Genomic DNA, 115343 nt, shown 5'->3' on the forward strand with positions numbered 1-115343 from the left:
GCTAGCGGCAGTCGCTTCCCCATTTCTTCCTTGCGAGAAACTTTTGTAGATCATTGTGTTAATTACGCTAGAAGCATTCCCTGGACCGCCTCCAGTAAGCGCATAAACAATATCGAATACTTTTAATCCGCCAATGAGCGAAATAATAATGTTGGTATTCACAACGGGGAGAATCATCGGGAATATAATATGCCTCTTCTGCTCCCAATTTGTTGCTCCGTCAATCTTGGCGGCTTCAATCATCTCTTTCGGAATGGTCTGAAGTGCTGCCAGAAACAAGATGACCGTTAATCCCGTCCACTTCCATATTTCAACAAAGGAAATGGAATACATCACGATATGGCTATTTGTAAGCCATTGTTGGGTTAGAAAACCAAGCTGAAGTTTCTCCAATAACACATTGATAAATCCGCGGCTTGGATGATATAGAGCTGTAAATGCCAGTGATACAGCAATCGGGCTTAAGATAACGGGAAAGAAAAGGGCAGAGCGCAAGAAGTTTGTCGTTTTTAACTTTTGATTTACAAAGTTAGCTAATATAAATCCAAGTCCGACTTTACCGACTGTGGTGACCACTGTGAATATAAACGTATTTTTGAATGCAATGGAATTGCTCGAATCATCAAATAGGGAAATGAAATTTTCAAACCCAACGAGCCGCGTGTAATGAAAGGTAGCGTCTAAATTGGTGAAGGCATAGAAAAAATTAGAAATGGCTGGCCACACGAAAAAGATTAAAAAGATACAAAGACCTGGAGCTAACATAGAGTACCTGTAGTAATGACGCTTCAGCATTTAGTTGCCCTCCAAAAAAGAGAGAGGGTTTCTTTATTTCAGAAACACTCTCCAAATTTGCTTTTCCTATCGACTATTTCTAGCAAGCTTTACTTGAAGTTTGGATCATCCTTGGCTTTGGCGTTCTTCACTAATTCTTTCTGTTCCGCTTCTTGCACCTGCTCAGGAGTTTTCGCGCCTGCTACTAAATCCTGAAGGAAGGCTGGATAATCCCCGTAGCCATACGCTGGAATGCCATTGCTAGGATTAACGCCGGTTGGACCCGCTTTTCCTTCCTCGCTAAACTTCTGTGCATCCAGCTCGGCAGGTGTCAGAAGTGTATTGGTAACTCCCTTGATGGCTGGTATGCCGCCCTCTGCACCGAAATAAATATTTTGAGTCTCAACGGATTCAAAGTAGTTGACGAACTTTTGAGCCGCCTCTTGATTGCTTCCTTTCACGACATACATGGCGTTTGGCGGATATACTCCTGCAACATCCTTGCCCTCGCCATTGAAAGGAATAAGGAACGCTCCAATATCCTTCGTTTGCTCAGGGTATTTGGCCGCAATATCGGTCATGACCCATGTAGCCATTGGATACATAGCTGCATCCCCATTGGCCAATGCTTTCTGTGCATTATCGTAAGTATCCGATAAATAATCTTTGTTAACATACTTCTTATTTACAACTTCTTCCAGAAAGGTCATACCCTGTCTTTTGGCATCAAAATTAGCAAATGTAGCTTTATTAGAAAACACTTTGTTTGTTATTTCTTGAAGATCAACCTGCGCCGCACCGGACTGATGGGTTGGAATTTGCAAAGTCCAAGCATCTTTGGCGGACAAGTACACCGGCACTTTGCCTGCCTTGCTTATCACTTCAGAAGCAGCCCAGAACTCATCCATCGTCGTTGGAATTTGCAAGTTCAAGCCCTCAAACACCTTTTTGTTATACAGCATGACAGCCAAATTAGATCCACCGTAAGGAGCCGCGTAAAAGGTTCCAGCCGAGTCGAATGCACCTGTCCAAACCTTCTTGTCGAAGTTAGCCATCCAAGGCTGATCCTCCTGCGAGACGAACTGCTCTTCCGGTTTTCCTAACCCGTAGCCCTCATTCACGCCTCCATAGAAGAACAACAAATCTGGCTTATCGTTTGTTGCAAACCGCGTTTTGATTAAATTATCCCCATCTGCACCCTCAGGAAGTTTCTCAATCTCCAAAGTGATTCCGGCTTTCTCTGCAGAGTCCTTCAGAACCGCTTCCATTCCGCCTTTCAACCAACTCGTGTGCATAAGTGCCTTTAAAGTAATCTTTTCTATCGGTGCTGATGGTGATGCACTTTCTGTAGTTGGAGCAGCAGTGCTCTCCGATGGCGTATTCGTTGCATTACCGTTATTCTTCGCTCCTGCACAAGCTGCTAAAACAAGCATGGTAAGAACCATTACCATCCATAACAGCGTTCTCTTTGTGGTGAGACCCCTCATGTTCATTCCTCCAAGTTTGTGATGTAAATGCTTACAAAACCAATGTTATGTTTTTTGCTTCTTATCGTAAATGGCGAATTTGAAAGTACTAGGGGAAATATTTCACACTGGGCAAGGCTGCATTTTTAATGTGTTATACTGAACGGGGAGGTCGTCTATGCTGTCTTTCAAAAATTTACAAACGAAATTATATGTGACTTATTCGCTTGTCCTCATCGTCATTGCACTCATTATCAGCACTCCGATGTATGTATATTTGAAAAATAATATTGAAACCAATTTAAAAGAAAATGTGGACAAGCTTGTAAGCGGTTACTCCAATGCTCTAGATGTTTATTCCACCATTAATAACAACGTAACCACCCAGCTATATATTAATCGTGACAATTCCAGCTATACTGCCGTCCAATATTTAAGCTCTATCGCCTATCTCAAAAATACGAGTCCCACCGAAACGTTACAGTCCGAAAAGGCCATTCAAAACTCCCTTTACTTGAATGCTGCCGTCTATCAAACGATTCATAGGATTAATTTGTTTACGTCAAAAGGTGATTTCTACTCAACTAACGAAGCTGACGTAGATATTATGCAAACCATCCTTGCGAATGATGGATTTAAGAATGTTCAAGCTGCGAAGGGCTCTTCCTTATTGAATTTTTCGGAGAAGGACAGATGGCTATCCCGAGATTCCGAAGCCGTCTTTTCATTTCTGCGTCAGATCAGCTGGGACTCGCATCCCGTTGGTTTTCTTGAAATCCAATTCAAAGCCTCCGATTTATTGCATGTAGAGGAATTAGATTCGAAGCAGGATAAACAAATTATGATTGTACAAGCGGGCCAGGTTCTTTATTCGTCTACACCTCCCTCATCCAACAAACTAGCCTCTATCCTTAAGCTGGTTGGCAATGGGAATGCAGGGAACGGGTTCATGACTAATGAACAGGGAATAGATGATTTTTTCATGTACCAGACCTCTGAGAAAACAGGCATAACGATTGTAGCCATTATTCCAAAGTCGCAACTTTTTGCGCCATTGCTCTTATTTCGTAATGTCACGATCATAAGCGTTCTACTCCTTATTGCGATCTCGGTTTTTGTTTACTTTATTCTCGCCAAAATTTTAACGCATCCTCTTAAAAAGCTAAAAAAAGCGATTGATTCTATTAATTTAGGTGAGACCAATCAAGCCTTTATTGAAAATAAATTTCATATGGGTGAAATCGAAATTATTAACCGTTCCTTTCTAGCCTTGAACCAGCGTTTACAAGATAGTCTTGAGGAGACTGTTCAATTCCGAACCTTGCAAATGCAAGCTAAATTCGATGTGCTTCAAGCTCATATCAATCCTCATTTTTTATTTAATATGTTAGGTGTCATTACCGTTTTATCAGATAGAGGCCAGCAAAAGGCTGTATCGGACACAAGTAGAAAACTTTCTCAATTCTTACGATATTCGATTTCTTCCGGCTCGTCGATCACAACCGTAAGTGAGGAGCTAGAATTCGCACAGCATTATTTGGATCTATTAAAATCTCGCTATCAACACCGGCTACATTATGATATAGAAGTTCCTGAATGGCTTCTAAATATTCAAATTCCCAAATTAATGATTCAGCCTATTATAGAAAACGCCATTCATCATGGTTTATCGGATAGCGATAAGCAATTGAAAATTCAAATTATCGGTAAAATAATCGGAAATAAGTGGGAGATACGAATCAGTGATAATGGTGTCGGGTTTGACCCTGCTTCTTTGGAAACGTTGAAGCACAACATTCAAGGCTATCTTGAACGCATTCAAAATAATCAAACATTAAACGAGCCTATTTCAATTGGAGGAATGGGCCTAGTGAATACGATTGCTAGACTTCAGCTCATGTTCAAGGAGCAATATCAATTCTCCTTCGGCAATAACGAGGATTGCGGAGCCTATGTATGTTTCCATGGCTACATCAAACTTTAACATTAGTTCCCTAACGTATCATGTAATGGAGGCGGCTGCCATGAGGATTATGATTGTTGATGATGAACCCTTCTACATGGATCATCTTAAAGAAGTAATTGAAAACAGCGACTTTAGCAAAAGAGAGCAGACCCAGATTGTCGCCCAATGTATTAGCGCTAGTCAGGCACTGGAAGCCATACCGACCGTTCAACCCCATTTAATCTTTACCGACATCAAGATGCAGCTCATGAACGGGATCGAGTTTGCAGCCATCATTCGGCAAAATTGGCCTCATATCATCGTCGTAATCGTGAGCGGTTACTCTTCCTTTGAATATGCCCGGGATGCCATTCGGGCCAATGTGGAGGACTACCTCGTCAAGCCGGTTGATCCTACAATCATTGAACAATTATTAGATAAGACGAATACACGCATTAGCTTGGATACCTATCTTCAGCAGCAATCTTTATTAAATGAATTGCTCGAAAACAAGAGTATAGAGGGAAGTATCCAAACCACTTTACATAAGTGCTTTCCATTCTCTAGCTATTATGTGTTTTGCTTTAATAAGCCTACATTTTCACAAGATAAAGCTCGTTGTCCCACTCTGACGGAGCAAGAAATCCAAAACAAACTATCTTCGAATCCTTTATTGCTAAAGAACGAGAAGGCTTGGATCGTTTCAAGAAATGATTTCAAAAGGGGATTTATTATCCTCGGATTATATCAATGCGGCGACCAGCGGATTAAACAACTTGCTGAGGAAATTGTTCTGATGATCGGCGGTTCAGGCAGTCACCCTTCCATCGCCGTTAGCCAAAGCTTTAACGATATTAGACAGTTTCACCAGGTTGCAAACCATCTTCACGATGAGCTGTACCATCAACTGGTCATTGGACAATCCAAGACAATCTTTTTATCTGAGCAACAACCCGCTTTAGAAAAACTCAATCTGCTCCTAAGCAGCATCGATGAGAAGAAAATTGTTATTGCGGTGGATAAAAAGGATTGGAAGCTGTTAAAAAAAATGATCTTCCATTGGTTTGAGCAGTGGGAAGAGCACTCCTGTCCGAACCTCTATTTACAAAGAAATGGCAAGCAAATGGTTCAATGGTTAGAAAAGCATTTCCGCACATTAGAACCCCTCACAAGTATTTCAACGGAGAAAGAAATGGAGGAAATCATTAAATCCGCCTACTCCTATTCAAATGCTGCTGAGGATATCTGGAACTTGCTATCGCATATTTTCCGATTTGAAGACCATGACCCCGCCAGTAACAAAGGAGTCCGATTAATTGAACAAATCTCCGACTATTTATCCGCAAATTTGAGCGAAACGATTTCAATGACTCATATTATGGATCGATTTCAAATTTCGAGCACCCATTTAGGAAATCTATTTCGCAAGCATCATGGAGAAACCTTTGTCGAATATTTAACTACTCTCCGCATTAACAAAGCGAAGGAGCTCATGCGAATTCATCCAGAGATGCCTCTAAAAGAAATTTCTGAAATTACAGGTTATACAGATCGGCACTATTTCACCAAAGTATTTAAGCTCGTTACAGGTAAATCCCCGACAGATTATAAAGATCAGCTCCTTCGGGAATAAGAGTTCGAGATTTAGGGATTATCCTCCTAATCAGATTTTATAAGTATTAAGACAGACTAAAGCGCCAGTGTTCCATTTCAAACCTAGAAAAAAGAAAAGAACTTCTTACACCCGCTCCCAGCGGAGCGTGTAAGAAGTTCCGATCTATACAACATGGTTCTTGCTACTTTCCTTCATCACCGGCGATCACCTGAACATTAGTGTATACTGCCTTATTATCACTTGTACTAGCTGGATTGCTTAGTGCCAAGCCGATATAGACATCATCATTCATAAACGTTTCAAAACTGCTGACTACCGTCCAGTCCACTCCATTATTTGAAATTGAACCGGTAAATACATTGCCGCTGCGATTCAGCTTAAGCCACAATGGCGGACTACCAGCCATCGTCTGATCGACGGTGCCTCCCCCTTCATTTTCCCGATATTGAAAGGTGGCTCCATTAACTGGCGTAACCATCATGTCTACATGCTTAGCGTCCACGTCCAGCGTCTCACGAATCATCAAGCCTGCTTTGGCCCACTCACTCATTTCTTCCATCACAGTCACTTGCGCTATAATCTCCCCATCCCCATGCCATGGCTTATAAATATAATTTAATAGATCATTATTTCCCCAAATATCGGTTGAACTTCCTGTTAACGTGAATGTCTCGTCCGCCGCATTATAGGATGCATCGCCAGACTTCAACCCGATATTTCTAGCTTTCCAAGGCTGTGGAAGAACAGCATCATAATCATGCTCCACAGGCGGCTCCCAGCCTGCAGTTGGCCAAGCTCTTCTCGCATCGATTGCTTTAAGCACATTCCAATCCCAAGCGCCATAATTAAAGTAAGAGAGATGTGTAATAGCAGGAAAGTTCTCTCGAATTCCGCCATACACCGCTTGATATTCGTCATCCGTCCAATTGTCATCGAGCGTCGGCACGATCGCTACTCCAGAACCAACAAGGAACGATGTATCGGATAAAATCCCGTTCTCGTCATAAACCCATTCCTCATCAAATCCCCAATCATCGAAATAAGCCATCGGAGCGACAAAATTTACTGCATCCTTGAACTTCGCAGCATTCTGGCCAACCTCAACGAATTCAGGAGGCAAAATGAAAACGCCCAGCTCCATACCCGCTTTAATCTGGTCGATATCCTCACGAACATCCTGCACATAGCCGCCGATTTGATCCGTTCTCCATTCATTCCATTCATTCCTGCGAGTAGAATCTTCATCAAAGTTAATATCCAGCGGCGAATATCCGTATATGCTCTCGTACAGGTTAACCGTGTAGCTGCTTACATCCATATTGTAATTATCGAATCTCAACCAATCGAGAACTACGCCATCTATATCATAATTGCTTACGACCTCTTCAATAATCGAGCGCTCATAAGCTTGAACATCGGGATGGATCGGGTTGACGAAATACTCGCTGCCATTCGATCCAGTATAAGGAACTGCATTACCATCTACTAAAGCGTGCATCTGCCAGCTAGGATCCTTATGAAAGGCTGCCTGATCATGGAACTGAGGAATCCATGCACGAACCTCGATACCCTTCTGATGCGCCTGCGTAATCACTTGCGAAAGAGCATCAAAGCTCTCATAGCCATCGGCTATAGGGGCGATCGCACTGTTGTAGAATACATGGCCTGAAGGCACTTCATCGTCTTCGTCCTGCTTGACACTCATATTAATGATATCCACATTGTTCTTAACGGCTTGCTCAACAAAGTCCGCTACATCACTTGCACTCCGAAACTGGTTAACCGTTCGTACCGTAATCTCGGTTTTGAACGGCGTGTTCTCTTCTTCAACTGGCGAGGTTACTCCCCCGTTGCCGTTCCCTCCATTATTGACGCCGCTATTGCCGTTTCCACCAACATTCCCGTTTTCCGGTTTGATGGGAAGTTGGCTTAATTTAACTTGCAGCGAACGGTCCAGGATAACCACCAGCTCCGCACGTGTCAATGGATTCAAAGGCTTAAATGTGTTTGCAGAATTATAGCCGCGCATTATACCTTGAATGACCACATTACTAATAGCTTCCTTGGCCCATTCAGCAAATTGTTCACTATCCGAAAACTCCATCATCGCTGCTGTTTTATCCACTTGCAATTGAAGCAGCCGACTTATAACTACAGCCGCTTGCTGCCTTGTAATGAACTCTCGCGGCGCGAATTTCTTTGCACTCTTGCCGCTGATATAACCCGCTGCGACAGCCTTTGCAACATCTTGATAAAACCAACTATGCTTAGGCACATCCTGGAAGGTCAGCTCCGATTCATTCGTGAATTGAAAGGATCGATTAACAAGCGCCACAAATTCGGCTCTCGTTAAAAGCTGATCCGGCTGAATTGAACCATCCCCGTAGCCTTTCAACCAACCCTTATCCATCCATTCTGTTAATTCCTTATTAGCCCAATGATCGACAATATCCCGTTCCGATTCTGCCTCCGCTGCAAAGCTAAATGAAGTGAATAACATACTAAAGATGAGCATTAATGCAGCGATCCTATATGATTTCAAATGACTCATGCTCCGGCCCCCCTATTGTAGATCTGGGTTACACCTTGCTCCACTCAATATTCGGCATTAATTTTCTTAACATTCGCCTGCCATTTCTCCGTTTTAAATTCGAGCAGCCGCTCCAGCCCTGCTTTTTCTGCGTCATTTGCTGTTTTCTCTAAGATGGATGCGACCTCATCATCAGATTTAGCAAACACCATATTCGCAAAGGCTACTGTGAAAATATCAGATATCTGCTGTGAGATAATGCCGAGCTCTGAATCAGGCAGCGGATCCACATTGACGAATTCGGTAATGTCCTTCGATGTCGCCCAAGTGACAGAGCTTTGCGCTATCGTCTCCCATGATCTTAGCTTCTCCGACAAGGCCATCTCCAAGCTTACCTTGGCTTTATCGATAAAGGTCGTGTTGCCCGCCCAGTTGAAATCTTCGAATTTTCTCATCGTTTCCGACCGCTTATTGACGTCCCCATTTTTATAGTTTTCATTCGGAATTGGCGATCCATCCTCATTTTGCTCATCCCAATAAAGGCCTTGCGGTCCGAAGAATAGAACCTTCTGTCCTTCAGGCCCTGTAAGCCAGTCATAATAAGCGAAGATTGCTTCGGGATCCTTGGCTTCGGTCGTAATTACGTTGACATTCCATCCTAAGCTCTCGAATCCACTCACAAAAATATTCTTTTTGTCCAATCCAGCTTTATGAATCGGCCAAATAATTTCGTATCCACCGTCTGGTTTGACCTTAGTCAATTCACGATGCCCTTCTGCTCCGTAAGTTGTAATATTCGATTCGATCATAACAGCCACTCGGCCAGTGTTTACTTTTTCTTTGACTGCATCCTGGGTTTGTGTAATAGCATCTTGGGTAATCAGTCTCTCTCGGAATAGCTTGCTAATATACTTCATCGTTTCCTGAAATGCAGAGTCCTCATAGATCGAGACTAGCTTGTCGCCTTCCGGATAACCTCTCATGCCGATGAATTTGCTAGTTACACCTTCTTTGAAGCCTCCGTACAACAATTCCAAGCCGGCGCCTTTCTCCCCAACTTCAAGCGGTACAACATCTGGGTACGTGTCTCTGACTTTAATTAAGTAATTGTATAGATCATCGAATGTTTCCAGCTTCGGTCTGCCAAGTTCATTATAAATTTCTATGTTTACCATCCATCCGCCGTTCCCAAAGGTTCCCGATGTATACCAATTTGGAATTTGATAGATCTTTCCATCCTCGGAACGAAGTAGATTGAGCGTAGATTCCTTCACATACTTTTTGAAATTGGGATACTTATCGTAATACTCATCAAGCGCCACAAGCTTTCGTGCTTGAACCAAGCGGTCGACTGTCGCACCGCGATCCGTAAATATGACATCTGGCAAATCGTCAGAGACAATCATCGTGTTCAGCTTCTCTACCGATGCGCCGCCAGATTGAATCGGCTTAATGGTAACTTTCTTGTTGTCCAAAATCCATTTGGTCGCTTCGTTATCCGCCCAAGGTGCCGTAGTTAACCAATCATAATGACCATAAAATGAAAACGTTACCGGCTTTGGACTGTCGTTTCCTCCGGAATTATCCGGGTTGTTCGATACTTTCGCCCCATTGTTGTTGTTTGAACAAGCAGCCAGAAAAACCATCAGGACAATCAGTAACGACACCCATCTCAATCTTGTATTCATTTTTTCCCCTACCTTCTTTTTTTTATTGGGACTATCCCTTTATCGAACCGATCAATACCCCTTTGACAAAATATTTCTGCAGGAAAGGGTAGGTCAGAATTATGGGAATAGTAGCAACCATCATCGTAGCCATCAGAAGAGACTTTGTCGTTATGCTTCGGTTTCTGTTGATATGTTCCATTGCGATTGCATTGCCGGACGACATTTCTGTCATAATATTCGAATTCATAATTTGCCTTAATAAGGTCTGAATGGGCAATAGCTCATCCTTGGAAATATAAATGGCTCCGGTAAACCAATCATTCCAATGACCCACCGCCGTAAATAATCCGATGGTAGCTATAATTGGACCCGATATAGGCACAACAATTCGAAAGAAGATTCCGTAATTGCTGCATCCATCGATCTTCGCTGATTCTTCCAGACCATCGGGAAGCGCGGAGAAAAAGGTACGGAAAATGATCATATGATACACACTGATCAATCCCGGAATAATCATGACCCAGAACGTGTTCATCAATCCAAGGTTTCGCACCAGCAGGAAGGTAGGAATTAATCCGCCGCTGAAAAACATCGTTACAATGAAGAAAATCATATAGTAGTTCCGTAGCTGTAAATCTCTCTTAGACATCCCGTATGCCAGCAGCGACGTAACGAATACGGACAGAATCGTGCCGATCACTGTACGCATCACCGAGATCCAGAAGGAATTCAACAATCGAGTATCCTTGAATACAACATTATAATTTTCAAGTGTAAATGCCCTCGGCCAGATTGTAACTCCGCCAAGTGCCGTATCTCTTCCTTCATTAAAGGAAATAACTAGAGAGTTCCAGAAAGGATAGAACATCACGATTCCCAAAATGACCAGGCTTGCATATATCAAAGTCTGAAATACTTTATCGCCCGTGCTAAGCCTCATGCTTGCATTCCCCCCTTTATATTGCAAAATGAATTACCAAAGACTAACTCCCGCCCTGCGTGCCACTCTATTGGCTATTAGCAGTAAAACTACACTAATAATAGATTTGAACAAACCAACAGCTGTCGCGTAAGAGAATCTTGAATTTTGAATGCCTACTCGATAAACATAGGTATCTATGACATCTGAATATTCTCTGAGAATTGGATTGGAGGCTAGCAATAGAATATCTTCAAATCCAGCACTAAGGATCCCGCCAATGGCCAAAATCATGAAGATGATAATAACCGGGGTTATACATGGAAGTGTCACTAAATACATTTGCTTAAATCGGCTTGCTCCATCAATAGATGCAGCTTCATACAGCGTCGGATCTACTCCTGCAATGGCGGCTAGGTATACAATGCTTGCAAACCCAACCTCCTTCCACACGTTGACGCTTACTAGAATCGACCAGAAGTACTCAGGGATGGATAGAAAATTTATGGGATGCTCTATGAGATCCAGTTTTGCGAGAAGAATGTTCACTGTACCGTTATCAACCGATAACAATGAGACGACGAAGCCGGATACGATGACCCAGGATAAAAAATAAGGCAGGTAACTGACCGTTTGAATGATGCGCTTAAACGCCATATTTCGAATCTCATTAAGCATGAGAGCCAAAATAATCGGTGCTGGAAAAGAAATGAGAAGCTTTAAAAAACTGATAGCTATCGTGTTGCGCAGCACATTAAAAAATTCCGGAGCATTAAAAAATAGCCGAAAATTAGTCCATCCCACCCACCGACTATCCCAAATCCCCGCGAAAATGTCATATTGCTGAAAAGCCATTAACACCCCATACATCGGAATATAACTGAATACAAATACGAAAATGATTCCGGGTAATACCATAGATTGAAGATCCCATTGTTTCATAAATAGGCTGCGTCTAGTTGGCTTTGAGTTGATTTTCATTCGCCTTTTGCTCCTTTGCCAAGATTAAATAAATCAGATAACATAGGTATTTAATATCTCTTGTATTGCTAATTCGAACCACTGCTACCTGCTGCTGTAGCAGCTCATCCTTCCGATAGGAATAGTTCTAACAATGCAATGGAACCGCTTTCAGTATGCGAAAAATTCAATGGCATCAATCCTGATAAGGAGCATAGTTGGCATGATACGATGACAGATAATTCCCACTCACTATGATTATTTTTTACATCGTTTTTTGAACATTTTGAATATTTCGAATATTTTTTAGCTTAAATTCGGTTAAGTTATTCATAATATCGGGTGAAACCTCCTCACTACTGCTCTCCATGGCTAGAATGAGAGCGCCAACCGCCGGCTCCGTATTTAAAAGGGTAATCGAACAACGCGGCGCTGCTTGCTTAGCCTTTCTTTCAATAATACTCCGCAGCAGCCCGTCCTGGTCGCCGCGTGTCAATATACTGCCTGCCAAGACAATATCGAATTTCTCCTCGTTCATGGCTAATCGATTGATGGTTGCTGCGGCCGCTAAGCCCAATTCTTCGCCCTGCTTTATCAAGATACGCCTAGCTACTTCATCCCCTTGCTGTACGGCATCGAACAACAATTTTGCAACTTCGACAGGCAAATAGTTGGAGTAATCAAGGAAATTATCCCTTAACGCCTCAACGCTTCCATACCCTAATTTATTTATTAGCAAATTCGATAAGCTCGTTTCTTCCTCTCTTCCCTCCCAGGCACGCATTACGCTGCGGAATACCTCTATACTCAAATCTTGCCCTCCGCCAAAGTCACCGAACATATAGCCGAATCCCCCGCATTGAAAGGATTCGCCTTTTCTGTTCATTCCCGAGCAATTCACCCCTGTTCCACAGATAAGAACAACACCAAATGGCTGATTCGTTCCTGCTCGAAGCGCTATTGTTGTATCACACGAAATATTTGTATTCGGAAGATTCATCTTCTGAATGATTGGCCTTAAGATGCGATAGTCGCTTTCTCTGTCCGCACCAGCTAAGCCAAACCAAGCAAATTCGATTTGATCAACGGTTAATTGGGCTTGCCTTAATGCATCTGAGACTGCACTACGCAGGCTATCTTCCGCTTGATCACGATTTGTTTGGTGATTGCCGTTTCCCCCTCTTCCTACACTCAGAATGGTTCCTTCAGAATTAGCGACGAGGGCATAGGTTTTACTTCCCCCTGCATCAATACCCATATAATATTTCAAGTAAATCGTCACTCCTATTTATATTGAGTTATTTTTTCTCAAGTAGGCCGTTGATTCTCTAATTAATAATTGGGGTGTAAGCTTGGTGATCGTCGTTTCCTGAATCGTGCCGTTAATATGCTTCAGGAGCAGTTCAACACCGATAGTGCCTAATTGTGCTTCAGGTTGCCTGACAGTCGTTAATCTTGGGAAAAACCCAGCAGCCAGCACCTGATCATCATAACCTACGACTGAAATATCATGAGGAACACTTAGCCCTTCTTCGCTTAGAGCATGGATAACCCCAAGTGCAATGAAGTCATCTGCTGCGAATATGGCCGTCGGCAGGCTGTCATCTCTGATCCATTTCTTAGCTACCTTGTAACCATCACTTACCGTAAACTGACTATACTCAATAGCAAATGGGGTTAGGCCTGCTTCGGACAAGGCTTGCAAGTACCCCCTTCTTCTCTCCTTAACACTCAAGAACAGCGTTGGTCCCCCAATATGGGCAATCTCCGTATGACCTAGATCTATCAAGTGCTTCGTTGCCTCATACCCACCTAAATAATTGTCTACAACCACACTCGATACATCCTCATGCTCTTCTTGATTATCCAGTAGAACGAAAGGAATATTCTTTCTTTTCAACTCGGCGATATAACTTTCTTCTTCAATCGGGGAGAGGACAATAATGCCATCCACCCTGTCCTTCTGAAATAAGAAATTGCTGGTGTCTCCTTCCCCCTCATTTTCCGAAATAGACAAGGTTAGAAAGTATCCTTGCTCTGCTAATTTCCGATTAGCAGCCTTAATCACTCTATCGTAAAAAGAATCGTTAAGATTCATAATGGTCATGCCAATAATTCCGGTCTTTCCTCGAATTAGGCTTTGGGCAGCGGAATTGGGCTGATAATTCAATTCTTCCATCGCCTTTAATACCTTCTCCCTGTTCTTTTCACGAACAGACGGTGCATTATTGATGACTCGAGAAACCGTTACAACAGATAAACCGGATTTTTTTGCCACATCATGTATATTCACTGTAATGTTGTTCTCCTTTTAGTAAGTATTAAAGTTAAATCCTTTTAATTTCAATGTGATGCTAGCATCCATCCAGCATTGTGTCAATCCTGGATGGATGCTAAGCGTCGTGTACCCTATAAATAGCTGCTTAACGCACAATCTTGACCTCATTGAACAATGCCTGATTGGAGGTAGAACTGCCTGGATTGCTTAGAGCAAGCCCAATGTAAGCTTCGCTGTTCATGGTCAACGTGCGTCTGCCAACCTCTGTCCAGCTGACCCCGTTGGAGGAGATATAGCCAATGAATTGATTGTTTATTCGCTCGAGCTTAACCCAGCGCGGCAAGGATGCGGCAGTTACGGTGTCCGTTGTTATGCCTCCGGCTGCATGCCTGTATTGAAACGATGCTCCATTGCTAGGGGTGATAAGCATGTCGACATGCTTCGCATTTGCACCCAAAGTCTCACGAATCATGACTCCCGCTTTTGCCCATCCGTTCATATTTGTCATATTGGAAACCTTAGCGATAATCGATCCATTACCGGTTAACGGAAGATAAGCATATCGCATATTGTCTGCGGTCCCCCATATATCAGTGTCTCTGCTCGATAAAGTATAAGTTCCTGACTGAAAATGGGCAGCTCCTGTAGTCGAGTTAATATCCGTGGTTTTCCACAGTACAGGCAAAGCGCCGCTAAGCGAGACATGATCGATTATGGCTTGACTATTGGCCGAGCTGCTCGAATTGCTCAGTGCTAGACCTATATACACATTGCTGCCCATTGCGATTGATGCGCTGCTCACGGCGGTCCAGTTTTCCCCGTCTGTAGATATCGAGCCTGTGAACTGATTGCCGCTGCGCTCCAGCATTAACCACGACGGAGGAGCTTCAGCTATAATATGATCGACTGTGTTCCCTTGGTTAGCTGCGCGGTATTGAAATGCGGCTCCATTCACAGGAGTTACGATCATGTCCGCATGTTTAGCATCCACAGCAAGCGATTCACGGATCATTAAACCTGCTTTCGCCCAGCCATCCATATTATTCATTCCTGCAACCCGAGCAACAATCGCTCCATCCCCTTGCAGAGATTGATAGATGTAGTTTAATTGATCCTCATTGCCCCATATATCCGATGCGTTGCCTGACAATGTGAAGACCCCTCCGCTATAGTTAGCACTACCTGGCTTAAAGCCAATATTTCTTGCCTTCCATTCCGTTGGAATATTCGCTGCATAGTCTTGTGCAACAGGCCAGGTCCTACGCGAATTAATATCGCTTAGCACGTTCTCATCCCAAGCTCCATAGGAGAAGAAGGAGAGATGAGTCACTTGTGGAAAGTGATCTCTAATACCGCCATATACCTCCTGATATTCATTCACTGTCCAATCGTTATCCAGTGTTGGAACAATCGTTACTCCAGAACCAGCCAGCGACGATGTATCTGACAAAATCCCATTGGCACCATAGACCCATTCCGTATCAAATTCCCAATCATCAAAATAAGCCATCGGTGCAACAAAATCAATCGCATCCTTGAACTTCGCAACATTCTGACCAACCTCTGTGAATTCCGGCGGCAAAATATAAACACCGAGTTCCATATCTGCTTTTATCTGATCGATGTCTTCACGAACGTCCTGCACATAGCCGCCGATTTGATCTGTTCTCCATTCATTCCATTCATTCCTGCGATTAGAATCCACATTAAAGTTAATATCGAGCGGAGAATATCCGTATATACTCTCGTATAGGTTAACCGTGTAGCTGCTTACATCCATGTTGTAATCATCAAATCTCAACCAATCGAGTACTACGCCATCTATATCATAATTGCTTACAACCTCTTCAATTATCGAGCGCTGATAAGCTTGAACATCGGGATGGATCGGGTTGACGAAATATTCACTGCCATTCGAGCCTGTAAAAGGGACTACATTACCGTCAACGAAAGCGTGCATTTGCCAGCTTGGATCCTTAACAAATGCTGCCTGATCATGGAACTGGGGAATCCATGCACGAACCTTGATACCATACTGATGCGCCTGCGTGATCACATGCGAAAGCGCGTCGAAATTCTCATAGCCGGCGGCAATCGGGGCAATCGCACTGTCATAGAATACATGACCAGAAGGCACCTCATCGTCTTCATCCTGCTTTACGTTCATACTAATAATATCGACGTTGTACTGAACAGCTTTTTGAATGAATGCCGTTACGTCAGCGACATTTCTAAATTGGTTAACGGTCCGCACAATGATCTCGGTCCCAAACGGTGCTTGTTGGCTTGCTTGAACTCCCAATGAATGAGTAGGAAATAGGACACTGACAAATAACACAAACACCAGCAATTTCAAACCTTTTGTTTTAATCACCCTAACATCTCCACCTTTTTCGTTAAAAGTTTAAAGCATTTAACTTTCAGGCTAAAAAAAATGTTAAAACCGTGAGATCACATATTGAGCGACTAACTGTTTGATGATTAAGTCCTAATAATGGTTTGTTTTTTCAAGTTGTTATTCAATCCACTGCAAGTTATTTGAAAGTTTAAAGCTTTTAACTTTAGCTAGATATTATCACTCAATTGGAAATACGTCAATAACTGGAATAAAAAATATTGTTCTTCAGTGCTAAGTGATTCAGTGCTGTACTGACCCACATTCAGGAGGTAAATCAGGTGCCTCGCGTTTATCCGATCACGTTTTCAGAGGACAGAAAGGGAATAAAAGGGGGAAGAAAAAGGAAAAGAACTCCTTACACCCGTCCCTAGCGGAGCGTGCAAGAAGTTCCTATCAAAATATTGGAGTTAAAGCATCTACTTGTTCTACCTAAGCTTCTTCGACATACTCCCAATCTGAATAAAAACTATATTATTTAACGACGCCATGGGGATCTATAACAAATTTCCGGGAAACGCCGCGATCAAAATCTTGATACGCTTTTGGAGCGTCATTTAATGAGATAAGTGTGGCATTCACGGCTTTAGCAATTTGTGCACGTCCGCTCATGATCGCCATCATTAATTCTCTGTTGTATTTCATAACTGGCGTTTGGCCTGTCACAAACGTATGGGACTTCGCCCAACCGAGACCAAAACGAATTTTCAATGTTCCAATTTTCGAATCCTCATCCACAGCACCTGGATCCCCTGTAACATAAAGTCCCGGAATTCCTAAGCTGCCGCCTGCACGAGTAACTTCCATAATGGAGTTCAATACCGTTGCTGGCGCTTCGCCATGCCCCTCCCCATGCCCATGCGCTTCAAAACCAACACAATCTATCGCCGAATCTACTTCAGGAGATCCCAAAATTTGATCAATTTGTCCAGCCAAATCACCATTCTCACGCAGATTAATCGTCTCACAACCAAAGCTTTTCGCTTGGGCAAGACGCTCTGCATTTAAATCACCGACGATAACAACCGCTGCCCCTAGCAATTGAGCAGAATGCGCTGCAGCAAGACCTACCGGACCTGCACCGGCAACATATACCGTTGAACCCGGGCGAACTCCAGCACTAACCGCACCATGATAACCTGTTGGGAAAATATCAGAGAGCATCGTTAAATCCAGAATTTTTTCCATTGCTTTCTCTTTATCTGGGAACTTCAATAACTGAAAGTCTGCGTATGGAACCATGACATATTCGGATTGCCCGCCAACCCATCCACCCATATCCACATAACCATAAGCAGAACCAGGACGATCTGGATTGACATTTAAACATATATTTGTATTACGTTCTTTACAACTTCGACAACGGCCACAAGCAATATTAAAAGGAACAGAGACCAAGTCACCCTTTTTTATAAACTCGACATCACGACCTACTTCAATAACTTCACCTGTTATCTCATGGCCTAAGATAAGACCAGATGGAGCCGTTGTCCTTCCTCTAACCATGTGCTGATCGCTTCCGCAAATATTCGTTGTAATCACTTTCAGAATAACCCCATGCTCACATTTACGTCCTACATTCAATGGATTGACACCCGGTCCATCCTTCAATACCAAGTCTGGATAAGCGGTGTCTCGTACCTCAACACTTCCCGGCTTACTATAAACAACTGCCTTATTTCCAGACATGTTCTCATCTCCATTGACTAGATTATTTAATTACAGTTTAGATGCTTTATCAGCCTGTATGCCTAAATAATGAAGATTCTTTACCACGAAATTATGCAAGTGTAAGCTTAGTTATACGTCCATCGAAAATCCATTCCGCAACATAGACAGAACCTTTGGAATCCACACAAATACCATGTGGTGAACTAAATTTATTATCCCTGTAGTAAGACTTAGGCAAATTCGGCCAGCCTGCTTGTTTGTAAGCCTGCTGATCTTCACCTAAATGACAGATCAACCGATCATTTTTGTCGAAGATCGTAATCCGACTGTTTAAGTCTGGGAAGAAGAGATCGTCCCCGTGATAATAGAAGCTGCAGGGCTGATCCATGTCATCGACGATGGCTCTTTTGAAATCGCCCTGTAGAGTGAAGACTTGAATCCGATGATTGCCACGATCAGCTACATAAACTTCTTCTATCCCACTACGAATATCAATCGAAATACCATGCGGGCAGTTTAACTGTCCTAATTCCGTACCTTTCCCACCCCAGGAACGGATATATTCTCCTGCTGCTGTATATTGATGAATCCAGCTTTGTCCATAACCATCGGATACATAAATATCACCATTTGCCGAAACGGCTACATCTGTAGGGACATATTTAAGCTCCTCGTTATAAATATCAGGACGATCAGGTGTTCCCAATGTCAATAAGTGTTTTCCGCTCAAATCCATTTTCACAACATTACCGCGAGCTGTGTCTGTGATATAAAGGTATTCGCTATTTTGCTCCTTATGAAGATAAAATCCGTGTGCGCCACCCTCGAACTCTTCGCCCCAAGCCGCTTGAAACTCCCCGTTCTGATCAAATTTGAAAATGGAGGGCTTTCCTGTATGAAAGACATAAACATTATCCTGTTGGTCTACGACGATTCCATGTGTATAGCCAAACTCCAAGTGAGAAGGAAGCTTTGCCCAGCCTTGAACAAGATCGTAGCTGCGTGCCGTATTTCCTAATTGCGGTGTTTTGTTTGTGATCATATTTAAATCCTCTTTTCCTTAGTTGAGTGATTAACTTTTTTGTTAGCAAACGCTATCATGAATTGACTCATCATTTGATTTAAGATCAGCTTCTACCCGTCACGAATCAACAAATGATAGTGTTGTCTGATATGATAAACTCCCAAACTAAATTAGTCTTTGAACTGACGAGACTTAATTTTGCACTATGTGGACATTTTGATAAAAAAACGGAGATTTTGATCATTGGCTTCTTCATTAAAAGAAGAAGGGAAGGCTTTTCTGCAAACACGGCTTTCGGAGACAAGCAGGACACACACAGGAACAAAGCCAGACTGAAAGTCACAATCAGTTACTATTCTTTAATTCATTGATATATTCTTCCATCAAAATAACTCGGCTTTCCAAACGCGATTTTTCAGCGGCGAAAGCAATCAGATGACTCTTTACAGAAACACCTGCACCTGTAAGCCCTTCTTCCTTCCCATCACTCCGAACAAGACGTACAAAATCTCTCATTATACCTGTATCACCGCCGCCATGACCTGCCAAGTCCGTATCCAAAGTGATAGTCTCCGTCTCCCGAGTAACAAAGCTCGTCACTTCAATTACATTCTTCTCCATATCGCCTCTGATCTGACCATGAGTGCCCATTAGCTTCACCGAGCGTCCGCCTTCATAAGTAAATGCGCTCATTGTGAACGCAACCGTCACTTCATTTGCAAATTCCATGTTCACTACCTGATGATCGACCACATTGTTATCGCAATGATACACGCATCTTCCATATTGCCCATTTTTCAGTGCTCGAAGCACTCCCTCATCACTTGTATCGTTGCTAACAACCGTGCGCAGCACTTCACCCACCCAATCATCTCGTTCAATATACATTTTAGGTGCATAATAAGGGCAACTGTCCTGCACGGAGCAACCGTCTAAGCAGTACTTAGGCGCGCCTTCCGGCGCACTTTCTTTGCGGAAATGAGTTAATGAGCCGAAAGATGAAACTTTAGTACAATCTGCATCAACAAGCCATTGTAATATATCCATGTCATGGCAGCTTTTCGCCAGAATCATTGGACTCGAAACCTCTGAATCACTCCAGTTTCCTCTTACAAAGCTATGTGCTTGGTGACGATGTTCTACATTTTCAGTATGTTGAATTGAAACGAGTTTGCCGATTTTTCCCTCCGTAATAATCTGCTTGATCGTTGAAAAAAAGTCCGTATACCTAAGTACATGACATATCGAAAATACCCGATTATATTTCTCAGCATATTCCCCCATGACAATACATTCTCTTGGATCGGGTGACATCGGCTTTTCCATTAGCACATGGTACCCTTTCTCCAATGCTTTCAACGCAGGCTCATAGTGCATTTTATCCTGAGTACAGATGAGAATCGCATCGGCTAGCTTCGGCCCTGCAAGCAGATCCTCCCAGTTCGAGTAACAATTCTCATTCAGAACACCATGGTCTTTTTGGAATCGCTCTCTTCGCTCAGGATCGATATCCGCAACGGCAACGAATTGAATGTCGTCTGGATGTTGCAAGGCATATGGAGCGTAAGCACCTCCCCCTCTTTGTCCAGCTCCAATTAATACAGCAGTAATTTTTTTCATTCCTGTGCTCCACTCCATCTCTATTGTTAGTTAATATCAGCTTAAATAGGTTCGTCCATTTTGAAAATAATAAAAAGTTTGTATTTCTTCGAAAAGTAATACAAATCGACTACTATTTAATATCATTTCTCTGAATTCAATCTGATAACTTTCAAGTTAATAAAAAAAAGCCCAATATCCGCAATGGAATCAGGCTCTTCAGAACGATGCTAATATTGAAATGGCATATCATTTTCATGATCTATCTCTTGCCCAAGCTGCAGTCTGTAATCACTCAAGGACATGCCAAAATGCTTTTTAAATCGCGTGTAAAAATAATTATTCCTCTCTAGTCCCACCTTTTCAATAATGGATGTTAAAGGAAGCTGCGTATTGCGCATATATTCGTCCAGTTTTTGCATTCGCGTGTCGAAAATATACTGCGCAATAGACTGCCCATGTGCAGTTTTGAATATATGGCCAACATAGTTAGATGATAACCGTAATTTTTCGGCGATAGAGCTCAGGCATAATTCTGTGTTGGAATATTCTTGCTCGACAATTGCGACAATACGTTGGATCAGATGGTCATTACTATTGGAAGTGTTCCTGAGAACCTCCACTTTATTACACAGCTTCTGTAAAAATGAATCCATTACGCTGTCCATATCTGTACTCACTTCTGCATTTTGAATCCCGCGCAAAAACTTTTGTAGAGTTAACTCCTGGCTATCCTTTACTGCAGGCATCTTGCTTAGCACACTGGAGTAAACACTGTAAATCAAATGAACAATGCAATACAAAATTTCGTCGTAAGTGTATTGATATAACTTTGGACTAATACTTTGATAGATTGCGGCAGCAGATTCATAATTGCCCTCGAGTACTTTCTCAACCAACTGCTCTTCTTTCTTGACGGGTATATGAAAATTATCCGTGTTGATTTCATCCATCATGTAAGGAGTAATAATACAACCATGTCCATAGCGCATCTTCAACAGAATGGAGCCCTTCATATTATTGTACATGCTAGGTAAATGCTCAATCCCCTGAAACATCGTGCTATACGCCATAGATAAAGAAATACGAAGATACTTAAGTGTATTACTGTGTACCTCGAGCAAGTAACGCTCTATTTTCTCCTGCAGCACTTTATATTGGGTTACTGTGGAACAATCCATAATCACTACGAATTTATCGGGCTCACTGCTGAAAATTTCGCACACACCATAGTCCGCTGCCAGTTCTGTTGCAATATTCACAATAGCATAGCGTAGTGCCCATCGTTCCTTCTGGCTATTCACTGATACAAATTGGCTGTAATTATCGATTTTAATGAGACACATGCACAACTGACTGGTGGCGATATAATCCAGTTTGATGTCATGTAGTTTCTCCTGCACTTGGTCTATAGAGTGTGTAGTACTATCACTTAATAGTGCATTAAGAAAGTCTTGTTTGACCGCATAGCCTGCTTCATGGATTATTTTATCAAGCTGTTGATTTCTCTCTTTCATAGACTCGAATACAGACAAAATAAATTGAAATTCTTCCATTCTCGAAATGACTACATCGTTTTTCTCAGAAGCTTCGCCGTTAATAATTTTCGTAATTGTTTGAATCGGATGATTCAGTCTGCGAGCCAAGTACAGACAAATTATTGCGCAAATGATAAATACAACAATTACGATACCCGCAGACACCATTGATGCTTTAATTACATCCTTAAACGTTTCTTTTACAGGAGTAAGGCCCATAATGTACCAATTGTTTGCGTTGCTTTTACTGCTGGATACCAAATAGCTGATACCCCCAATTTCTCGGATCTGATTATTGCTTCCAACTAGTTCATTTGCTTGCTGGCTTAATCCGCCTACTTCACTCATATTATGCTCAAACTCCGGTGTGAGCGTCTTACTTAGAACAGAGCCGTTTGAATCAACGACTAAAAAAGAAGATTTCGTTTCAGGGTTATTGCCATTGATCGCTTGAATAGATTCCGTAAGCGCTTTCGTGCGAATGTTGACGACAATAGCGTTTTTCAAGCCCGATAAAGTCTCCCCCGGTTCAAATAATATATAGGAACATGTATCGGCCGATTGCGTTGCTTCTTCTACAGATGTCACAATAGGCCGACCACGATACGCCGCTATAAAATTTTTATCGGTTAGCAGCGCTACAATCGCTTGATCTGAGAAGGTAGAGGCTGATTGGCGTTCACCGCTCCTTGAAGAATAAAACAAATCCGCCCCCGCATTGTAAAGATAAACGCTATCGATATCTTTTAGTGTCAGAAAGTGCTTGTCAATGACCTTGCTTGCTAAAATCGCCACGATCTCATCATTTTTCTTCATATTAATAAATTGGATGATATCTTTATCGCTGTACAGTGCATTTCCTAATTTTTTTGCAGTCTCATCTAGGTAGGTAATACTGTAATTGTAATGTTCAATCAGCTCATGATTGAAGCGGTTAATCATCGAGATACTCGTGCGTAAATAAGTAATGGTCAAGAAAACAGTAAGCAATACAGTGATGAGGATCGTAATAATCAGAAAGGAGAAGAATGATTTGCGAAAAAAGCTCGTACTGTTTTTTTCCAATATCCTCGGTAGCTTCATTGTGATCCCCCAGTTCATACGACTTCGATTTTCTATGTATTTACAATTATCATCATAATAGCATAAGTATCCATTTAGCATCACAACGATTAAAGCTCTTTGTAGATTTCATTATTTTTTAGAGATGCCTTCTGTCGAAAAACTAAGAGAATGATGGTTTTGATTGTTGTGGATAAAAGTACCACTAAATACAATGAGGGAAGTAAAAGATTAATTGCAAGGAAGGGGGTGATCTCAATGAAACTAACTACAAGATCAATTCATAACAGAACATTGCGCAGCGTACGTAAACAGTTTCCTTTCTATTTAATGATGTCACCTGGTCTACTATTCATTGCAATCATGTGTTATATCCCAATGGGCGGTGTCATAATCGCCTTCAAAGATTACAATGCACGCGATGGTATATTCGGAAGCGCATGGATGGATCCGCTGTTCAAAAACTTCGAATTTTTCTTTAAATCCGAAACAGCGAAAATTGTTACGTTCAATACACTTTTCTACAATATCATAGAGATGGTTACCGTTACGCTCGGTGCACTAATATTGGCCATTCTATTGAGCGAAGTGAAAAATAAAAAGCTCTCAGCCACCTATAAAGGTGCTTTATTGCTGCCAGTTTTCCTTTCGTGGATTGTAGTTCAGTATATTGTGTTCGGTATGCTTAGTGTAGACCGAGGTATTGTCAACAATGTTATCGAATCAAATGGTGGAGAAGCTATTTACTGGTACAGTGAGCCTTCACATTGGCACTATATTCTTCCCTTAGCCTATCTGTGGAAGAATATCGGTTACTATTCGGTATTGTATGTAGCAGCGATCGCGGGGATTAATACGGACTATTATGAAGCTGCTCAATTGGATGGCGCTTCGAAGTGGCAGCAAGTCAAATATGTTACACTGCCGCTGCTGAAACCAATAATTATCGTCCTCATGTTGTTATGGGTAGGTAAGTTGTTCAATGGCGGATTGGGCGACTGGAATGGATTCTATACCCTTTCCAATGATTCAGGAGCACTATATGGTGCAACAGATGTTATAGACACCCTTGTATTCCGCTCTCTGAAAAAGCTGAACGACTATGGCATGTCGTCTGCAATTGGTCTATATCAGGCAGTGATCGGTCTCGTTCTTGTCCTGATTTCTAACTATATTATTAAAAAAACAGACCCCGACAGCGCCTTATTTTAATCGATCAGCGTAGAGAAAGGGAGGGATTTTCATTTTAGCAAGAAACTTTCACGTGTCAAAAATCGTGATTCATCTCATATTCATTGTATCAGCACTAGCCTGTATCATTCCGCTGCTATTAGTTGTATCGATATCGTTTACAGCTGAAAAGTCGCTTATGGTCGACGGATATAATTTTTGGCCCAAAGTGTTCGATATTTCAGCTTATCGATACGTATTTAGCGGAGCAGGCTCGATTGCCAATGCATACGCAGTAACGATCTTTGTAACCGTTGTTGGTACGCTGCTGCATTTACTTGTTACTTCGATGCTGTCCTATTCGTTGACGCGACCTGAAGTTACCTATCGAAATGCACTCACTTTATTCGTGTACCTTCCCGTGCTGTTCAATGGCGGACTTGTTCCATCCTACATTTTAATAACACGATATTTGCATCTTAAGAATACCATCTGGGTTCTCATTGTCGTCTTCCTTGTGTCAGCGATCAATGTGCTCATTATGAAAAACTTTTTCAAATCGATTCCTAGTTCCTTGTTCGAGTCTGCACGCATAGACGGCTCAGGTGAAATTCGTACTTTTTTCAGTATTGCACTTCCACTTTCAAAACCGTCACTGGCGACTATCGGTCTGTTCACAGCGATTTCCTACTGGAATGACTGGACGACCACTGCCTTGTATATCGAAAAGCCGAAGCTGTACACATTGCAATATTTACTGCAATCTTTAATGAACAATATCGGCTATTTGCAAGCCAATGAAGCAGCATCTAAATCTATGGAAGCCGCTATCGGCATGCTTCCTAGTGAAGGAGCACGGATGGCGACCTGTGTACTTGCCATCGGTCCGATTATATTACTGTATCCTTTTCTACAGAAGTATTTCGAAAAAGGCTTAACAATAGGTGCTGTAAAAGAGTAATTTTACAAGAATCTAGTTGAGAATAAAATTAGATTTTAGGGGGATATCAATGAAAAGAATTTCTATGTTGTTGATCAGCGTAACTCTGCTTCTCACCATGATCCTGTCTGGCTGCTCGAAGGTTTCACCAAACGCTAACGGCGATTCTACGACTCCAGCACCTGATACTAAAAATGCTGAAAAAGAAAAAGAAAAAGAAGAACTCGTTACCCTTAACTTCTATATGTCGAACAGCCCTGTCAATGACTTTGACCGCATCATGAACAAAGCTAATAAAATTATTGCTGAAAAAATCAATGCCAAATTGAATTTAGTACTTGTAGACGGCAGTACTTATGCAGATAAAATGAATCTGATGATCAATTCGGGCGACGACTGGGATCTTGCTTTCACTGCATTCTGGGGTGGAATTAATTACTTTGGAAACGCTTCAAAGGGAGCGTATGCTGACTTAACTGACCTTCTTCCTGTACATGCGCCTGAAACGTTTTCCCGCATCCCTCAAGGTCTATGGGATGGTGTGAAAATAAATGATCGTATTTATGCAGTTGTCAATTATCAGCAATGGGGCGTTGCCAAGCGCAGTGGCTTTATCTTCCGCGAAGATGTTCTTAAAGAAACGGGGTTTGACTGGAAAGCTGTTAAAGGCAAGCCAACCATAGAAGCTCTCGAAATGGTAGGACCTTTCCTTGGCGAAGCGTTAGCTAAGCATCCTGACATGATCGGATTTGAAACTAGCGCTAATCATAGTTTTTTTGCCAATGAGCCGCTTTACTGGGATATGGAGCCTGTAGGTGATTTGCTAACTCCTGGCTGGGTCAATCTCAATGCGCCAGACAAAGTTATCAACCAGTTTGAAACTCCTGAGTTCGCTAAATACGCAGAAATTATGCGTGACTGGTTCAATAAAGGCTATGTGCGCAAAGATGGTGCAACGGTAAAAGATACAACTCCTGATCGTAAAGCTGGTAAAATTGTTTTTGCGATGCACTATGGCTGGCCTGACAGCATCGATCTTCCAGGTCAAGAGCAAGCTATGTCCATGACAGAATACAAAGATTACCCTGCTCTATCCGTATCTACTACTCGTACATTGATTTCAGCTGGAGCTGCCTCCAATGCAGCTATTGCTATCAATTCAGGTTCAAAAAACGTTGAAAAGGCTTTGCAATTAATTGAGTTGCTAAACACTGATGATGATCTATACAAACTCATTACATTAGGAGAAAAAGACGTTGACTACACCTACAACGAAAAAGGTGACTTCACTCAAATTGAAGGCAAATATAATTTCAACTGGAATGAATGGCAAATCGGTCAATCCTTCAGCCCAACATTCAACCGTGCTGATCATGCCGAAAATGCAGCTGGCGAAATGAAGAGAAAAGCTCAGTCAATCGTTTTTGAAAATGATCAAACAGCAGATGTTTCGCCATTATCAGGCTTTGTATTTGACCCAACTCCTGTAAAAACGCAAGTTGCCAACGTAGCTTCCGTTATGACTGAGATGATCCCGGCTATCAGCTCTGGTTCGATTGACCCGACTACAGCCGTGCCTAAATTCCTCGAGCGTTTGAAAACTGCTGGCGTAGATGACATCATCAAAGAAAAACAAGCTCAATATGACACTTGGAAAAGATAAAAATCTCTCACTCAGTAATGAAATCCGGTGTATCGCTTACACCGGATTTCTATTTTAATGAGCCAAGTAGAAGGGAATACGCTATTCGTTATTCATTTATGTGTAAATCTTTTTCACACTATTCTTTCGATCGATTCAACATGTAATGCCCTTACATTTTCTAATGCCAACAGCCACTCTTTAGTTTTTTGTTCTAATACCTCACAACAACCATTAAAAAAACGATCAAACTGAGCGCCATACAGCCGGCGAACTTGTAATTCGGTGCAGCTATCTCAAACACTGATTTCTTTAGTAAACCGGACAGCAAGTTGTTTACAGCCGAAGCCGGCGAGATAGGATTAGACAAAGCCCAGCTTCCAAGCAGCAGCACCGCAAAATAAGTTGGGCTGATTTGCACGCTCAAGGGATCAATGGCTCCAGCGAGCATAGTCACTGGCACGATCGGATGGAGACCAATTATTGAAGTGCTTGCAATCAATAGAACGGTTAATATCGTGAATGTGAAGGAAATCGGCATTGGAACAAATTCAAGCAAATTCGGAACCTTTGAGCCGAAGTTCGTAATCCCAATTGCTCCACTGAAAAAGCCGGCGGCCAGAAAAAGCGTAATCTCTTTCTGCAAAGCCGGCAAAGTGATTGTTATATGATTTATAATTCCTTCTCTGTATATATTCATGGTCCCCTTTATAATGCACCAGAACAAAGGGAAAGCTACTGCAGCCATACAGATTAATAAGACCATTGGCAGCTTGATCATATGTTCCATGGTTAAGATGACAATAATGGCGCCTATTAAATACATGCCGAGTCCAACTGGAAAATTCGAGTTCTCCTTTTTGTCTACTGCCTCTTCAAATTCATCTAGACTAGCGTCACGCAATTCCCGAAAATCGACTGCCCAGCTTATGCCGAGGCTAAGAATGGCGAGTCCAAGCATATAGGGCAGGACGGACGACCAGGACAGTCCTAGCGTAGAAGTCACTAGTGTCATGGCAGCGAAATAAGGTGACCAGAGAATCGCTCCTGCAAAACCTCGGTTGAGCGCATTTGCAAGCAAACGGCTCATCCCTGGCTGCGGTTTAATAAAGACCATTTGATAAACAACCGGTATCGAACCCACGTTGATAAATACGCCCATAATTTGAGTGAGCAGCTGCGTTCCCAAGAATAGAGCGGCCTTGCTGTGCAGGTTAGCTTCGTAAAACCGCTTCAAGGCCTTAACGTATTCAGGAATACGAACTGGAATTCCGAACAACGGGGCGAATAGGAAAAGCGTTACAATGGTCACGTTTATTCCAGCCGACTCGAACCAAATCCTAGCATTTGCTTTCTGAAGCGCAAGAAGTACAACTCCAATAGTCACAAAGAAAATCGTAAGCCAAAACGTCATCCCCTTCAGTTTTGGCAACAGCAAGGCGATTGCAGTAAACACCAATCCACCGAGCAGAAAGACCAGCATCTCAAGCTGCGCCGCTTGCAACGCAATATACACAGCGGCAATGGAAAATATTATTATTCTCTCCGCTGCCGTCTTAATTGCGGATGTCATCCGATCCGCCCTCTTTCATTTCATCTTAATTGAATTGCCAGCAGCTTAAGCTTAGGTTACCGTATTGGTAGCTGCGGTGAAGAAGTTTTGCGTTGCGGTTGACGTCACCTGCTCCCATGGCGAGAAGAAGCGGAATGAAATGCTCATTTGTCGGTACGGCCTCTTGGGCATGGGGAGCGAGCTCACGGTATTGAAACAGGGCTTCGGTATCCCATGACTCCAGCTTACTTTGAATCCAGTTATCGAATTGTTCCCCCCACTCGTCAATTCCCTCCGACCGCCAGTTCAATTTCCGTAAATTATGAACGGTCCCACCGCTTCCGATGATAAGAACATCCTGCTCCCGGAGTTCCGCTAATGCCTTGCCGATTTGATACTGCCTTTCATTAGATAAATAACGATTTACGGATAGCGCTACGACCGGAATATCTGCATCCGGATACAGTAGTTTTAGAACAGCCCATGCCCCGTGGTCTAAACCTCTTTTTTCATTTTGAACGTTCTCAACACCATGCTTTGTAAACAAGTTTTGAATCTGATCTACTAACGATCGGTCACTTTGTGCCGGATAAGTCATCTGGTAAAGCTCATCTTGGAACCCGCCAAAATCATAAATGGTTTCATAAGTTTCTGCGGCGCTAACCGTCTGTATCGATTCCTCCCAATGAGCGGAGAAGAGAACGATAGCTTTTGGTCTTGGCGTGTGCTCTTTAAATTGCTTAAGCAACTTTGTATATTCGTTATCATCGAGCACGATTGAAGGTGCACCGTGCGCGAAAAAATAGGATGGCATCATATCATCTCACTCCTTATTTATGTTTAGTTCGGCATCCTTCTTCATCCACTTCATAAAATCAAGCTGGTTCTCTTCGGATACGCCGTGGTCGGTCGGATATAGTTTGAAAGTTAAGCGCTCCGTCTGGTCTTTTAAATAGGCAGCTGTCTCGTGCCCGATACGAACCGGGAATACGGAGTCGAATTCTCCATGCGAGACAAATATGGAAACATCCTTAGCACTTCGAAGTGAATACTCCGTTTTCACAAACTCAGGAATATATCCGTTCAACGCTACGATTCCCTTTAATTGATCTCCCATTGTAAGTGCAAGCGTCATGGACAGGATTGCGCCTTGGCTAAAGCCGAGCAAATAACGTTTGTCAGGATCGATTGGATACTCCTCAGTCGCATATTGAATGAATGCTTCGAGATCTGTAACCGCTTGGTCATACATCTCTCGAATTGGGTTTCCTAGGCTTTTCAAATCGTAATATTGGAATCCCGTACCAAGCGGCAAATTACCGCGAATCCCAATGATGATGAAATCTTCAGCCAATGGAGCAACCAAACTGAACATATTTCGTTCATTCGATCCTTTGCCATGGAAAGTGAAGATCGTCGGATATTTCTTTCCTTGCTCTAGTTTAACCGGTAAGTGAACGTCATATTGATATTTCGGATTCATCTTAGTTTCCTCCATGCTGTAAGTTATTCACTGCGCTTGCTCATAATAAAACGGTCAACAGAGAACGGTGATCGATCGGCAACAACCAGATACAACGAGACCAAGATGAATCCAAGATCCAGCTCATAACCAGCCATTTGACCGTTACCAAGAAGTCCAGCCGATAACTTCGCGGTTATAATTGCACCGATGAGTATGATGACAAACAATCCTGCTACATAACGAGTAAACAACCCCAAGATCAACAATATACCGCCGATAAGTTCAATCGCTGCAACAACATAAGCTAAAACTCCCGGAATGCCTATGGAACTGAACCAAGCTTCTACATTGCTTATTCCCTGAAACTTATCCACTCCGTGAAATATAAATATGATGCCCAACACCACTCGCATGATAATGGAAACAAAAGCTGTTTTATTCATTCTTTTTACCTCCAAAATATTAGTAATAGAAATATATTTTCTATAGGTGTAATTTAAAACGATTTACATTGACTTGTCAACACAAATATTGATAATATAAAATTAAATTTAGTATTACAAATATTCTAGAGGTGTGATTAGATGGATATTGGCTCCACTATACGAGCGATCCGGAAGCGAAAGAATATCACAATCGCTCAAATATGCGAAACAACCGGACTGTCTCAAGGATTTATGAGTCAGGTTGAAACGAATAAGACCTCACCGTCCATCTCAACATTAGAAAGTATAGCTCAAGCACTTAAAGTGCCACTTGCCTACTTGCTTCTAAAGAAAGAAGAGCGAATGAGAATTGTTCGGAAAGACGAACGGACAATCACAACAAGCGGTTCAGAAAATCTAAAAGTCGAACACTTGAGTTCCACAAAAAACGTACGGATGATGATTATAGAGTTTCCTCCTGGTTCTGCGACTGGCAATACTCCTCATGCACATGAAGGCGAGGAGGTCCATATAGTCATTAAAGGGAGAATTTACGCGGAGCAAGGGGAAGATAAGGCTGAATTTGGAGAAGGTGATTCCTTTAGTTGGAATGCTTGTACACCACATTTAGTAAGAAATATAGGTGAAGATAAGGCAATCGTGTTGATCTCCATCTATAAAGAGAATGAAAATGAAAATGAGATTGGATAGGACCTCATCTAACTAAGCAAAAAACCCACAATCGAGCCAGATAGGCCGAATGTGGGTTTTTTCAATAACTTTTGAATACCGTAATGAGGTAAATTCAAAGCAGATGGAATTTCCAACGATTTTAGGCAGCCGCAATCAGATGGAACCAAGAACTACTCCTAAATCTTATACGCCTTCATAGCCTTGCGGATTTCTTTCAAGCTAGGGCGCTTGCCGTACATGAGTACGCCGGTGCGGTAGATCTTAGCTGAGATGTAGACCGCCGCGTAGATCGAGACGAGCAGGATGCCGAAGGAGAGAAGCGTCTGCCACATCGGCACGTCCGTCAGCCCAAGGCGGAGCAGCATGACGAATGGCGAGAAGACCGGAATGTACGACGTCACCTTCACGAGCATGCTGTCTGGCGCGCTTATGCTGAAGATTGCGATGTAGAAGCCCGCCAGAGAGACGAATGTCAGCGGCATGACCGCTTGGCCCAGGTCTTCCGTCCGGCTTACGATCGAACCGACCGCCGCGTACAGCGTCGCGAACAGGAAGAAGCCCGTCAGGAAGAACAGCAGCGCGTAGATGAGCAGAATCGGATCGACGAGCGACAAGTCGATGTCGAGATTGCCTAATGCCCCTTTGTTATGCGGCATGGATATGTTCGTCAAAATGACGGCTAAGTAGAATGTGACCTGCACAATGACGACGACGAACATGCCGAATATTTTGCCGAACATTTGCTTCAGCGGCGATACGCTCGTAATGAGGATTTCCATGACACGCGAGCTTTTCTCCGCCGTAATCTCCGACGCGATCATGTTGCCGGAGGTCATGATTGCCATGAACAGGAAGATAATCATGACATAGATGACGCCCATGTTGACGCCTTGCTCCGCCGGTGTTCTGCCCGTGTTGCCACTGCCCGAACCTTCGCCGGTATAAATCTGAACGGTGCCGATCTTGATCGGAGCCGATAGCTGCGCCATTTGCTCTGCGGAAAGGCCCGCATCCTGAAGCACGTTCGTTTGGCGAATTTGTAAAAGCGCTCCCTGCAGTGATTCCGTCATGCCGAATTCCATCAGCTTCTCGGACTTGTAAGTCATTTCCGGGAAACCGCTGTCCGTCATATCGCCGAACTCAAGGTAGCCTTTGATTTCCCCTTCATCGATTGCTTTTTTCAACTGCTTCTCGTTTGCCGAGGCATCGCCTTTGTCCTCAAAAGGAACCATCACGATGTTCGAATTTTCTTGTTTCTCGTAGTATGCCTTCAAGCTGTCGCCTGTTGTCGTGCCGCTCGCCGCTTGTTCGCTCTGCGACTGGATATAGCCGATATTTGTTACTTTGTCGCCTTTATCAAACTGTGCAATGATATAAGGAAGATTAATGCCGATGCTGATAATTAACGCGATAATCAACGTAGTAATGACGAAAGCTTTGCCTTTGACCTTATTCCGGATCGTAAACCCTACTACCGTCCAGAAACTATTCATGACGATCACCCACCATTCGGATAAAGATTTCATTTAGCGTCGGTTCCTTGATTTCGAAATGATTCACGTTCGCCTGCTCCATCGCCAAACGAAGAATGTCTGCGCCCGCCGCTTCGTAGGAGATGGCAATATCGTAGCCGCGCTCCGTGCGCGTGACTCCGGTTACGCCGGCCAGCCGATCGAGTCCACTAATTTCTTTGTCAGCGCCAAGGATGACACGTTCTCTCGGGAATTGTTTTTTAATTTCCTTCAAACTGCCCTTCAAGACCGTGTTCGATCGATGCAAAATCGTAATGTTGCGGCACAGCTCCTCGACATGCTCCATCCGGTGCGTCGAGAATAGGATGCTCGAGCCGGAGTCGCGCAGCTCCTTCACCGTCGACTTCAATAATTCGACGTTGACGGGGTCAAGTCCGCTGAACGCTTCGTCCATGACGACGATCCGTGGTTTGTGGTTGACAGCTGCAATGAACTGAATCTTCTGCTGGTTCCCCTTCGACAGCTCTTCGACCTTCTTGTTGTAATATTCCGGCACCTCGAACCTCTCCAGCCACTGCTTCAGGTTGCGGTCGGCATCCGCTTTCGACATTCCTCTGAGCTGCGACAGATAGATGATCTGATCGCTGACCTTCACCTTCGGATAGAGCCCGCGCTCCTCCGGCAAATACCCGAGCAGGCTAAGCTGCTCATTGCTGTAAGGCTTTCCGTTGTAGAGAATCCGCCCTTCGTCCGGATAGATCAAGCCGAGCACCATCCGCATCGTCGTTGTTTTGCCGGCGCCGTTGGCACCGAGCAGGCCGTAAATCTCGCCCTCGCTTACCTCCAAGCTAATTTCGTTAACTGCTGTTTTATCCCCGTATTGCTTAACTACCTTTTCTACTATTAATGGATTCATTTCATTACTCCCCTCTATTAGTTCATTCTTGTATTTAATCTATCTTGTGTAAGCAAGGCATTCATAATCTCATCCAGCTCTAGTGCCTGCCTGCTTACAATCTGATAGCCTTCCTCAGTACACCATGCTTCAGCTTCTGCAGCCTGATTTGTCGCAATTCGATAGGTCGTTCCGCCTGCATGCTCTACAACAGTTTGACCTGGGATTAACGCTGCTTTCTTCGGAGTCAGATCCGCTCCACTTACAAATAACGTAAACCAACTGCTGAATAGCTCATCCTTCTCGTACATGCCAAGCACTCTGCCTTGAGCCATAAAGATGATAAAATCAGCAAGTCGTTTCACCTCTTCGATGATATGGGAGGTCATAAGAATGGTACGGTCTCCTCGATCCATGTACCGATGAAGCACCTCAATCATTGTTTTCCATGCAAGCGGATCAAGCCCCGAGGAAGGCTCGTCGAGCAGGAGCAGCTCCGGATTATGTGTTAGGGCTAGTGCAAATTCAAATTTGCGACGCATCCCCTTCGACATTTTGCCAAGCAGCTGATTATCATCGACCTCAAGAATGCGAAGCAGCTCCCGATAACGATTCACATCCCATTTGTCATACCAGAAGCGATGAAACTCAGCTTTCTCCGTCCCCTTCATGTTGTCCTCATGCGAGGAGGATTGATCATGCAAGTAACCAATTCGTTTTTTAACCTCTGTGCTGAGCCCATTCTCCACTTGCTCTCCAAGCAGCTGAATGGTGCCCTCATCCGCTTTATCCAAATCAAGCATTAAGCGAAAGGTGGAGCTCTTACCGCATCCGTTCGGCCCAACAATGGCAGTAATGTAACCCTGTGGAATACTCATATGAACCGGCCCTAGTTTGAAGCTCGCACGATTTTGCACAACGCCGTCTAATTGTATCGCCATCGTCTCATTCATCATATGTCCCATCCTTTAATCAAAATGCTTGCTCATCGCTTCTTTAAACATCGTCTGCAGCTCTTCCTCTGTGCACTGAACCCGCTTGCCGGCCACTACTGCCAGCTCTAGCGCTTCAATAACAGCAGCAAGACGATGCCGGTCACGTTCCTGATCACCAACCTGTGCCACATAGGTGCCGGTTCCTTGCCTTGTTCGAAGCAGCCCTTCCGCTTCCAAATCGTTATATACTCTTTTTACTGTAATCACGCTGCACTTAACGGTTTGGGCAAGCTCGCGTATCGATGGCAGCAGCATCCCTTCCGAAAGTTGACCGCTGACGATTAAGGCTCGCAATTGTACTTCGATCTGATGATAAAGCGGCTCTGCACTTTGTTCATTAATTTGGATCGGCAGCCGCATGAGGTTCACCTTCTTCCATTCTCAAATATCTATGCTCTGTAGGTTCTTTTCTCCAGCCGATTTTCAATTCGTTTAACGCCGAGGAACGCAGCAGCAACACCAATAGTTACGGTTATGATTGGCAGCCACCAACTGCCGTTCTCGATTGCATGCAGCGAACTTGAAACAATATTTCCAATATCCAAAAAGGCTAGACTGATTGAAAAGATAAGCAGAAAAGCGAGATAAGTGATGTTGAAGAAAAAATATGTTTTTCCTGAATGCCCCAATTCCCAGTATACATAACCAATCCCCATTGTCAGTGAATAGCCAAACCAGCTTGCTCCATATAACACGAAGCTTAAGGCTGAAATATCAACGCCCATATTCCTTGCAATGATAAATTGCAATAGGAAGAAAACAAGTTGAGCAGCAAACAATACGATACCCAGCTGAATGATTCTCCCTAGTGCAATTTGTTTCGATGAAATCGGCAGCGTTCTCCATTGTGCGATCTTCCGCGTATAGGAATTCTCTTTCCAGGAACGCATCATTGTCTTATTAGCAATGAACCCTAGAACAGGCAGAATCGAAAGGTAAATGAAATCGAGTGACCAGTTTCCGAATGGGCCATTTTCCCCTATGAAGCCATCCCGCATTAAAGGAACGGTAAATAACAATAGATATCCGATAAAAAATAATGTAAAAAGACTTTTCCATCGATCTTTAGCCAGCTCATGCTTCGCTAAATACCATGCACCCTTCCATAACCCCACAGCATTTGCTCCCTTCAATCGCTTAGCGAATATACTGTATATATCCTTATACACAGTATATTCAGTGTATACACAGTTGTCAAGTACTCCCATAAAAAGATTTTCGGAGGAGAATTCCCTTCTACGGTAAATACTCCTGCACAATGGCAATCCCCCTATTTGCAAGCCAATCACTTCTGCATAAACATAAAAAAGCCATGTTCTCAAAAGAGTAGTCTCTTTCGAAAACATGGCTAATACATTGTCGTTCTATCCGAAAATAGCATCAATAACGGGTTTCGTATGGCCGCCTGGATACATAAGATACAGCAATACGTACACCGCTGTGCCTGTAATAGCTGTAATAAACCAAACCACTGAAGTTACTTTACCCCATTTGCGATGCTTGGCAAATTTCTTCTTATAACCAAGCGTTAGTGTTGTAATTCCGAATGCGCCGCCAACTGTAGCAAGCACGATATGAAACAATAAGAAGACAAAATAGTAAGGCTTTAAGCTGTCTGGGCCGCCCCAGATTGTATTTCCTACGAATATCGAACGCGATACATATACGATAAAGAAGATCGTTGCTGATACTGCTGCATAAAACATAACCTTCTGATGCTCCGCCAGCCTGCGCTTAATCGCGAGCCTCCAGCCTACGGCTACCAGCACCGCACTAAGCACGATGAAGAAAGTACTGATTGTCGGTACAATATTATATTTGTCCACTTTTACCCCACCTAATGTTCGTTAAATAATTGGTATTAAGCTGTTCCTGTATTCGTATTCGGCAATTCATCATCCTTATGCTCACGCTTGAACCATTGCTTGAATATATACGCCAATATAATGCCGTACATAATTTCCTGCACGAACTTCATGACGATTCCGCCAAGCTGCTGGTCTTCAACAACGTCCATAATATTAAAAAATTGCGGACCGCTAAAGCTCTCCAGCAAACGGCTCGGATCACCCGATACACAGTACCCCATCGCTGTAACCCAAACATTAGGATCGCTATAAATCGCATACATAGACGTTTTGGCAAAAATAATTAAAGCACAAGCTGGTGTCAGAAGCATGCCGTTCGCAAACACATAAGCCATTCTCTTCACATCGCTAAGTCTGCTCCACTCCGGAACAGGTGAGGCAATCTGCCACCACATCATAAACGACGTTACAAGCAAAATAAAATAATAAAGACGATGCACAGAGAAGTGCGTCATCACATAGTCATGGACAATTGGGACATGATAAACCGAGAACAAAATATTAAACAACAAAAGACAAATAATAGGATGCATCATGAAGCTCAGTTTTTTCCAAAACGGAGCGGAGAATATTTTTCGCCATAAGAAGCTTGGTACTCCAAGCAATACTAGCGGCGGTACAACTAAATAAGATACTGACATATTGACCATATGAAATGTAAACATAAGGTGACCTAATAGATTTAAAGGTCCTCCGTGAACCATATAAAACATAATAGCAGCCGAAACAAACATAAACTTCTGAAGCTTTGTCGCTGCATCAGCCTCAGGAGCATTCTTCTCACGCCATGGTCCAATTAAGTAGTAATATAGAATGACGATTGCGGCCATTCCGAATAGAAACATGGGGGTCCACAATTCCTCGAAGCGAAAATATTGTAAGCCAAGCATCGTGGAAACTCCTTTCAATTACGCTAGCTTTTTTACAAAAGAGGAGGGACCCAAGCCTAGGGACCCTCCTCTCCTCCAATAGTTAAATCGGTTACCACCAAGCCCAGTATTCAGCCATAATGACACATGTGAAGACGATGAATACACCAGTCAAAATCCCAATAATTGCGAAAGTATGACCACGGTCTTTCATGTGCATCCAGAATGCCATTTGTACGAACACTTGCAATACCGCTAAGCCGATCAAAATGATGTAGATAAAATCTTTGTTGATTTCTCCGCTTATTACAGTCGCGAATGCGATGAACGTAAGCAAGATCGAGAAAATAAACGCGATAATATGCTTCTTAGGTCCTTCGACCTTATGACGCTTGGGGCTTTCCTCAGTGGCTGTATGATTGCTTGCCATGGATTAAACCACCTTTCCCATCAAGTAAACGACGGTGAAAATGAATACCCATACAACATCGATAAAGTGCCAGTACATACCAGCTACATATACCTTAGGTGCTGTTACTACAGTCAATCCTTTTCTTGCTAATTGAATAATAATCAATGTGATCCATGTAATACCGAAAGCAACGTGTGCTCCGTGGAAGCCTACCAGCGTATAGAACGAGGAGCTGAATGCGCTCGTTGTAAAGCCGTGGCCTTCATGTACATAGTGCCAGAACTCGTAAATTTCAAGAGCAAGGAAACCTGCGCCAAGAATGACCGTAATAATCAGCCAGTTAATTAACGCCTTCACTCTGTTTGTATGCAGCGCATGAACAGCGAACACGCTTGTTAAGCTTGACGTAAGCAAGAGTGCTGTCGCAAGCGCAACGAGTGGAAGCTGGAACAATTCATGTGCTGGCGGTCCATCAAGGACTTGATTCCGTAGTGCTAGGAACGCTGAGAACAACGTTCCGAACAATACAGTTTCTCCGCCAAGGAAAAGCCAAAAGCCTAATACTTTATTGCGTCCCTCGAGGGTCGCCTTTTCGGGCTCATGAGGCAATTGCCCCTCTACATGCGAATGCGCACTCATGCTTTACCCCCCATATCTCTAAGGATTTCTTCTTCTTCAATGTGGAAGCCGTGATCATCGATTACGGAACGAAGGAACATGCAACCGAACAAGATCAGCAAACCAACAATACCGAGAGCATAACCTGATTTGAATGATCCAAACAAGTTGCCCCAATCTTTAGCGTACATGAAACCTAAACCTGCGATAAACAATCCAAATCCCATGAAGAAAGGCAGGATCGAAGGAGAAGGCATATGAATTGGACCAATTGGCTCCGCAGGCGTCATGCCCTTGTGACCGTCCGTTTTTTCTTTCCAGTATGCATCATAGCCGCGTACAAGCGGTGTTTGAGCAAAGTTGTATTCAGGAGGTGGAGATGGAATGGTCCACTCTAGAGTACGACCGTCTTCCCATGGATCAGCTGGTGCATTTTGTGGTTTGAAAGCTGTGATAACAACGTTCAGCAAGAAGAAAATTGTACCAAAGCCCATCAAGAATGCGCCTACTGTACTGATCATGTTCATTTCGTTGAAACCAAGACCGTCGAGATATGTCCAAATACGACGAGGCATACCTAGCAAGCCAAGGAAATGTTGAATAAAGAATGTTAAGTGGAAGCCAATAAAGAATGTCCAGAACGTCAATTTACCAAGTGTTTCATTCAGCATACGTCCGAACATTTTTGGCCACCAGTAGTGAAGGCCTGAGAAAATACCCAGTACCAAACCACCTACGATAACATAGTGGAAATGCGCTACGACAAAATAAGAATCATGATATTGGAAGTCAGCAGGTGCTGCTGCCAGCATGACGCCGGTAACGCCGCCCATTACGAAGGTTGGTATAAATCCGACAGCGAACAAGTTAGCTGTCGTGAATTTAATGGAACCGCCCCACATCGTAAATAGCCAGTTGAAAATTTTGATACCTGTTGGAACCGCGATAAGCATCGTTGCAATGGAGAACAGCGCATTCGCAACTGGTCCAAGACCAACCGTGAACATGTGATGCGCCCAAACCATGAAGCCCAAGAAGCCGATCAGGATTGTAGCGAATACCATCGAGCTGTAACCGAACAAACGCTTGCGTGAGAATGTACTTATTACCTCGGAAATAACGCCGAAGGCCGGCAAGATGAGGATATAAACCTCAGGATGCCCGAATATCCAGAAAATATGCTCCCATAGGACCGCGTTACCGCCGCCAGAAGGATCAAAGAAATTTGCATCAAACAATCTGTCGAACATGAGTGCCGCTAAACCAACTGCCAAAGCAGGGAATGCGAACAGGATTAGCGCCGAAGTAATGAACGCAGCCCATGTGAACATCGGCATACGCATGAACGTCATGCCTGGTGCACGCATGTTGATAATCGTTACGAGGAAGTTAATACCCCCGATAAGTGTTCCGATACCAGCTATTTGCAAACCTAGTACATAATAGTCAACGCCGTGATCGCCGTTATAAGTCGTCCCCGCGAGCGGTGCATATGATGTCCAGCCTGCATCTGGAGCGCCGCCAGTAAACCAGCTCACGTTAAGCAAAATACCGCCGAACAAGAATGTCCAGAAGCCTAATGAGTTAACGAAAGGGAAAGCTACGTCGCGCGCGCCGATTTGAAGCGGTATAACCGCATTCATTAAGGCGAATAAAAGCGGCATCGCTGCAAGGAAGATCATCGTCGTTCCGTGCATGGTTAAAAGCTCATTATATGTATCCGCGCTAACAAAGTTATTTAGCGGCTTCCACAATTGAACTCGAATCAAAATCGCTTCCAAACCACCGACAAGGAAGAAAAAACCGCCGGCAATCATATACAATATTCCGATTTTTTTATGGTCAACCGTAGTCAGCCAGTCCATCAGACCGCTGTAACGTTTGACCTTATGCGTATGCGCATGAGCCAAAGTAGGTACCTCCTTCAATCACCGATAAATTATTGTTCGTAGTTAAGCTTCAATTCAGATAAGTATTTAGCAATACCTTCAATCTCTTGTTCAGTCAAATCTTCGATTTTACCCATTTGGTTGCCCGGTTTAACTTCGTCCGGGTTTTTGATCCAACGGTGCAAGTTGTCGTATACTGAACCTTCATTGGAATATTGCGGATCATCGGTGTTAACAAGTATACCCCCGACAGTCTCACGGCTTCCGATACCTGTCAAGTTAGGATAAGCAGGTCCGCCCAAATCACCCACTGCGTGGCAAGATAGACATTTGCTTTCAAATGCTTTAGCAATTGCCGGATCGCTTGGAAGCGCTACAGGTTCTTTAAGTGCAGCTACCCAACGATCAAATGACGACTCGTCCACTGATTTAACTTTAAAGTCCATCAAACCATGTGAAGGTCCGCAAAGCTCAGCACATTTACCCAGGTAAACGCCTTCTTTTGGTGCAGAGAAGTACATTTTATTTACGTTAGCACCAGGGTTGGTATCGATTTTCCCAGCAAGCGATGGAATCCAGAATGAGTGAAGCACATCTGCGGATTTCGCTGTGATGGAGATCGTCTTACCTTTTGGAATAATAAGCTCTTGTGCTGTCTTGATTCCGTAAGCTGGGTATTCAAACTCCCACCAGTATTGGTGTGAAGTAACGATGACCTGAACCGCTTCCGGATCTTTGCTGTAGTCTTTAGCAAGATTAAATACGGATTGAACGGTTGGAACACCCAAAATGATAAGCATGATGATTGGAATTACTGTCCAAATAATCTCAAGCTTATGATTTCCTTCCACCTGCTTAGGAATTGTTTTGTCTCCCGGACGTCTGCGGAAACGAATAATTACAAACAAAGAAATCGCAAATACGGCAACAATCACGATCAACATGATTCCAATTGCCAGCTTCATCAGCCCGAATTGTTCTTCCGCTACAGGTCCCTGAGGATTCAGCGTCGACAAATCGCTCCGCCCGCAAGCCGCTAGTACTAGCACCATCATGGCCATAAGCGGCGCAAGCCGTTTTACAAATCGCCACCGTTTCATCATTAATCAACCCCACTTTTGACGTTTTCGCAGCTGCCTAATTTTCACGTGGCATACGGCTGGCTGCGTGTTTCACAGATGTTATTACAACTCCTGCAACTTAAATCACTTTATTAAATATAAAGTTGAAGCCCCTATTTGTCAATGTTCCACAGAGAGTTCACAAATTGTTCTCAAAGCTGTCAAATTCGCATCATTACTGCGTTTTTTCGCATGATAAACTGTCTTGTTTAGCCCGTCTGCATGGCATTCTCTCTATCCTACATTGTGCACCAAACCCATGGTCAATTATGTATGCTTGCAAAAACGTATATTTATGGAGCCGCGGCAAAAACTAAAGCCATTATCGTATGAATGGGGGTCCGTTCTTTATGGTTAAACGAATTGCCGCATTGCTGCTGTCGGCAGTCATGATAACAACTTCAGCCGGCTGTGCCTACAAACAGTATGCTCAGCAAAGCGACACCGATTATGGAAGCCGTCAAGCTAACGATCCGAAGATGCTCGGCGGCAGAGCTTATGGGCCGACTACGAACAATGCTGACCAGCATAATAATTCATTTTTTGAATACAGCTCCGTCATCTCACGCAAAGTAACTGATCTAAACGGCGTGGCTTCCGCAATCGTTATGCTCACAGACAAAAATGCTTATGTCGGTTTAATGCTTGATTGGACCGCAGTTGGCACTCGCAATTCCGGCGGTAAAAGCGAGCAAGACAATACAGGCACTAGTGATGGCGTATATAACCATGATACGGGCAGTCCGTATGGCAACAGTAAGATCCTTGTGTCACCGTACAACTCCTATTTCTCAGTAAATGATGTTAATGATTTGTCGGATGAACTTAAGCAGACTGTCGCTCTTAGAGTTCGCGAGCTGGCTCCAGCTGTACAAGAAGTTCATATTTCAGCCAATATGGAGTTCGTAAATTACTTCAACGATTTTGCCAAGGAAGCTTGGGGAGGTCGATCCTTAATGCCACATATCGATAAATTCAATACCGTAGTGAAATATCATTTTGCCGGCGGAAAGGATATGCCTTCTCCAATTACACAACCAGGCACCTACAGCCCATCCGAGACTCAAATGAATCATTAAAAAAAAATCGCTTCTATTATATATATAGCAAAAAGGCACTTCTCACGGAGAGCCTTTTTGTTATTTCTATCATTTTGCTTTTTAACGCATCGGAGCAAAGCCGCTGATTTCTGCCAAGATTGCTTCAGTTTGTGATAGCAGCTCATCTGACAGTTCAATGTCTACTGACTTTATGTTTTCTTCGATTTGAGCCGGTCGGCTCGAACCGATAATAGCTGAGCTCACATTCGGCTGGCGAAGCACCCATGCTAATGCAAATTGTGACAATGATGCTCCAATCGTTGCAGCCAGCTGCTCCAGTTTCTCTGCAACCTGCAGTACATCTTCTCGCAAATAACTGTTAATGATGCCATTTGTCTTATCATTTGCAGCACGACTGCCTGCCGGCACGGCTTGGCCTGGCTTGTACTTACCTGTTAAAATCCCTTGTGCAAGCGGTGAGAAAACAACCTGCCCCATGCCTTCTTGCTCACAAACTTCGATAACGCCCCGTTCAATATACCGCTCAAACATATTGTAAATCGGTTGATTCGAAATAAGCTTCCGGAGGTTAAGACGTTTCCCTATCGCTGCAGCATCCGTAATTTGCGCAGCTGTCCACTCGCTGACCCCTGCATAAAGCACCTTCCCTTGTGCCGTCAAATCATCGAGTGCCCGCAAAGTCTCCTCAACCGGCGTTTCCGAATCAAAGCGGTGGCATTGATAAAGATCTATATAATCAGTACCCAAACGCTTCAAGCTCGCATCACATTGCTCGACGATATGTTTTCTAGAAAGTCCGCGATCATTTGGTCCTGAACCCATTGGGAAAAACAGCTTGGTTGCGAGAACATAACTGCTGCGTGTATACCCTTTTAAGGCATCTCCCATAACTTTTTCGGCTTCCCCATTATTGTAAGCGTTAGCAGTATCAAAAAAATTAATGCCAGCGTCATAAGCTTTATGTATACATTCCTTAGCGGTTTCCGCTTCTGTTGCCGTGCCGTAAGTGAGCCAGCTTCCAAGTCCAATTTCACTTACTTTTAAACCGCTGTTGCCAAGTCTTCTATACTTCATCCCAAAACACCCCTCTTAATCGATTTACTCCGCTCTTCATCTGTAGTCTATAGTACAACGTTCTATTATTAAAGTAGTGAATGTTTTTTCACTTTATTATCTTATATATACATACTATACTATTGGTAGCAGATAGAAGAGAGGGGAATTGTCGATGAGTGCACATAATTACATTCCGAAGGAACCGCTCCATATCGAATGTAATATTGAGAAGACATTAGATGTGATCGGCGGCAAATGGGCTTTTTTAGTGCTGAGAGAACTGTTTTGCGGCACCAAAAGATTCGGAGAAATACAGAGGCTAATTCCGGCGGTTAGTCCTCGTGCATTAACAAGCACGCTCCGTCATCTCGAGGATAAGGGCGTGCTTGAACGCAAGGTTTTTCCAACCGTGCCCGTTACCGTCGAATACACACTGACACCTAAGGGCGAGGACTTGCATCATATTTTAAAAGAAATGAAGCTTTGGTCGGCTAGATGGACATAGGCTAATGTTTCAACAGCTGATCAGGCAGAGACTTTGTGCTTGCTTGAAAGCGATCAATTGCAGTCTGATAAACGCGTCGATCGCTTTCATTACGAGACAATCGTTCAAGTCGAATCAACTCCGCCTCAAACTGCTCAATCAACATAATAACACGATCCTTGGGTTTGGATTGTTGACTATTTTGCGGCTGCTTGCTTTCTTCGCCGGTATCGATAAGCAGCTCGCCATTGCTGTCAATTTGGGCAAAAAACACTTCTGATTCCTTCACATTTCGCTTTTCCAGCTCATGCAGCAACCATTGCCGGTCATGTCCTAAATTCGTAAGCACCTCATCCTGAATATCCCCATCCATCAAAACGGTCATTGCCTCTCGCTCATTCGGCACCTGCCAGCCAAGCGTATCCGGCGTTAAAGGCTGATAGGCTTTCTTCAACAGGACATTGACTTCACCGCTTGATTCCATAACAGCAAACTCCACGTCGGCTACACGGTATACATCCTTTTTGCGCAATTGCTCGAGCATCTCATCCAAGGTCAACCGTTCCTTGTGCAAGCTTTCTTTGAGCAGCTGGCCATCTTTAATTAGCACAGTACCTTTTCCGTCAATAAAGTCACGAGCCTTCTTGCTTTTTATGGTCAAAAATTCCATTCCGACCGACACACTAACCCAAACCGCTAATGATACCAGTCCCAAAAACCATAAATTGTCGAGATCAAGCGAGATATATGCGGCTATATTACCGATGGATATACCTGTTATGTACTCGAACAGCGACAGCTGGGAAATTTGGCGTTTTCCCAAAACCTTCGTAAGCGCAAATAAAATAGTGATGGCCGCTAACGTTCGCAATACAATTTCAATCCAACTTGGCATTTTACTTCCCCCTTCCATTTCTAGAGTATCCAGAAAGGAAAAAGTCATTCGCTGTATTTGTTGTTGCATTTAAATATAATATGTAGTATGATAATGGGAATGTATAATATTTAACCCCATAACATCCCCAGTAAGATTCAATGTTTTCCTCAGATTTTGATTTCTTTGCTGTTAATTCCAAACCTGTTACGTGATGTATTTCTGATTCACACTGGCGCGGTCATCGGAGCCGCGAGGACGGAAGAGAGGTAGGGCTTTCGTTGTTTTAGGATGCGAGTTTAAGACAACTTGGTACACATGCTGTTTGCTGTTAACAAGGGGACCCAGTACGGCCTTTCTTATAAGAAGAAGAGGTCCGGTTAAATATATGATACAAACAAGGGCTGTCCGGCTAGCGCATTTATGTGCTATTGGGGCAGCCCTATCCAATTTTCCAACCTTTAGTTATTCATTAGGACAACCGCTTGCTGCAAAATGACCCGAACGATTTACTTTTGTCGCGAGGTACCTCTCATTATGCTCCGATCGATCTCCCCACAGCGGAATACGATTTTTCACATCAAGCCCCGCCGCCTGCAATGCATCCAGCTTCTTCGGATTATTCGTAATGAGTGACACTGGTTTCTCACGAAGTGCTTTCAATACGAGTATCGCATCACTATAACTGCGAGCGTCATCAACAAAGCCAAGCTCCTCATTTGCCTCTACGGTGTCATAACCCTTCTCTTGCAGTAAATAAGCCATCGCTTTGCTGAACAAACCGATTCCTCTTCCTTCATGATTGGCCAAATAAAATAATGCGCCTGTACCCTTTTCCACAATCATATGCATTGATTCATGCAGCTGATAACCGCAATCACAACGTTTGCTGCCAAAAATATCGCCCGTATGACAAATGCTGTGCATTCGAATCCACGCCTCATCTGCCTGTTCGAAATCGCCATACACCAGCACGCTTGATTGCTGCATTTCTGCTAAATTAATCGACGAAAGCTTCTTGATGATTTGCTCCGCATCGTCAAGCTGCTCTTTGCAGAGCAGCCAACAATACCATTGAAAAATTGCCTCGCCTTCATCAAGCTTCACCGGAAGTTGAATGGGACCGACTAAATAAATAGTGCCATGATCGCTTTCAATCACTTTTACCTTCTGATCAACTATAGATACTGCTTCTTTAAACATATCGCAATGCTCCTGACCTGTTCATAGTCTTTGTTTCGACTATTATGTTCGGTAAGTACATTAGCTATGCTAAGTGCAGTTCGCAGAATTGGAAAGCCGCTTATAGAACCGGGACCATTCCTTTGTTTAACTCTCGATAGGTTTCAATAGGAAGCTTTGGTTCACGCTCGAAGGACAGCAATCCATTTTTCTCCTGCTCAACATCCGTTAACTGCGTATAACAATAACCTTGCAGTCCGCCAGCCGCTATAATTGGACGCATCACGGCAACTAAACGGTTCAAGAAATCCTGATCGTCTCTAGCCGAAGAATACCCCCAACCTACTTCATTATCCTTAATATACGAAATACCGCCGAACTCCGATAGCTGCACCGGCTCGCCATTATAAGTGAACCCAGGCACAAGTATTTTTCTGCCTTGAGGATCACATTTGACGGACATTTCTGGCGTTGCATATCTACTTGCCAGTATCTCTTCTTGGCTCTCATAATCATGAACCGTGTAAATATCAGATTTCACATGCTCCCAACCATCGTTTGAGATAACAGGTCTTGTATCGTCGAGAGATTTGGTCAAATAATAAAGAGTAGAGGCATGGTGCTGCTGCCTTTTGTCTATTAATATATTTGGCGTTCCCCAGCTTTCATTAAGCGGAACCCACACGACGATACAAGGATGATTGTAATCACGGTGAACAGCCTCCTGCCATTCATTCATGATACGCGTCACGTATTGTTCGGAGTATTGATACGCATTGGCCATCTCGCCCCAAACGAGCAGTCCAAGCTTATCGCACCAATACAAATAACGCGGGTCTTCAATTTTTTGATGTTTTCTCGCCCCATTGAATCCCATTTGCTTGGTCAGCTCGACATCCGTACGGAGCATTTCATCGCTTGGAGCTGTTAGCACACCACCTGGAAAATAACCTTGATCCAAAATTAGCTTCATATAATAAGGACGATTGTTTAAGCAAATAACGCCATCCTCAATCGATATCTTTCTCATGCCGAAATAGCTTTTGACATGATCCAATTCTCGTTCTCCATCAAGCAGCATAAATTCAACGTCATACAAGTTTGGCTTCTCCGGCGACCACCAGCGCCCAAGCCCATGATCATTAAAATCATGAAGCTTGATAGAGACCTCCTCTTCCTGCTCCATAACACGAATAACATCCTCAGCGATTAATTCACCTTCAAACGATATTTTAATGCTGAGTCGCAAGCCATTATATAATTCCGTTCCCTTAATAAAGCTGCGAATATGAATTTTATTATGATCGATATCCGGCGTCAATCTCACTCGGCTCACATGCGCTTGATTAACAGCCTCCATCCAAACCGTTTGCCAAATCCCAGTCGTTCGCGTATAGAAAACTTGCTCTGACTGCTCCTTCCAATACTGCTTCCCTCTAGGCAGCGTGACGTCTTTACTATAATCTTGTGCACGCACGACTATGCTATTGGGGCCTATTGCATTCAACACTGCAGTAATATCCGCATGAAATGGGGTGTGGCCGCCCTCATGACTTGCTACTAAATGTCCATTTACCCATACCTTTGCTTCATAATCAACAGCACCGAAATGGAGAATGATTCGTTTCCCTGCATACTCCGTTGGAACCTCAATACTTTTACGATACCATACGATATCGTGAAACGATTTTTCATTAATGCCGCTTAACTCGCTTTGGTAACAAAACGGCACCTGAATCTTGCGATCAAACTGTTTTCTCTCGAACCATTTATTATCACAACCTGCATTTGAGTCGTCATACTCAAATTCCCATTCCCCGTTCAGGTTTAACCAGGATGATCGCTCAAATTGCGGTCTTGGATATTCATTTCGTATTGCATCCATCATGTTCCCACTCCAGTCCTATTGCTTATGCTTATATATTATTTTTTTAGCGGATTTATCATTAAATGGTTGAACAACATTGTTGAACGTTCTGACCGAATGCCCACCTTGCCATGCAAAAATGGATAAGGGTCCGTATAATTAATAACTGGAGTTGAGCCATCCCCCAGAAATACTTTTATGTTCCCGTCTTTTGCAACAACTCTGAACGAATAGGCTTTACCGGTTTCCAGTTCTGCGCTTTCACTAGCTACTAAATTGGAATCATAGTTCATCCGATTCAAAGTCAGCTGCGAAGAAGAAATACCGATGTAATAGCCCATGACTGCATCCCTAACCTGAGCCGGATGGTAGGATTCATTGGAAGCTCGAACAAAAACGCCTCCGATATCCGTTTCTGCATTCAACTGCACATCAAACGCCAGCTCATAATTGTCCCAATTGTCACTGCCCGCAAACAACATGTCATCATCTATGCCGCTGCCGCTATAATCATCCTCCGATTGTCTAAACAGCCCCATTCCCGTTTGAGAGGATAATGAATGGAACGGCTGCTCCTTATCCAGCAGGTCTGTAGCGAACAGCTCAAATGAATGCATTTCCACTGGTCCAGCTTTCAGCTCTATCTTAAGCTCATGAAAACCTGCCGCAATTTCGATTGTTCCAATTCGAAGCTTCGCTGTGCCTTCTACAAAGGCTGGGTCATCGGTTTTGATCTTCGTCTTCACGGCTTCGCCGCCGTTAATTGACCACTCCAAGACAACATCCTTCTCCGGCTTTTTAAGCGTTAGGCCGATCCCGTATTTCGCATGATCCTTCACATTCAGCTTGTATTTCAACCAGTCACCGCCTTGCAGCAGGCTCACGGAATAACTGCCGTCATCCAGCTTGCGAATCGGTACACCGTCTGCTTTCCTAAAATCACTGGTCTCGGATGGCTTCTGCTCCAAATGAAAGCCGCGATCAGCTTCCTTCAAATAATGAACCGACTCAATTGCCCCAGGCACAGGCTTATAGGACTCAAAATCACTGCTGCCGCCTGCTTCATTCGTAAAGGCTGTATATTCATAAATTGGCTGCAACTGATTGGCGATATAGCCAATTTTCCCGCTGCTCGGCTTAGCTGTATGCTCCTCTATCTTTTTCATTCCGTCGAAGAAGACAAGAACAGTGTCATCACGCTGCTCGACACGAATCGTATGCAGCTTCAAGTAATCAAATTCATTAGGAAGCAGTGCTTGTGCACGCTGTTTCTCTGATCCATTTTGAACCGTTACATACCCAATCTCATGTTTTCCTGGCCACAACTTGATTGCTGAATAATTAGCTTCATCTGTATAAGAGAATACAGTTGCAATCGTACCGCTATCCACTGCACTGTTCGAAAGATTCAATCTGAAGTTGTATTCCGCAATAAACGCATCTTCCGTCGAAAGTTTACTCAGTACCTTTTGTTCAGCCGCGGATGATGATTCATCCCATTGTTCTGAAGAAATGCCGTCTGTGAGCCAGCTATATAATGTAGGCATTGCTGGCGCAGGCTGCATATGATCATGAGATGGACCAAAAACAACCAGCTTATCACCGTTATAGGCAAGTCGATCAATGTTCAATTCACGTACTGGCGGGCCTTCAGAAGAATGTCCAACCAGATTATGATAAGTCAAATAATAAGAGTCCATATTCGGCCCAAGCACTGTTGCACTATGGCCAAGCCCTTTAAATTCATCCTTTACGCTGATGACGATCGGATTGTTTGCAGGAATCGTATAATCACCGAAAGGCCCGTCCTTGGATACTGCGTAGTTCACCCGATAACCGTTACTAAATACGTGATTGCCCGTATACGTCATATAGTAAAGGCCATTTCTCTTCCAGATCATTGAACCTTCTGTCCAATGTCCAAGAAATGCATTAGTCGTTACGCCAACATCAATCGTTAATGGATCTGGCATTTCATGCGCAACGATGCCTTGCGTGCCTGCATTCGTAAAATACCATTTCCCGTCATCGTCAATAAAAACAGAGCCATCGATAGAATTTCCGAGATTTTCGGTTTTGACGACGAAAGGGCCCGTTGGGCTGTCGCTTTGCAGCACATAATGCCCTTGGCCTGCCGGGGATGTATATAAATAAAAGCTGCCATTCCAGTAAAAGACCTCAGGTGCATAAGCCCCAGTCGTAATGGGGTCTTCAGTGACTAGTCCTTCATATTTCCAATCCACTAAATTTTCGGAGCTCCAAGCTTTAATGCCCGGACGAAAGTCCTTTGTACTGCAATACAAATAAAACCTACCGTTGTAACGCATGATGAAAGGATCTCCGATCCCGTAATCCTCCCACTCTTGCTCCAGCTTCAACGAATTTGTATACAATTTAGCATCCTCCTTCAACAGTACGACTGCTTTTTCTTCTGGTGTGGACTTGCAGCCACTTAACATGACTACCATGCATACAACGAGGAAGGCGACAAGCTTCGTCGCCCTCATTTGTGTAAGGTTAAAATATCTCATGCGCTAACCTTTTAAGCCGCTAATCGCCATAGACTCGATAAAGTAGCGTTGGCAGAAAAAGAATACAAGAATGACTGGAACCATCGATATAATCGATGCCGCCAAGATTACCGGATAGTTAGAAGATCCCATATATTGTGATTGCATAGAAGCAATGAGAACTTGAATGGTTTGTTTCTGCGGGGAGCTTAAATAAATAAGCGGTCCCATAAAATCATTCCAAATGCCCATGAAGCTAAGCGCTGCTTGAGCTGCAATCGCAGGTTTTGCAACCGGCAGTGCAATGGTCCAGAAGGTACGGAAGAAACCGCTGCCGTCCAGCTTCGCTGCTTCCACCAGCTCATTCGGCAAACCTCCCGCCAAGTATTGGCGCAGGAAGAAAATAACGACGATATTGCCAAATAACCCGGGTACGATAAGCGGCAAAAGCGTATCCGTCCAATTAATTGACGAGAAGCCAATAAACTGAGGGATCATAACGACGGAAAAAGGAATCATCATCGTGCCAAGCAAGGATAGAAAAATAGCATCTTTAAACGGAAATTCAATCTTAGCGAATGCATATGCCGCCATTGTTGAAACGAAGATTCCAATGACAAGTACAAAGACGACAATAATCATGCTATTCATAAAACCGCTTAGCAACGGAGAATCATTCCAAGCCGTTACATAGTTTTTGAATGTAGCCGGGTCTGGAATCCATTTAGGCGGAATTTCAAAAACGTTGCGTTGATCTTTTAATGAAGTGGATATTGTCCAAACGAACGGCGCCAGCATAATAATAGAGCCGATACATAGAATTAATGCCACCCAAAGGTTTGTTATTCGTTTCTGTTGCATTTGAAATCAAACTCCCCTCGCAAACTGTAACGGTAAAAGATTAATCGTTGTACACCCATTTTTTCGATAAACGGAACTGAAGGAGTGTAACGATGAAAATAATAATGCCAAGAACCCAAGCCACTGAGCTGGCATAACCCATATTAAAATACTTGAACGCATTTTCGAAAATATAAAATACTACGGTTGCCGCACTATACTCCGGCCCTCCGTCGCCTGCCAATACGTAAATTTGGCTAAACGATTGGAACGCGCCGATAACGCCCATGACAATAACGAAAAAATGAATGTTCGTCAGCAGTGGAATGGTAATTAACCGCAGTTTCTGGAATGCACTCGCGCCATCCACTTCAGCTGCCTCGTAATAGGACGACGAAATTGATTGCAGCCCGGCTAAATAAAGAACCATCGTACCGCCAACGCCGCCCCATACTCCCATCAAAATCATGGAAGGTTTAATCCAATTTGCGTCACCTAACCAGTTAGGCCCTTCGATGCCGAACCAACTCCACATCGTTTGGTTGAGCAAACCAAAATCTTGATTCAAGATCCATTGCCATAACAACGACACCGCAATAATGGGTGAAATGACTGGCAAGTAATAGATTGTCCGTAAAAACGAGATTCCTTTGAGCGGACGGTTCATCATAATAGCAAGCAAGAGTGCCACAATCATGCCAATGGGTATGCCAAGCATCATAAATACAGTGTTAAAAAGTGATTTGTACACCTTCTCATCGTGAAAAACTTCTATATAGTTATCAAAACCTACAAACTCAGGCGGCGTAACCAAATCCCAAGACGTGAAGCTTAACCACGCGGAGTAAAGAAGCGGTGCGACTCCAAAAATGAGAAAGCCAAGCACTGGGGCCGCGACAAACAGGTAGGCCCATGCATATTCTTTGCGGATATAACTAGGTTTACTTTTCCTCATGCGTACACATCCTCGCACTAGCTATTCGTTATTTATGTTTATCATTCGAAACTTTAGTTTACTTATTTCCCTTGTCATACAGCTCTTGAAGCTTCGGCTGCAATTCCTTCGCCCAATCCGCAGCAGTCATCTTGCCATCCCATACTTTGCCGGCCTCTTGCCACATCGTATCGATCCATTTTGTATCCTTTGAACCAAACTCAATTGGCGGATGACCGTAATCTTCAATAATATCAAGGAAAACTTGACGATTTGCTGGTGCTTTGTCATAAGCTACAAACTCGCCTTTTGCCATATAAATCAAGTTCGGAACTGCTTGCCCAAGCTCGTAGTTTTGCTTCTGTCCTTCTTTATCCAGCGCAAGGAATGCTGCTAAGTTAAACGCTTCTTGTGCATGCTTCGATTTGCTGGATACCGAGTAACCCATTGAGCCAACCCATGTTCCTGCTTTGCCTGTCTCCGGATTCACCGGCCATGCCGCAATATCCCATTCAAACGGCAAATCCCAAAATCCCGGTTGATCCCATGGTCCCATTGGGAACATGCCTACTTTGCCAGCTACAAATCGCGAGTACGAATTCATTGCTTTCTCATCCTCCGGCGACGGCGATACATTGTGCTTGATGCGCAGATCTGCTACCCATTGCATTGCTTTTGCGAATTCCGGTGTATCAATCGTTACTTTGCCTGTTGTATAGTCGATGAAGTCTCCTCCGCTTGCCCATACCGCGCCTTCCAGCGTAAAGTTGGCTCCGCCATAAATGTCGACTTTGCCATCGCCATTCTCATCCTTCGTCAGCTTCTTCGCTGCATCTAACCAGTTGTCCCATGTCCATTTGCCAACCTCTGCCGGCGGCAATTCGAGCCCAGCTTCAGTAAACATCGTTTTGTTGTATGCCATTGCCCATGGACCTACGTCCTTCGGCAATCCGTACAAATCCCCTTGCCCCAGCTGCTTGCCGTCAAAACGGTAACGATCTAGCGCTTGTTTCCATACGTTATCGGCTTGGAACAGCTCTGTCGTTTCTAGAAACGGCTGCAGGTTTTGAATCGTGCCTGCTTCGGCAAACTTGTAAAACTGCGGGCCCGATACGTAAAATACATCCGGTGTTTTGCCCGATGCAACGAGCGTAGACAGCTTCTGATTGTATTCAGCAGGCGGCACGCTTGTGTACTCTACTTTTACGTTCGGATATTTCGTTTCGTATGATTTAATCAGCTTGGCGAATATATCTTTCTCCTGCGGACTGCCATGACCCATAAACGAAATCTTCACTTTTTCTTGCGGTGCGTTTGTTGCTGCATCACCTTTATTCCCCGTATCTCCGTTTGTAGCAGAGCTGTTGCCATTTCCACCTGATGAACATGCCGATAGCAGCATTCCAAAGCATAATAACATTACAAGTCCAAGCTTTGCGGATAATTTGCTCTTCATTGCGGTTGTCGCCCCCTATGTTGTGTGAATACTTATAGCGCCCTGTAAGCGCTTAATCCAATGAATTCATTATAAATTATATTGTTATATGTTTATATACTGAATATAATATAAAAAAATACCATGCGCTAAAAATCAGCACACGGTATTTGTATGTTCTATTGATTACATTTCGCAAAATTTTACGGGTACAACAATACGCTGCGGCTCGTACTCCCCTTGTAGCTGCGCATGAAGCAACTCAACGGTAACCTTGCAAATCTCGTCTTCATTTTGCTGCAAATACGATACATCCTGAAAATCAGGCCGGTCAAAACAAACAAGCTCGAGATTGTCAGGCACTAATTTCTTCAGCCTCTTCGCTGCGTAATAGGTATAGTTGGTCAACTCCACATTGACAACGAATGCTGCTGAAACCTCAGGACGCTCACTCATAAAGGATTCAATAATGTGCTGCGCATTGCCGCTCGATATATCCTCAATTTTGAGAATACACCACAAATCCTTGTTAATCGGAAGCTTTTTGGCTAAATACGCTTTTTCGAATCCGATCACTCTTTCTTCGGTCGCTGTATTCGTAATTTCAGGCGTGATAAGGGCAATATGCTCATGGCCGCTGTCGAGCAAATGAGTGATAGCCTGTTCCGTCCCATTTACATTATCCGAGCTGACGCTGTATGTGCGAATCTCTTTCAAAAAACGATCAATTAGCACATGCGGAAATTTATCGAGCGACAAGCGTAAAATGCTATCATTGTATCGCTCCTCCTCCGTCGGAAATACAATTAATCCGCGTACGCTTGCAGCGACCATCGATTCAATAGCTGCGCTTTCTTCAAGCTGCGACTCTCTCGTAATCCTTACCTGTAGGTTGTAGCCGCTGGCTGTTACGTACTTTTCGATTGAGTCCAGTATTTTCTGATCCACCTTCGTCTTCATGCACGGTAAAATAAGTCCGATGACGTCCCGCACATGGCTTGAAACATCTAAATCCTCAGCCGTTTCGCCATCCTGTCTTACAAACGTTCCTTTGCCTTGTACTCGAACGAGTACGCCTTCATCCGCTAAACCAATCAATGCGTTTTTACTCGTGATTTGGCTTACTCTATATTTGTCCGCAAGCTCCTTCTCGGAAGGGACACGATCTCCAGGACGCAATTTCCCAGCTTTGATTTGCCCTAAAATATCGACTTGAATTTGCTTATATAAAGGGAAATTTTTCATAACGACGTCCTCTCATTATATTAATATATTAATTATACTAAATTAATTTTATTTTGTCTGCAATGGAATAATTGATGATCTTTTATAAAGATGAGCGAGATCTCCTAGAAGATACAAGAAGGCATAAACTTAAACCCCGGTCATCTCAGTGAAAATTGATCTACGTTATCTAGGAGGGCTGTTCCTCTCAGATCCAATTGTTGATCTCATCGGCTATACATAATATCCTCGAATTATATCTCTAATGAACTGTATGATGCTTATTATGTAGAAAACTTCTCTTATTTCATTTTAACGAACCTGATTAACGTTATATCATGATTTTTAGGGTGCCATAAGCTGTTTTTCTCGAAATAACGATTATAGAGTTCGTTACGTTTTTAATCCAGAATATAAGATATAAATAAGACCTACTGGGTTCGTAAGCTATATAAATGATGCGGGAAGGACAGCATTCTCCCTAAGCTCCATCAAAAAAAACAGGGCTGTTCCAAAAGTAGAATGATCTACTTTAGAAACAACCCTTTAACCTCAATATTGTATAATCCTATTATTTATTGCCCTTGTCATACAGCTCTTGAAGCTTCGGCTGCAATTCCTTCGCCCAGTCTGCAGCTGTCATCTTGCCGTCCCACACTTTGCCTGCCTCTTGCCACATCGTATCGATCCACTTCGTATCCTTCGAACCGAAATCAATTGGCGGATGACCGTAATCTTCAATAATATCAAGGAATACCTGACGATTTGCTGGTGCTTTGTCATAAGCTACAAACTCGCCTTTTGCCATATCAATCAAGTTTGGCACCGCTTGCCCAAGCTCGTAGTTTTGCTTTTGTCCTTCTTTATCCAGTGCAAGAAATGCTGCTAAGTTAAACGCTTCTTGTGCATGCTTCGATTTGCTGGATACCGAGTAACCCATTGAGCCAACCCATGTTCCTGCTTTGCCTGTCTCCGGATTCACCGGCCATGCCGCAATATCCCATTCAAACGGCAAATCCCAAAATCCCGGTTGATCCCATGGTCCCATTGGGAACATGCCTACTTTGCCAGCTACAAATCGCGAGTACGAATTCATTGCTTTCTCATCCTCCGGCGATGGCGATACATTATGCTTGATGCGCAGATCTGCTACCCATTGCATTGCTTTTGCGAATTCCGGTGTATCAATCGTTACTTTGCCTGTTGTATAGTCGATGAAGTCTCCTCCGCTTGCCCATACCGCGCCTTCCAGCGTAAAGTTGGCTCCGCCATAAATGTCGACTTTGCCATCGCCATTCTCATCCTTCGTCAGCTTCTTCGCTGCATCTAACCAGTTTTCCCATGTCCATTTGCCAACCTCTGCCGGCGGCAATTCGAGCCCAGCTTCAGTAAACATCGTTTTGTTGTATGCCATTGCCCATGGACCTACGTCCTTCGGCAATCCGTACAAATCCCCTTGCCCCAGCTGTTTACCGTCAAAACGGTAACGATCTAGCGCTTGTTTCCATACGTTATCGGCTTGGAACAGCTCTGTCATTTCTAGAAACGGCTGCAGGTTTTGAATCGTGCCTGCTTCGGCAAACTTGTAAAACTGCGGGCCCGATACATAGAATACGTCCGGTGTTTTGCCCGATGCAACGAGCGTAGACAGCTTCTGATTGTATTCAGCAGGCGGCACGCTTGTGTACTCTACCTTTACGTTCGGATACTTCGTTTCGTACGATTTGATCAGCTTCGTAAATATATCTTTCTCCTGCGGACTGCCATGACCCATAAACGAAATCTTCACTTTTTCTTGCGGTGCGTTTGTTGCTGCATCGCCTTTATTCCCCGTGTTTCCATTTGTAGCAGAGCTGTTGCCATTTCCACCTGATGAACAAGCCGATAGCAGCATTCCAAAGCATAATAGCATTACAAGTCCAAGCTTCGCGGATAATTTTCTGTTCATTTCGTTTGACGCCTCCCTTTTTTTGCAAGCGCTTCCTTGATGAACTCATTCTAGATTATATTGTTATACTTTTAAATACTCTATTTAGTATAAAAAATAAGAAATTATCTTCTTTCAACTAATGCTTAACCTTAAAAAGCAGTCAATAACCCCATTTTCTAACGAAAACTTCTGCATTTTCATTCAACTTCTATCATTCCAGCGTTTTTAAAGTACAGGATATACTAACTTTAGTATATATTTAAATACTAATATATTCTATAATCCGTTTTGAAGCGCTTACAAAACAATAAGAGGAGATGGTTTCACATGTTTGTCCAAAGCAAGGTTAGAATAACCGCTTTATGGATTGGCTTGCTTCTTATAATCAGTATTCTGCTCCCTGGTTTTCAAGCTTTTGCAGCTCCTGGATTAGCTTGGCCCTCAAATACCGCAACTGTATTCACCCCTCAAAATGGCGGAGTATGGTATCCACGGCTGCTAAAGCTGAACAATAACGATATTTTAGCCTCTTTCGATACGAATGCAGGCGGGGGCAATACAAGAGTCATGCTTTCTCGCAGCACGGACGGCGGTCATACCTGGTCTCCTGCCATACAAGCTGCAGCTGATTCCAGCGGTAATGTAGGTAATGGCCAAATGCTTCAGTTGCCGAATGGCGAGATTTGGCTATCGTACCGCCTTGTTGTGCAATCGGGTTCGATTTATAACACTTACCTAAAAACCAAAAAAAGTACCGATGGTGGCATCACCTGGTCAGATTTAACGAACGGCCAAATCGGCTCTGCCACAGCAAACTCGTTCAAAGGATTATGGGAACCGCATCTTCAAATGCTTGGCAATACAATAGCTGTATATTATGCGGATGATAGTCCTGCCACTGTAGGCAATACAGGCCTTCAGAAGCTTATTATGAAAACATGGACCGGTAACGGCTGGAGCGGCGAAACGATTGTCAGCGACGGTGTTGCCGCAGGCTCTAGAGATGGAATGCCAGTTATTACCCAAATGGCTAATGGCCAATACATCCTAGTGTTCGAAGCGACAGACGTCGCAGGTCATCCTTTTGTTATAAAATATAAAATATCGTCGGATGGTTATAACTGGAACGTCCCTCGTCAAACCCTTTATGTTCCTTCCAAAGCCGGAAAAAAAGCTGGTGCGCCTTTTATTGTTAAGCTTGGAGATGGCCGCTTGCTTGCTTCTTTTCAAACGGACAATGACAGTACGAATACCGGCGACGCATTCTCTTCCATGTACACGATGATTAGCGCAGACAATGGTGCAACTTGGCAATATCGGACTAATATTTTCCCAGTAAGCGACTCGACCAGCTCCAATTGGAATGCCTTACTGCCCATAGATTCTACTCACGTCCTTGCAGCGACGAGTGCAGACTATCCAAGCAGCGGAGTGTATATTCGATTTGGTCATGCAGTTACACCATCGAACACAAACCTAGTAACAAATTGGAGTTTTGAAACGGCAAATGTAATCGGCTGGACGACATTTGGCGATGATTTCCCCGCTCGAATTAAAGTACATGGCACAAACGATGGTGTCGGTGTACCCGCCGCCCAGGGCAATTATTTTATCGGACTAGCCGGAACGAGCGGACCTGCATCAGCTTATGTTGGCCAAACGATTAGCGGTCTTGATAATGGCAGCTATACGCTGCGTGCGTATATGCGGAGCAGCGGCGGTCAAAATTCTTGCGTAATGGAAGTAAAAGATTTTGGCGGAACGTCGCGTCAAACCAACTGCCCCGTAACCACAGCTTGGACGCCGGTTACACTCTCGAACATCGCAGTTGTAAACGGGCAAGCAACCATTGGCTTTTTCACATCAAACAGCCAAGCGAGCCAATGGGTCGATATTGACCGGGTTGAGTTTACTCGCAACGATGTTTACAACGGTGTCGTTTCAGGCGGTGTATACAAGCTTGTTAATACAAATAGCGGCAAAGCGCTTGAAGTTGATGCTTGGGGAACAACGAATGGCTCCAATGTGCAAATCTGGACGGAGGGTGCGAATCAGGCAAATCAGCTCTGGCAAATTACGTATGTCGGGGGAGGAGCATACAAGCTCATTAACACGAACAGCGGCAAAGCGCTTGATGTCAGCGGGGCAGGAACAGCTAACGGCACCAATGTTCAAATCTGGGATTATGCGAACTCAGATAACCTGCATTGGAAAATCATTGACACCGGGAGCGGTTACTTCAAGCTTATCCACTCACTCAGCAATAGGGCGCTGGATGTCGCTGCTTCTGGCACAGCCAACGGATCAAACGTTCAAATCTGGGATGATCTCGGAAATGGCGCCCAAAGATGGAAGCTTGTTCGCGTTAGCTGATATGACAACCCCTGTTTGTTTCATTAGCATAAAAAAGTATTCAATACACGGGTTGTCCTAGAAGGTAAACAGCTTATCAGACATTTCATCACCGTATTAACGCATCTGTCCTTTTGTGCTATTTCTGGCAACCACTAGTCTAAAATGGGTCACCTTTCTATCCACGAAACGTTTGGAATTTGAGTCCTGTGTAATTGTGTAATATGAAAGATTGCATAAAAAGTAAGCCATGAAGTAAATACTCATCTCGCAGAAGCTCCCTAGACCATTCTAGAGAGGAGTATTTATTCATGGCTTCATTTCAGGTTACACTTGGTCTAAATCACCAATGATGCATCCAGCTGTTTATCGAAGAGTCTCGGGACGCAGGCGTAACAGTTAAAGATGGGGTTTCACACATAAGCATGGACTTCGCACCTTTGTAAAATTGATCTAGAAAATAGTCTTATTTTCTCTCTTCACCCTCGATGTAGCACGTTAAGAGTCAATCCAGCAAAAATAAGACTAAAATATAGTCCTATTTTCATCAAACGTGCACTTTTTACCAAAATAGATCTAGAAAATAGTCTTATTTTCGCTCATCGCCCAGGATAAAGCACGATAGGAGCCAATTCGGCAAGAATAAGACTAAAATATTGACCTATTTTCATCCAACAAGCACTTTTCACCAAAATAGAGCTAGAAAATAGTCTTATTTTTTCTCATCAGCCTCGCTAATGCTCAATATGAGTCAATCCAGCAAATATAAGGATAAAATATAGTCCTATATTCATCAAACATGCCCTTCTCACCAAAATAGATCTAGAAAACAGCCTTATTTTCTCTCTTCACCCTCGATAAAGCACGATAGGAGCCTATTCAGCAAGAATAAGACTAAAATATAGTCCTATTTTCATCAAACATGTACATTTCACCAAAATAGAGCTAGAAAATAGTCTTATTTTCGCTCATCAGCCTCGATAATGCTCAATATGATTCAATCCAGCAAAAATAAGACTAAAATATAGTCCTATATTCATCAAACGTGCCCTTCTCACCAAAATAGAGCTAGAAAATAGTCTTATTTTCTTTCATCACCCACGATAATGCTCAATATGAGTCAATCCAGCAAATATTAGACTAAAATATAGCCCTATTTTCATCATACATGCCCTTCTCACCAAAATAGAGCTAGAAAATAGTCTTATTTTCGCTCATCACCCACGATAAACCTTAATAGGAGTCATTTCAGAAAAAATAAGTCTAAAATACAGTCCTATTTTCATGCTTGACTAAGAGGAGCTGAAATAAGTCTATTATTTAGACCTATTTTGGTGAAAAGTGCACTTTGCTCCTCTTAGTCAAGCAAAACCACTGCTTTAAATAAAGCAATGGCAGTCTCAAAAGCAGATAAACTGCTTTTGAGACTGCCTCTTTTTGTTAAACAAATATGCTCCATATGGCGCTGACTCACTACGAGATCTGCCCCAACACCTCCGCCCTTATGCCATTACACTCGCTCTACATCCCCCATCAAATTACTCCTCATAAATCATTTTTCTCGTCATACCGCCATCAATTGTGATGTGGGTTCCGGTTACAAAATCATTTTGAGGGTCTGTTAAATATAGGCATGCCCGTGCAATATCCTCCGGTTTGCCTACCCGCTTAGACGGATGCTGCTCATGATCCTCTGGGCGCAGCTTGCTGTAATCACCCGTTTCGATCCAACCTGGACATATTGCGTTAACCGTAATATGATCTGAACCGAGCGACACCGCCATCGCGTGGGTTAGCGAGAGAATGCCACCTTTGGATGCCGCATAAGCTTCTGAATTCGGTTCCGACATCATTGCTCTCGTAGAAGAAATGTTTACAATAGCTCCACCGCCGGTTGTCCGCATCAACTTGGCAGCCTCACGCGAGCAGACAAACGTCCCGCGCAGGTTCGTATTCACAACGCTGTCCCATTCATCAATGGATAGGTCGTATGGCGACTTCCATATGCCAAACCCCGCGTTGTTTATGACGATGTCTAATCTCCCGACAATCGTTTCCAAATCACGCAGCATTTTAATAATGTCATCTGGCTCGCTCATATCGGCAGAAAGGGATAAAGAATCATAACCTGCCTCTTGCAGCAGCAAGCCAGTCTGCTCCAGTCCTTCTTCATTTTTATCCACTAATACAGGCAGTGCTCCTTGTTCCGCATAAGCTAGTGCAAGCGCTCGTCCAATACCAGCCCCAGCGCCTGTTATTAGTACAACCTTATCCTCGTATGCTGCTTTCATTTTGGATGCCTCCTTAGCGTGTCCTTTTACCTAAAGAGTTTAAAGCAAATCGAAGCAAAATGAAAATCCAAACCACTTACCTCCATCAAGAGGAGAAATACAGCAGCTTCACGAAATAATAGTCAACGGAACGACGTCAGCGTTTTTAATGAAAAATCTAAAAAACGGAGCTGATCCCCCTGCACACTAAAGCTGTCTTTTTCGATTTATTTGAAACGTTGATAACTGAATTTACGGATGGCAAACGTACCATCAATAGATCCACCGACGATGCTGCACTTCTCGGCATGAATCATGGCGATTTCAAGAAAGAATGGCGCATACGCCAAGAAGCAAGAATGACTGGACAATATGTTAACTTCATTGAAGTGTTGAGAGACATTTTGGAGAAGCAGAATTTGCCTTACAACGAACAAATAGTGGAGCAATTGTATCGAACAAGAATTGATGGAAAGCAGGCTCCATTTTTAACGATTCAGCCAGCTGTTCTTGCCATGCTGAAAGAGCTGCAAAGCAAGCACATAAAAATAGGGCTTATTAGCAATTGTACAGAAGAAGAAATTCGCCAGTGGAAAGCTAGCCAGCTTGCTCCCTACTTTGATGATGTCATCTTCTCGTATGAAGTTGGCTTAGCCAAACCAGACATTCGTATATATCAACTAGCCTGTGAACGATTAGACGTATTACCCGAAAATGCGGTATTTGTAGGCGATGGCGGTTCTAATGAGCTGGATGGCGCATACAACGCTGGCTTAAAAGTTTTCCATGCCTTTTGGTTTAATACCTATATAACAAGCCGTTACACGAAGCTGCTCGATCCTGATCATTTAATAGCTCATTTGCCATAATAAAATAGAAGCAAAAAGATACTTTGACGATTCACAGCTACTGCTCTGAGTTTATTTCATCCAATCGTATGGATAAAAAGTTACTGTGGAAGTTGTGGACAAAACGTGTCAAATAATCTGAAAATTTAATTAATATTGTAAAAACAGCTTGAACACCCCTTGTCAATTTTCTTAAAAGCGAATATGATAAAAGCAATCAAAGGTTGTGAATCTTTTCACACTGTATAGTATATTGTGAATTAATTCACGTTGTAAGGGCGGCTGCCATAGCAGACTACCCTCTACACATCCCATAGGAGGCGTTTTTTATGACAATGAACATTGCTGTTATTGGCTGTACACATGCAGGAACTGCTGCAATTAAACAAATGGCTGCACTTTACCCGGAGGCCAACATTACCGTTTATGAACGGAATGACAATATCTCGTTTCTATCGTGCGGCATCGCACTGCATGTTGGCGGTGTAGTTAAAAATGCTGAGCAGTTATTTTATGCTTCGCCCGAGCAGCTTGCTGAGCTTGGCGTGAAGACGCATATGCGACATGATGTGCTTGCAGTAGATACGGATGCCAAACAAATTGAGGTCCGCAATCTTGTAACTGGCGACGAATTTACTGAAAGCTACGATAAGCTCGTTGTTACAACAGGCTCGTGGCCGATTATTCCGCAAATGGACGGCATCGCGCTTGAAAATATCGTTCTTTGCAAAAACTACAACCATTCGAAAGAAATTATCGAGAAAGCAAAAACAGCGAACCGCATTGCAGTTATCGGAGCTGGCTACATCGGTATTGAGCTCGTAGAAGCATTTGAACAGCTTGGCAAACAGGTAACCTTAATCGACAATATGGAACGCATTTTATATAAATACTTGGATCGCGAATTTACAGATGTTACAGAGCAAGCGTTGGTTGATAAAGGGATAACGATCGCAACTGGCCAGACGGTTACTTCGTTCAAGGGCAGCGAGGGCCATGTAACGACGGTCATCACGACAGCTGGAGAATATGAAGCAGATCTCGTCGTGCTTTGCATCGGCTTCCGTCCTAACACTGAGCTGCTGAAAGGCCAAGTTGACATGCTTCCTAACGGCGCGATTATTGTGGATGATTATATGAGAACGAGCAAAGCGGATGTATTTGCTGCTGGCGACAGCTGCGCCATCCACTATAATCCAACAGGGCAAAACGCCTATATTCCTTTAGCCACAAACGCTGTCCGCATGGGAACACTCGTAGCCAAAAACCTGATGAAACCTACGGTCAGATATCTTGGAACACAAGGCACGTCGGGCATAAAAATTTACGATTATAACATTGCATCGACTGGTTTAACGGAAACAGGCGCGCTTGCTGCGGGAATGAATGTGAAAAATGTCACAATCATTGATAGCTACCGTCTTGAATTTATGCCTACCTTTGAGCAAGTGACTTTAAAGGTCGTATATGAAGCGGATAGCGGCAGAATCGTTGGCGCACAGGTGTTATCGAAGGTTGATCTTACCCAGTCGATTAATACGTTGTCGGTTTGCATCCAGAATGGAATGACGATGGAGGAATTAAGCTACGTCGATTTCTTCTTCCAACCGCATTACAACAAGCCATGGAACATGCTTAACCAAGCTGGTTTGCAAGCTGTATAATTTTATAAAAGCTGCAAGGATGGCACCCTGCCATCCTTGCAGCTTTTTTATTATCAATTAATAAACAAAAGCCGCCCTGTTACAGGCGGCTCTTGCCTATTCACTACAAATTATCAGCCGGCGGCTTCCCGAAATGAGGGGTACCATCGGCGTTCCACGTAAATATCTTGGCGCGGGCGTGACGATTGGGATCAAATAACGGATCGCCCTCAATGTCCTTGTAGCTGCGAGCATGATAGATCAAAATATCCTGTTCCCCATCCTCTGACACGGTGAAGCTATTGTGACCTGGCCCATATTGACTATTTTCCGGGCAGCTTGTAAACACTGGCGTCTGCGTCTTTACCCATGAGAGCGGATCAAGCAGATCACTGTTCTCCTCAGCAGTCAATAAACCCATTGCATAGTTATGATTGGTGGCGCTGCCGGAGTAGGTCATAAATATTTTCCCGCCCCGCTTCAGGACAGCCGCTCCCTCATTTACCATGAAACCAATGACTTCCCAGTCGAGCTCCGGCTTCGTAATCAATACCTGCTTGCTCTTCAACGTCCAAGGATTGCTCATCGAAGCGATATACAAATTTGTATTGCCTTGAATGGCTGGGTCTTGCTGCGCCCATACTAAATATTGCTCGTCATTATGCAGGAAGCTTGTCGCATCAAGCGAGAAAGAATCCCAATCCGTAATGATCTGACCCCTCTCCGTCCACTCGCCCTCAAGCGGGTTAGCCGAATCATTTTCAATAACATACATGCGATGCCTGAATGGTGCATCTGCCCTTGCGGCAGCGAAATATACATACCATTTTCCAGCGATAAAATGCAGCTCAGGTGCCCAAATATTGTGGCTCATTGGTCCCGAATCGTGTTTTTTCCATACTACAACCTGCTCAGCATCAGTAAGTCCATCCAGTGTTTGTGCTCTTCGCAGCTCAATCCGATCATACTCCGGCACGGAGCCTGTGAAATAATAATACCCGTCTGTATGCTTCACAACATACGGATCTGCTCGTTGCTCTATTAATGGATTTCGCAGCTGCTTCTGCGACTGTTCAGATGCTTGTGTGCTCATGTTTCTCTCAGTCCTCCAGCTAATATTTCTATTTTTATAAAATAACTTCATCGATTCATTACTTATTCCAGCTTAATATCGGCCGCGGACATTTGTTCTAAGCCGTTGTGGCCGCTATGATTTTCCGAAGTATCATGTTCCATCTCAGCGCCTTGTGCATTAGCTGTATGACCACGATGTTCATCTATGACAGCGACATTGCTCACAGCATGCTGGGAATGCTCACTCCCTGCCGGGCTTCCGCAGCCCGCCGCAAGCAAGCCAAGAATTATGATTACCGCAGTTACTGTCCGCTTCCGATACTTTTTTGTATGCAAAACCGATTTATTCATAACCATTCACCTCATGCTTTAAAATCTAATCTCATCCATTATTGCCCATCAACCTCAGCCTCAATCCTGCTAACGGACGATAGTATGTATTATCCCAATGCTTAGAATATTGTAATAAATAGTACCAAGTCATAGTACCTTGTTATATGATTATAGTAGATATTACCATCCGCTTAAGGAGAGGATCAGATGGATGATTTTAATGAGTATTTATCTACAACTAGAGAGAAATTGTTAAATGAAATATCATTCCTAGATGACGATGAATTCAATCGTACATTTGAAACTTCAATGTGGAGTATAGCTCAGGTTTGCCATCATTTATGGAAAACGGAAAATTTGTTTAGAAAGGCCATTTTGTTCGGGCTTAAGCAAAAGATTTTATCCAAAACCGAACGTCAGCCTATTGAAATTGTGTTGGATAAGTCGATGAAGTATCAAGCTCCCCAAATTTCAGAACCTGACTCAGGACCATTTCAAGTATCACAGATCATTCAATTATTAAGCGAATCAAGAATTAAATTAATGGATGTTCTTGTTAAGATTGAGGATAAATCTATTGTGGAGGAAATAGCAGTGAATCACCCGAGGTTTGGCAACTTGCCATTGGATCAATGGATCGAACTGCTATATTTGCATGAGCAGCGGCATACAGAGCAAATTAAAGATTTAAAAGCACTTCGTTAATATAAACATTATATTTATTGCTTTCATAATAAACGAAATCAGAACCAAAAAAAAGAGGGGCTGTATTCAGCCCCTACCTGCTTTATTTTATACGATGTCGTAGCCTTGATCTTCGATCGCTGCTTTTACTGCCTCTATCGTAACCTTCGATTCATCGAAATCGACTGTTACTTTCTTGTTTGCCAAATCTACCTTGCCTACCGCTCCTACATTTGCAACGGCCTTCTCAACCGAACTGACACAATGACCGCATGTCATACCCTCTACCTTCAATACTGCGTTTGCCATCATTAAAATCCCCTCTCCGTCTATTATTTCATTAGTTTGTTAACGGTAATGAGCAATTCATCGATAACTTCACTTTCGCCGGCTTGAATACGTTCAATTACGCAGCTTCGCATATGTCCTTCAAGCAGCAGCTTGCCGACACTGTTCAGAGCGGATTGTGCTGCGGCAATCTGATTAAGCACGTCATCACAATACGTATCCTTCTCTATCATCGCCTTAATGCCTCTAATTTGCCCTTCAATGCGGTTCAAGCGCTTCGTTAAATTGTCCTTCATTTGTGAGGAGTGATGACTCTTCCGCGGACCATTTGGATCGCAGCAGTCATCTGGTGGATGGGAATGCTCATGAGTTCCATCGATTATTGCTTCATTGTCCATTTCGCATACCTCCATGGGGTATTACTTGATGAATTTATCATATCATACCCCTTAGGGGTATGTAAACACTCATTTTAATAATGTAAATTTATCCCTTATCTTACACTTTTATTCTTTTCGCTATTATGCTACGATCATCCTCGTGTTCATCCTAAACCACATCGAATCGGAGGAATATCAGTTAATGGATTATTATGCACATGTCAAATGGTTTACAGACATCATCGCGGAGAAACAACCGCTTGCCGTCATTCTTTCTCCTTTTTTCATGAAGCTGGCAATGATCATCACCGTTCTGCTCGCCGTGCTAACCAAGTTCCTTCCTGAGTTGTCGAGCTCAAATTTGTCTACAAAAGTGGATCGCCAGCTCGTTAAGCTCCGGCGATATTCCTTACCCATCCTAAAGTACGGCACAGCTGCTGCTCTTCTCATTCAAGCAGCTTCCGGAACACGCTTCGCACTGGAATTTAAGCTTACAGACGGCTGGCAAACGATCCTCATGTGGGCTGCAATCATATTACTGCTTATTCCGCGGCATTATGCAACAAAGATTGGTGCGCTTGTGCTGCTCGTTCTATTCATTGAAACAGGCATTGAAGCAGGAATATTTCATATGCTTGATTATGGTTTTTATTTGGCCATTATCGGCGCCCTGTTGCTCGAGCGGACTAAACTATCCGAATGGGGATTCCCCCTTCTCTATTTGGGAACAGGCTTATCGCTTTGCTGGGTCGCCGTAGAGAAATGGATTTACCCAACAATGGCAGAAGATATTATTATTAAACATCACGTACCCACGTTTGGTTTTGATATCTCGCTTTTTATCATCATGGCTGGTTTTATTGAGTTCGTCGTCGGTTATTTACTCGTAATCGGTATTTTAAACCGAATGTTGTCTGTGGCGCTAACCTTCATTTTCATCTCAGCAACGATGCTATTTGGCATGAAAGAGCTGATTGGTCATTTTATGATTCACATCGTACTGCTTTTGTTTATTATCGAAGGCGCTTGCATCTATAAGAAACCGCTCTCCGTTTATCGCACGACCTTCACGCAAATGGTGTTCGTTCCGCTTAATTTTATTTTCGTACTAGCTACCTACCTCCTCCTGTATTACCGCTTCGCTTAACTCTTATTGGAATCATTCCGGAGCCCACTTTTTTTTCGTGTTTGACACAGCCATAATATTACTTCTATATAGTTAGTAATAGACTCTATTGTGCAGAAAGGATGAATCGTTATTAAAACTATTATTAATTTCGCCCATCGCGGAGCAAGCGGTTATTGTCCCGAAAACACGCTCGCTGCATTCAAGAAAGCCATTGAGCTAGGTGCTACTGGCATCGAAATTGATGTTCAACTAACGAAGGACGACCAAATGGTTATCATTCATGATGAATCACTAATGCGGACAACCGGCTTGAACAGGCTTGTAAAGGATACAGCATACGAGGAGCTTATGTCACTCGATGCTGGCAGCTGGTTTAACCCCGCCTTCCAAGCCGAACGAGTTCCACTTTTAGAGCAGCTTCTTGAGCTTCTCCGTCATACGGATATCATTTTAAATATCGAACTTAAAAACGGTATCATCCAGTATCCAGGTTTGGAGCAAAAGGTAATTGACATGGTTCGAGCCTTCGGAATGGTTGATCGCATCATCCTATCCAGCTTCAATCATTATTCGCTGTCGCTCTGCAAGCAGCTGGCACCTGAAATTCGTACCGGTGTTCTGTATATGGAAGGGCTTTATCGTCCTTGGGAATATGCAGCGACGCTTCAGGCTGATGCACTGCATCCTTTCAAATACGCTGTAACGCCAGAATGGACAGCTTCCGCCGCTGCACATGGCATTGCCTACCATCCGTTTACGGTTAATGATGCGGAAGAGATGGAGCGACTCATTGACGCAGGTGTAGACGGCATCATTACGGATTATCCTGATCGATTGGCTGAGGTGCTATTAAGGAGAGGGGCATAAGCGGTATGAAAAAAACATGGCTGCTCGGGTTCGGTTTTTTTAGCATCAGCATTACATGGGCGCTTTACAACGCATTCGTCCCCTTTTTTCTCGATAAGTTTTTGACGAGTACGGCGCTGATTGGATTCATGATGACGATCGATAATTACTTTGCTCTTTTTTTGCAGCCATGGATTGGAAGCCGCAGTGATCGTACAAACACGCGCCTTGGCCGAAGAATGCCCTATTTGCTCATCGGCATGCCACTTGCAGCCTTGTTCGGTGCGCTCATCCCTTGGCACACAAGCCTGCTCACGCTCGTATTGTTTATGGTGCTTATGAATCTGTCGATGAGTTTGTACCGCTCCCCGACTGTCGCGCTTATGCCCGACATCACTCATGACAGCAAGCGTACAAAAGCAAATGGCATTATTAACTTCATGGGCGGCATCGGCTCCATTATTGCTTTCGCAGGAGGCTCGTTTCTATATGAGAAACATCACTCACTCCCTTTTCTAGTTGCATCCATTTTAACGCTCATTTGTTTAGTCATTCTCTTGAATAACATAAAAGAAAAACGTGATGCACTCTCTTACTCGCCTGCTGAGGAGAAAACAAAAATATCGTTCAAAGAACAATGGAACCGTCCTACGATCTTTTTGCTTGGCGCAATTTTCTTCTGGTTTCTTTCCTATCAAGGGGTTGAAGCCTTCTTTACTCTGTACGGCACAAAGCACTTACAGCTGACCGAAGGCCAATCATCATTCTCGCTCGCCTTCTTCTCACTCGCTTTTGTAGCTGCCGCCATTCCAAGCGGATTGCTTGGCAACCGCTTCGGTAAAAAGCTTATTATCACATTAGGGGTTATTGGCCTCATCGTTATTTTTGCAGCGATCTCCTTCGCAGACGCGCTGCTCCCGCTTCGTACCTTGCTTATTATCGGAGGCATCTGCTGGGCGATGATCAATATCAATTCCTATCCGTTTATCGTTTCGCTCGGCAAAGAGCAAAGCATCGGTACACGGACAGGCATCTATTACTTAATCTCTTCACTTGCTGCTATCGCTTCACCGCCGCTCATGGGCGGCTTGATTGATCTGCTTGGATATTCCGTGCTGTTCTATTTCTCATCAGGAGGCATGGTTATTGCGCTCTTGTTCCTGCTATGTGTAAAAGACAAGGGGCTTGTTAGGCCTGTGAATGATCCTTCTATTTCGACAAGCTTATAATATAAAAAAAATCCGGCTGCGCGACTTCTGACGTCGCAGCCGGATTTTATTGTTATAACTTAGTGGATGCTGCCTTTGCTGAATCCGCCGCCCATGACGTCGGATACATGCTCGATAGCAATAAAGGCATTCTCATCGATGGATTGCACGATAGCTTTGAGCTTCGCAAGTTCAAGTCGGGATACGACGCAATAGATCATTTGCGTTTCATCCTTCGAATAGCCGCCGCGCGCTTGGATCAATGTCGTTGTACGACCTAAACGGTCAATAATCGCTTGCGATACCTCATCATATTCAGAAGAAATAATCGTTACCGATTTCGACTCATCGAGACCTTCCACAACGATATCAATTAATTTAATCGCTATATAATATGTAAACATCGAGTACATGGCTGAATCCCATTCAAACACAAATCCCGCAATTACAAAAATAATAACGTTAAATATCATGATAATTTGTCCGACTGGCATACGCATTTTCTTCGAAATTAGAATCGATACAATTTCTACGCCATCCAGTGAACCGCCGAAACGTATCGCAAGACCAACTCCTGCACCGAGAATAAGACCACCGAACAAAACAGCGAGCAGCTTTTCTTCTGTAAATGCTTCAACGTGATGGAGCAATGATGTCGTGATCGACATGACGATAATGCCATAAAGGGTTGAGATCGCAAACGTTTTCCCAATTTGTTTGTATCCAAGAATTAGGAATGGTACGTTTACTGCGAACAAGAACACGCCGAGTGGAAGCGATGTGAGGTGCGCCAACATAATCGATATACCGGCAATGCCACCATCGATTACATTATTCGGAACGAGAAACAATTCGAGTGCGACGCCCATTAGAATCGAACCAATCGAGATAAAAATAAACCGCTTAAAAATTTCTAAAGATGATAACCCCTTATGCGTTTTTGCCAACTGCCCATCCTCCGTTTTCCCGATTTCATCCTATAACTTTAGCATAAAAAAGCATTTTTTTCAAAAACGCATGTACCTCGTTTAGAACATATGCTGTACTATCCTGTCCTTATTCCGTCGCAATAACCGTGCAAAACATCTATTTTCAGCTAGTGTTTACAAAAATATTATAAACTTTCCAACACAAGAAGAACTGCTTCAGCCAACATGCGCTTGGAAGCAGTCCTTCATAGACTTACATTTATGCTCACAAATTAGTCTACGTAACCTGCAAGGCCTTTGTCCATCAAATAATCCATTTCTGCGTCCAAGATTGATTCCACGACCAGCTCATTGGACTTTACATCAGGACGGCTCAGTACATAATCTACGAGCTCGTCGCCGTCAATATCTACCTCGCCATTTTTATCTTCCTTCGCGCTGCTGATGAACGCTTGCTCATGCTTTAATACAAGCTTAATCAGCTTCTCATCCGCGTTCGTTTCGTTTGCTATATACTGTAAAAGTTCTTGCTCATTCAATTGCTCACTCATCGTCTGTCATCTCCTAATTGTATCGCTCGTCTCATTGTACCACATTCATATGACCTTTATGAGACCGCATGTCTAAACTTGCTGTAAAAATTGACTGCCATGCAGTTGATCATACAAGCCTTTTTTCGCGAGCAGCTCATCATGTGTACCGCGTTCAGCAATTTCACCATCTTTAATAAATAGAATGGTATCCGCATTTCGAATGGTACTGAGTCGGTGCGCAATAACGAAGCTCGTTCTACCGCTAAGCAGCTTCTTCATCGCTTCTTGAATTTGAAGCTCAGCCAGTGTATCTACACTGCTCGTTGCTTCATCGAGTATAAGCAGCGCAGGGTCTCCAAGAATAGCACGAGCAATCGTGATAAGCTGGCGCTGCCCGTGACTTATGTTCCCGCCTTCCGCTGTCAATTCGGTCTCATAGCCTAGCGGAAGCTTCGTGATGAAGCTATTCGCATTCGCTTGGACAGCCGCCTCCTCGACCTCTTCATCGGTAGCATCCAGCTTGCCATAGCGGATATTCTCACGAATGGTACCCGAGAACAAATGGGCATCCTGGAGTACGATGCCAAGCTGTTTACGCAAGCTGTTTTTGTCTATCGTGCAAATGTCTTCGTCATCAATCAGTATTTGACCGTCCTTGATCTCATAGAATCGCCCAATTAGATTAATGATCGTAGTCTTGCCCGCTCCAGTTGGACCGACCAGCGCAACGGTCTCTCCCGGCTTAGCAATAAAGGAGATGTTATTAAGCGCTGCCGTTCCGTCGTTATATTCAAACCGCACATCGCGAAACTCTACCTTACCGCCAATCGATTCCATTTCTTTCACAGACTCGGGTTCTTCATATTCTGATGGAATATCCATCATCTCAAATACCCGCTCCGCGCCTGCTACCCCCGACTGAATCATATTGTATTGATTGGCGACCTCGTTCAAAGGGCCGGAGAATTGCTTGGAATAACCGAGAAAGCTTATGATGACGCCCACTGTTGCGTGGCCGTGAATCGCCAGCCAGCCGCCGACACCTGCAATGATCAAATAGCTGATATGACCAAACATGTTCATGAACGGGCCCATCGTACCCGAATAAATTTGGGCTTTGGTTCCGACTTTCTTCAGCTTGGCATTAGCGGCGCTGAACTGCTCAGCCATTCGCTCCTCTTGATGAAACAGGGCTACGACCTTCTGTCCCGATACCGTCTCCTCGATAAACCCATTAAGCCCGCCAAGCTCCTGCTGCTGTCCTTTGAACTGACGCTGTGTTACCTTCGCAATTCGTTTCGTTACCAAAACAATGACCGGAATAACAATGAGTGCTACAAGCGTTAGCCACACATTTAAGAAAAGCATCATCGCGAACGAGCCTATGAGCATAATGACGCTTGAGATGATCTGAATTAAGCTTTGGTTCAGCGTATTCGTAACATTGTCAATGTCATTCGTCGTACGACTCATGAGTTCACCGTGATTTTTACTCGCAAAAAACGGAATAGGCAGCTTTTGCAAATGATTAAATAATTCCTTGCGAAGACTCCATACGGTTCGCTGCGATACATCAGCTAAATAAATGGCTTGAAGCCAGCTGACTAAGCTGCCAGCCGCGTATATGCCAAGCATAAGCAAACAAATAGAAAGCAGCCCATCGTATCGCTTCGCTACAATATAATCATCCAAAGCTTTGCCCAAAAAATATGGACCGGCGAGCGTAAGTCCTGCGGCAACTATCGTTAATGCAATAACCGCTAGCAATCTAGCGCGGCCATGAAGCAAATAAGTTCCTATTCTTCTTAATGTCGTTAGCGTATGATTCATCTATCAAGCTCCTTGCTGGGAAAAGGCCATTTTCTGGTATAGCTTGCTTTGTTCAAGAAGCTCCTGATGCGTGCCAATTGCAGTAATTCTTCCATCCTCAAGCACAATAATCCGATTTGCCTGCTGTACGGATGCAATTCGCTGACCAATGATAAGACAAGTGCTGCTCTTCATAATCTCTTGCAACGATTTGCGTATGAGTAAATCCGTTCTCAGATCAACCGCGCTTGTACAATCATCAAGGATGACAATTTTGGGTTTCAGCAGCAACGTCCGCGCAATGGACAACCGCTGCTTTTGGCCGCCGGACAGATTGACCCCGCGCTGGCCAAGCAGCGTATCGTAGCCATTCTCCAGCTTCATAATGAATGCATGAGCCTCAGCTGCCTTGGCTGCTGCCTCTATTTCATCCTGACTCGCATCCGGTTTGCCATAGCTGATATTTTCACGAATGGTTCCACTGAACAGATGCGCCTGCTGAAGCACCATTCCGATTTGGCCATGCAGCTCTACAGAAGCGATCTCGTTAATCGGATGGGAATCAATGCGAATCATTCCCTCTGTCGCTTCATAAAACCTTGGAATGAGGCTGACCAGCGTTGATTTTCCTGAACCGTTTATCCCTACGATCCCAATCGTCTCGCCCGGCTCTATATCCAGATCTATATCGTGAAGTATGTTTTTCTCCGAGCCTTCATAGCTGAAACTCACATGGTCAAACGTAATTCTGCCAGCCTGTATTTTCTTGGACTGCTCGTTAGCTTTTCGTTCAGCTGTCCATTTATCTGCCGGTACCTCCAATATCTCGTTGATGCGGTCAGCAGAAGCCTTGGCCCGAGAGATTGCAATCAATTGATTTCCAAGTCCTAGAGTAGAGAAGAGAAGCTGTGTAATATAAGTTAAAAAGGCGGCGAGACTGCCCACCGACAGCGCACCGTGCTCAGTGAGCATTCCCCCATACCATAATGCAGCTACAATACTAAAATTAAGAATGATCGACACAAGCGGCGTATTAAGCGCAACGATCTTAGCTGCTTTTAGACTGGCATGCAGTAGATTTGAGTTTGTTTCATTAAAACGTTCTTCCTCGTAATCGGACCTTACAAATGCTTTCACAACGCGGATACCGGACAAATTTTCTTGCATCACGGTATTCACTTGATCAAGCCGGTGCTGCATCATTGAAAACAAAGGAACGGTAATCCGAGTTGTAATGATGAGGAAGAGAGCTAATAAGGGTATCATTGCGAGCAAAATAATAGACAGGCGCGGGCTTATTACAAAAGCCATGACCAGACTGCCGATAATAATGAATGAACTGCGTGCAAATACGCGCAGCAGCAGCAATACTAAGCTCTGAATTTGTGTGACATCACCCGTCAGTCTCGTCACGATAGAGCCTGAACCAAAACGGTCAAGCGATCGAAGCGAGAGCGACTGGATTTTTTGAAACAGCTCCTGCCTGAGATCAGCCCCAAAGTTTTGTGATGCTATCGTCGAGAACACCGTGCAGCCGACACCTGCTATTAGTCCGATTAATGCGGCGATCAGCATTTTGGGCGCGGTGCTCGCGATTGCTGTGAGATCCCCCGCTATAATACCATCATTCACAATGCTCGCCATGAATTGCGGCTGCAGCAAATCCATGAACACCTCTAGCAGCATAAACAACGGTGCCAGCACAGCACTCAGCCAATATTTCCTCAAAAATCTAGTGAGCTTTAACAACTTACCACCTCTATCTCCCATCATTTTACGCAAACTGCAATAAAGAGGGCAGCGCGACCCGCTCCCTCTTGATAAAGTAATTATAGCATCCATCCTCTCGTTTCTACACCTAAATAATCATAAAATAACGTTGGATGACTCGCTTTTGAACTTTCCACCTGTTAAAATCAAAATACCAATAAAAAGCTGTGCGTAACTGGCGGAACATGGGCAACCATGAGGAAGCGCACAGATCATTAGCCGTACGCCTGGGCAAAGGTAAGGGGACATACCCCTTGCCTTTTTATGCTTTTTTAACATCTATTTATAAGGGGCTGAGGTAGAAGATGACGGAAAAACTGATTTTGGATGGAGCCATTGTGGCCGATGCAATTAAAGAGCAGCTAAAAGCAAGAGTTGAGACTCTTAGCAAGCGGGGAATCATTCCATGCTTAGCGACAATACTAGTGGGCGATGACCCAGCCTCTGAAACCTACGTTCGAATGAAGGGAAATGCATGCAAGCGGCTTGGCATTGATTCCAAACGTATTCATTTGAACAAAAACATCTCCACAGATGATTTGATTGATGTTATTTTGCAGCTTAATGCAGACCCGCTTATTCACGGCATCCTCTTGCAGCACCCCGTACCGCATCAAATTGATGAACGTGCTGCCTTTGAAGCGATTAGTATCCATAAGGATGTTGATGGTGTAACCGCGTTAGGTTTTGCTCAAAATGCATTTGGTTATGCCCAGTATCCGTCATGTACCCCTGCTGCTATTATGGCTATTCTTGATTACTATGGAATCAAGGTTGAAGGCAAACATGCCGTCGTCGTTGGACGAAGCCCGATTCTCGGCAAACCCGTTTCTCAGATGCTGCTGAACCGCAATGCAACCGTAACAACCTGTCATTCCAAAACAGAAAATGTAGCGGAGCTATTGCGCCTTGCCGATATCGTTGTTGCTGCAGTCGGCAAACCAAGCTTTATTCAAGGCGAATGGATTCGCGATGGCGCTGTAGTGCTTGATGCAGGGTACAATAAAGGGAATATTGGGGACGTTGACTACGAAGCATGCCTAGCAAAAGCAAGTGCGATCACCCCTGTGCCAGCAGGTGTAGGTCCTGTTACGATCGCCACGCTTCTGAAGCATACAGTTGACTCCGCTGAGCGATTTGCACTTCATTAAAAGATATAGGAAGAAAAACGAGGGGATCTTATTTGCTGCCTTGCAGCTAAGATCCCCTCGTTTGTTCTATAGGATGTTTACACATCCCGTTCTAATAAATACCTCGCAGTAAACTGATCGGTAATGAGTACATTCGTGTAGCCGCCGCGCAGCGCGCCATAAATGCCATCTACCTTCTTCGCTCCGCCTGCCACAAGTATTGACTGGTCCTTGCGCTTCAGTTCATCAAGACTGATTCCAATCGTGCGCTGGTTCATGAGTGTTGAACAAATATTACCTGTAATATCGATATAGCGTGAGCATATATCGCCAGCTGCCTTCTCTCGTATAATTTCCAGATCGGAATCTGTGAAATAATTGGCTCTAATTAATACTGAATCATCCGTAGGTGCTCCCACGGTTACAACGGCAATATTAGAAAGCTTCCCTAGCTCCAAAATATTGCGGATATGGCGATCCGATTCAATCGTCCGCTTGACAACCTCATGGTCAACAAGCGCCGGCAGCGGAATAAAGTAAGGTATCGTATGAAAAGCCTTGCCGAATAAATGAACAATTTCATAAGCGTATGTATTCGTTTCCGAATGGCTAACCCCGCCGTTGAGCTGTACGACCTTAACGTCGCGAACCGGCTTATCCTTAAGCTGAGAAGCCATTTGAAAGAGCGTCGTTCCCCACGTTGTCGCAATGATATCGCCATCTTTTACCGTATCGTATAAATAGTTCGCTGCCGCTTCGCCAATATACCTCTTTACGATGCTGTCCTCATACTGCGGCACAGAAACGATAACCGCTTTTTTCAGCCCAAACTTCGCTTCCAAACGATTCGCCAGAACAAAATTGTTTTCGTTCGGATGTACGATTTTTATTTGAACGTACCCCTCATCCTTCGCCTGCTGTAAAAATCTTGATATCGTAGGGCGCGATACCCCCAGCTTCTGGGCGATTTCTTCCTGATTATAATCCAGTTCATAATACAGCCTTGCTACATCAATCATTTTGCTAAGCTTATCATCCAGTCGATCATCAGCCATCCAAGTTTCACTCTTTCTATTTATGTCTAGAAATGCAAACGGTATCTACTCCCTCTAATTTAACATAGGTTTCAAATGAAGTGTCGCCTTCTTTGTATGAAAACAACAAATCTTACTAAAAAAAACGTCCCACCCCACTCATAACAAGTGGAATGGGACGCTTTTGCTTAATTAAATTCCGTTTCTTCCTTCATACTCTAGTGCGGACAAAATCAGTGTAACCACATCTGCTCTTGTTGCATTTTTCTTAGGTGCAAATTTATTGCCGCCCATGCCTGCTACTAGTCCTTCGGCTTGTGCCGCAGCGATATAAGGACGTGCCCATACAGGAATGTCACTCAAATCAGCAAACGTCGGCTTCGCCTTCGGATCAACTTTAATGCCTAGTGCGCGAACAAGAATTACGGTCATTTCCGTTCTTGTTAATTCACTTGATGGTCGAAGCGTATTATCCTCGTAGCCTGCAATGACCTTATCCTCGATAAGCTGTGCAAAGAAGGAGCGTGCCCATGCAGGAACTTGACCCGCATCTGCAAAGTCCAGCTTGCTTGTCGACGATTCAAGCTTCAGCGCTCTGCCTACCATTGTAATAAATTGTGCTCTTGTTGCTGTGTCTCCAGGGTGGAACGTACCGTCTCCATACCCATTAACAAACCCAATTTCCACTGCCTTCGCAATAGCATCTGCCGCCCAGTGGCCGCGTACATCACTAAATGTGATGGATGGTGTCGTCACCGGCGGTGTCGTCGGTGTTGGCGTTGGTGTCGGCGTCGGTGTTGTCACTGGCGGTGTTGTTGGTGTTGGAGTAGGTGTTGGAACTACAACATTCACATCAACAATACGTCCTTCTGTCGTTGCATTAATCGTACCTAATTGATTGATATACTCCAAGAATACCTCGTAGTCAACAATGTTCATTTCGTGCTGACGTCCAGCATCTTTAGCTTGCTTCATCGAGCGATAGAAATCGCCGCCATTAGCCATAAATGAGTTTGTTGCTACAAAATAATAAGCATTCAAATCAATTGCGCTGTAGCTGCCGTCTGCGTTTTTGATTTCAACCTTCGTAATGCGTTCGCCAGCCTGCTTAAGCTTTCCGTCTGCATCCAATATTTCAGGTTTTCTATTGGAATCGTAGTAGAAGCGCATGCCCGATACTTGCGGGAAGCGGCCTTCTCCGGTTTTGATTCCACTTACACCGTTCTCAAGCGCAGCAATAATTTCTTGGCCTGTCATACGAAGCGCCGTAAGGTTGTTTCCGAAAGGCATCACCGTAAGCAATTCACCCATCATGATGTCTCCATCTACTTTACCCTCAGCGGTTTTCTTAATTGATTCGCGAATACCTCCGCCATTCTGAATGCCAACATAACCTTTTACATCCAGTTGCTTTAATGCCTCGTTGCTGTTTACGAAGCTTTTTACTTTGGAGACCATTCCGTCTGTGATCAAGTTTCCTAAGTTGGTTTCTTTTGACCGTACAGAATTACGATCACCATCCAGGAACACATTTGTTTTACCGATGACTTGCTTCTGAATATCGGCAACACCCGCACTGTATGGCTTCAACATTTCAACAGCTTCCGGGTCCGCTGCATAGCCGCTAACTGTAAGCAGCTTGCCATTCCATGCGGTCAATATCCCTTTGTTATTGAATTCGAGGTCCAAGCGGCCCAAATAATTTCCATATTGTTCTGCCTGTACAACGAGTGTCGGTTCTCCCGCAGCATGATATACAAGCGGAGCGTCAACCTTCGTGTGGCTATGTCCACCGACGATAACGTCGATGCCCGTAACCTTCTCAGCCAATACTTTATCAAATTCATTTCCTAGATGCGTCAATGCCACAATTTTATTGATGCCTTCTTTTTGGAGCATTTTGACCGTTTCTTCAGCTTTCTTAATATAATCCTCAAACACAATATTATCTCCTGGCGAAGCAAGGAATTTTGTATCCTCCGTTGTTAAGCCGAATACGCCGATTTTTTGCCCGCCTTCATCCAGTATAATTGCGTCATAAATTTTACCTTTCGCAGCTGGTTTACCGATTGCCTGCTCAGGCACAAGTCCGTTCATTGCAGGTTCCTTGCTGAAGTCAATATTCGAGCTTACAAACGGGAACTCCGCTTTTTTGATAAAATCAGCAAGAACGGATGGACCTTTATCGAATTCGTGGTTTCCGAATACCATCGCGTCATAACCAATCTTATTCATAAACTCCAAGTCCGCTTGACCAAGATATTTGTTGAAGAACAGCGTACCTGAGAATACATCACCTGCATCAAGCAAGATAGAGTCTTTTACTTCTGCACGAATTTCTTTAATCGCTGTAAATCGTTTTGCAATCGAATCAAGGTGAGCATGCGTGTCGTTAACATGCATAATCGTTAGCTTGAATGGATCGTTCTCGCCTGGAAGCGGCTCGCCTTTTAGATCTGTAATACGGCCTTCCAACCCCATATTAATAGTGCCAATTTTCGTTAGATATTCGATAAACACCTCATAATCAACGATGTTCATCTCGTACTGACGACCGTCATCCTTCGCTTGTTTCATGGAGCGGTAGAAGTCACCACCATTAGCCATAAAAGAATTTGTTGCTACAAAATAATAAGCATTCAGATCAATAGCACTGTAGCTGCCGTCAGCATTCTTAATTTCTACCTTTGCTATACGCTTACCCGCAGTTACAAGCTGTCCATTGGCATCTAGTACTTCTGGCTGCTTCTTGGAATCATAGTAGTAACGCATGCCAGATACTTGTGGGAATCGACCTTGAACCGTTTCAATTCCGCTTACACCATTCTCTAACGCATCCACAATTTCCTGACCCGTCATACGAAGTGATGTAAGATTATTGCCGAATGGCATAACTTCCAAAAGCTCTCCTAGTGTAATGTCACCATCCGCTTTGCCTATAGCTTTCAGCGGAATAGGTTTACGAATTCCGCCACCATTTTGAATCGCCACAAAGCCTTTTACATCAAATTTCTTTAAATCTGGATTGCTGTCAACAAAGCTTTTCACTTTAGAAACCATTCCATCTGTCATTATGTTTCCAAGATTGACTTCCGCAACACGACCAGACGGGTTGCCTCCATCTAAAAATACATTCGTTTTACCAATAACCTGTTGTTTAATAGCTTCAATACCCTTTGTGTACGGATCAAGCAATTCAGTCGCTACCGGATCTGGAGCAAATGTTGCAATATCGAGCAGTTTGCCATCCCATTTAGTCAGTACGCCTGCTTGATTGAATTTGAGATCCAAGCGTCCCAAATATTTGTTATACTCCTCCGCCTGTACAACTAGCGTTGGCTCTCCATGTGTCTTGACTACCTTCGGAGCATCTACTTTCGTATGGCTGTGACCTCCTACGATAACATCAATTCCAGCTACTTGCTCAGCCAATTGAAGATCGAATGCATGACCAAGATGAGTCAAAGCAATGATTTTGTTAATGCCTTGATCTTGCAGCATTTTGACGGTTGCTTTCGCTTTAGCGATATAATCATTAAATATGATATTTTGTCCCGGAGACGCAAGAAACTTCGTATCCTCTGTAGTTAAGCCAATTACGCCGACTTTCGTCTTGTCCTCGCCTACTTCAAGAATAAGTGAATTATAAATCTTTCCATCCTGAGCCGCTTCACCAGCCGCTTGCTCGGATAATAATCCGTTAAGTGCAGGCTCCTTGCCGAAATCAATGTTGGAGCTAACAAATGGGAATTTTGCTTTTTTCACAAAATCCGCCAGCACCGATAATTCTTTGTCAAACTCATGATTACCGAAAACCATCGCATTGTATTTCATCAAATTCATAAACGTTAAATCTGCCTGGCCTAAGTATTTATTAAAATACAAAGTGCCCGAGAATACATCGCCAGCATCAAGAAGGAGTGAATTAGCTGTTTCATTACGAACCTGCTGAACTGCAGTAACTCTCTTTGCAACATTCGCCAAATTCGCATGTGTATCATTCGTATGCATGAGCGTCATGGTAAACTCAGCAACTTTTTTAGCCGACAGATCCAGCTGCGCAAGAAGCGGATCATGATCGCTCACTCTGCCCTGTTCTGTAGAGAAATCAGCATTGACATGTACTACGTCGATTTCTGCTTTTGTCCCATTTGCTTTATCAACGAGAATGTGATCAAGCGTTTGAGAGTTACCGTCATAGATATACGAGTAACGTTCTGAAACCGGCAGCGTATCTACAAGGTTTGTCAATTCATTGCCTTTAATTTTGTTCAATGTGCCAGAGAATTGGAAATCGTTAAAGTCGCCTAGCACGACTACACTTGCTTCAGGGTCTTTCGTTGTCAAATCCTTCACAAAGCTGTTAACAGCTTCCGCTTGCTTCGCGCGCTGCACTTCGCTGCTGCGAACAACCGGCTGAACATCACCCCAAGGCTTGCCGTCTCCACCTTTTGAATTCAGATGGTTCGCAATCGCAACAACTCGTTTTCCTTTGAACATAAATTCTGCTACAAGCGGTTTACGAGATGAAGCAAATGTGGAAGCATCTGCAGAGCCAATACGCCCTGGGTTTTGCGACAATCCGCCAATTCCGTCTACCTTAATTGTTGATTTGTAATCGCCTTTCGTTCCTTGAGCAAGCGTTACACGGTCGGCTTTATACAAGAAACCAACACGGATATTACCGCCAGGAGCGCCGCCATCTTTATTTCTCTCAGGAGCAATATCTGTATAAGAATACGTTGGTCCGCCTTTTGCTTTAATCGCATCAATCAGCGTTTTGAAGCTTTGGTCAGCATCCGTATTTTCGGTATCCTTTTCACCATCGTTGTCTTGTACTTCCATTAAACCGATAATGTCTGGCTGCTTCATATTCGTTACAATAATTGAAGCAATTTTTGCGGCTTTAGCTGTTTGATCTGCGCTGAAGTTTTCCACATTAAATGTAGCAATCGTCAGCTTGTCCGGGTTCGGTACAATATTCGTTACCTTCTGGACGTTTATACTGCGTACGATAGTTGGCAAAGCTTGTGTAGGCAACAGTTTATACAGATCACCAGCGTATTGAATTACGCCAACGATATTGCCGTTAAAAGCATCGCCTGTTTTAATCTCTGCACCAGCTGGCTTTGATCCGCCTACATACAGCTTCTGTGGATTCAAGCTGCTATCAATAGCAGACAAACCATTTCCTTGCAATACAATTCCGCCTACAGCGGTTTTCACTGGATTGTTAGCACCATTATCAAACGTAATTGGAGTTACCGCATTCGCGTAAGGTCCAGTAATCGTTGGATTTTTCACTTCAACGAGCATGCTCTCCAAACTCTCGAAGAAATCAATTGCATCGTTTTCTGGGTTGAACTTGCTGAAGCTGTCGGTATCGATCAGGTTAGGAATGATTCGACCGCCTGTTCCTACCAATGTAGCTTTAGGAAGCTGGTTATCGCTCGATACCTTAGTAATTGTTGCTGCATTGATTTGCGTTACAGTCAAAGATGGACTGTTTCCAAATTCCTCTACAGTACCTGTGACTGATACTTCATCCTTAACAGATAGACCATGTGCAGGCTTGTACACCTGAATAGCCTCGGACGTATTCGGATTTTCATCCTGCTTCTCATCAGGTGCCTGCATGTAGAAGGAATTCGCGCTGACCGAAGTAATAATACCAGTAACATTCGAAACCTTTACATTGGTATAGATCGATTTATGCGTCTCACCTTGAATTGTATGAATGGCAATACCATTTGTATTTTCTAATACTTTATACGTAAATGTCGATACATCGCTTGTCACTCCACCAGCTGTCACAACCGCTTTAATGACCATATCCGCATTTACGACAATGGCTTTCGTGTAAAGCGTTCCTGTAGTAGCTGTCGGAACAGTTCCGTCTGTCGTGTAACGAATCACACCACCCGGAACTAGTGAGCTTAGCGATACAGCTCCTCCTGCGTTAATGCCGCCTGACGGAGTGCTAGCTTGAACAGCCAACTTTTTCTCAACAATGTCGAGTGTATTACGCGGCAATAATTCCAATCCTACACTGGAATGGAACGTCATAACGCCAGTAACCTGCTCGAAAGTTTTACCTGCCACGAACGAAGCATCGGAAGAATAAATAATAACTTTGCCGCCATTCACAGCATCGGTAGCTGTAACAACGCCGCTGGCAACACTTTCAACTTTAATATTTTTGACTTGAACCAAACGACCTTCGAATTTGTTGCGATTTTCAGTCGTTTTGCCAAAGCTCGAAGAATCAACAACGATCTGATCTGGAGTAGGAGCAGAGCCCGTTACTTTTGCATTTTCAGCTGTTGCCTCCAATTGAAGCAATCCCGAAAATTCAGTCAGCTTGCCGTAAGCCTCAATTAGGTCACCCGGCTGTGCGGAGACGCTGTTTGGAACTCTAACAATAATGCCTCCGTTTTGATCCTGTACGAAAAGATTTACAAAAGCGCCTGAATCCGCTCGATGTGTTACAACACCACTAAGCGTTACGCTTGTACCAAGTGCAGCCGCACGTGCTTGTGCGATAGTCACTAGTGTAGAAATCGTATAAGAATATTCACGCAAAGCACTATTTGGAAAACCTTCTTTTTTGGCATAAGTATGAACCGTTGTAGGCGCATTAATTTTGATTTCTGTTACATTTGGTTGATACCATGTAAAGTCCTCTGGAGCAACTTGCGTTTCTCCTGCACCGTATACACTATAGTAAACACTAGCGCCAACTGTTGGCGTCGAGAGCTTAATGATTGTACCCGGAAGTACAGCTCCTTCGTTTACGTCTGGCGTTACTGCTTCAATCTTGTCAGAAACAACGCCGTAAGAGGAGTTGCGCGGGTCAGGAGTGCCCATTTCGAAATCCGCTTTATTGTTATCAGTGTCCTGAGCGCGATTGCCTTTACGAATCACTGCTGTAACATTAGTAAGTGAAGTACCAGCAGGACCTGCGCCTTCAAATTCAATACTGGTACCATAACCAATCAAATCGATGATATTATTTTTACTATCTACTAGCTTTACCTTTCCTCCCGCTGCTCCCAAGGCAAGGGTGCCAGTATCATCCGGACTAGGCAGGTTAGGGGCATTAACATCTGTACCCGCAGACTGTTGAACTAAATAATATTTTCCAGCTCCAACCTTAATATCTTTTAATTGCATGAAACTATCCGGCCATACCCCCACTTTCGAAGATGCCGATCCGTAAATCAATTTCATTCCATCCAAGGAAATTTCATGATTCGTTGGGTTGTAAAGCTCAATAAAATCCTGCTTAAACGTCGAGCCAGTTCCGTTTCCCCCACCGCCATACACTTGTGAAATAACGATATTATCTCCTGCAGGCGACGCCTGAACTGGCGCACCTAAGCTGCCGAGCGTACCTCCAACCAAAAGAAGAGCCGCTAACAGCATGCAAGCTTTTCTTTGTATTCGTATGACCAGTTTGTGCATCCTACATTTTCCCCTCTCCACAACCATTAATGAATAAAATAGTTTACCCAACAATTAGATTAGCTACAAAGTGTAATCACAACATCAAAATGAAATTAAGTTCTCGTAAACATGCACATTTGTTCATAGATGGCAATAAAAAATCCCCTTACTCCAAAAACATGCATAACATCCGTGAACAGACTATTTGCATTGATGAAGGAAGGGGAATTTAACTTCGGGCCCAAAGTTTATAAGCCATCTACTTATTAATGTGATGTAAACTAACACAAGACTTTATGGAGAGTATACAACGGAACATTTTTCCTGTCAATTGGTAGAAGGATTTGTTTTAAACAGACTGAAATTGTGTTTGAAGTACCATATACATAACTTAATATGTAACTTTAATGGGTCGTTTTGTCTATTTTATAAATGCCGAAGTGGTTCTTTCCGTATATTCATGCTTAATGTTACAATATTTTCAAATACCTAAGCGCGCCTAGAGATGTGTTGCCCTTCTGAATTTTCTACGAAACTACCATTAATATGTCGAAAGATAAGGTATTCATAGGACTGAGAAGCAAAAAACAGGACTTATCAAACAAGCGGGAAATGCAAAGATGAGCAATAGATCACTGCAACTGAAAACTAACGAACACCAGACACCTTATTTGCTTTAAAATGTAACCTTTTTAGTTCTAACGAACCTAGGGGGCCTTATTAGACCTCAATTGATGTAAATGAGCTCTATTTTACACATATAACGTTATCTGAGTTCGTTAGAATTTATTTAGGACCTGATTATTGCAAATAGCAGCATATAGGTTCGTTAGAATTCAGTCTCTGCTCATTGCTTCTTAGTTCATTAGCATTCAGTCTCTGCTCGTTGCTTCTTAGTTCATTAGCACTCAATCTAAGCTCGTTTCTTCTATGTTCATTAGCATTCAGTCTAAGCTCATTGCTTCTATATTCGTCAAAGCCAGCCGCCCCAAACCCGACAAGCACTACTCTCTACAATAAATCCACATCCACAGGTGATTACTTTGAAAATAGAACGATTGCTCGCTGTTATCATTTATTTATTGAACCATGGCAGAACAAGCGCTTCGGTATTGTCCCAAAAGTTTGAAGTGTCAAACCGAACGATTCAGAGGGATATGGAAGCCATAAATATGGCAGGCATCCCCATCCTTTCATTTCCGGGGCTGCTCGGAGGTTTTGAAATTATGGAGGGCTACCGCTTAAGCCATCAGGTTCTCACTAAAGATGAGCTCGTTTCCGTAATGACAGGGCTTAAAGGGCTGCAAAGCCATTCAGATGATCTTGATGTTGCCCGCACGCTGGAGAAGATGCGAGCCCTATTGAAAAAAAGCGATATTCATTATACAGACAAAGCACTGGAACAATGGATTATTGATTTATCCTCATGGGGCTGCAATGAGGAGGAGAAGAAAAAAACAACTCTCCTTCGACAGGCCATTCAGAAGAAAATTGTCGTAACCTTTGACTACACCAACTCACAAGGCTGCTCAGCTAAAGCTGTCGTGGAGCCGGCTTCCGTCGTTCATAAAGGGTTCCATTGGTATTTGTACGGCTATTGCAGAGACAAAAATATAACAAAACTTTATCGACTATCGAGAATGCGAAAACTAGCTGCCATATCCGAAATCTTTGACCGAGAAATCACTGCTTATGACGCTGCAGCCATTGAAGCTGAATGGAAAATGAATACGAAGACGGTACATTTGGTGATGCGTTTTCAACCTAGCGTTAAAGTGAGAGTCGAAGATTCTTTTCAAGAAGGAATCATTCGCTGCGAGAACGACGGTACAATGGTTGTTGAAATCGTCTATCCTGAGGATGAATGGGTTTATGGCATGATTTTGAGCTACGGGGACGCCGTGGAAGTAATAGAGCCGATATATGTGAGGGATATTATCCGAGATAGAGCTAAAAATATATGGCGGCTTTACAGCTAAAAAAAGGAACGAAACGATGACAGGCAGTTGTCGTGGTTTATGTAGTACAATTCAGTTATATCTGATTGTAGGAGGATTATATGATTAAACAAAATGAACTTATTCAACAGTTTGGCAGCTTAGCGCCGTGGTATTCATCCTTATCCCATATCACACCTGAACCGGCATGGCTAAATCCGATTAAAGAGGGCAAATGGTCCGCCGCAGAAATCATTGCCCATTTAGACAAATGGGATCAATATTTCATTACAAGCGTACTGCCCGAAGCTGAAAAATACAGCAATGTTGAATTCCCGAACCACGATGATTATAATGCTGCCTCCTCGGCTTACGCATTATCCGGCATATTGCCTTCTGAAATTTTGAATCAAGCGATTGAGACAAGACAAAAACTCGTACAAAAATTAACCGAAATGAAAGAACAGCAATTTTTTCATCCTATTATTGTACATGGAAATACACATTGTCCACAAACGAAAGCTCCCTATTCGATCGGATATTTAATCTTTGATTTTATCCAGCATGACGAGCATCATCGCAAACAAGTGGAAGAGTTTCTACTTCAACCGCAGTCTAAGAAGTGATACAAGAGATCGCATAAATGAAGCCGAGTTCAACTAAATCAGCACACGGTTTAAATTATAGACTCTATTACGGTCATAAAACAGCAGCGGCAGCCTCGGAATAATTCCATTCCTTGGCTGCCGCTATTCTCATTCCTATTCAATGCGCTAATAGTAAACTTCTATCGTCCTTGTGTTTCCATCGTTACACCAGCAGGCTCAGACGAAACCTTCTCACCCTTCTGCAGCTGATACATTTTATAATATCTGCCTCGCAGCGCCATTAAAGCATCATGATTGCCGCGCTCTACGATTTCACCGCGATGCAAGACGAGAATTTGATTCGCATCTCGAATGGTGGACAAGCGATGAGCGATAATTAGTGTTGTCCTGCCTTCACTGACCACCTTCAGTGCTTGCTGAATCAGCCCCTCCGTCTCACTGTCGATGCTGGCTGTCGCCTCATCCAATATAAGAATAGAAGGATCGAAGGCTAAAGCTCTAGCGAAGGAGATAAGCTGCCGCTGTCCCGAAGACAACGTACTGCCGCGCTCAACTACAGGTTCATCATAGCCGCCAGGCAGCTGCTCTACAAACGTAGCCGCCCCAACATCCTTTAGCACGCTTTTCACACGATCCATTGTGATGTCCTTGTTGTACAGGCTGACGTTGAATTTAATGTCGCCTGCGAACAAGTACGGATCTTGCAGCACAATGCCCATATGCTTGCGCAGCTCCTGCTTCGAATACGTCGCTATATTACGTCCATCAATCGTAATGTTCCCTTGATCAGGCTCATAAAAGCCAAGCAGCAGATTCATGATCGAGCTTTTGCCCGAACCGGTATGACCGACTAATGCAACCGTCTCTCCCCTGCGCGCTTCAAATGAAATTTGCTTCAGAACGTTTTCGCCCTCTTTATATGCAAACGTAATGTTATCGAATTTCACGACACCATCCGGACGTTTCACCTGAGCTACCTCTTCGACCTCCATGCCTTCCATGTCCAATATCGCAAATACCTTCTCCGCAGAAACAAATGCACGCTGTGCATTCGTCAATTGATCGAAGATACCGATTATTGGCTGAAAAATACGACCCAAATAATCGATAAAAGCATAAAACACGCCGTAAAGAATTACTGTTTCCAGTGAAGCCCGCCCAAAGTACCAAATAACCATCGCTGTTACCAAGCTTCCAATGGTACCCACAATGTTTCTTGAAGACAAAGAGAAAACTCTAAACTGCTTGATCTGGTTAACGTAACGATCCTCGTTCAGCACCTCAAACTCTTCGAGCGTCACCTTCTCGCGGCGAAAGGCTTGAATAATCGGCATAACGACAATCGATTCGTTGATCATCGCATTCATGTCGCTGAGACGTGCGCGCATAATCGTAATGTATTTCTTTGAGTATTTTAAATGAATGACCATAATGATCGCGAAGAGCGGCGGCAAGAGCAAGCAAAACATCGCGAGCCGCACATCCAAAATAAACAATGCAGTAAAAATACCGAGCAGCTGTACGAAGCTGACAACAAAGGTCGCCATGAAGCTCATGAATAAATCCCTGACCGCCTCTGTGTCGTTCGCAATTCTCGATACAATTTGCCCGATCGGCGTATTGTCGAAGTAGCGCAGCGGAATTCGCTGAATATGACTCATTAAATCCATACGCATATTTTTGATAATGCGAAGCGCCGTCGTCTGCAAAATATAGGATTGCGAGAAATTGCTAATACTCGCAACAAGCAGCAGCCCCATATAAACGCCTAGCAGCCCGAGAACTGGCATGATATCATTCCCGCCGACTGATAAATGCTTGTCAATTATCGTTTTTATAATAAAAGGTCCGCCGAGCTCAGCACCTACCGCGCAGCACAGAATAAGCAGGGCGCCGATAATTCTAAACTTATAGACGAGAGCATATGCGAATAGTCTTCTCGCCGTTGATTGTTTTGGCATTCTAAGCCTCCTATTCTTCCAAGCTAGCTTCCATTTGCTGCCGTTCCCACTGTTCCTTGTACCAGCCGCCAAACAGCATCAGCTCTTCATGGGTGCCTTCTTCGATGATTCGGCCCTCATTCAGCACAAGTATCCAGTCCGCATGACTAACCGCTGATAGGCGATGAGTCGTAATAAAGGTCGTCTTTCCTTCACGCTCCAAACGAATATGGTGAAGAATTCGACTTTCCGTCCGTGCATCAACTGCCGAAAGTGAATCATCCAGCAGCAATATTTCGGAATCAACGAGCAATGCCCGTGCAATCGCCAGCCGCTGTTTTTGTCCACCTGAGAGCATAACACCATTTTCCCCGACGACCGTTTCAAGTCCTTCTGGCATTTGTGCAATATCTTCTGTAAAAGAAGCCATTTGAACCGCTCGAGCGATTTCATCCTGTGTTGCGTTCGGCTTGCCTAAAGCAATATTTTCTCGAATGGTCTTGGAGAGAAGCAAATGCTCCTGAGGCACATAGGCAATCCAGCGTCTCATCTGGTCTATCTCAATTTGCTCAACTGGAACTCCCGCTACCATTAAGCGATCCGCTTCAAGCGGATATTGACGCAGCAGCTGCTTAAGTAGCGTACTCTTCCCACTCCCCGTTTTCCCTACGATTCCAAGTGTCTGGCCTCGTTCAAGCTGAAAGGATACATTGTTCAAGCTAGGCTGGCTAGCCGTAGGATAAGTAAAGGTGAGCTGTTTCATCTCAATGCGCGTAGGCACCTTAATGGCAACAGGCTTATCTGAATCTTGAAGATCCGGCTTTTGCGTTAACGCCGAGTCCAATCGGTCAGCAGAAGCACTGCCGCGCTGCAGCACATTAATAAACTCACCAAACGAAATCATTGGCCAAATGAGCATGCCCAAATAGATATTAAATGAAATGAGCTGGCCAAGTGAAATCTCATCTTGGAATACGAGATATGAGCCATAACCTATTCCAATAGAATAACTGACACCTACAATTAACGAGATAATTGGCTGAAACATCGCATTTAGAATCGAAACCCGTTTATTTTTGTTCATAACTTCTGAGGTCACATGATCGAATGCAACAAGGTCATTGTTTTCCTGCACGTACGAACGAATAACGCGTATGCCCGATATCGATTCCAGCGCATGTTCATTCATTTTCCCAAAGGAAGCCTGCGCGTCCAGAAAGCGGGTTCTTACTTTTTTGCCCAGCTTGCTAATTACGACTGCCAGTAATGGAAGCGGAATAAGTGCCGCGATCATTAATTTATAGCTGACTAATGAAATCATCATAATAATGACTACCGATGCTCCTACCAGCGTATTGACGAGCGTCATTACACCATATCCAGCTGTCTGGCCAATTGCGAGTACATCATTTGTCGCGAGCGCCATCAGCTGTCCCGTGCTGTTGCGCTGAAAGAAAGCAGGCGTCATCCTTGTTAAATTTGCGAGCAGCTTCCCTCTCAGCACCTTCTCGATAAGCGCCGAATTGCCAAACAGCGTCGTAATCCATATATAGACCATGACGTAAAGAAATAACGCAAGCAGCACTAGTGTCAACACCGTCTGCGTTAAACCACCTGAGGTCAGCTGGCCATCGCGGATGTTATCAACCGTTCGTCCAATTAGATTAGGCGGTATTGTGGAGAGCAGGCTAACTAACGCCATAATGCCTATGGCAAGCGCGTAGCTGCCCCATCTATCCTTAAAAAACCATCGCAACCGTTTTACAAAAGACATGAGATCCCCCTTTTCCGCTAATTCAACGACCTTTTCTCCCTAACATTTGAGACTCGAAATGGCAATCGAAGAAATAGCAGCTCCATAATGAATAACAATATTCCAAAAGCGATTAACAGCATGACCCAGCTATCTTCTACATTCAACAAGAACGGATATATTATAACCATTAAAATGTTGAACACCAAATAAGTATTTCTGCGGCTAATGGCAGAATCCAACAACTGAACAGCCCCATCCGGTTTCAGCATTTCAATAAGTCCATTAAAAATCCAATACGCCATTAAAATATGAAGAATAAACAGCAGTTGCGAGTAAAAATGGACGGCCAGCGGTATAGACGAAAATTCCGTAATCGTTACATTTGTTTGGATAAACAGAACTGGAATAGTAAGAATGATCAAAACAATAGAAATGTACTTCGCTTTTTTATATGCCGGGTGTATGGAACCCAGATGCTGCAGGGCTGACAAAACCATCAAGTAACCTATAATGTCAGGCAGCAAATCAAAGTATCCAATCCTTATATCTATCATTGCAATAACAAGGCCCCAGCCAAGTCTCCTTAGCTCGCGTCTGAAAGGGATGCTCAATGCATTTCACCTCCCGAACGGACTAAACGCTTCAGCTGCCGCTCACTAAAATTAAGGTTATGATTAATCGGAATATCCTCAATCATTTCCCGTCCATCTTCCAGCTTGAAGTGAAGAAAGATTTTGGACTTAAACATCGTGAAGGCTTCGGGCTCATTATCCGGAATAGACCATTGATATGTAGATGCCAAAGAGTCATTTTGCGACAGCTTCATAGGAAATTCAACCGACGAGAGTGGCTTCCCAGATAGATCAAGCTTGAACCATGGCTTCACTTTATCGCTGAACGTATATTCAACCTTCTCCAAAACAGCCGCTTTCCTTACATAAACCTTATAGCTTCCAGAGCCATTTGAGGATGAGCTTCCCGAAGCAAAGTCCAGTATGCTTTCTCGTTTATTCCACAAGACATTAATCTCACCAATCGGAACTTTTCTAGACTGCCCTTTCTCGTAATACACCTTAATCTCTCTTATTGTGAACGGTATTTTCCTCTCCTCATTGATAAGATCTGGAATCAATTGTCCAGATGCTCGCATCTCAGATTGATGAGTATGTATGTTGCTTTTATAAATTTGAAATCGGAATTCCGGCAGTTCTTCTATTTGAATGCTGCTTACTTTATTAGATGCTTGTTTATTTTCAAAAAATGTAAAATCAAGTATTTCACCAGTGCTCCCATTTATGGTGCTGTCATGCTTTAGAAACAGCGCCTCCTTCAGCTGCATGCTCTGAAAATACCAAAGGTTTCCTAGCCAGCTTCCCGCAATGAGAAACACGACGACATACCATCTAATTTTAATTTTCAGTCCTGTCACCCCTCTCCTCATCTGTTCATATTACCACTTATTTGTGCTAGAGATAATAATTGGTTTTAAAATAAGAGGTTGTTCTTTATAACGAATGTGATATGATTATTTTGAACATCGCTTTATGAAATTTAAACGATCGAACACGTCAGAGGTGTAGCCTATGAATTACGCGATAAGTGCGATTGTACCTATATTTAATGCCGAAAATTGGCTGCGTCCCTGTTTGAAAAGCATTCTTAATCAGCCTTTTCGAAATATTGAGGTGCTGCTCGTCAATGACGGTTCCACTGATCTCAGCGGCGCAATATGCGAAGAATTCGCTATAACAGACTATAGAGTTAAAGTGATTCACAAGCCAAACGGCGGTGCGAGCAGCGCCAAAAATGCCGGTTTACAAGCGGCAAGCGGCAAATACGTCGCCTTTCTTGATGCTGACGATGAAATCGATCCGCTTTTTTTCGTAAAGCTATACGCCATGGCAGAAGAGCATGCTTGCGAAGTGTTGATTGGAGGTTACGCGACAATTCCAACCAAACAGAACGTATCGCCCTGCTTTCGGCTGCATACCGTTATGAACGGCAAAGATTTAATACTAAGCGCCGCAGCTGTTCATTCTAATAATGACCTGTGTTTTACTTGGCGCAGTCTATTTCTTCGCGCATCGCTTGAAAAAAACGGGATTCTGTACAACGAGGGATTAACGGTAGGAGAAGATACCATTTTCCATTTGGAAGCCTTGCTGGCCTCTGATCGTGTCTGCGCGATTCCGGACCCTTTGTATTATCACAACACGGTTAACAATCTGAACAGCCTGATACGTTCTCCCTATAAACATTATCTTGAAGAAAGCCTTGTTCTGCAGTACCAGCTGCGGAAGAGCTTATCCGAGAAATTCGGTTTATTAGCGCATGCCCATTATAGAAAGGACATGGCGTCCTACCACATCCAAACGATCCTTTCGATGCTGATCAACAATTTCAAAAACAATCCTGTCGCTCCTGCAAAAAAAGATATGGCAAGAATCGTCAGCCTTAAAATGATGACAGACAGTACGAAGGAGCTTGGCTGGCTTCACAATTACAGCAACATCAAGTCATTTCTTTATTATTTAACGCTTAAATTCAAGCTTGCGGCATGGCTATATCACTTTGAATTCCGCTTGCCGCGCCAATCGCCATTGCTGTTTCTCAAACTTTTTGGAAGGAAAAAAACCGTTCATAACCGACTGATTCGCTACACTAAGCGTTAATTGCACATCGCCATTCCTTTGTCCGCCCATCCTTTTCATGTATACTAGAGGCTTCAATTCAATTATACAAAGGATGCGACAACAACTTGGAAAATAGAAACAATCTATTCGTATATACCTATGGCTATCGCATTGAAGAGGCTGATTTATGCCGCTTGGAGATGCGTTCTTTATTTGGAAAACAATCAGAAACTGATCTTTTATTTAGCGAAATAGACGTACATCCCGACCGAAGTCCTTTTATGAGAGAGCGGCTTGAAGTTTTATATCAAGGCGAACGGCTTGAGGATATTTTGGAGCAGGTGAAGCAAATTCAATTAGGAGAGGCTACATTTAAGGTGATTTTCCTAAAAATGAATGACCTGACGGCGGAAAACAAAATCGATTTTGAAGGACAACGCGCAATTGAACGTGAACTTGGCGTTTATATCGAAGGCGAGGCTGATGTACGCAAACCTGATTGCGTTTTTGGCATTTTAACTTGGGGCGGTCGCTGGTACTTTGGCAATTATATAAAAAGCAAAGCCGTATGGCTTGCACACATGCAAAAACCGCGCAGCTATTCCATTGCACTCAGCACGCGAGTTGCGCGCGCTATAGCCAATATCGCTATTCCGAATCCAGTCGGGATTAAAGCGATCGACCCTTGCTGCGGCATTGGGACGGTACTGGTAGAGGCGCTGTCCATGGGCATGAACATCGTAGGCCGAGATATCAACCATTTTATCATTCGCGGGACACGTGAAAACCTGGCTCATTTCGAATATGAAACAGATGCCGTTTGCGGTGATATTGCTGATATCTCAGACCATTATGATGTAGCCATTGTAGATATGCCTTACAATCATTTCTCTAATACGACACCCGAGGCACAATTCTCCTTGCTGCAGCATACTCGCCGAATCGCAAACAAAGCTGTCATTGTGACTGCTGATCCAATGGACGAGCTTATTGCAAACGCAGGCCTTACCATCTTAGATCGCTGTACGACTCGAAAAGGCAGCTTCGTCAGACAAATAATCGTCTGTGAATAGTAGATTACAGCTATTATTTGTACCCATTAAATGCTAGCCACGATGCGCAAGCAGCCGTCCATTCTTTTGTATGCTCCTCATCCTCGGCTAAGCCAAGCCCATGACGTCCTTTCGTATACACGTGAAGATCAAAAGGAACCTGGTGCTTGCTCAGCGCGGATGCGAACAAAAGGCTGTTCTCGACAGGAACGGCGCCATCATCTGCTGTATGCCATAAAAAAGTTGGCGGTGTATCCGAGGTTACCTGCGTTTCATTGCTGAGCTGTTCGATTTGATCCAGCTTCGCTTCTTTGCCAAGCAAATTTTCTCTTGAGCCCTCATGCGTGAAAGGGTCTTTGAGTGTGATGACAGGATAACATAAGACGAGTAAATCCGGACGGCAGGACTGTCGTTCAATAACATCCTCTGCATTTTCATTCCCTTGGTCATAGCTTGTCCCCGCGTTCGAAACTAAATGCCCGCCTGCTGAAAATCCAAGAATGCCTACTTTATTCGGATTAATTCGATACATTTCTGCTTTGAAACGGACGGTACGTATCGCCCGTTGAACATCCAGCAGTGCGCAAGGATATTGATAAGGCGCCACCCGATATCGCAAAACGAACGCAGAAATACCTAAACTGTTCAGCCACTGTGCAATCGGTTCTCCTTCATGGTGCGCTCGCATGCCATATCCTCCGCCTGGACATACGATAACAGCTGGTCTGTCTTCGCCATCTACAAGATATGGTGTTATGGCTGGACAATCCTCATCTGCATTTCCCAGTGCATACGGTGCTCCGTGCATCCACAATAATTGCTCTGCCACCTTATTTCCCCCTTATGCTGCATAAGAATTGAAATCTTTTACCATTATATAACTAACGGTTCGGCCAGTCATCTGCAAAAGCATGTATTCAAATAAAAGCAGGCTTAAGCCAAAAAAGCGCCTAAGCCTGTCTGTTCATTTTACAATTGCTGCTTGCCTTATTTCTTGTTAATCGTCAAAGCTCCAACGAAACCGATAAATGCTCCGAGCAGTGAGCCGGCTAAAACTTCAATAGGCTGATGACCGAGACTTTCCTTAAGCCGTTCACGCCTGCGCGCATGATACAATCCAGGATGCTCGCCAGCCAGCTTCTCCACATCCTCGTCCAAATCATTTACCTGCACAGCAATTTCACCTGTATGTCTGCGAATATTCATCGCATCGTACATCACAATAATGCCAAGCATCGCAGATATGGCAAATTCCGGCGTCTTTACGCCATATTTGGTCGCCGTGTATGCAGCTAGCGCGGAAACGCCGCTTGAATGTGAGCTCGGCATTCCACCTGAACCAATAATTTTCCGCACATCCCATTTGCCGCTTCTCGCAAAATGTACAGGCAGCTTAAGCAATTGGGCTGTCCCAACAGCCGTCAACGCTGTCACAAGTCCTCTGTTTGACATATCCGTCAACCTCCAGTCCTTATTCCCATCTCATTTTGCCCTGCTGAGCGTAAATTATTTCATATAAATAAATCGCTCACCAGGTGCGAACATATGGAACTTCTGGGCTGGATAATGACGCTGGATATAATCGACGAAATAAGCCGGGTTCTCATCATTGTGTGGAAATAAGCCATAATGCATCGGAATCAATAAATCAGCATGAATTTGTACCGCAATCTCAACAGCCTCACGATAATTGCAATTGCCAACGATCCCCTGTTCATTGCGAACAAAATCTCTTCCATTGATCGGCAATAATGCAATATCGATTTGTCTGCTTTGCAGCCAAGTGATAAGCTCTGGGAAACCAACGGTATCGCCAGAGTGATAAAGATGAATGCCATTAAAATTCGCAACATAACCTAGAAACTTATGCTCACCTGCTTCATCCTGTTCGAACTGTTCATGCTTGGCAGCGAATGCATCGAGCCTTATGCCGCCTGCAAGCTCAATCGATTGTCCATGAGAGATACCAATCAGCTGCTCCTCACGGAAACCCCATTCCTTCAATAGCGGAAGATGAGCTCTCGGTACGATAAATCGTGTTTTGGATGATTGCTGAATAACTTGCAGCGTCTGCTTGTCCATATGATCCTCATGGTGGTGGGAGCATACGACATAATCGACATCGAGGCAATCCGAAGGCGACAGCGGCGATTCGAAGGCTCGTGACCACGGCGGTCCTGCCATCTCATACACCGAGTTCGTCAAATACGGATCAAATAAAATCGTTTTTTTGTTCCATTTGACGAGAAACCCCTCTTGTCCAAGCGCCCATAACGCCAAAGCTTGATCTGGAAGTTCAGTTCCAGCTATTTGCTTTACTAAATTTTCCCCACTGTTATATACGTTCACGACGGTCATCACCCTTTTTGCTCCATATTTTGAATGCGAAGGTCTTTCGTAAACCATAGCTTATAGCTTAATAAACTTAAAATAATGCTCGTAACCGCAGCTGAGCTTGCGAACGCAAACACAATTAATATTTGGTACCGAACCGCTTCGATCGGATTCGCGCCAGCGATAATCATCCCTGTCATCATACCGGGAAGCTGAACTAGACCTACTGTCTTCATCCCGTCTATCGTCGGAATCATGCTCGATTTAACCGATCGCTTCATTACGTCTTGAATCGCTTGCCTTGCTGTCGCTCCAAGTGAAAGCAGCGTCTCCATCTCGCCTTTCGAGGATTCGACCTCTCTTCTCATTTGATTGAGCAGTAAACCCGAAACGACCATCGCATTGCCGATCGTCATGCCGCTAATCGGAATAATGTATTGCGGTGTCGCTTCTATAATTCGAAAGCCGAGCAGCAGTCCCATCATAAGCAGCTCTGTCGATGTAATTGCAATCGCGATTTTCCAAATGATGCCCTTCAGTCCAGCTCCCCTTTTACCAGCATGATAAGACGCTACACTAATCATAAGTACAAGGATCATTGTAATAAACAGCGGATTGCTCGTATTAAAAATAAATTGCAGCACATAGCCGACAAGCAGCAGCTGTACCGCAGAACGTATGGTGCCAATCGCGATGTCTCGCTCAAGCCCAAGCTTCTGCCATACGGAGATAAGCATCGTAATCATCACAAACAACAAGGTGAAGCTAAGTGCTACGATTGACATGGCTGCTCCTTTTGTATCGGCGCTTTTAAATAATTTTGTGCGAGCTCAGATGTTGGATGTTCAAAAAAAGCAGGCGTGTCGCTGTTCTCCAGCAGCGTTCCTTCCCCCATGAACCATATCGAGCTGCTCATCTGCTGAGCCTGCTCCAAATCATGTGTAACCCAAAGCATCGTTGCCCCTTCTTGATGATGCCACTCTCGCAGCACTTCCTCCACCATTTCCTTGCTGCCTCGGTCAAGCGACGCGGTAATCTCATCAAGAAGAAGCACGGTAGGATGAAGAAGCAAGGAACGGAGCAGCGATATTCGCTGTTTCTCTCCTCCTGACAGCTGTTCGGCGCTTTTGCCCATATCAAGATGATCCAGCCCTAGCCTTGGCAGCATGTGGCGTACGAGCTTCTCGTCATACGGCATGCGATGCAGCATACTCACGGTTCTCAAATTTTGCTCAATGCTCCCATTCAGCATAACGGACTGCTGAGCTACGTAACATACCTTCATTCTCCAAACCCTTGGATCTAGTTCTCGCTGTGAAACATTATGTAAACGGATATCACCCTCATCGGCGTTATCCAGACCTGCAAGCAAACGAAGCAGCGTGCTTTTGCCTTGTCCAGATACACCTAATATAGAAATAATAGCCGGATCAGCAATCGTTGCAGTAACATTTGCGAACAACTGAACATTTCCATCACCACTGCGGTTTTTCCTAATACTCTGAAGTTCCAAAACACTAGCCACAAACGTTCCTCCCTTCGGCTTCCCTTACATTATAGCTATAATGCTTGGCTCTAAAAAGAAAATTTAATAAGCCACACACCCGCTCGTATGCAAAAAAGGCTGATGACTACTGCCGCAGTTGCGGAAGCAGGCCACCAGCCTTCATAGTCCATCTATGCTTGCTGCTATTATTTTATCGCTGCATCAATTTCTTTAACCATTTCCGCTACAGAGATAAGTCCGCCGCCGGAAAGGTACCAGAAATCTGGATTAAGATATACGATATTTCCTTCTTTGTACGCTTTAGTGTTTTTCACCAAAGCATTCTCAACGGAGGAATGTGCATCCCCTGATCCCTCTGTCACTGCATTGCGGTCAACTACGAATAAGTAATCAGCATCCTTCTCTGCTACATATTCAAATGTAACAGGGTCGCCGTGAGTTGAAACTTTAATGTTCTCATCTACAGCCGGTATGCCAAACACATCATGAATGATACCGAAACGCGATGCTTTACCATATGCGCTGATTGCACCTTCGTTTGCCAAAATAATAAGGCCATTTTTTCCAGAAGCTGTTGCTTTTTCATTCAAAGCTTTAATGGAATCATTAATCGCTGCTAGCTCTGTATCTGCTTCTGCTTCTTTAGAGAAGATTTGAGCCAGTGTTTTCACGTTAGTCGTAAAGGACTCCATGAAGTTTTTGTTGTCCACACCCATAAAAATCGTAGGAGCGATCTTCGTAAGCTCTTCGTAAGCATCCTGTTGACGACCTGAAATAATGATCAAGTCAGGTGCAGTTTCATTGATTTTCTCAAAGTCCGGCTCTTTCAAGCTGCCTGCGTTTACGTATTTTGCATCTTTAAATTTTTCAAGGTATGCAGGAACGCTAGCTTGCGGAAGTGAAGCAACCTCTACACCTAGCTTGTCTAGTGTATCGAGAGTACCATAGTCAAATACGACAACCTTGCTAGGATTAACGGGGACAACCGTTTCGCCAAGCTGATGTTTAACTGTAATTTCTGTAGGTGCATCTGTTGCAGGTGTTTCAGATGCTGGTGTGTTCGTAGCGCTGTTAGCGCCTTTATTTCCGTTGTTATTCGCGCCGCATGCTGCAAGCACCAAGCTTAGAATGACTAAAATAGCCAATACAGGTATAGATTTTTTCAAAACATTCACCCCTAAATCAATTTTTTATATTGAAAAACTTGAAAACCGGAAGTAAGTAAATCTTGCATGACTACTTAAAATAGACGCCGATACGATTCCCGTTTATGAGCTCAATCGGTATGTCCATGTCATAGATGTCATGAAGCACGGCATTGTCGATGATCGTCTCGGTTGAACCTTCCTTGACGACCTTTCCATCCTTCAAAGCCACGATATAATCGGAGTAGCAAGAAGCGAAATTGATATCGTGAATAACGAGCACGACCGTTTTGCCAAGCTCTTCAACGAGCCGCCGCAGTACCTTCATAATTTGGACGGAGTGCTTCATATCCAAGTTGTTGAGCGGTTCATCCAGCAATATGTATTCGGTGTTCTGAGCGATAACCATCGCAATAAATGCACGCTGGTTTTGTCCACCGCTTAGTTCATCAAGGTACTTGGCTTGCAGATCAACAAGATCCATATAAGCAATGGCTTCATCTACTTGCTGCCAATCTTCCTTTGTCAGCTTGCCTTGTGAATAAGGGAACCTGCCGAAGCTGACGAGCTCTCGAACCGTTAAACGAAGATTAATATGATTCGACTGTTTTAAGATCGATATCTTTTTGGCAAGGTCAGCACTTTTCCAGTGACTGACCTCCTTCCCCTCAATTAACACTTGACCGCTGTCCTTCGCTAACAATCGGCTAATCATAGAGAGAAGCGTACTCTTGCCTGCACCGTTCGGACCGATAAACGAAGTGACCTTTCCCTTCGAAATCCGAATCGATACATCCTCGATCACCGGCTTGCCGCCATATGATTTGGAAACATTTTTAACCTCTATCATGCTTTTTTCTCCCTTAGCAGCAAATATAAAAAGTACGCTCCGCCGATGAAGTTAATAATGACGCTAATCGTCGTTTCAAACGTGAACACATGCTCTACGAGCAGTTGACCGCCAACGAGTGAAATGATGCTGATGAGTATCGCTCCTGGAATGAGATAGCTATGCCGATAGGTCTTCATGAACTGATAGGCTACGTTGACGACGAGCAGTCCAAGGAAGGTAATCGGGCCAACTAAAGCCGTGGACACAGCGATCAGAATAGCAACGATGACGAGCACTCTTTTGACAACATAATCATAAGGAATGCCAAGATTGACTGCATGCTCCTTACCCAGCGACAACACGTCAAAATATTTGCTTAGCCGCATGCCATAAATAGCTACAAGAGCGACGATGATGATTGAAATGATAAGCAGATCCGTGTTGACGTTATTGAAGCTGGCGAACATTTTCCCCTGTACAATTAGAAATTCATTCGGATCAATAAGAACCTGCATGAACGTCGACATGCTCCCGAACAATGTGCCCATCACTAGCCCTATTAATAGAAGGAAATAAAGATTTCTGCCTTCCCTTTTGAAAAGAAACTTATAGAGCAGCAAGGCGAATGCTATCATTGCCGCTATCGTAATAAAAAAATTAAGATGCTTGTTTGTGCTTGGCAGACTCATCGATCCAAAGGTAAAAACGACGAAGGTTTGAATCAGCATATAAAGGGAATCCAACCCGATAATGCTCGGCGTCAAAATACGGTTGTTCGTAATTGTCTGGAAAATCATAGTGGAGTAAGCAATAGCGCCCCCGGTTACGACAATCGCCAGTACCTTCTTCAATCTTCTTGGCAGTGCATAATCCCAATGGGTTCCAAGATCGATGAACAAAAATACGGCAATTAATGCGACGCCCAGCACCGCAAGCAAACTTAGTTTAAGCTTCATATGCCTTTCTCCTCATCAACAAGTAAAGAAAAATAATGCTTCCGACAACGCCGATCGTGAGTCCGATTGGAATTTCATACGGAAAAATAATTAGGCGGCCAAGCACATCGCACACCAGTACGAATATGGCTCCAAGCACCGCCGTGTGCGACAGGTTTTTTTTCAAATTGTCGCCCATATACAGCGTCACGATATTCGGAATAATAAGGCCAAGAAAAGGCAGCGTACCGACAGTCAAAATGACGATAACCGATACAAGAGCTACAATTACAAGCCCGATGTTAACGACAAGCTTATGATTCATTCCCAAATTGGTTGAAAACTCTTCGCCAAGACCAGCAATGGTAAACTTGTTCGCGTAGAGATAAGCTACTACGAGCAGCGGCAGGCTTACATACAGCAGCTCGTAACGTCCGCTCATTACAAGCGAGAAGCTGCCTTGCAGCCAAGATGAGATGTTTTGAATAAGATCATTTTTATAGGCAAAAAATGTAGTAACAGAGCTGATGATGTTACCGAACATCAATCCTACCAGTGGAATGAAAATCGTATCTTTAAATTTCAGACGATCGAGAATTTTCATGAACAGATAGGTTCCTGCGAGTGCAAAAGCAAACGCGATCAGCATTTTCTCAAGCGTACTCGCCGATGGGAACACCATTAAGGCAACGAGGATACCGAGTCTAGCGGAATCATCCGTTCCACCGGTCGTAGGCGATACGAATTTGTTGCGGCTTAGCTGCTGCATTATCAAACCTGTAACGCTCATGCCGACGCCGGCAATAATAATACTGATAAGCCTAGGAAAACGGCTGATCGTGAGAACCTGAAGCTGCTCATCCGTCAGACTGAACAGATCCAGCGGCGAGATGTCTTTTACTCCGATAAATAAAGAAGTAATCGATAATACAATAAGCACGACAAAAAGATACCATAGCTTCATACTCAATCCTCGAATCATCACGAATATTATCAGAGATAATCATTCTCATTAATTATCAAAAAAATACATTGCCTCCGCTTATCATCATTCAATGATAACCATTATCAGCAACATTCACTATGTTACACGATTTTCAGATGATCGGAATGGACTTTCCTGTTTTCAAGGATGGACATTTCTATACAGCTGGGAGGTGTGACGGGTTGGTGAACATGGATATGCTCCGTCCGGGGAAGCTAATTAGCGGTTTGTGGCTCTATTCTCACCAAAATCACCAATCCAGCGCAAATAGAACTAAAAACTAGTCTTATTCAATCAGCTCATCTCGCAAATGTGCCTCTAAAGTGTGAATTAATCAGAAATAGAGCTAGAAACTAGCTCTATTTTCACAAAAATCACTATTTCAGCGCAAATAGAGCTAGAATTTAGTCTTAACTAAGCAGCTCGACTCGTCAAAACACCTCTAAAGCGTAAACTGATCAGAAATAGAGCTAGAAACTAGCTCTATTCTCACCAAAATCACCATTTCGGCGCAAATAGAACTAAAAACTAGTCTTATTCAAGCAGCTCGGCTCGTCAAAACACCTCTAAAGCGTGAACTCATCAGAAATAGAGCTAGAAAATAGCTCTATTCTCACCAAAATCACTATTTCAGCGCAAATAGATCTAAAAACTAGTCTTATCCAAGTAACTCATCCCTCCAAAGTGCCTCTAAAGTGTAAATTGATCAGAAATAGAGCTAGAATCTAGCTCTATTTTCACCTAGATCACCATTTCAGGGCAAATAACTCTAAAAACTAGACTTATCGAAGCAGCTCATCTCGTCAAAGTGCCTCTAAAGCGTGAACCGATCAGAAATAGAGCTAGAATATAGCTCTATTCTCACCAAAACCACCATTTCAGCGCAGATAGAAATAGAAACTAGTCTTATTCAATCAGCTCATCTCGCCAATGTGCCTCTAAAATGTGAACTGCTCAAAAATAGAGCTAGAAACTAGCTCTATTTTCACCAAATTCACTATTTCAGCCCAAATAGATCTAAAAACTAGTCTTATCCAAGCAGCGCATCTCGCCAAAGTGCCTCTAAAGTGTGAATTGATCAGAAATAGAGCTAGAATATAGCTCTATTTTCACCAAATCCACTATTTCAGCGCAAATAGCTCTAGAATCTAGTCTTATTCATGCAGCACGACTCGCATAAGCACCCTAAAGCGTGACGTCATAAAAATAGAGCTGGAATCTAAATCTAGATTCCAGCTCTACCTCCATACAAACAGCCTAACTTACTTCCTGCTGCATATATTGCATCTAATGCTGCGCCATGAGCAGCTGTTGATACACCTTGCCTGTGACGAGCAGCTGTTCATGTGTGCCGGTCTCGGCTAACGATCCTTGATCCATAACGAAGATCACGTCAGCATTCTCGATAGTGGACAACCTATGTGCGATCATAATTGTCGTCAGCCCCTTCCGTCTTGCTTCTAGGCCAGCCAGCAGCTGACGCTCTGTCTCCAGATCGAGCGCTGACGTCGCTTCGTCCAGCACCAAAACTTCCGGATCACTGACAATTGCCCGTGCAATTGCAATACGTTGACGCTGTCCGCCGGATAGCTTGATACCCCGCTCTCCAATATTTGTGTCATAACCATCTGGCAGCCCCAGAATAAAATCATGAATCTGGGCGATACGGCATGCTTCCTCCACATCCGCTTCGCTTACCTCGTCTCTGCCTAACATCAGGTTTTCACGAATGGTATCAGAGAACATATACGGGTCTTGGAATACAACAGACACCTTACTCGCCCACTGCTCGCGGTTGAAGATTTGGGCGTCCATATCGTTCAGCTTAAAAGTCCCCTTCGGCGCATCAAAGAAACGAACCAATAGCTGAGCAATGGTTGATTTGCCTCCCCCGCTCGTCCCTACAAAAGCAATTTTGCTTCCGATCGGCAGATCAGCCGAAAATCTGCGAATGACCTCCGGCAGCTCTGGCGAATAGCGAAAGCTCGTATCTTTAAAGGACAACTGCTCAATCGGTCCCGCTATACTCTTTTGACCCTTATCTTGCTGCTCCATCTCCAAAATACGCTGAACCCTGTCCACGTTAGCAAGCTGCGACGACATGCCCATAATAAATTGAAATAGATTATAGAAGGAATCCGACATTTGCGTAGAAAACTGAAACAAGATGACGAACGTTCCGATCGACATTTGTTCATGAATAAGCTGCATACCGCAGTAGCCAAGCACAAGAATGCCAATGCCCCATTTCATCGGGTCGCTGTAGCGAATTTGCCGATTCACGAGTTTTCCTTCAGCCATTACCTGCTCAAAGTATTCCGCAAACATTTTATCGTAAAGCTTCATTTCCCACTTCAATCGGTGATAAGCAACCACTTCTCGTGTAGAGGCTACTCCCTCTTCAATTTGAATGAGCAGCGCCGTACGTTTCTCCGCCACTTTTTTGGCTTGCTCCTTCAGCTTGGGGGTGAAGTAAAAGCCAATAAGTACGTAAATGGTACAAAGCCCCACAATCATAAGCAGCAAAATAGGGCTGGAAATGCCAATGATCGTCATCAATATGCAAAGGTTTAACGTCTCCTGTATACCGCGCGGAATCTGCCAGCCCATCACGCTAGCCGAAACGAACAGATCCTGCGTGAACGAATATACGTATTTGCCGGTCCGCTCATTTTGGAACCGTTCGACTGGAACACCTTCAAGTCGCTTCAGCATTCGGGAGAGCAAAGAGCGGCTGACTGCAAATTCATTGCGAACGAGACTTCGGCTCGTCATCGTAAACATTAGCGAGTAGATGAGACCTGCAAGCGCGAATATGGAGATGACAATCGGCATCAGCTCATACTTGCCTTCCGTAAACACGTCATCAATTAATATTTTTTGAACATATACAATCGTATAATTGGATACAGACTCCAGCGCGAGATAGAGCAGCACAATGAGATAAGTGCCTCTCAGCATGACGGAGTTCGACCAAAAGATTTTAAGATACTTCATGTGCCACCCTCTCTTCCGCTGCTTCGGATTGCCCGATTTCCAGCTCATACAGCAGCCCTTTGCGTGCAATCAGCTCTTCATAGCTTCCTGCCTCCGCAACGCGGCCCTCGTGAATGACGACGATTTTGTCAAAATGCTTCACCGTCGACAGCCTGTGTGCAATCGCAATCGTCGTACGGTTAACCAGTACTTCATCAAGCGCACGCTGCACTTCATATTCACTTACATTATCTAGAGATGAGGTCGCCTCATCGAGCAAAATAATAGCTGGCTGCTTCACAAACATCCGTGCAATCGATACTCGCTGCTTCTGTCCGCCTGATAGCTTCATGCCTCGCTCGCCAACGAGCGTATCGTAGCCTTCGGGCAGCTGCATAATGAAATCATGCGCATAAGCAGCTTTGGCGGCTGCAACCACTTCTTCATCGCTTGCTTCTGGTTTGCCGAATCGAATATTCTCTTTGACAGAAGATCCGAACAGATAGGTTTCTTGAAATACATAACCGATCGACTCTCTCAAACGCTCTAGCGTCATTTGCTGAATTGGTACACCATCCAGCTTAATCATGCCAGCAGTCGGATCGTAAAAACGTCCAATCATTTTAAACATCGTGGTCTTGCCGTTGCCGCTTGCTCCTACAAAGGCGACCTTCTCTCCTGGCTTGATGGTGAGCGAGAAGCCGTTAATAACAGGAGGCTGCTCCGGATACTGAAAGTAAACATCCTCGAACGTAAGTCCGCCGCGAACCTCATCAAGAGCGATGGGATCGGCCGGATCATCAATCTCAATTTCTTTGTGCATGAATCTATATAGCGGAATCGTTTGGTGGATGATAAGCTTCTGTTCCGTAAGCTGGGTGACGAGCAGCGTGAGGCGGAACATCGTCGTCATGTATAAGAGGGTAAAGGCGATAAAACCGCCTAACGTAATCCAATTATTTTGGAGAGAGTAGTAGCCCGTAATAAATAATGCAATGGCTCCCAAATAAAATGTGAACCGCCGAAAGCTGCCTCGCCCGAAGCTATACGTAGCAGCGAGCAAGTAAACATGCGACCACTCTTTATGTTTCCCGAGCGTCCGTCCATGGTACCAGGGCTGCGAGCCAAACGCTCGAAATTCGCGCAAGCCGGATATGCTTTCGTAAACCGATTGATTATAGGCAATTCGTGATTGACCGGATTCTCTCCCGTAAAGGGAAGCTTTCCGTTCAAAATAAGGACCAAACAAATAATAAAGCCCGAATGTTGGCAGCATGATGAGGCATAACCAGCCGCTAATGCTGAGCAGCAAACAAATAGCTACCGCTATAAAAAGCAAGTTTTCGATGACGCTCGGGAGGACATTGCGATATATTTTCTGAACCGAAGCTACCTCGGAGTTAAACATCGACAGCGTCTCACCTGCAGGGTGCCGCTCATAATGAGCAAAGCCGAGCTTGCGCAAATGCTTGAAAATCGCCGTTTGCATATCGCGGGATGCTAATTCGCCAATTGTCCGCTGAAGTAAATTACGGTAATTTTTAGCGATAAGCATGAGCAAATTGATAGCTACAAGCGCTCCCAAAATCATCATAAAAAGCGAGGTATCTTTGTTGACTACGACATGATCGATAACATATTGGATCATCTTTGGCGTTAATGTTTCACCAAGCACCGCCATCGTACCGCAGGCCGCAAGTGCTGCGATTTGCTTCTTATAAGGCGTCAAAAACTTTAGCGCCCAAATGTAGGAGCTTTTTGATTCATTCAGCTCAGCCTTCTGTTTTCCTTTGTCCGCCTGCTTGCGAGCCTGTTCGCTCATCTGCTGCGATGGCCTATCGGCTTCCGCAGCTTTTTCTGTTTTTAGCATCGTGTTCCCTCCTCGTTTCTGTTTGTTAAACCCCTTTGAACAACCTATTTTTTGGCAGTTGGCTACCTATCATAATTCTGGGTACACATTTTGTCAACGCACAAAATGATTATAATCATTCATTACCAAGCAGCATCACCACTGCACACTAACACGTAAAAAGCCCGGCTCAAGGCACCAGCGCCTGTTGACCGGACTTTCTATAATAGTTGCGATATCTTGGCTATAATTCCACAATCGCTTTAATAACCTTTGATTCTGGCTTCAACCAGCTATCGAAGTGGTTGATCATTTCCGCAAACGCCACACGATGCGTAATGAAACTAGCCACATCAATGCTGCCGCTTCGCACAGCTTCTTGAACTGCTGAGAAGTCCTCAATAGTCGCATTTCGGCTTCCCATTAATGTCATCTCCCGCTTGTGAAACTCGGGATCGTTGAAGGAAAGCTCTGCTTTGACGAGGCCAACGTAGACAAGCTTACCTCCGTGTGCGACAAAACTAAATGCATCGCTCATCGATCTTGCGCTGCCGGTAGCATCGAATACAACGGTTGGAAAATCTCCATCTGTTAATTCTGAAATTTTAGCCGCAGCGTCTTCCAAAGCATTAACCGTCTCATCCACCTTCGCCCATTGCTTGCAAAAGGCTAGGCGATCCTCCTGAATATCCATTGCGATCACCCGCGCACCGCGATGCTTGGCAAACGCCATGACACCAAGCCCAATCGGCCCAGAACCAATAACGAGCACCGTTTCGCCAGCTCGAAGCTCCGCTCGGCGAACGGCATGCGCGCCAATGCTCAGCGGCTCCAGCACGGCCGATTGATCAAGCGTCAGGTCGTTCGTCACGAGCAAATGCGTAGTCGGTACGACAACTAGCTCGCGCATGCCGCCATCAATATGCACGCCTAGCACCTTCATGTCCGTGCAGCAATTCGTTTTCCCATTGCGGCATGCAATACATGTCCCGCAGTGCATATATGGAATGATGCTAACCTGATCGCCCGCTTTGATCTTGCCTTGCTGATCATCCACCTGCTCAACGATGCCAGCCAGCTCATGACCCAGTACGCGTGGATAAGAGAAGAAAGGTTGATTTCCTTTATATGCATGCAGGTCGGTTCCGCAAATTCCTATTCTCCGAATACGAACGACTGCAGCCCCCGGCTGCAGGACAGGCTCCTCTTGCTCAACCAGCCTTAGCTGATCGATTTGTTCACATACGATTGCTCTCACCCTGCAGCTCTCCCTTATATGTCGATTCTTGTATTGTATTCTTCTCCTCCACTTTTCCAGCTAAGGTTATGAATCGGCTCCAATATTGCAAGAACCTCTCGCAGCAGCTGTTCATTAATCGGCTCGTCCGTCCATTCTATGTTTTTACGGATATTAGCCGGATTAGCTGTACTCACCAGCGTTGTTGGGATTCGTTCATTCGCCGTGGCGAATTGTACAGCCAGCTTGGCGATATCCTCGCCCTTAGCAGCACAATACTCGGCTGCTTTCGCACATAAAGCACGTATCTGTTCACCAGCAGGATGCCAACTCGCAACTGCGCGATTGCCAAGCAAGCCCATCGAAAGCGGCGATGCACTAACAAGCCCAACCTGCTTTTGCTCCAGAAGCGGCAATAGCTCCAGCAAAGAGGTATCATTTAAAGAATAATGGCAATAAGAAAGTACAGCATCGAGCTCGGTATACGCCAGCGATTTCTCAAATACAGCAAGCGGAAGTCCGGATACGCCCGAGTATCGGATTTTCCCCTGCTGTTTCAGCTTATCGAGTGCTAAGAACGCACCCTCTGCAACTTGCTCGAAGGGCACAAATTCAATATCATGCAAAAACAATATATCGATATAATCCGTCTGCAGCCTAGCCAGGCTTTCATCCACACTACGGATGATACGCTGTTCCGAGAAATCGAACTCATCCTCTCCATACCTTCCAGCCTTCGTTGTCAGAATAAACCGATCTCTCGCAATCTCAGTTATCGCCTTGCCAAGCACCGTCTCTGCTTTCGTTAAGCCATAATATGGCGAAACGTCGATCAGATTAATGCCCATATCTACCGCAGTTTGCACGGTACGAATGCTTTCTGCTTCGTCCGTCTCTCGAAATACAGAACCTAGCGAGGATGCACCAAAGCTGAGAGCTGACACCTCGAGTCCCGTCTTGCCAAGTTTACGATATTTCATTTATATCCACTCCGATTTTGAGAATCAATCTGTTATTGCCGTCGATCACCGTTCGCCGCCGCTTTTACAAAATAACGCCGTCTTTAAAAATCGCGATTTCTTTAAACCCGTTTCGCTCATTGTGGGTTTGCAGCTCGCCTGAAGCTAAGCTGATTAATTGCTCCCACAGCTCATCGGTCAGCGTCTCCATGCTTTTGCTCTCAAGCAGCTCACCTGCGTTAAAGTCGATCCAGTTTTTCTTGCGGGCAGCAAGCTCACTATTCGTCGCAATCTTCACCGTTGGAACCGGCCCGCCAAACGGCGTTCCCCGTCCTGTTGTGAACAGCACGATATGCGCTCCTCCGGCTGATAGTGCCGTAACCGATACCAGATCATTGCCAGGCGCTTCTAATAAATTGAGACCGCTGCTCGTAATGCGCTCCCCATAAGGCACAACATCCCTTACAATAGCGTGTCCGCCCTTTTGAGTGCAGCCGAGTGATTTTTCCTCTAACGTACTGATGCCCCCTGCCTTATTGCCGGGCGATGGATTCTCATAAATTTCTTGATCATGCTTTATAAAATATTGCTTGAAATCGTTTATTAGATGAACAATTTTGTGAAATACCTGCTCATTTGCTGCGCGACTCATCAATATCGTCTCCGCGCCAAACATCTCAGGCACCTCGGTCAATATAGCTGTACCGCCCGCTTCGATCAAACGATCCGATACCGCGCCTACGAGCGGATTCGCCGTTATGCCGGACAAGCCATCCGAGCCGCCGCATTTCAGGCCAAGCTTCAGCTTCGATACGGAAACCGGCTCGCGCTTGAATCGTTCTGTATAACTTACGAGCTCTTCTACCAGTCCCAGCGCGTCCTCGATCTCATCCTCTGCCTCTTGCGACTTGAGAAATTTCACTCGTTCCGCGCTATGTTCGCCAATTGCCCGCTTGAACTCATCAATCTGATTGTTCTCACAGCCTAAACCGATAACGAGTACGCCAGCTGCGTTCGGATGGTTTACGAGTGAGGCAAGCAGCTTCTGTGTGTGCACAAGATCATCGCCAAGCTGCGAGCAGCCGAACGGATGTGCAAAATGGTACACCCCATCCACACGTCCTTCATAAAGCGCATGTGCTTTTCTTGCTACAATCTCACAGGTTTTATTAATGCAGCCGACCGTGTTAATAATCCAAATTTCGTTTCGTATACCGACATCGCCATTCTCGCGAATAAAGCCTTGAAAGGTACGATCAGCATCACGCGATACTGCTTTCACTTCTGCTGGCGACGTAGTCTGCTCATACGAATAATCGAGAAATCCTTTTAAGCCCGTGCCCATGTTATGGGTATGAATCCAGCTGCCTGGCTCAATATCTTCCTTCGCAACTCCAATCGAGTAACCAAACTTGAGCACATGCTCCCCTTTGCGGACAGCTCGCGTCAGCACCTTATGACCCTTCGGCACCTCATCTTGCAGCTCAAGAACTAGCCCCGATTCAAGCGTCAGCTTATCCCCTTTTGCAAATGGCTGCAGCGCAATAACGACATGATCATCCTCATGCAATCGAATCCAGCTATTCATTCGCTACTCGCTCCATTTCCTCTATGCTCGTGCTTACCGCAGCTGCTAGTTCTGGCCATAGTGCCGCCAAATCACATCCCCACACGTTTTCCAAGTGCAGCAGTCTAGATACGGTCTGTTCCAGCGGCCATTTCTGCTCTTTCGCTTCCGCCCATATAGACGCAATGATGGCAAGCAAGCTGGCATCATCCCGCACCACGTACGACAATCCGCTTAACGTTTTCCCTTCGTAACCTGTCTCACCAGGCATTACTTTGTAATACCGCAACAAACCAGCAAAACCTTGTATAAGCCCAGTTGGCAGCATATTACCATCTTCTGCATAATGAAGCAGGGATGGAAGCAGACGCACTTTAAATTTACTTAAGCTGTTCATCGCAATATCCGCAAGTCGATGACGAATGAACGGATTAAGAAAACGTTCATAAACATCCTGTGCATAGGCGTGCAGCTCCTCTTCAGAAATGGCAAGTGACGGAATAATTTCTGTCTCTACTGTTGCTCTCACCAGAGGACCAAGCACTGTATCCTCCATCGCTTCCCGCACCTGCTCCATATCACGCAGCAAGCCAAGCGGCGTCATTAACGTGTGTGCACCATTCAAAATTCGTACCTTCCTCAGCTGGAAAGGCTTCAAATCCTCGACATAATGTACATTCAGACCCGCCTTGCGCAGTGGGAGCAGCTCATCAAGCTCCGGTCCTGTCTCAATCGCCCATAAATGATATGGCTCTGCTGTGCTCAGCATGGAATCGGAGTAACCCCATTCACCAAACCAAGCTTCGGCCTGCGCTGCATCGGGATAACCAGTTACAATGCGATCGACTAATGAGTTCAGAAAACGGTTATGCTGAGTAACCCAATGTTTGAATTCTTCGGAATATCCCCAATCATCGCTATAGCGCAAAATACAGCTGCGAAGCTCATCGCCATTACGTTCCAGTAGCTCGCAAGGCAAGCATACTAAGCCGCGCTTCGGATCGCCTTTAAAATAATTAAATCTGCGGTACAGCAGCTGTGTCAGCTTGCCGGGAAACGACTGAATCGGTTGTCCCTCGATGAGCTCCTCCGGTCGATAAACAAGTCCCGCTTCCGTCGTGTTGGATACGACAACCTGCAAGTCTGGGCTTTCGGCCAAAACGAGATATTCATCCCAATTGGAATACGGATCAAATACTTTGCTAAACACAGAAACAATCTCTGTACGCTCCACGCTGGCACCATTCTCCAAACCGCGAACAACAAGCGTATATAGACCGTCCTGTTCTGCCAGCGCATCAATCTTTGGTTTGCCTCCGGGACGCGGCTGCGTCACCGCAATGCTTCCCTCGTATAAGCCTTGATTCTTGCAAGCTTGAATCATCCAGTCAAAAAAGCCGCGCAAAAAATTGCCTTCGCCAATTTGCAGTACCGTAATCTTAGCTTGCTTCATTGCCCTATATTGCTGTGTCTGTTCTTCATTTAATTGCTGCTCGTTTAAAGTATTCATATTCGATAAAACTCCTTTGCGTTTCGTCCAAACAACCGCTCTCGCTCTAATTCCGTCCATGTCTGCGGCAGCGCCTGTTCAAGCACGGATACAACCTCGTCGTAGCTTGCCGCAAGCAAGCTGACCGGCCAATCGCTGCCAAACATGACCCGCTTGTAACCAAATGCTTCGAGCGTATGCTCGATATAGGGCAAGAAATCAGCTGGCTGCCAATTATCATGATCCGCCTCTGTGACCATTCCCGAGAGCTTGCAAAATAGATTAGGATGAGCAGCCATTTGGCTAATCTGGCTTTTCCAAGGCTCAAGCTCCCCAGCTTTTATTCTAGGCTTCGCGATATGGTCAATGACCGCATGAAGGCCTGGCACTTTATCCAGCAGTTCAACTAGAGGAGTAAGCTGATGCGACACAACTAACAAATCTATCGGTATTCCTTTGTCTGCAAAATATGTGAACGCTTCCAAATAGCTTGGTGCTAAAATCGCATTCGCATCGGGCATCTCCTGAATCATGACACGGAAGCCTACACATTTCGGATGCTGCGCAAAACGCTCGTAATGATTGCGATAATCCGGATCGGCAAGATCCAGCCATGCGACAACGCCTAATATCGTATCGGATGACTCGCTTAATGTCAGCAAATAATCCGTTTCTGCAAGCGTCGCTGCCGCCTGCACAACAATCGTACCGTCCAGCTTATGTTTATTTAGATGAGGCTCCAAATGCTGAGGCAAAAAATCGCGGTAAAGCACCGGAATGTCTGGTGTGATCCAGCCGTAATCCCCTCGTTCAATCTTCCAATAATGTTGATGCGAATCTATTCTCATCTCATCAGCCTCTTTTCTAACAAAGTAGCTTCCTCTTCATTATAAAAAACAATATTGATAGCTGAAATAATCAATTCATGCATATTTGTACTCTTTTTTGATATTTGTTACAATCAGGCTGACGCTAGGAGGACTAGCGCTTTTTGAAACTTAAAATAGAATGGAAAAGGTGATCGGATGATCCGTCCGTATAAATTAGAAGATGTAGATTACATCATTAACTCCCACTACAATCTTTACAATAAGGAGTTCCACTACGATCTTTCTTTCCGAGCGTTTATTGCTGATCGTGTACATGGTTTTATCGAGAGGTCAGATCCTAATGAGAACATTTGGATTTTGGAAAGCGAAGGAAAGCAGTCTGGTTCGATTAGTATTCATAAAGTAAATGAGGAAACCGCTCAGCTTGGTTTGTTTCTCATTGAGCCTGACGTAAGAGGAGCTGGTTATGGGCAGCAGCTGGTGCAAACGGCGATTGATTTCTGTAAGCGGTTAGCTTTCAAAACCATCATCCTCTGGACCAACAGTGAGCTCGTAACAGCAAGACGAATCTATGCTAAAAATGGATTTGTTTTAAAAGAAAGCCATACTGAAATGTTGTCTAATAAACAACTTATCGAAGAGAAGTGGGCGTTATCAATTCATACAGGAGAGTGAGGGAAAGCTATGAATCCCTATCGTAAAAGGTTCGATGCCCATACACCGTTTCCGTTTGAATGCGTATATCGTGACACCAAGAGCGCGCAAAACGAATTGCCTGATCATATACACGATTGGTATGAACTCGTCTATATTTATAGCGGCAAAGGTACGTTCTTTATCGATCAGACGTTTTATGATGCTGTTCCCGGCGACATCTTCCTTATTCCAGGAAACACAATCCATCGCTCCTTTCCAGATTCGAATGACCCGAAAACATCAACTGCGCTTTTCTTTAATGCTTCACTCGTGCACAGTCCGCCACTTGGCGATCCTTTCTCCTATTTGCGCTGCTTCGAGCAAGCTAAGCGCCATAAGGCGTACAAGCTGTCGAAGGCATCTGCTGAAGAGAAACAACAAATAGTCGATTTAATCGATCGGATACATTTGGAGGAAATGGACAAGCTGCCAGGCAATCGTCTAGCTATCCTTCTTCATCTCCAGCAAATATTGCTGTTCCTCGGGCGCATCCTCGCTCCCTCTGAAGAAGGCCAAACGGTATCCTCATCCGCTCCAAGCTGGATGACCGCTGTATTAACCTATATCGATGAGCATCCGAGCAGCCCTCTTGGGTTGTCACAGCTTGCCAAACGCGCATCGGTTACGCCCGCTCATTTTTCGCGTGTTTTCAAAAAACTAACCAGCATGAACGTTACGGAATATGTCACGACCAAACGAATCATCCGTGCGAAAGAACTTTTGATGGAGAGCGATGCCAATATTGCCGAAATAGCCGAGCAATGCGGCTTTGAAAGCCTTCCGCATTTTCACCGTATGTTTAAGAAATTAACAGGCATGACACCCTCGCATTACAAAAGGAATGAATAATTGATAGATTTGACGGTTAATATTAGCGGATACAGGCCGCCTGTTTCTCTCATATGTTATCTAGTAAAGAGAAACTTGCTAGTAAGGGAGGCTCATAGATGGTTCGTTCAAGTGTGAAAACTATTAAGTACCGCGTAGGCAAAAACAAATATTTGATCATTAATATTTATCAATCATCCGAAGCAAGTGCACAGCAGGGCAATGTGCTGGCAAGCAATGCAGCTACTGTGCAAATTTTCAAAAAATCAAAGCGCAGCTAGTTCCCTCTCATCTCTCATCCCTCATCCCTCCACTAAGCAGCAATATTTTACACACGCCTCAAAGGAGGTGATAACATGTCCTTTAAACATTCTAAGCAGGGCAACACAGTAAAGAAAAACAACGGTAAAACCTTTGTTAATGTCAAGCAAAACGCACATGCATCCATTAATCAAGGCGGAAATGCATTTGCAATCAATGCAACAGACATCGGAGTCGTCCGTATTCGTCCCGGCCAACAATAATAAAGCAGAATCAAAGTAAAAAGGCTGCCTCCACAAGGTTTTCACAACCTGTGCAGGGCAGCCTTTTTTTACATATTAAACTCGCCAGCTGACCAATCGATTAACGATGACCATTGTCATAGCTGTGTAGAGAAGCATCATGAGGCAAT

94 protein-coding genes and 1 riboswitch (2 of these 95 cut by a window edge) are annotated in these 115343 nt (G+C 44.0%); of the genes, 24 read left to right on the forward strand and 70 right to left on the reverse strand.

Going from position 1 to position 115343, the window contains the following annotated elements; genetic code table 11:
* On the reverse strand, positions 1-795 hold the 5' portion of the coding sequence (locus tag MHH56_RS27555; RefSeq protein ID WP_339204830.1) for a sugar ABC transporter permease. The gene continues 75 nt to the left of window position 1, outside the view; the window shows 795 of its 870 coding nt (coding positions 1-795); its start codon is at positions 793-795; the stop codon falls past the left edge of the window.
* 89 nt (positions 796-884) lie between these two features.
* Positions 885-2261 carry an ABC transporter substrate-binding protein gene (locus MHH56_RS27560; RefSeq protein ID WP_339204831.1) on the reverse strand — a complete coding sequence of 459 codons (1377 nt, stop codon included), beginning with the start codon at positions 2259-2261 and terminating at the stop codon, positions 885-887.
* A gap of 157 nt (positions 2262-2418) precedes the next feature.
* Here MHH56_RS27560 and MHH56_RS27565 point away from each other — a divergent pair, with 157 nt between their 5' ends.
* Complete coding sequence (locus MHH56_RS27565) at positions 2419-4224, forward strand: histidine kinase (RefSeq protein WP_339204832.1); 1806 nt, start codon at positions 2419-2421, stop codon at positions 4222-4224.
* A gap of 40 nt (positions 4225-4264) precedes the next feature.
* Positions 4265-5818, forward strand: a complete 1554-nt coding sequence (locus tag MHH56_RS27570) for a response regulator (protein WP_339204833.1) — start codon at positions 4265-4267, stop codon at positions 5816-5818.
* A gap of 163 nt (positions 5819-5981) precedes the next feature.
* Here MHH56_RS27570 and MHH56_RS27575 read toward each other — a convergent pair whose 3' ends face one another.
* The 11 genes from MHH56_RS27575 to MHH56_RS27625 all read right to left on the reverse strand — a co-directional run bounded on the left by MHH56_RS27575 (position 5982) and on the right by MHH56_RS27625 (position 23467).
* A complete protein-coding gene (locus MHH56_RS27575) occupies positions 5982-8351 on the reverse strand; it encodes an S-layer homology domain-containing protein (protein WP_339204834.1) in 2370 nt (789 codons plus the stop codon).
* 44 nt (positions 8352-8395) lie between these two features.
* A complete protein-coding gene (locus tag MHH56_RS27580; protein WP_339204836.1) occupies positions 8396-10018 on the reverse strand; it encodes an extracellular solute-binding protein in 1623 nt (540 codons plus the stop codon).
* A gap of 31 nt (positions 10019-10049) precedes the next feature.
* A complete protein-coding gene (locus tag MHH56_RS27585) occupies positions 10050-10940 on the reverse strand; it encodes a carbohydrate ABC transporter permease (RefSeq protein WP_339204837.1) in 891 nt (296 codons plus the stop codon).
* Between the two features lie 33 nt (positions 10941-10973).
* On the reverse strand, positions 10974-11900 hold the full coding sequence (locus MHH56_RS27590; RefSeq protein ID WP_339204838.1) for an ABC transporter permease subunit: 927 nt from the start codon (positions 11898-11900) through the stop codon (positions 10974-10976).
* A gap of 244 nt (positions 11901-12144) precedes the next feature.
* Entirely contained in the window at positions 12145-13149 is a 1005-nt protein-coding gene (locus MHH56_RS27595) for a BadF/BadG/BcrA/BcrD ATPase family protein (protein ID WP_339204839.1), read from the reverse strand.
* Positions 13150-13167: 18 nt separating this feature from the next.
* A complete protein-coding gene (locus MHH56_RS27600) occupies positions 13168-14172 on the reverse strand; it encodes a LacI family DNA-binding transcriptional regulator (RefSeq protein ID WP_339204840.1) in 1005 nt (334 codons plus the stop codon).
* A gap of 130 nt (positions 14173-14302) precedes the next feature.
* The gene (locus MHH56_RS27605) at positions 14303-16531 is read right to left on the reverse strand and encodes a family 10 glycosylhydrolase (RefSeq protein WP_339204841.1); all 2229 of its coding nucleotides are present in this window, start codon (positions 16529-16531) and stop codon (positions 14303-14305) included.
* 495 nt (positions 16532-17026) lie between these two features.
* Entirely contained in the window at positions 17027-18241 is a 1215-nt protein-coding gene (gene fdhA, locus MHH56_RS27610; protein ID WP_339204842.1) for a formaldehyde dehydrogenase, glutathione-independent, read from the reverse strand.
* A gap of 91 nt (positions 18242-18332) precedes the next feature.
* The gene (locus MHH56_RS27615; protein ID WP_339204843.1) at positions 18333-19265 is read right to left on the reverse strand and encodes a hypothetical protein; all 933 of its coding nucleotides are present in this window, start codon (positions 19263-19265) and stop codon (positions 18333-18335) included.
* A 327-nt stretch (positions 19266-19592) separates the two neighbouring features.
* On the reverse strand, positions 19593-20867 hold the full coding sequence (locus MHH56_RS27620; RefSeq protein WP_339204844.1) for a Gfo/Idh/MocA family oxidoreductase: 1275 nt from the start codon (positions 20865-20867) through the stop codon (positions 19593-19595).
* 209 nt (positions 20868-21076) lie between these two features.
* Complete coding sequence (locus MHH56_RS27625) at positions 21077-23467, reverse strand: AraC family transcriptional regulator (RefSeq protein WP_339204846.1); 2391 nt, start codon at positions 23465-23467, stop codon at positions 21077-21079.
* 237 nt (positions 23468-23704) lie between these two features.
* Between MHH56_RS27625 and MHH56_RS27630 the strand changes: the two genes are divergently transcribed.
* The 3 genes from MHH56_RS27630 to MHH56_RS27640 are packed head-to-tail and all read left to right on the forward strand — an operon-like array spanning position 23705 to position 27219.
* Complete coding sequence (locus tag MHH56_RS27630) at positions 23705-24658, forward strand: ABC transporter permease subunit (RefSeq protein WP_339204847.1); 954 nt, start codon at positions 23705-23707, stop codon at positions 24656-24658.
* 52 nt (positions 24659-24710) lie between these two features.
* A complete protein-coding gene (locus MHH56_RS27635; RefSeq protein WP_256710832.1) occupies positions 24711-25577 on the forward strand; it encodes a carbohydrate ABC transporter permease in 867 nt (288 codons plus the stop codon).
* 49 nt (positions 25578-25626) lie between these two features.
* On the forward strand, positions 25627-27219 hold the full coding sequence (locus MHH56_RS27640) for an ABC transporter substrate-binding protein (protein ID WP_339204848.1): 1593 nt from the start codon (positions 25627-25629) through the stop codon (positions 27217-27219).
* 193 nt (positions 27220-27412) lie between these two features.
* Here the strand turns inward: MHH56_RS27640 and MHH56_RS27645 are convergent, their stop codons facing one another.
* Genes MHH56_RS27645 through MHH56_RS27660 form a run of 4 tightly spaced genes read right to left on the reverse strand, consistent with a single transcriptional unit; the run spans position 27413 to position 30658 of the window.
* Positions 27413-28771 carry a hypothetical protein gene (locus MHH56_RS27645; RefSeq protein WP_339204849.1) on the reverse strand — a complete coding sequence of 453 codons (1359 nt, stop codon included), beginning with the start codon at positions 28769-28771 and terminating at the stop codon, positions 27413-27415.
* A 25-nt stretch (positions 28772-28796) separates the two neighbouring features.
* Positions 28797-29567, reverse strand: coding sequence for a class III extradiol ring-cleavage dioxygenase (locus tag MHH56_RS27650; protein ID WP_339204850.1), 771 nt, complete (start codon positions 29565-29567; stop codon positions 28797-28799).
* Positions 29568-29573: 6 nt separating this feature from the next.
* The gene (locus MHH56_RS27655) at positions 29574-30233 is read right to left on the reverse strand and encodes a dienelactone hydrolase family protein (protein WP_339204851.1); all 660 of its coding nucleotides are present in this window, start codon (positions 30231-30233) and stop codon (positions 29574-29576) included.
* A gap of 23 nt (positions 30234-30256) precedes the next feature.
* Positions 30257-30658 carry a DoxX family protein gene (locus MHH56_RS27660; RefSeq protein WP_339204852.1) on the reverse strand — a complete coding sequence of 134 codons (402 nt, stop codon included), beginning with the start codon at positions 30656-30658 and terminating at the stop codon, positions 30257-30259.
* Positions 30659-30799: 141 nt separating this feature from the next.
* Between MHH56_RS27660 and MHH56_RS27665 the strand changes: the two genes are divergently transcribed.
* Complete coding sequence (locus tag MHH56_RS27665) at positions 30800-31351, forward strand: XRE family transcriptional regulator (RefSeq protein WP_339204853.1); 552 nt, start codon at positions 30800-30802, stop codon at positions 31349-31351.
* 158 nt (positions 31352-31509) lie between these two features.
* On the opposite strand, the gene MHH56_RS27670 is transcribed toward MHH56_RS27665, so the two are convergent.
* From MHH56_RS27670 to coxB, 11 genes are all read right to left on the reverse strand, one after another.
* Entirely contained in the window at positions 31510-32859 is a 1350-nt protein-coding gene (locus MHH56_RS27670; RefSeq protein WP_339204854.1) for an ABC transporter permease, read from the reverse strand.
* On the reverse strand, positions 32819-33721 hold the full coding sequence (locus MHH56_RS27675; protein WP_339204855.1) for an ATP-binding cassette domain-containing protein: 903 nt from the start codon (positions 33719-33721) through the stop codon (positions 32819-32821). Before MHH56_RS27675 ends, MHH56_RS27670 begins: the two co-directional genes overlap by 41 nt.
* Positions 33722-33738: 17 nt before the next feature.
* Positions 33739-34665, reverse strand: a complete 927-nt coding sequence (locus tag MHH56_RS27680; RefSeq protein WP_339204856.1) for an ABC transporter ATP-binding protein — start codon at positions 34663-34665, stop codon at positions 33739-33741.
* Between the two features lie 3 nt (positions 34666-34668).
* Positions 34669-35055 (reverse strand): GntR family transcriptional regulator, encoded by a 387-nt coding sequence (locus MHH56_RS27685; protein WP_339204857.1) that lies wholly within the window; start codon positions 35053-35055, stop codon positions 34669-34671.
* A gap of 29 nt (positions 35056-35084) precedes the next feature.
* Complete coding sequence (locus MHH56_RS27690) at positions 35085-35810, reverse strand: hypothetical protein (protein WP_339204858.1); 726 nt, start codon at positions 35808-35810, stop codon at positions 35085-35087.
* Positions 35811-36059: 249 nt separating this feature from the next.
* The gene (locus MHH56_RS27695) at positions 36060-36521 is read right to left on the reverse strand and encodes a DUF420 domain-containing protein (RefSeq protein WP_339204859.1); all 462 of its coding nucleotides are present in this window, start codon (positions 36519-36521) and stop codon (positions 36060-36062) included.
* Between the two features lie 35 nt (positions 36522-36556).
* Complete coding sequence (gene ctaG, locus MHH56_RS27700) at positions 36557-37453, reverse strand: cytochrome c oxidase assembly factor CtaG (RefSeq protein WP_339204860.1); 897 nt, start codon at positions 37451-37453, stop codon at positions 36557-36559.
* Positions 37454-37544: 91 nt separating this feature from the next.
* The gene (locus tag MHH56_RS27705) at positions 37545-37862 is read right to left on the reverse strand and encodes a cytochrome C oxidase subunit IV family protein (protein ID WP_076267149.1); all 318 of its coding nucleotides are present in this window, start codon (positions 37860-37862) and stop codon (positions 37545-37547) included.
* 3 nt (positions 37863-37865) lie between these two features.
* Positions 37866-38483 (reverse strand): cytochrome c oxidase subunit 3, encoded by a 618-nt coding sequence (locus tag MHH56_RS27710; protein WP_076267150.1) that lies wholly within the window; start codon positions 38481-38483, stop codon positions 37866-37868.
* The gene (gene ctaD / locus MHH56_RS27715) at positions 38480-40327 is read right to left on the reverse strand and encodes a cytochrome c oxidase subunit I (RefSeq protein ID WP_076267396.1); all 1848 of its coding nucleotides are present in this window, start codon (positions 40325-40327) and stop codon (positions 38480-38482) included. The genes MHH56_RS27710 and ctaD overlap by 4 nt, the downstream gene beginning before the upstream one ends.
* A 74-nt stretch (positions 40328-40401) precedes the next feature.
* A complete protein-coding gene (gene coxB, locus MHH56_RS27720; RefSeq protein WP_076267151.1) occupies positions 40402-41454 on the reverse strand; it encodes a cytochrome c oxidase subunit II in 1053 nt (350 codons plus the stop codon).
* A gap of 368 nt (positions 41455-41822) precedes the next feature.
* Between coxB and MHH56_RS27725 the strand changes: the two genes are divergently transcribed.
* Entirely contained in the window at positions 41823-42551 is a 729-nt protein-coding gene (locus tag MHH56_RS27725) for a YhcN/YlaJ family sporulation lipoprotein (protein ID WP_339204861.1), read from the forward strand.
* 81 nt (positions 42552-42632) lie between these two features.
* Here MHH56_RS27725 and MHH56_RS27730 read toward each other — a convergent pair whose 3' ends face one another.
* Positions 42633-43607 carry an aldo/keto reductase family protein gene (locus MHH56_RS27730; protein WP_339204862.1) on the reverse strand — a complete coding sequence of 325 codons (975 nt, stop codon included), beginning with the start codon at positions 43605-43607 and terminating at the stop codon, positions 42633-42635.
* Positions 43608-43761: 154 nt separating this feature from the next.
* Here MHH56_RS27730 and MHH56_RS27735 point away from each other — a divergent pair, with 154 nt between their 5' ends.
* Entirely contained in the window at positions 43762-44094 is a 333-nt protein-coding gene (locus MHH56_RS27735; RefSeq protein ID WP_076267153.1) for a helix-turn-helix domain-containing protein, read from the forward strand.
* Position 44095: 1 nt separating this feature from the next.
* On the opposite strand, the gene MHH56_RS27740 is transcribed toward MHH56_RS27735, so the two are convergent.
* From MHH56_RS27740 to MHH56_RS27780, 9 genes are all read right to left on the reverse strand, one after another.
* The gene (locus MHH56_RS27740) at positions 44096-44968 is read right to left on the reverse strand and encodes a DUF421 domain-containing protein (RefSeq protein WP_339204863.1); all 873 of its coding nucleotides are present in this window, start codon (positions 44966-44968) and stop codon (positions 44096-44098) included.
* 444 nt (positions 44969-45412) lie between these two features.
* Positions 45413-46150: a GTP cyclohydrolase II gene (locus MHH56_RS27745; RefSeq protein ID WP_339204864.1), complete on the reverse strand. Its 738-nt coding sequence runs from the start codon at positions 46148-46150 to the stop codon at positions 45413-45415.
* 100 nt (positions 46151-46250) lie between these two features.
* The gene (locus MHH56_RS27750; RefSeq protein ID WP_339209745.1) at positions 46251-48014 is read right to left on the reverse strand and encodes a sugar-binding domain-containing protein; all 1764 of its coding nucleotides are present in this window, start codon (positions 48012-48014) and stop codon (positions 46251-46253) included.
* A 38-nt stretch (positions 48015-48052) separates the two neighbouring features.
* On the reverse strand, positions 48053-50527 hold the full coding sequence (locus MHH56_RS27755; protein ID WP_339204865.1) for a family 43 glycosylhydrolase: 2475 nt from the start codon (positions 50525-50527) through the stop codon (positions 48053-48055).
* Positions 50528-50530: 3 nt separating this feature from the next.
* Positions 50531-51367, reverse strand: coding sequence for a carbohydrate ABC transporter permease (locus MHH56_RS27760; protein ID WP_339204866.1), 837 nt, complete (start codon positions 51365-51367; stop codon positions 50531-50533).
* A gap of 40 nt (positions 51368-51407) precedes the next feature.
* Complete coding sequence (locus MHH56_RS27765; RefSeq protein ID WP_076267158.1) at positions 51408-52301, reverse strand: sugar ABC transporter permease; 894 nt, start codon at positions 52299-52301, stop codon at positions 51408-51410.
* A gap of 58 nt (positions 52302-52359) precedes the next feature.
* A complete protein-coding gene (locus MHH56_RS27770) occupies positions 52360-53736 on the reverse strand; it encodes a sugar ABC transporter substrate-binding protein (protein WP_339204867.1) in 1377 nt (458 codons plus the stop codon).
* A 165-nt stretch (positions 53737-53901) separates the two neighbouring features.
* Positions 53902-54960: a GntR family transcriptional regulator gene (locus tag MHH56_RS27775; RefSeq protein WP_339204868.1), complete on the reverse strand. Its 1059-nt coding sequence runs from the start codon at positions 54958-54960 to the stop codon at positions 53902-53904.
* 550 nt (positions 54961-55510) lie between these two features.
* A complete protein-coding gene (locus MHH56_RS27780; RefSeq protein WP_339204869.1) occupies positions 55511-56887 on the reverse strand; it encodes a sugar ABC transporter substrate-binding protein in 1377 nt (458 codons plus the stop codon).
* Between the two features lie 309 nt (positions 56888-57196).
* Here MHH56_RS27780 and MHH56_RS27785 point away from each other — a divergent pair, with 309 nt between their 5' ends.
* Complete coding sequence (locus MHH56_RS27785) at positions 57197-59242, forward strand: RICIN domain-containing protein (RefSeq protein WP_339204870.1); 2046 nt, start codon at positions 57197-57199, stop codon at positions 59240-59242.
* Between the two features lie 1517 nt (positions 59243-60759).
* Here MHH56_RS27785 and MHH56_RS27790 read toward each other — a convergent pair.
* On the reverse strand, positions 60760-61512 hold the full coding sequence (locus MHH56_RS27790; protein WP_339204872.1) for an SDR family oxidoreductase: 753 nt from the start codon (positions 61510-61512) through the stop codon (positions 60760-60762).
* A gap of 179 nt (positions 61513-61691) precedes the next feature.
* Between MHH56_RS27790 and MHH56_RS27795 the strand changes: the two genes are divergently transcribed.
* Positions 61692-62360: an HAD family hydrolase gene (locus MHH56_RS27795; protein WP_339209746.1), complete on the forward strand. Its 669-nt coding sequence runs from the start codon at positions 61692-61694 to the stop codon at positions 62358-62360.
* A 314-nt stretch (positions 62361-62674) separates the two neighbouring features.
* On the forward strand, positions 62675-64003 hold the full coding sequence (locus tag MHH56_RS27800) for an FAD-dependent oxidoreductase (RefSeq protein WP_339209747.1): 1329 nt from the start codon (positions 62675-62677) through the stop codon (positions 64001-64003).
* A 103-nt stretch (positions 64004-64106) separates the two neighbouring features.
* Here MHH56_RS27800 and MHH56_RS27805 read toward each other — a convergent pair whose 3' ends face one another.
* Positions 64107-65075: a family 43 glycosylhydrolase gene (locus MHH56_RS27805; protein WP_339204873.1), complete on the reverse strand. Its 969-nt coding sequence runs from the start codon at positions 65073-65075 to the stop codon at positions 64107-64109.
* Between the two features lie 62 nt (positions 65076-65137).
* Positions 65138-65407, reverse strand: coding sequence for a hypothetical protein (locus MHH56_RS27810; protein WP_339204874.1), 270 nt, complete (start codon positions 65405-65407; stop codon positions 65138-65140).
* A 189-nt stretch (positions 65408-65596) separates the two neighbouring features.
* Between MHH56_RS27810 and MHH56_RS27815 the strand changes: the two genes are divergently transcribed.
* Positions 65597-66094, forward strand: coding sequence for a DinB family protein (locus MHH56_RS27815; protein WP_339204875.1), 498 nt, complete (start codon positions 65597-65599; stop codon positions 66092-66094).
* 87 nt (positions 66095-66181) lie between these two features.
* Here MHH56_RS27815 and MHH56_RS27820 read toward each other — a convergent pair whose 3' ends face one another.
* Together MHH56_RS27820 and MHH56_RS27825 are read right to left on the reverse strand one after the other, a co-directional pair.
* Positions 66182-66382: a copper ion binding protein gene (locus MHH56_RS27820; protein ID WP_054023077.1), complete on the reverse strand. Its 201-nt coding sequence runs from the start codon at positions 66380-66382 to the stop codon at positions 66182-66184.
* A gap of 23 nt (positions 66383-66405) precedes the next feature.
* Positions 66406-66759, reverse strand: coding sequence for a metal-sensitive transcriptional regulator (locus MHH56_RS27825; protein ID WP_339204876.1), 354 nt, complete (start codon positions 66757-66759; stop codon positions 66406-66408).
* Positions 66760-66943: 184 nt separating this feature from the next.
* Between MHH56_RS27825 and MHH56_RS27830 the strand changes: the two genes are divergently transcribed.
* The 3 genes from MHH56_RS27830 (at position 66944) to MHH56_RS27840 (ending at position 69945) form a co-directional block, all read left to right on the forward strand.
* Entirely contained in the window at positions 66944-67888 is a 945-nt protein-coding gene (locus MHH56_RS27830) for a hypothetical protein (RefSeq protein WP_339204877.1), read from the forward strand.
* A gap of 111 nt (positions 67889-67999) precedes the next feature.
* The gene (locus tag MHH56_RS27835; RefSeq protein ID WP_339209748.1) at positions 68000-68737 is read left to right on the forward strand and encodes a glycerophosphodiester phosphodiesterase; all 738 of its coding nucleotides are present in this window, start codon (positions 68000-68002) and stop codon (positions 68735-68737) included.
* A gap of 5 nt (positions 68738-68742) precedes the next feature.
* Complete coding sequence (locus MHH56_RS27840) at positions 68743-69945, forward strand: SLC45 family MFS transporter (protein ID WP_339204878.1); 1203 nt, start codon at positions 68743-68745, stop codon at positions 69943-69945.
* A gap of 59 nt (positions 69946-70004) precedes the next feature.
* Here MHH56_RS27840 and MHH56_RS27845 read toward each other — a convergent pair whose 3' ends face one another.
* From MHH56_RS27845 to MHH56_RS27860, 4 genes are all read right to left on the reverse strand, one after another.
* Positions 70005-70871, reverse strand: a complete 867-nt coding sequence (locus MHH56_RS27845; protein WP_339204879.1) for a YitT family protein — start codon at positions 70869-70871, stop codon at positions 70005-70007.
* Between the two features lie 254 nt (positions 70872-71125).
* On the reverse strand, positions 71126-71404 hold the full coding sequence (locus MHH56_RS27850; RefSeq protein WP_339204880.1) for a hypothetical protein: 279 nt from the start codon (positions 71402-71404) through the stop codon (positions 71126-71128).
* Positions 71405-71476: 72 nt separating this feature from the next.
* On the reverse strand, positions 71477-73216 hold the full coding sequence (locus MHH56_RS27855; protein WP_339204881.1) for an ABC transporter ATP-binding protein: 1740 nt from the start codon (positions 73214-73216) through the stop codon (positions 71477-71479).
* Between the two features lie 3 nt (positions 73217-73219).
* A complete protein-coding gene (locus MHH56_RS27860) occupies positions 73220-74968 on the reverse strand; it encodes an ABC transporter ATP-binding protein (protein WP_339204882.1) in 1749 nt (582 codons plus the stop codon).
* Positions 74969-75126: 158 nt separating this feature from the next.
* Positions 75127-75205, forward strand: a riboswitch (ZMP/ZTP riboswitch).
* Between the two features lie 65 nt (positions 75206-75270).
* Here MHH56_RS27860 and MHH56_RS27865 point away from each other — a divergent pair.
* A complete protein-coding gene (locus MHH56_RS27865; protein ID WP_339204883.1) occupies positions 75271-76116 on the forward strand; it encodes a tetrahydrofolate dehydrogenase/cyclohydrolase catalytic domain-containing protein in 846 nt (281 codons plus the stop codon).
* Between the two features lie 77 nt (positions 76117-76193).
* On the opposite strand, the gene MHH56_RS27870 is transcribed toward MHH56_RS27865, so the two are convergent.
* On the reverse strand, positions 76194-77150 hold the full coding sequence (locus MHH56_RS27870; protein WP_076267183.1) for a sugar-binding transcriptional regulator: 957 nt from the start codon (positions 77148-77150) through the stop codon (positions 76194-76196).
* A 171-nt stretch (positions 77151-77321) separates the two neighbouring features.
* A complete protein-coding gene (locus MHH56_RS27875) occupies positions 77322-84593 on the reverse strand; it encodes a 5'-nucleotidase C-terminal domain-containing protein (RefSeq protein ID WP_339204885.1) in 7272 nt (2423 codons plus the stop codon).
* 1016 nt (positions 84594-85609) lie between these two features.
* Between MHH56_RS27875 and MHH56_RS27880 the strand changes: the two genes are divergently transcribed.
* Together MHH56_RS27880 and MHH56_RS27885 are read left to right on the forward strand one after the other, a co-directional pair.
* Positions 85610-86554 (forward strand): YafY family protein, encoded by a 945-nt coding sequence (locus MHH56_RS27880; protein WP_339204886.1) that lies wholly within the window; start codon positions 85610-85612, stop codon positions 86552-86554.
* A gap of 80 nt (positions 86555-86634) precedes the next feature.
* Positions 86635-87138 (forward strand): DinB family protein, encoded by a 504-nt coding sequence (locus tag MHH56_RS27885; protein ID WP_339204887.1) that lies wholly within the window; start codon positions 86635-86637, stop codon positions 87136-87138.
* Positions 87139-87299: 161 nt separating this feature from the next.
* Here MHH56_RS27885 and MHH56_RS27890 read toward each other — a convergent pair whose 3' ends face one another.
* From MHH56_RS27890 to MHH56_RS27905, 4 genes are read right to left on the reverse strand one after another with little or no spacing between them, the layout of a single operon-like run.
* The gene (locus MHH56_RS27890) at positions 87300-89081 is read right to left on the reverse strand and encodes an ABC transporter ATP-binding protein (protein ID WP_339204888.1); all 1782 of its coding nucleotides are present in this window, start codon (positions 89079-89081) and stop codon (positions 87300-87302) included.
* A gap of 10 nt (positions 89082-89091) precedes the next feature.
* Positions 89092-90834: an ABC transporter transmembrane domain-containing protein gene (locus MHH56_RS27895; protein WP_339204889.1), complete on the reverse strand. Its 1743-nt coding sequence runs from the start codon at positions 90832-90834 to the stop codon at positions 89092-89094.
* Positions 90835-90851: 17 nt separating this feature from the next.
* The gene (locus MHH56_RS27900; RefSeq protein WP_339204890.1) at positions 90852-91427 is read right to left on the reverse strand and encodes a hypothetical protein; all 576 of its coding nucleotides are present in this window, start codon (positions 91425-91427) and stop codon (positions 90852-90854) included.
* Positions 91424-92245, reverse strand: a complete 822-nt coding sequence (locus MHH56_RS27905) for a hypothetical protein (RefSeq protein WP_339204891.1) — start codon at positions 92243-92245, stop codon at positions 91424-91426. Before MHH56_RS27905 ends, MHH56_RS27900 begins: the two co-directional genes overlap by 4 nt.
* A gap of 154 nt (positions 92246-92399) precedes the next feature.
* On the opposite strand from MHH56_RS27905, the gene MHH56_RS27910 reads away from it, so the two are divergent.
* Positions 92400-93488 carry a glycosyltransferase gene (locus MHH56_RS27910; RefSeq protein ID WP_339204892.1) on the forward strand — a complete coding sequence of 363 codons (1089 nt, stop codon included), beginning with the start codon at positions 92400-92402 and terminating at the stop codon, positions 93486-93488.
* An 86-nt stretch (positions 93489-93574) separates the two neighbouring features.
* Entirely contained in the window at positions 93575-94522 is a 948-nt protein-coding gene (locus MHH56_RS27915; RefSeq protein ID WP_339204893.1) for an RNA methyltransferase, read from the forward strand.
* Between the two features lie 13 nt (positions 94523-94535).
* Here the strand turns inward: MHH56_RS27915 and MHH56_RS27920 are convergent, their stop codons facing one another.
* The 16 genes from MHH56_RS27920 to MHH56_RS27995 all read right to left on the reverse strand — a co-directional run bounded on the left by MHH56_RS27920 (position 94536) and on the right by MHH56_RS27995 (position 113164).
* Positions 94536-95309, reverse strand: coding sequence for an alpha/beta hydrolase (locus tag MHH56_RS27920; RefSeq protein WP_339209749.1), 774 nt, complete (start codon positions 95307-95309; stop codon positions 94536-94538).
* Between the two features lie 179 nt (positions 95310-95488).
* Positions 95489-95953 carry a divergent PAP2 family protein gene (locus MHH56_RS27925; protein WP_339204894.1) on the reverse strand — a complete coding sequence of 155 codons (465 nt, stop codon included), beginning with the start codon at positions 95951-95953 and terminating at the stop codon, positions 95489-95491.
* Between the two features lie 54 nt (positions 95954-96007).
* Positions 96008-96859: an MBL fold metallo-hydrolase gene (locus MHH56_RS27930; RefSeq protein ID WP_339209750.1), complete on the reverse strand. Its 852-nt coding sequence runs from the start codon at positions 96857-96859 to the stop codon at positions 96008-96010.
* Positions 96859-97620 carry an iron export ABC transporter permease subunit FetB gene (gene fetB, locus MHH56_RS27935; RefSeq protein ID WP_076267194.1) on the reverse strand — a complete coding sequence of 254 codons (762 nt, stop codon included), beginning with the start codon at positions 97618-97620 and terminating at the stop codon, positions 96859-96861. The genes MHH56_RS27930 and fetB overlap by 1 nt, the downstream gene beginning before the upstream one ends.
* Positions 97608-98360, reverse strand: coding sequence for an ATP-binding cassette domain-containing protein (locus MHH56_RS27940; RefSeq protein WP_339204895.1), 753 nt, complete (start codon positions 98358-98360; stop codon positions 97608-97610). Before MHH56_RS27940 ends, fetB begins: the two co-directional genes overlap by 13 nt.
* 167 nt (positions 98361-98527) lie before the next feature.
* The gene (locus MHH56_RS27945; protein WP_339204896.1) at positions 98528-99508 is read right to left on the reverse strand and encodes a siderophore ABC transporter substrate-binding protein; all 981 of its coding nucleotides are present in this window, start codon (positions 99506-99508) and stop codon (positions 98528-98530) included.
* Between the two features lie 70 nt (positions 99509-99578).
* Complete coding sequence (locus MHH56_RS27950) at positions 99579-100337, reverse strand: ABC transporter ATP-binding protein (RefSeq protein ID WP_339204897.1); 759 nt, start codon at positions 100335-100337, stop codon at positions 99579-99581.
* Positions 100334-101275, reverse strand: coding sequence for an iron chelate uptake ABC transporter family permease subunit (locus tag MHH56_RS27955; protein WP_076267196.1), 942 nt, complete (start codon positions 101273-101275; stop codon positions 100334-100336). The genes MHH56_RS27950 and MHH56_RS27955 overlap by 4 nt, the downstream gene beginning before the upstream one ends.
* The gene (locus MHH56_RS27960) at positions 101265-102218 is read right to left on the reverse strand and encodes an ABC transporter permease (protein WP_076267197.1); all 954 of its coding nucleotides are present in this window, start codon (positions 102216-102218) and stop codon (positions 101265-101267) included. Before MHH56_RS27960 ends, MHH56_RS27955 begins: the two co-directional genes overlap by 11 nt.
* A 1308-nt stretch (positions 102219-103526) precedes the next feature.
* Positions 103527-105236, reverse strand: a complete 1710-nt coding sequence (locus tag MHH56_RS27965; RefSeq protein WP_339204898.1) for an ATP-binding cassette domain-containing protein — start codon at positions 105234-105236, stop codon at positions 103527-103529.
* Positions 105223-107085, reverse strand: coding sequence for an ABC transporter ATP-binding protein (locus tag MHH56_RS27970; protein WP_339204900.1), 1863 nt, complete (start codon positions 107083-107085; stop codon positions 105223-105225). The genes MHH56_RS27965 and MHH56_RS27970 overlap by 14 nt, the downstream gene beginning before the upstream one ends.
* Positions 107086-107308: 223 nt before the next feature.
* Positions 107309-108322: a zinc-binding alcohol dehydrogenase family protein gene (locus MHH56_RS27975; protein ID WP_339204901.1), complete on the reverse strand. Its 1014-nt coding sequence runs from the start codon at positions 108320-108322 to the stop codon at positions 107309-107311.
* Between the two features lie 14 nt (positions 108323-108336).
* On the reverse strand, positions 108337-109281 hold the full coding sequence (locus MHH56_RS27980) for an aldo/keto reductase (RefSeq protein ID WP_339204902.1): 945 nt from the start codon (positions 109279-109281) through the stop codon (positions 108337-108339).
* 64 nt (positions 109282-109345) lie between these two features.
* Positions 109346-110848 (reverse strand): altronate dehydratase family protein, encoded by a 1503-nt coding sequence (locus MHH56_RS27985; protein ID WP_339204903.1) that lies wholly within the window; start codon positions 110846-110848, stop codon positions 109346-109348.
* Positions 110841-112337 (reverse strand): tagaturonate reductase, encoded by a 1497-nt coding sequence (locus tag MHH56_RS27990; RefSeq protein WP_339204904.1) that lies wholly within the window; start codon positions 112335-112337, stop codon positions 110841-110843. The genes MHH56_RS27985 and MHH56_RS27990 overlap by 8 nt, the downstream gene beginning before the upstream one ends.
* Entirely contained in the window at positions 112334-113164 is an 831-nt protein-coding gene (locus tag MHH56_RS27995) for an amidohydrolase family protein (RefSeq protein WP_339204905.1), read from the reverse strand. The genes MHH56_RS27990 and MHH56_RS27995 overlap by 4 nt, the downstream gene beginning before the upstream one ends.
* A 177-nt stretch (positions 113165-113341) precedes the next feature.
* On the opposite strand from MHH56_RS27995, the gene MHH56_RS28000 reads away from it, so the two are divergent.
* The 4 genes from MHH56_RS28000 (at position 113342) to MHH56_RS28015 (ending at position 115194) form a co-directional block, all read left to right on the forward strand.
* Positions 113342-113821 carry a GNAT family N-acetyltransferase gene (locus MHH56_RS28000; RefSeq protein ID WP_339204906.1) on the forward strand — a complete coding sequence of 160 codons (480 nt, stop codon included), beginning with the start codon at positions 113342-113344 and terminating at the stop codon, positions 113819-113821.
* A gap of 9 nt (positions 113822-113830) precedes the next feature.
* The gene (locus MHH56_RS28005) at positions 113831-114691 is read left to right on the forward strand and encodes an AraC family transcriptional regulator (protein ID WP_339204907.1); all 861 of its coding nucleotides are present in this window, start codon (positions 113831-113833) and stop codon (positions 114689-114691) included.
* Positions 114692-114789: 98 nt separating this feature from the next.
* Positions 114790-114951, forward strand: coding sequence for a hypothetical protein (locus MHH56_RS28010; protein WP_339204908.1), 162 nt, complete (start codon positions 114790-114792; stop codon positions 114949-114951).
* A gap of 75 nt (positions 114952-115026) precedes the next feature.
* Positions 115027-115194, forward strand: a complete 168-nt coding sequence (locus MHH56_RS28015) for a hypothetical protein (protein ID WP_339204909.1) — start codon at positions 115027-115029, stop codon at positions 115192-115194.
* Between the two features lie 75 nt (positions 115195-115269).
* Here the strand turns inward: MHH56_RS28015 and MHH56_RS28020 are convergent, their stop codons facing one another.
* Positions 115270-115343: the end of an ABC transporter permease gene (locus MHH56_RS28020; RefSeq protein ID WP_339204910.1), read on the reverse strand. Its footprint extends 721 nt past the window's final position; 74 of the gene's 795 nt are visible here — the last part of the coding sequence; the start codon falls outside the window, past its right edge; the stop codon is at positions 115270-115272.

This window comes from Paenibacillus sp. FSL K6-3182 (assembly GCF_037976325.1).
Taxonomy (GTDB): domain Bacteria; phylum Bacillota; class Bacilli; order Paenibacillales; family Paenibacillaceae; genus Pristimantibacillus.

What these genes read in the sequence shown, in the direction of transcription:
- MHH56_RS28000 (WP_339204906.1), top strand. Translation starts at nt 113,342, where the DNA reads ATGATCCGTCCGTATAAATTAGAAGATGTAGATTACATCATTAACTCC.
- MHH56_RS27775 (WP_339204868.1), bottom strand. Translation starts at nt 54,960, where the DNA reads ATGAAAAATTTCCCTTTATATAAGCAAATTCAAGTCGATATTTTAGGG.
- MHH56_RS27860 (WP_339204882.1), bottom strand. Translation starts at nt 74,968, where the DNA reads ATGATGGGAGATAGAGGTGGTAAGTTGTTAAAGCTCACTAGATTTTTG.
- MHH56_RS27980 (WP_339204902.1), bottom strand. Translation starts at nt 109,281, where the DNA reads ATGAAATATCGTAAACTTGGCAAGACGGGACTCGAGGTGTCAGCTCTC.
- MHH56_RS27960 (WP_076267197.1), bottom strand. Translation starts at nt 102,218, where the DNA reads ATGAAGCTATGGTATCTTTTTGTCGTGCTTATTGTATTATCGATTACT.
- MHH56_RS27615 (WP_339204843.1), bottom strand. Translation starts at nt 19,265, where the DNA reads ATGATCACAAACAAAACACCGCAATTAGGAAATACGGCACGCAGCTAC.
- ctaD (WP_076267396.1), bottom strand. Translation starts at nt 40,327, where the DNA reads ATGGACTGGCTGACTACGGTTGACCATAAAAAAATCGGAATATTGTAT.
- MHH56_RS27810 (WP_339204874.1), bottom strand. Translation starts at nt 65,407, where the DNA reads ATGAATAAATCGGTTTTGCATACAAAAAAGTATCGGAAGCGGACAGTA.
- MHH56_RS27790 (WP_339204872.1), bottom strand. Translation starts at nt 61,512, where the DNA reads ATGAAAGCAGCATACGAGGATAAGGTTGTACTAATAACAGGCGCTGGG.
- MHH56_RS27770 (WP_339204867.1), bottom strand. Translation starts at nt 53,736, where the DNA reads ATGAAGAGCAAATTATCCGCAAAGCTTGGACTTGTAATGTTATTATGC.
- MHH56_RS27575 (WP_339204834.1), bottom strand. Translation starts at nt 8,351, where the DNA reads ATGAGTCATTTGAAATCATATAGGATCGCTGCATTAATGCTCATCTTT.
- MHH56_RS27950 (WP_339204897.1), bottom strand. Translation starts at nt 100,337, where the DNA reads ATGATAGAGGTTAAAAATGTTTCCAAATCATATGGCGGCAAGCCGGTG.
- MHH56_RS27710 (WP_076267150.1), bottom strand. Translation starts at nt 38,483, where the DNA reads ATGAGTGCGCATTCGCATGTAGAGGGGCAATTGCCTCATGAGCCCGAA.
- MHH56_RS27895 (WP_339204889.1), bottom strand. Translation starts at nt 90,834, where the DNA reads ATGTCTTTTGTAAAACGGTTGCGATGGTTTTTTAAGGATAGATGGGGC.
- MHH56_RS27785 (WP_339204870.1), top strand. Translation starts at nt 57,197, where the DNA reads ATGTTTGTCCAAAGCAAGGTTAGAATAACCGCTTTATGGATTGGCTTG.
- MHH56_RS27750 (WP_339209745.1), bottom strand. Translation starts at nt 48,014, where the DNA reads ATGGATGCAATACGAAATGAATATCCAAGACCGCAATTTGAGCGATCA.
- MHH56_RS27885 (WP_339204887.1), top strand. Translation starts at nt 86,635, where the DNA reads ATGATTAAACAAAATGAACTTATTCAACAGTTTGGCAGCTTAGCGCCG.
- MHH56_RS27675 (WP_339204855.1), bottom strand. Translation starts at nt 33,721, where the DNA reads ATGAATCCATTAATAGTAGAAAAGGTAGTTAAGCAATACGGGGATAAA.
- MHH56_RS27670 (WP_339204854.1), bottom strand. Translation starts at nt 32,859, where the DNA reads ATGAAATCTTTATCCGAATGGTGGGTGATCGTCATGAATAGTTTCTGG.
- MHH56_RS27640 (WP_339204848.1), top strand. Translation starts at nt 25,627, where the DNA reads ATGAAAAGAATTTCTATGTTGTTGATCAGCGTAACTCTGCTTCTCACC.
- MHH56_RS27570 (WP_339204833.1), top strand. Translation starts at nt 4,265, where the DNA reads ATGAGGATTATGATTGTTGATGATGAACCCTTCTACATGGATCATCTT.
- MHH56_RS27685 (WP_339204857.1), bottom strand. Translation starts at nt 35,055, where the DNA reads ATGCGGCTGCCGATCCAAATTAATGAACAAAGTGCAGAGCCGCTTTAT.
- MHH56_RS27660 (WP_339204852.1), bottom strand. Translation starts at nt 30,658, where the DNA reads ATGAATAAAACAGCTTTTGTTTCCATTATCATGCGAGTGGTGTTGGGC.
- MHH56_RS27755 (WP_339204865.1), bottom strand. Translation starts at nt 50,527, where the DNA reads ATGAGATATTTTAACCTTACACAAATGAGGGCGACGAAGCTTGTCGCC.
- MHH56_RS27800 (WP_339209747.1), top strand. Translation starts at nt 62,675, where the DNA reads ATGAACATTGCTGTTATTGGCTGTACACATGCAGGAACTGCTGCAATT.
- fetB (WP_076267194.1), bottom strand. Translation starts at nt 97,620, where the DNA reads ATGTCAATCGTAGCACTTAGCTTCACCTTGTTGTTTGTGATGATTACG.
- MHH56_RS27970 (WP_339204900.1), bottom strand. Translation starts at nt 107,085, where the DNA reads ATGCTAAAAACAGAAAAAGCTGCGGAAGCCGATAGGCCATCGCAGCAG.
- MHH56_RS27925 (WP_339204894.1), bottom strand. Translation starts at nt 95,953, where the DNA reads ATGTCAAACAGAGGACTTGTGACAGCGTTGACGGCTGTTGGGACAGCC.
- MHH56_RS27645 (WP_339204849.1), bottom strand. Translation starts at nt 28,771, where the DNA reads ATGACATCCGCAATTAAGACGGCAGCGGAGAGAATAATAATATTTTCC.
- MHH56_RS27585 (WP_339204837.1), bottom strand. Translation starts at nt 10,940, where the DNA reads ATGAGGCTTAGCACGGGCGATAAAGTATTTCAGACTTTGATATATGCA.
- MHH56_RS27855 (WP_339204881.1), bottom strand. Translation starts at nt 73,216, where the DNA reads ATGAATCATACGCTAACGACATTAAGAAGAATAGGAACTTATTTGCTT.
- MHH56_RS27565 (WP_339204832.1), top strand. Translation starts at nt 2,419, where the DNA reads ATGCTGTCTTTCAAAAATTTACAAACGAAATTATATGTGACTTATTCG.
- MHH56_RS27930 (WP_339209750.1), bottom strand. Translation starts at nt 96,859, where the DNA reads ATGACCGTCGTGAACGTATATAACAGTGGGGAAAATTTAGTAAAGCAA.
- MHH56_RS27730 (WP_339204862.1), bottom strand. Translation starts at nt 43,607, where the DNA reads ATGAAGTATAGAAGACTTGGCAACAGCGGTTTAAAAGTAAGTGAAATT.
- MHH56_RS27680 (WP_339204856.1), bottom strand. Translation starts at nt 34,665, where the DNA reads ATGGGACATATGATGAATGAGACGATGGCGATACAATTAGACGGCGTT.
- MHH56_RS27650 (WP_339204850.1), bottom strand. Translation starts at nt 29,567, where the DNA reads ATGATGCCATCCTATTTTTTCGCGCACGGTGCACCTTCAATCGTGCTC.
- MHH56_RS27760 (WP_339204866.1), bottom strand. Translation starts at nt 51,367, where the DNA reads ATGCAACAGAAACGAATAACAAACCTTTGGGTGGCATTAATTCTATGT.
- MHH56_RS27590 (WP_339204838.1), bottom strand. Translation starts at nt 11,900, where the DNA reads ATGAAAATCAACTCAAAGCCAACTAGACGCAGCCTATTTATGAAACAA.
- MHH56_RS27765 (WP_076267158.1), bottom strand. Translation starts at nt 52,301, where the DNA reads ATGAGGAAAAGTAAACCTAGTTATATCCGCAAAGAATATGCATGGGCC.
- MHH56_RS28005 (WP_339204907.1), top strand. Translation starts at nt 113,831, where the DNA reads ATGAATCCCTATCGTAAAAGGTTCGATGCCCATACACCGTTTCCGTTT.
- MHH56_RS27965 (WP_339204898.1), bottom strand. Translation starts at nt 105,236, where the DNA reads ATGAAGTATCTTAAAATCTTTTGGTCGAACTCCGTCATGCTGAGAGGC.
- MHH56_RS27620 (WP_339204844.1), bottom strand. Translation starts at nt 20,867, where the DNA reads ATGAAAAAAATTACTGCTGTATTAATTGGAGCTGGACAAAGAGGGGGA.
- coxB (WP_076267151.1), bottom strand. Translation starts at nt 41,454, where the DNA reads ATGATGAAACGGTGGCGATTTGTAAAACGGCTTGCGCCGCTTATGGCC.
- MHH56_RS27850 (WP_339204880.1), bottom strand. Translation starts at nt 71,404, where the DNA reads ATGAGTGAGCAATTGAATGAGCAAGAACTTTTACAGTATATAGCAAAC.
- MHH56_RS27995 (WP_339204905.1), bottom strand. Translation starts at nt 113,164, where the DNA reads ATGAGAATAGATTCGCATCAACATTATTGGAAGATTGAACGAGGGGAT.
- MHH56_RS27745 (WP_339204864.1), bottom strand. Translation starts at nt 46,150, where the DNA reads ATGTTTAAAGAAGCAGTATCTATAGTTGATCAGAAGGTAAAAGTGATT.
- MHH56_RS27820 (WP_054023077.1), bottom strand. Translation starts at nt 66,382, where the DNA reads ATGGCAAACGCAGTATTGAAGGTAGAGGGTATGACATGCGGTCATTGT.
- MHH56_RS27580 (WP_339204836.1), bottom strand. Translation starts at nt 10,018, where the DNA reads ATGAATACAAGATTGAGATGGGTGTCGTTACTGATTGTCCTGATGGTT.
- MHH56_RS27625 (WP_339204846.1), bottom strand. Translation starts at nt 23,467, where the DNA reads ATGAAGCTACCGAGGATATTGGAAAAAAACAGTACGAGCTTTTTTCGC.
- MHH56_RS27955 (WP_076267196.1), bottom strand. Translation starts at nt 101,275, where the DNA reads ATGAAGCTTAAACTAAGTTTGCTTGCGGTGCTGGGCGTCGCATTAATT.
- MHH56_RS27990 (WP_339204904.1), bottom strand. Translation starts at nt 112,337, where the DNA reads ATGAATACTTTAAACGAGCAGCAATTAAATGAAGAACAGACACAGCAA.
- MHH56_RS27805 (WP_339204873.1), bottom strand. Translation starts at nt 65,075, where the DNA reads ATGAGCACACAAGCATCTGAACAGTCGCAGAAGCAGCTGCGAAATCCA.
- MHH56_RS27910 (WP_339204892.1), top strand. Translation starts at nt 92,400, where the DNA reads ATGAATTACGCGATAAGTGCGATTGTACCTATATTTAATGCCGAAAAT.
- MHH56_RS28010 (WP_339204908.1), top strand. Translation starts at nt 114,790, where the DNA reads ATGGTTCGTTCAAGTGTGAAAACTATTAAGTACCGCGTAGGCAAAAAC.
- MHH56_RS27665 (WP_339204853.1), top strand. Translation starts at nt 30,800, where the DNA reads ATGGATATTGGCTCCACTATACGAGCGATCCGGAAGCGAAAGAATATC.
- MHH56_RS27705 (WP_076267149.1), bottom strand. Translation starts at nt 37,862, where the DNA reads ATGGCAAGCAATCATACAGCCACTGAGGAAAGCCCCAAGCGTCATAAG.
- MHH56_RS27560 (WP_339204831.1), bottom strand. Translation starts at nt 2,261, where the DNA reads ATGAGGGGTCTCACCACAAAGAGAACGCTGTTATGGATGGTAATGGTT.
- MHH56_RS27870 (WP_076267183.1), bottom strand. Translation starts at nt 77,150, where the DNA reads ATGGCTGATGATCGACTGGATGATAAGCTTAGCAAAATGATTGATGTA.
- MHH56_RS27735 (WP_076267153.1), top strand. Translation starts at nt 43,762, where the DNA reads ATGAGTGCACATAATTACATTCCGAAGGAACCGCTCCATATCGAATGT.
- MHH56_RS27840 (WP_339204878.1), top strand. Translation starts at nt 68,743, where the DNA reads ATGAAAAAAACATGGCTGCTCGGGTTCGGTTTTTTTAGCATCAGCATT.
- MHH56_RS27830 (WP_339204877.1), top strand. Translation starts at nt 66,944, where the DNA reads ATGGATTATTATGCACATGTCAAATGGTTTACAGACATCATCGCGGAG.
- fdhA (WP_339204842.1), bottom strand. Translation starts at nt 18,241, where the DNA reads ATGTCTGGAAATAAGGCAGTTGTTTATAGTAAGCCGGGAAGTGTTGAG.
- MHH56_RS27985 (WP_339204903.1), bottom strand. Translation starts at nt 110,848, where the DNA reads ATGAATAGCTGGATTCGATTGCATGAGGATGATCATGTCGTTATTGCG.
- MHH56_RS27865 (WP_339204883.1), top strand. Translation starts at nt 75,271, where the DNA reads ATGACGGAAAAACTGATTTTGGATGGAGCCATTGTGGCCGATGCAATT.
- MHH56_RS27815 (WP_339204875.1), top strand. Translation starts at nt 65,597, where the DNA reads ATGGATGATTTTAATGAGTATTTATCTACAACTAGAGAGAAATTGTTA.
- MHH56_RS27780 (WP_339204869.1), bottom strand. Translation starts at nt 56,887, where the DNA reads ATGAACAGAAAATTATCCGCGAAGCTTGGACTTGTAATGCTATTATGC.
- MHH56_RS27875 (WP_339204885.1), bottom strand. Translation starts at nt 84,593, where the DNA reads ATGCACAAACTGGTCATACGAATACAAAGAAAAGCTTGCATGCTGTTA.
- ctaG (WP_339204860.1), bottom strand. Translation starts at nt 37,453, where the DNA reads ATGCTTGGCTTACAATATTTTCGCTTCGAGGAATTGTGGACCCCCATG.
- MHH56_RS27825 (WP_339204876.1), bottom strand. Translation starts at nt 66,759, where the DNA reads ATGGACAATGAAGCAATAATCGATGGAACTCATGAGCATTCCCATCCA.
- MHH56_RS27725 (WP_339204861.1), top strand. Translation starts at nt 41,823, where the DNA reads ATGGTTAAACGAATTGCCGCATTGCTGCTGTCGGCAGTCATGATAACA.
- MHH56_RS27890 (WP_339204888.1), bottom strand. Translation starts at nt 89,081, where the DNA reads ATGCCAAAACAATCAACGGCGAGAAGACTATTCGCATATGCTCTCGTC.
- MHH56_RS27740 (WP_339204863.1), bottom strand. Translation starts at nt 44,968, where the DNA reads ATGCCAAGTTGGATTGAAATTGTATTGCGAACGTTAGCGGCCATCACT.
- MHH56_RS28015 (WP_339204909.1), top strand. Translation starts at nt 115,027, where the DNA reads ATGTCCTTTAAACATTCTAAGCAGGGCAACACAGTAAAGAAAAACAAC.
- MHH56_RS27655 (WP_339204851.1), bottom strand. Translation starts at nt 30,233, where the DNA reads ATGAATCCGAAATATCAATATGACGTTCACTTACCGGTTAAACTAGAG.
- MHH56_RS27920 (WP_339209749.1), bottom strand. Translation starts at nt 95,309, where the DNA reads ATGCACGGAGCACCGTATGCACTGGGAAATGCAGATGAGGATTGTCCA.
- MHH56_RS27630 (WP_339204847.1), top strand. Translation starts at nt 23,705, where the DNA reads ATGAAACTAACTACAAGATCAATTCATAACAGAACATTGCGCAGCGTA.